89 protein-coding genes, 1 tRNA gene and 1 rRNA gene are annotated in these 97,144 nt (G+C 62.9%); 41 read left to right on the top strand and 50 right to left on the bottom strand.

Annotated elements, in window-relative coordinates; genetic code table 11:
• Positions 1-148: 148 nt before the first annotated feature.
• Positions 149-1,543 (bottom strand): MFS transporter, encoded by a 1,395-nt coding sequence (locus MM194_RS13775; protein ID WP_241343861.1) that lies wholly within the window; start codon positions 1,541-1,543, stop codon positions 149-151.
• A gap of 185 nt (positions 1,544-1,728) precedes the next feature.
• Between MM194_RS13775 and MM194_RS13780 the strand changes: the two genes are divergently transcribed.
• From MM194_RS13780 to rraA, 7 genes are all read left to right on the top strand, one after another.
• The gene (locus MM194_RS13780) at positions 1,729-2,649 is read left to right on the top strand and encodes a LysR family transcriptional regulator (protein ID WP_241343862.1); all 921 of its coding nucleotides are present in this window, start codon (positions 1,729-1,731) and stop codon (positions 2,647-2,649) included.
• Between the two features lie 385 nt (positions 2,650-3,034).
• On the top strand, positions 3,035-5,581 hold the full coding sequence (gene nirB, locus MM194_RS13785) for a nitrite reductase large subunit NirB (protein ID WP_241343863.1): 2,547 nt from the start codon (positions 3,035-3,037) through the stop codon (positions 5,579-5,581).
• On the top strand, positions 5,581-5,898 hold the full coding sequence (gene nirD / locus MM194_RS13790; RefSeq protein ID WP_241343864.1) for a nitrite reductase small subunit NirD: 318 nt from the start codon (positions 5,581-5,583) through the stop codon (positions 5,896-5,898). Before nirB ends, nirD begins: the two co-directional genes overlap by 1 nt.
• A gap of 51 nt (positions 5,899-5,949) precedes the next feature.
• The gene (nirC, locus tag MM194_RS13795) at positions 5,950-6,762 is read left to right on the top strand and encodes a nitrite transporter NirC (protein ID WP_241343865.1); all 813 of its coding nucleotides are present in this window, start codon (positions 5,950-5,952) and stop codon (positions 6,760-6,762) included.
• Positions 6,763-6,774: 12 nt separating this feature from the next.
• Positions 6,775-8,181 (top strand): siroheme synthase CysG, encoded by a 1,407-nt coding sequence (gene cysG / locus MM194_RS13800; protein WP_241343866.1) that lies wholly within the window; start codon positions 6,775-6,777, stop codon positions 8,179-8,181.
• Between the two features lie 144 nt (positions 8,182-8,325).
• A complete protein-coding gene (gene mgtE, locus MM194_RS13805) occupies positions 8,326-9,750 on the top strand; it encodes a magnesium transporter (RefSeq protein WP_241343867.1) in 1,425 nt (474 codons plus the stop codon).
• A gap of 208 nt (positions 9,751-9,958) precedes the next feature.
• A complete protein-coding gene (rraA, locus tag MM194_RS13810) occupies positions 9,959-10,444 on the top strand; it encodes a ribonuclease E activity regulator RraA (RefSeq protein ID WP_033128994.1) in 486 nt (161 codons plus the stop codon).
• 283 nt (positions 10,445-10,727) lie between these two features.
• Here the strand turns inward: rraA and MM194_RS13815 are convergent, their stop codons facing one another.
• The 3 genes from MM194_RS13815 to MM194_RS13825 all read right to left on the bottom strand — a co-directional run bounded on the left by MM194_RS13815 (position 10,728) and on the right by MM194_RS13825 (position 13,373).
• Entirely contained in the window at positions 10,728-11,402 is a 675-nt protein-coding gene (locus MM194_RS13815) for a 7-cyano-7-deazaguanine/7-aminomethyl-7-deazaguanine transporter (RefSeq protein WP_241343868.1), read from the bottom strand.
• 245 nt (positions 11,403-11,647) lie between these two features.
• Positions 11,648-11,935, bottom strand: a complete 288-nt coding sequence (locus MM194_RS13820) for a DUF3630 family protein (protein ID WP_241343869.1) — start codon at positions 11,933-11,935, stop codon at positions 11,648-11,650.
• Positions 11,936-11,945: 10 nt separating this feature from the next.
• The gene (locus MM194_RS13825) at positions 11,946-13,373 is read right to left on the bottom strand and encodes a protein adenylyltransferase SelO (RefSeq protein WP_241343870.1); all 1,428 of its coding nucleotides are present in this window, start codon (positions 13,371-13,373) and stop codon (positions 11,946-11,948) included.
• A gap of 104 nt (positions 13,374-13,477) precedes the next feature.
• On the opposite strand from MM194_RS13825, the gene MM194_RS13830 reads away from it, so the two are divergent.
• A complete protein-coding gene (locus MM194_RS13830) occupies positions 13,478-13,783 on the top strand; it encodes a cytochrome c (RefSeq protein WP_241343871.1) in 306 nt (101 codons plus the stop codon).
• Between the two features lie 129 nt (positions 13,784-13,912).
• Here the strand turns inward: MM194_RS13830 and recQ are convergent, their stop codons facing one another.
• Positions 13,913-15,760, bottom strand: coding sequence for an ATP-dependent DNA helicase RecQ (gene recQ, locus MM194_RS13835; protein WP_241343872.1), 1,848 nt, complete (start codon positions 15,758-15,760; stop codon positions 13,913-13,915).
• Positions 15,761-15,893: 133 nt separating this feature from the next.
• Between recQ and MM194_RS13840 the strand changes: the two genes are divergently transcribed.
• A complete protein-coding gene (locus MM194_RS13840; protein ID WP_033129000.1) occupies positions 15,894-16,358 on the top strand; it encodes a thioesterase family protein in 465 nt (154 codons plus the stop codon).
• Between the two features lie 122 nt (positions 16,359-16,480).
• A complete protein-coding gene (locus MM194_RS13845; RefSeq protein ID WP_033129001.1) occupies positions 16,481-17,008 on the top strand; it encodes a hypothetical protein in 528 nt (175 codons plus the stop codon).
• Positions 17,009-17,244: 236 nt separating this feature from the next.
• Here MM194_RS13845 and MM194_RS13850 read toward each other — a convergent pair.
• The 9 genes from MM194_RS13850 to MM194_RS13890 all read right to left on the bottom strand — a co-directional run bounded on the left by MM194_RS13850 (position 17,245) and on the right by MM194_RS13890 (position 26,546).
• A tRNA-Pro gene (locus tag MM194_RS13850) sits at positions 17,245-17,321 on the bottom strand.
• Positions 17,322-17,468: 147 nt separating this feature from the next.
• Positions 17,469-18,188: an MOSC domain-containing protein gene (locus MM194_RS13855; RefSeq protein WP_033129002.1), complete on the bottom strand. Its 720-nt coding sequence runs from the start codon at positions 18,186-18,188 to the stop codon at positions 17,469-17,471.
• Positions 18,189-18,277: 89 nt separating this feature from the next.
• Positions 18,278-19,120, bottom strand: a complete 843-nt coding sequence (locus tag MM194_RS13860; RefSeq protein WP_033129003.1) for an ABC transporter permease subunit — start codon at positions 19,118-19,120, stop codon at positions 18,278-18,280.
• Positions 19,121-19,193: 73 nt separating this feature from the next.
• Positions 19,194-20,099, bottom strand: coding sequence for an ABC transporter permease subunit (locus MM194_RS13865; RefSeq protein WP_033129004.1), 906 nt, complete (start codon positions 20,097-20,099; stop codon positions 19,194-19,196).
• Positions 20,096-21,250 (bottom strand): polyamine ABC transporter ATP-binding protein, encoded by a 1,155-nt coding sequence (gene potA, locus MM194_RS13870; protein WP_050719264.1) that lies wholly within the window; start codon positions 21,248-21,250, stop codon positions 20,096-20,098. The genes MM194_RS13865 and potA overlap by 4 nt, the downstream gene beginning before the upstream one ends.
• 58 nt (positions 21,251-21,308) lie before the next feature.
• Entirely contained in the window at positions 21,309-22,394 is a 1,086-nt protein-coding gene (locus MM194_RS13875) for a polyamine ABC transporter substrate-binding protein (RefSeq protein ID WP_033129006.1), read from the bottom strand.
• A 113-nt stretch (positions 22,395-22,507) separates the two neighbouring features.
• Positions 22,508-23,605: an extracellular solute-binding protein gene (locus MM194_RS13880; RefSeq protein ID WP_033129007.1), complete on the bottom strand. Its 1,098-nt coding sequence runs from the start codon at positions 23,603-23,605 to the stop codon at positions 22,508-22,510.
• Positions 23,606-23,659: 54 nt separating this feature from the next.
• Positions 23,660-25,021 carry an aspartate aminotransferase family protein gene (locus MM194_RS13885; protein WP_033129008.1) on the bottom strand — a complete coding sequence of 454 codons (1,362 nt, stop codon included), beginning with the start codon at positions 25,019-25,021 and terminating at the stop codon, positions 23,660-23,662.
• A gap of 193 nt (positions 25,022-25,214) precedes the next feature.
• The gene (locus tag MM194_RS13890) at positions 25,215-26,546 is read right to left on the bottom strand and encodes a glutamine synthetase family protein (protein WP_033129009.1); all 1,332 of its coding nucleotides are present in this window, start codon (positions 26,544-26,546) and stop codon (positions 25,215-25,217) included.
• A gap of 475 nt (positions 26,547-27,021) precedes the next feature.
• On the opposite strand from MM194_RS13890, the gene MM194_RS13895 reads away from it, so the two are divergent.
• The 9 genes from MM194_RS13895 (at position 27,022) to malZ (ending at position 35,789) form a co-directional block, all read left to right on the top strand.
• Positions 27,022-27,408, top strand: coding sequence for a TraR/DksA C4-type zinc finger protein (locus MM194_RS13895; protein ID WP_033129010.1), 387 nt, complete (start codon positions 27,022-27,024; stop codon positions 27,406-27,408).
• 199 nt (positions 27,409-27,607) lie between these two features.
• A complete protein-coding gene (locus tag MM194_RS13900) occupies positions 27,608-28,471 on the top strand; it encodes a hypothetical protein (RefSeq protein ID WP_241343873.1) in 864 nt (287 codons plus the stop codon).
• 143 nt (positions 28,472-28,614) lie between these two features.
• On the top strand, positions 28,615-29,061 hold the full coding sequence (locus tag MM194_RS13905) for an Mpo1-like protein (protein ID WP_241343874.1): 447 nt from the start codon (positions 28,615-28,617) through the stop codon (positions 29,059-29,061).
• Positions 29,062-29,078: 17 nt separating this feature from the next.
• Positions 29,079-29,546, top strand: coding sequence for a CreA family protein (locus MM194_RS13910; protein ID WP_241343875.1), 468 nt, complete (start codon positions 29,079-29,081; stop codon positions 29,544-29,546).
• Positions 29,547-29,623: 77 nt separating this feature from the next.
• A complete protein-coding gene (locus MM194_RS13915) occupies positions 29,624-30,613 on the top strand; it encodes a 2-hydroxyacid dehydrogenase (protein ID WP_241343876.1) in 990 nt (329 codons plus the stop codon).
• A gap of 91 nt (positions 30,614-30,704) precedes the next feature.
• Positions 30,705-32,066, top strand: coding sequence for a molecular chaperone (gene yegD, locus MM194_RS13920; RefSeq protein ID WP_241343877.1), 1,362 nt, complete (start codon positions 30,705-30,707; stop codon positions 32,064-32,066).
• Between the two features lie 305 nt (positions 32,067-32,371).
• Positions 32,372-32,791 (top strand): META domain-containing protein, encoded by a 420-nt coding sequence (locus tag MM194_RS13925; protein WP_241343878.1) that lies wholly within the window; start codon positions 32,372-32,374, stop codon positions 32,789-32,791.
• 80 nt (positions 32,792-32,871) lie between these two features.
• Positions 32,872-33,720 (top strand): HDOD domain-containing protein, encoded by an 849-nt coding sequence (locus tag MM194_RS13930; protein WP_241343879.1) that lies wholly within the window; start codon positions 32,872-32,874, stop codon positions 33,718-33,720.
• A 239-nt stretch (positions 33,721-33,959) separates the two neighbouring features.
• Entirely contained in the window at positions 33,960-35,789 is a 1,830-nt protein-coding gene (malZ, locus tag MM194_RS13935) for a maltodextrin glucosidase (protein ID WP_241343880.1), read from the top strand.
• Between the two features lie 152 nt (positions 35,790-35,941).
• On the opposite strand, the gene MM194_RS13940 is transcribed toward malZ, so the two are convergent.
• Both MM194_RS13940 and MM194_RS13945 read right to left on the bottom strand, forming a co-directional pair.
• On the bottom strand, positions 35,942-36,475 hold the full coding sequence (locus MM194_RS13940; protein WP_241343881.1) for an ATP--cob(I)alamin adenosyltransferase: 534 nt from the start codon (positions 36,473-36,475) through the stop codon (positions 35,942-35,944).
• A 91-nt stretch (positions 36,476-36,566) separates the two neighbouring features.
• Complete coding sequence (locus MM194_RS13945) at positions 36,567-37,682, bottom strand: DUF5610 domain-containing protein (RefSeq protein WP_241343912.1); 1,116 nt, start codon at positions 37,680-37,682, stop codon at positions 36,567-36,569.
• Between the two features lie 169 nt (positions 37,683-37,851).
• Here MM194_RS13945 and trmA point away from each other — a divergent pair, with 169 nt between their 5' ends.
• From trmA to MM194_RS13965, 4 genes are all read left to right on the top strand, one after another.
• The gene (trmA, locus tag MM194_RS13950; protein ID WP_241343882.1) at positions 37,852-38,958 is read left to right on the top strand and encodes a tRNA (uridine(54)-C5)-methyltransferase TrmA; all 1,107 of its coding nucleotides are present in this window, start codon (positions 37,852-37,854) and stop codon (positions 38,956-38,958) included.
• 417 nt (positions 38,959-39,375) lie between these two features.
• Complete coding sequence (gene rstA, locus MM194_RS13955; RefSeq protein ID WP_033129022.1) at positions 39,376-40,083, top strand: two-component system response regulator RstA; 708 nt, start codon at positions 39,376-39,378, stop codon at positions 40,081-40,083.
• Between the two features lie 192 nt (positions 40,084-40,275).
• On the top strand, positions 40,276-41,601 hold the full coding sequence (gene rstB, locus MM194_RS13960) for a two-component system sensor histidine kinase RstB (RefSeq protein ID WP_241343883.1): 1,326 nt from the start codon (positions 40,276-40,278) through the stop codon (positions 41,599-41,601).
• Positions 41,602-41,655: 54 nt separating this feature from the next.
• Positions 41,656-41,850, top strand: a complete 195-nt coding sequence (locus tag MM194_RS13965) for a hypothetical protein (RefSeq protein ID WP_033129024.1) — start codon at positions 41,656-41,658, stop codon at positions 41,848-41,850.
• A gap of 82 nt (positions 41,851-41,932) precedes the next feature.
• Here MM194_RS13965 and MM194_RS13970 read toward each other — a convergent pair whose 3' ends face one another.
• The 3 genes from MM194_RS13970 to rpmE all read right to left on the bottom strand — a co-directional run bounded on the left by MM194_RS13970 (position 41,933) and on the right by rpmE (position 45,279).
• On the bottom strand, positions 41,933-43,177 hold the full coding sequence (locus MM194_RS13970) for a malic enzyme-like NAD(P)-binding protein (RefSeq protein WP_241343884.1): 1,245 nt from the start codon (positions 43,175-43,177) through the stop codon (positions 41,933-41,935).
• Positions 43,178-43,355: 178 nt separating this feature from the next.
• The gene (locus tag MM194_RS13975) at positions 43,356-44,789 is read right to left on the bottom strand and encodes a DUF2867 domain-containing protein (protein ID WP_241343885.1); all 1,434 of its coding nucleotides are present in this window, start codon (positions 44,787-44,789) and stop codon (positions 43,356-43,358) included.
• Positions 44,790-45,063: 274 nt separating this feature from the next.
• Positions 45,064-45,279 (bottom strand): 50S ribosomal protein L31, encoded by a 216-nt coding sequence (gene rpmE / locus MM194_RS13980; RefSeq protein ID WP_033129027.1) that lies wholly within the window; start codon positions 45,277-45,279, stop codon positions 45,064-45,066.
• Between the two features lie 146 nt (positions 45,280-45,425).
• Here rpmE and priA point away from each other — a divergent pair, with 146 nt between their 5' ends.
• Positions 45,426-47,633 carry a primosomal protein N' gene (gene priA, locus MM194_RS13985; RefSeq protein ID WP_033129050.1) on the top strand — a complete coding sequence of 736 codons (2,208 nt, stop codon included), beginning with the start codon at positions 45,426-45,428 and terminating at the stop codon, positions 47,631-47,633.
• Between the two features lie 225 nt (positions 47,634-47,858).
• Here priA and ompA read toward each other — a convergent pair whose 3' ends face one another.
• Positions 47,859-48,980, bottom strand: a complete 1,122-nt coding sequence (gene ompA / locus MM194_RS13990; RefSeq protein WP_033129051.1) for a porin OmpA — start codon at positions 48,978-48,980, stop codon at positions 47,859-47,861.
• A 504-nt stretch (positions 48,981-49,484) separates the two neighbouring features.
• Here ompA and MM194_RS13995 point away from each other — a divergent pair.
• Positions 49,485-50,369, top strand: coding sequence for a DMT family transporter (locus MM194_RS13995; protein ID WP_241343886.1), 885 nt, complete (start codon positions 49,485-49,487; stop codon positions 50,367-50,369).
• Positions 50,370-50,400: 31 nt separating this feature from the next.
• Here the strand turns inward: MM194_RS13995 and ilvA are convergent, their stop codons facing one another.
• The 5 genes from ilvA to ilvG all read right to left on the bottom strand — a co-directional run bounded on the left by ilvA (position 50,401) and on the right by ilvG (position 56,960).
• A complete protein-coding gene (gene ilvA / locus MM194_RS14000; protein WP_241343887.1) occupies positions 50,401-51,939 on the bottom strand; it encodes a threonine ammonia-lyase, biosynthetic in 1,539 nt (512 codons plus the stop codon).
• Positions 51,940-52,043: 104 nt separating this feature from the next.
• Positions 52,044-53,885: a dihydroxy-acid dehydratase gene (gene ilvD / locus MM194_RS14005; RefSeq protein ID WP_241343888.1), complete on the bottom strand. Its 1,842-nt coding sequence runs from the start codon at positions 53,883-53,885 to the stop codon at positions 52,044-52,046.
• A gap of 226 nt (positions 53,886-54,111) precedes the next feature.
• A complete protein-coding gene (locus MM194_RS14010) occupies positions 54,112-55,044 on the bottom strand; it encodes a branched-chain amino acid transaminase (protein WP_241343889.1) in 933 nt (310 codons plus the stop codon).
• A 12-nt stretch (positions 55,045-55,056) separates the two neighbouring features.
• Positions 55,057-55,317, bottom strand: a complete 261-nt coding sequence (ilvM, locus tag MM194_RS14015) for an acetolactate synthase 2 small subunit (RefSeq protein WP_241343890.1) — start codon at positions 55,315-55,317, stop codon at positions 55,057-55,059.
• Positions 55,314-56,960: an acetolactate synthase 2 catalytic subunit gene (gene ilvG / locus MM194_RS14020; RefSeq protein WP_241343891.1), complete on the bottom strand. Its 1,647-nt coding sequence runs from the start codon at positions 56,958-56,960 to the stop codon at positions 55,314-55,316. The genes ilvM and ilvG overlap by 4 nt, the downstream gene beginning before the upstream one ends.
• Positions 56,961-57,342: 382 nt before the next feature.
• Between ilvG and MM194_RS14025 the strand changes: the two genes are divergently transcribed.
• From MM194_RS14025 to MM194_RS14035, 3 genes are all read left to right on the top strand, one after another.
• Complete coding sequence (locus MM194_RS14025) at positions 57,343-58,857, top strand: YifB family Mg chelatase-like AAA ATPase (RefSeq protein WP_042654435.1); 1,515 nt, start codon at positions 57,343-57,345, stop codon at positions 58,855-58,857.
• Between the two features lie 137 nt (positions 58,858-58,994).
• Positions 58,995-59,894 carry an acyltransferase gene (locus MM194_RS14030; protein WP_033129035.1) on the top strand — a complete coding sequence of 300 codons (900 nt, stop codon included), beginning with the start codon at positions 58,995-58,997 and terminating at the stop codon, positions 59,892-59,894.
• A 9-nt stretch (positions 59,895-59,903) separates the two neighbouring features.
• Positions 59,904-60,857: an acyltransferase gene (locus MM194_RS14035; protein ID WP_241343892.1), complete on the top strand. Its 954-nt coding sequence runs from the start codon at positions 59,904-59,906 to the stop codon at positions 60,855-60,857.
• Here MM194_RS14035 and MM194_RS14040 read toward each other — a convergent pair.
• Genes MM194_RS14040 through MM194_RS14050 form a run of 3 tightly spaced genes read right to left on the bottom strand, consistent with a single transcriptional unit; the run spans position 60,803 to position 62,246 of the window.
• A complete protein-coding gene (locus tag MM194_RS14040; protein WP_241343893.1) occupies positions 60,803-61,276 on the bottom strand; it encodes a DUF523 domain-containing protein in 474 nt (157 codons plus the stop codon). The genes MM194_RS14035 and MM194_RS14040 overlap by 55 nt on opposite strands.
• Positions 61,258-61,599, bottom strand: a complete 342-nt coding sequence (locus MM194_RS14045; RefSeq protein ID WP_241343894.1) for a hypothetical protein — start codon at positions 61,597-61,599, stop codon at positions 61,258-61,260. Before MM194_RS14045 ends, MM194_RS14040 begins: the two co-directional genes overlap by 19 nt.
• On the bottom strand, positions 61,596-62,246 hold the full coding sequence (locus tag MM194_RS14050; protein WP_241343895.1) for a DNA mismatch repair protein MutT: 651 nt from the start codon (positions 62,244-62,246) through the stop codon (positions 61,596-61,598). Before MM194_RS14050 ends, MM194_RS14045 begins: the two co-directional genes overlap by 4 nt.
• Positions 62,247-62,320: 74 nt before the next feature.
• Between MM194_RS14050 and MM194_RS14055 the strand changes: the two genes are divergently transcribed.
• Both MM194_RS14055 and pncB read left to right on the top strand, forming a co-directional pair.
• The gene (locus MM194_RS14055; protein ID WP_241343896.1) at positions 62,321-62,956 is read left to right on the top strand and encodes a nicotinamidase; all 636 of its coding nucleotides are present in this window, start codon (positions 62,321-62,323) and stop codon (positions 62,954-62,956) included.
• 180 nt (positions 62,957-63,136) lie between these two features.
• A complete protein-coding gene (gene pncB / locus MM194_RS14060; protein ID WP_042654440.1) occupies positions 63,137-64,315 on the top strand; it encodes a nicotinate phosphoribosyltransferase in 1,179 nt (392 codons plus the stop codon).
• A 65-nt stretch (positions 64,316-64,380) separates the two neighbouring features.
• On the opposite strand, the gene MM194_RS14065 is transcribed toward pncB, so the two are convergent.
• The 9 genes from MM194_RS14065 to rph form a co-directional block, all read right to left on the bottom strand.
• Complete coding sequence (locus tag MM194_RS14065; protein WP_033129041.1) at positions 64,381-64,989, bottom strand: thiol:disulfide interchange protein DsbA/DsbL; 609 nt, start codon at positions 64,987-64,989, stop codon at positions 64,381-64,383.
• Between the two features lie 405 nt (positions 64,990-65,394).
• A complete protein-coding gene (locus tag MM194_RS14070; RefSeq protein ID WP_033129042.1) occupies positions 65,395-66,384 on the bottom strand; it encodes a serine/threonine protein kinase in 990 nt (329 codons plus the stop codon).
• 86 nt (positions 66,385-66,470) lie between these two features.
• Positions 66,471-67,919 (bottom strand): cytochrome c oxidase accessory protein CcoG, encoded by a 1,449-nt coding sequence (gene ccoG, locus MM194_RS14075; RefSeq protein WP_241343897.1) that lies wholly within the window; start codon positions 67,917-67,919, stop codon positions 66,471-66,473.
• 196 nt (positions 67,920-68,115) lie between these two features.
• Complete coding sequence (locus MM194_RS14080; protein WP_033129044.1) at positions 68,116-68,379, bottom strand: YihD family protein; 264 nt, start codon at positions 68,377-68,379, stop codon at positions 68,116-68,118.
• Between the two features lie 30 nt (positions 68,380-68,409).
• Positions 68,410-69,564 (bottom strand): GGDEF domain-containing protein, encoded by a 1,155-nt coding sequence (locus MM194_RS14085; RefSeq protein WP_241343898.1) that lies wholly within the window; start codon positions 69,562-69,564, stop codon positions 68,410-68,412.
• Between the two features lie 277 nt (positions 69,565-69,841).
• Positions 69,842-70,231: a Cu(I)-responsive transcriptional regulator gene (cueR, locus tag MM194_RS14090; RefSeq protein WP_241343899.1), complete on the bottom strand. Its 390-nt coding sequence runs from the start codon at positions 70,229-70,231 to the stop codon at positions 69,842-69,844.
• Between the two features lie 10 nt (positions 70,232-70,241).
• On the bottom strand, positions 70,242-72,641 hold the full coding sequence (locus MM194_RS14095) for a heavy metal translocating P-type ATPase (protein WP_241343900.1): 2,400 nt from the start codon (positions 72,639-72,641) through the stop codon (positions 70,242-70,244).
• Positions 72,642-72,802: 161 nt separating this feature from the next.
• Positions 72,803-73,456 carry an orotate phosphoribosyltransferase gene (gene pyrE / locus MM194_RS14100; RefSeq protein ID WP_033130063.1) on the bottom strand — a complete coding sequence of 218 codons (654 nt, stop codon included), beginning with the start codon at positions 73,454-73,456 and terminating at the stop codon, positions 72,803-72,805.
• Positions 73,457-73,539: 83 nt separating this feature from the next.
• A complete protein-coding gene (rph, locus tag MM194_RS14105) occupies positions 73,540-74,256 on the bottom strand; it encodes a ribonuclease PH (RefSeq protein WP_025328763.1) in 717 nt (238 codons plus the stop codon).
• A 147-nt stretch (positions 74,257-74,403) separates the two neighbouring features.
• On the opposite strand from rph, the gene MM194_RS14110 reads away from it, so the two are divergent.
• The gene (locus tag MM194_RS14110) at positions 74,404-75,267 is read left to right on the top strand and encodes a YicC/YloC family endoribonuclease (protein WP_033130064.1); all 864 of its coding nucleotides are present in this window, start codon (positions 74,404-74,406) and stop codon (positions 75,265-75,267) included.
• A gap of 94 nt (positions 75,268-75,361) precedes the next feature.
• Here the strand turns inward: MM194_RS14110 and MM194_RS14115 are convergent, their stop codons facing one another.
• The 4 genes from MM194_RS14115 to MM194_RS14130 form a co-directional block, all read right to left on the bottom strand.
• Positions 75,362-75,904 carry a tetratricopeptide repeat protein gene (locus tag MM194_RS14115; protein ID WP_241343901.1) on the bottom strand — a complete coding sequence of 181 codons (543 nt, stop codon included), beginning with the start codon at positions 75,902-75,904 and terminating at the stop codon, positions 75,362-75,364.
• Between the two features lie 234 nt (positions 75,905-76,138).
• Positions 76,139-77,416, bottom strand: coding sequence for a lipid IV(A) 3-deoxy-D-manno-octulosonic acid transferase (gene waaA / locus MM194_RS14120; protein ID WP_241343902.1), 1,278 nt, complete (start codon positions 77,414-77,416; stop codon positions 76,139-76,141).
• Position 77,417: 1 nt separating this feature from the next.
• Complete coding sequence (waaF, locus tag MM194_RS14125) at positions 77,418-78,515, bottom strand: lipopolysaccharide heptosyltransferase II (RefSeq protein ID WP_241343903.1); 1,098 nt, start codon at positions 78,513-78,515, stop codon at positions 77,418-77,420.
• Between the two features lie 50 nt (positions 78,516-78,565).
• A complete protein-coding gene (locus MM194_RS14130) occupies positions 78,566-78,730 on the bottom strand; it encodes a hypothetical protein (RefSeq protein ID WP_241343904.1) in 165 nt (54 codons plus the stop codon).
• Positions 78,731-78,842: 112 nt separating this feature from the next.
• On the opposite strand from MM194_RS14130, the gene MM194_RS14135 reads away from it, so the two are divergent.
• Positions 78,843-79,619, top strand: a complete 777-nt coding sequence (locus MM194_RS14135) for a glycosyltransferase family 2 protein (protein WP_033132085.1) — start codon at positions 78,843-78,845, stop codon at positions 79,617-79,619.
• Positions 79,620-79,699: 80 nt separating this feature from the next.
• On the opposite strand, the gene MM194_RS14140 is transcribed toward MM194_RS14135, so the two are convergent.
• On the bottom strand, positions 79,700-80,743 hold the full coding sequence (locus tag MM194_RS14140) for a glycosyltransferase family 9 protein (protein WP_033132078.1): 1,044 nt from the start codon (positions 80,741-80,743) through the stop codon (positions 79,700-79,702).
• A gap of 223 nt (positions 80,744-80,966) precedes the next feature.
• On the opposite strand from MM194_RS14140, the gene coaD reads away from it, so the two are divergent.
• A complete protein-coding gene (gene coaD, locus MM194_RS14145; protein WP_033132077.1) occupies positions 80,967-81,449 on the top strand; it encodes a pantetheine-phosphate adenylyltransferase in 483 nt (160 codons plus the stop codon).
• A gap of 61 nt (positions 81,450-81,510) precedes the next feature.
• Here coaD and MM194_RS14150 read toward each other — a convergent pair whose 3' ends face one another.
• The 6 genes from MM194_RS14150 to radC form a co-directional block, all read right to left on the bottom strand.
• On the bottom strand, positions 81,511-82,383 hold the full coding sequence (locus MM194_RS14150; RefSeq protein WP_033132076.1) for a VirK/YbjX family protein: 873 nt from the start codon (positions 82,381-82,383) through the stop codon (positions 81,511-81,513).
• A 176-nt stretch (positions 82,384-82,559) separates the two neighbouring features.
• Positions 82,560-83,372, bottom strand: coding sequence for a bifunctional DNA-formamidopyrimidine glycosylase/DNA-(apurinic or apyrimidinic site) lyase (mutM, locus tag MM194_RS14155; protein ID WP_241343905.1), 813 nt, complete (start codon positions 83,370-83,372; stop codon positions 82,560-82,562).
• 27 nt (positions 83,373-83,399) lie between these two features.
• Positions 83,400-83,855 (bottom strand): hypothetical protein, encoded by a 456-nt coding sequence (locus MM194_RS14160; protein ID WP_241343906.1) that lies wholly within the window; start codon positions 83,853-83,855, stop codon positions 83,400-83,402.
• A gap of 90 nt (positions 83,856-83,945) precedes the next feature.
• Complete coding sequence (rpmG, locus tag MM194_RS14165; protein ID WP_005323752.1) at positions 83,946-84,113, bottom strand: 50S ribosomal protein L33; 168 nt, start codon at positions 84,111-84,113, stop codon at positions 83,946-83,948.
• Between the two features lie 11 nt (positions 84,114-84,124).
• Positions 84,125-84,361, bottom strand: a complete 237-nt coding sequence (gene rpmB / locus MM194_RS14170; protein WP_005307492.1) for a 50S ribosomal protein L28 — start codon at positions 84,359-84,361, stop codon at positions 84,125-84,127.
• Positions 84,362-84,498: 137 nt separating this feature from the next.
• The gene (gene radC / locus MM194_RS14175) at positions 84,499-85,173 is read right to left on the bottom strand and encodes a DNA repair protein RadC (protein ID WP_033132073.1); all 675 of its coding nucleotides are present in this window, start codon (positions 85,171-85,173) and stop codon (positions 84,499-84,501) included.
• A gap of 147 nt (positions 85,174-85,320) precedes the next feature.
• Here radC and coaBC point away from each other — a divergent pair, with 147 nt between their 5' ends.
• The 5 genes from coaBC (at position 85,321) to pgi (ending at position 91,176) form a co-directional block, all read left to right on the top strand.
• Positions 85,321-86,523 (top strand): bifunctional phosphopantothenoylcysteine decarboxylase/phosphopantothenate--cysteine ligase CoaBC, encoded by a 1,203-nt coding sequence (gene coaBC, locus MM194_RS14180; protein WP_241343907.1) that lies wholly within the window; start codon positions 85,321-85,323, stop codon positions 86,521-86,523.
• A 150-nt stretch (positions 86,524-86,673) separates the two neighbouring features.
• Positions 86,674-87,132 carry a dUTP diphosphatase gene (gene dut, locus MM194_RS14185; RefSeq protein WP_241343908.1) on the top strand — a complete coding sequence of 153 codons (459 nt, stop codon included), beginning with the start codon at positions 86,674-86,676 and terminating at the stop codon, positions 87,130-87,132.
• 70 nt (positions 87,133-87,202) lie between these two features.
• Positions 87,203-87,799, top strand: a complete 597-nt coding sequence (gene slmA / locus MM194_RS14190; protein ID WP_033132070.1) for a nucleoid occlusion factor SlmA — start codon at positions 87,203-87,205, stop codon at positions 87,797-87,799.
• A 452-nt stretch (positions 87,800-88,251) separates the two neighbouring features.
• Positions 88,252-89,088, top strand: a complete 837-nt coding sequence (locus MM194_RS14195; RefSeq protein WP_033132069.1) for a mechanosensitive ion channel domain-containing protein — start codon at positions 88,252-88,254, stop codon at positions 89,086-89,088.
• A gap of 438 nt (positions 89,089-89,526) precedes the next feature.
• Positions 89,527-91,176, top strand: coding sequence for a glucose-6-phosphate isomerase (pgi, locus tag MM194_RS14200; protein ID WP_241343909.1), 1,650 nt, complete (start codon positions 89,527-89,529; stop codon positions 91,174-91,176).
• A 151-nt stretch (positions 91,177-91,327) separates the two neighbouring features.
• On the opposite strand, the gene ilvC is transcribed toward pgi, so the two are convergent.
• Entirely contained in the window at positions 91,328-92,809 is a 1,482-nt protein-coding gene (gene ilvC, locus MM194_RS14205; RefSeq protein ID WP_033132067.1) for a ketol-acid reductoisomerase, read from the bottom strand.
• A gap of 230 nt (positions 92,810-93,039) precedes the next feature.
• Between ilvC and ilvY the strand changes: the two genes are divergently transcribed.
• The 3 genes from ilvY (at position 93,040) to MM194_RS14220 (ending at position 96,924) form a co-directional block, all read left to right on the top strand.
• Entirely contained in the window at positions 93,040-93,930 is an 891-nt protein-coding gene (ilvY, locus tag MM194_RS14210; RefSeq protein WP_241343910.1) for an HTH-type transcriptional activator IlvY, read from the top strand.
• A 128-nt stretch (positions 93,931-94,058) separates the two neighbouring features.
• On the top strand, positions 94,059-94,250 hold the full coding sequence (locus tag MM194_RS14215; RefSeq protein ID WP_033132065.1) for a hypothetical protein: 192 nt from the start codon (positions 94,059-94,061) through the stop codon (positions 94,248-94,250).
• Positions 94,251-94,341: 91 nt separating this feature from the next.
• The gene (locus MM194_RS14220; RefSeq protein WP_241343911.1) at positions 94,342-96,924 is read left to right on the top strand and encodes a bifunctional acetate--CoA ligase family protein/GNAT family N-acetyltransferase; all 2,583 of its coding nucleotides are present in this window, start codon (positions 94,342-94,344) and stop codon (positions 96,922-96,924) included.
• A gap of 93 nt (positions 96,925-97,017) precedes the next feature.
• Here MM194_RS14220 and rrf read toward each other — a convergent pair.
• Positions 97,018-97,132 (bottom strand): 5S ribosomal RNA (gene rrf, locus MM194_RS14225).
• Positions 97,133-97,144: the final 12 nt, after the last annotated feature.

Consider the following 97,144-nt stretch of genomic DNA (forward strand, 5'->3'; position numbering starts at 1 on the left):
CAAGGTGAGCAGTGGGAAGAGAGACAGCAGGTGTTGAAAGGCTTGAGTATCCATGATGGTGGCCTTCAGGGGGATGACCTATTTCAAGGTTAGCCTTTCAACACGTAATTGGGACAGCGCCTTTTTTTATGCCTCATGGTTTTCCCCCTCAGCTCACCGCCAGTGCCCCCTCGGGGCGGCGTCCGACCAGCCAGAGTGCCCCGCCGATCAACAAGCCTGCCAGGGCAAAGCTGGCCTGCATGGCGAACGCCAGATCCGCCGCCATGGCCGTGGCCAGGCTGTGCGTGCCGGCCAGGCTGGCAAAGAGGCCACCGAGCCCGGCGGCCCCCGTCAGCTGGCCCAGATTGCGCGACAGGGTCAGCAAGCCGGCCACGGCCCCCCTCGTCTGCTCGCTCGCAGCCCCCACCAGGGCACTGTTGTTGGCAGTCTGGAACAGGGCATAGCCGGCGGTCAGCAGCAAGATGGGCAGCAGATAACCGAGCGGGCCCAGCCCGCTGCTCAGGGTCGCCAGCCCGAGGGCCGCGCTCGCCATGGCCATCAGCCCGAGCCGTACCACCCGCCGCGCACCTACCCTGTCCACCAGCCAGCCGGCGGGCATCCCCGTCAGGGCCGCCAACAGCGGCCCGCCCGAGATCATGAGCCCGACCGTCCCCAGATCGAGGCCGAACGCTCCCCGCAGGTAGAAGGGGCCGATCAGCAGGCTCGCCACCATCACGCTGGCCACCAGGGCACTGGCGAGCAGGCCGCCGCGCAGGCGGGGCTCGGCCAGCAGCGCCAGCGGCAACAGGGGGGAGCAAGCGAGGCGCTCGCGGCGCACGAACAGCGCGGCGACGAGCAGCGCCCCCACCCCCCAGCAGAGCGCCAGCACGCCCCCCGAGGTCAGCGCCAGCCCGTAGCAGAGCAGCGCCATCACCAGCATCAGCAGGCGCGCCAGGGCGATGCTTTCCTTTTTCGGCGGTGCACCCTCCACAGGCAGGCCGAGCAGGCCGGCCCCCAGCCCCAGCAGGCTGACGGGCACCAGCAGCAGGAAGGGCGCCTGCCAGCCGAACGTACCTATCAGCAGGCCACCGAAGGAGGGGCCAAGGGCAGTGCCGCAGGCCGACAAAGTGCCGAGCAGCCCCATGCCCCAACCCCGCCGCGCCGGCCCCACCAGCTGCCCCACCATGGCCAGCGCGAGCACCAGCATGCAGGCCGCCCCGGCCCCCTGCAGGGCCCGCGCCGCGATCAGCCAGCCGAGGGAGGGCGCCAGGGCGCACAACAGGGAGGCCAGCGCAAACAGCCCAAGGCCCCAGAGCAGCAGGCGACGCCGGCCGAGCCGGTCACCGAGCCGCCCGGCCACCACCGTCAGGCAGGTGAGCCCCAGCAGGTAGGCCACCAGCACCCACTGCACGCCGGCAAAGGGCACGGCAAACGCCTGCTCCAACGCCGGCAGCACCATGTTGGCCATGCTCCCCGCCAGCATGGGCAACAGGGTGGCGAGCCCGAGCGCCAGCAGGCCGAGGCGGCGAACTAGAGGGGGCGAAAGAACGATATTGTGTGGCATGGACATGAGCTCCGGCGGATTAGGATGCCGACAAGGCTAGCCAGCAAGCTGAACCGGCGGAAGACGCACGACTTGCAGCTTATAGCTGCACGGCACGCCATATGAAGGCGCCCATTCTCGCGTATGATGAGACGAGAGGCATCGCCATGAGGCGGTCACCCTGAAGGCTCGGCGAGGCAAAGATCATGAGCACACCCGATTTCAATCTGCTGCTAACCCTGGAGGCGCTGCTCGATGAGGGCAGCGTGGCCGGCGCCGCCAGACGGCTGCGGCTCAGCCCCTCCGCCATGAGCCGGGCGCTGGCCCGGCTGCGCGCGACCACGGGGGATCCCCTGCTGGTGCGGGCCGGCCGGGGGCTGGTGCCTACCCCCCGCGCTTTGGTCCTGCGCGAGCAGGTCAGCCAGCTGGTACAGGAGGCCGAGGCCGTGCTGCGCCCCCAGCAGGAGGTGGATCCGGCCAGCCTGGTGCGCACCTTCCGGCTGAGGGCCAGCGACGGTTTCGTGGAGAGCGTCGGGGCGGCCCTGCTGACCCGGCTCGCCACCGAGGCGCCCGGGGTGCGGCTGCATTTCATGGCCAAGCCCGACAAGGAGAGCCACGCCCTGCGCGGCGGTGAGCTGGATTTCGAGACCGGGGTGATCGGCGCCAACACGGCGCCCGAGCTGCACACCCAGGCGCTGTTCCAGGATCGCTTCGTCGCCGTAGTGCGCCCCGGTCATCCCCTGTGCGAAGGCCCCCTGACCGCCGCCCGCTATGCCGCCGCCCGCCACATCATGGTGTCACGCCGAGGGCAGGAGCACGGCCCCGTCGATGAGGCGCTCGCCGTCTTCAAGCTGGAGCGCACCATCACCACCCTGGTGCCGGGGTTTGCCACTGCGCTGGCGCTGGTGCGGGGCAGCGATCTGGTGGCCACGGTGCCCGCCCTGCACTGCGCCGCCCTGCACGCCGATCTGGTGGCCCTGCCCCTGCCCTTCCCCTTGCCCAAAATCACCCTGGCCCTGCTCTGGCATCCCCGGCTGGATGCCGATCCGGCCCACCGCTGGCTGCGCCATCTCATCCGCGAGACCTGCGCCCGCGCGCCCTATCAAACGCCACAGCCAACGCGCTGATCCCGGGGCAGCTCCCCGCGTGGGAGCGTGCGATAAACACCTCCTCGCCGAGGTGTTTTTTCATCATGGTTGGCGAGCCAGGCCACCCAGCCGAATGATGAAAGTGAACGAGCTGCGGCCCACGAACGAGCCGCCGGTCTATCGCCACCCTCCCCGCCTGAGTGCCGACCCACCGACGGTGGCCGCCACCCCCTCATTGCCATTTGGCACGCCACCAGCCTAATTGCACCACTGGTATACCCATTTATGCATAGCTTCCTATTTCACCAGCTTACCTCTGAGGGGATATATAAATAGACACTTGATTTGCATCAATTGCCCGCCCCCCGTGACTGGGTAGCCTAACGCCAGAATGACGTTTTATTACTCCAAATCAGAGGCAATCATGAGCAAAGTCAGACTGGCCGTCATAGGGAACGGCATGGTGGGGCACCGCTTCATCGAAGAGTTGATCGAGCGGGCCGATCCGGGCCGGTTCGAGATCACCGTCTTCGGTGCAGAACCCCGTCCCGCCTACGATCGTGTCCATCTCTCCTCCTACTTCTCCCACCACACCAGCGAAGATCTCTCCCTCGTCAAACCCGGTTTCTACGAGAAGCACGGCATCCGTCTGCTGCTCGGCGAGGCGGTGAAAAAAATCGACAGGGCGGCCCGCGAGGTGCACTCCAACAAGGGCACCGTGGTCAGCTATGACAAGCTGGTGCTGGCCACCGGCTCCTACCCCTGGGTGCCGCCCATCCAGGGCAGCCAGCACCACGAGTGCTTCGTCTATCGCACCATCGAGGATCTGAAGGCCATCCGCAGCGCCGCCAAGAGCGGCAAGAGCGGTGTTGTGGTGGGTGGCGGTCTGCTCGGGCTGGAGGCGGCCGGTGCCCTCAAGGCGCTGGGCCTCGAGACCCACGTGGTGGAGTTCGCCCCTGTGCTGATGGCGGAGCAGCTCGATGGCCAGGGCGGCCAGCTGCTGCGCCGCAAGATCGAGTCCATGGGCGTGCAGGTGCACACCAGCAAGAGCACCAGCGAGATCCTGATGCACGGCGGCAAGGAGGCCAAACACCGCCTCGCCTTCGCCGACGGCAGCGCGCTTGACGTGGATGTGGTGGTCTTCTCCACCGGCATACGTCCGCAGGACACCCTTGGCCGCTACTGTGAGCTGGCCATCGCCGAGCGCGGCGGCGTCGCGGTCGACGATCACTGCCTCACCTCGGATCCCGACATCTATGCCATCGGCGAATGCGCCGCCTGGCAGGGTCGCTTCTTCGGCCTGGTGGCGCCGGGTTACAAGATGGCCCAGATCACGGTGGATCACCTGCTCGGCGGCGACAGCCGCTTCGAGGGGGCGGACATGAGCGCCAAGCTCAAGCTGCTCGGCGTCTCCGTCGGCTCCATCGGCGATGCCCACGGCCGTACACCCGGCAGCCACAGCTATGTGTTCCAGGACGATCAGGCCGGGGTCTACAAGCGGATAGTGGTGAGCGAAGACAACAGTCGCCTGCTCGGCGCCGTGCTGGTCGGTGACGTGGATGACTACGGCAACCTGCTGCAGCTGATGCTCAACGCCATGCCGCTGCCATCCCACCCGGACACCCTGATCCTGCCCGCCTATGCCGGTGCCAAGCCGACCCTGGGGGTCGATGCCCTGCCATCCACCGCCCAGATCTGCTCCTGCTTCGACGTCTCCAAGGGCGACATCGCCCAGGCGGTCGCCGAGGGCCACACCACCCTGGCCGCCATCAAGCAGCACACCAAGGCCGGCACCGGTTGCGGCGGCTGCGTGCCGCTCATCAGCCAGGTGCTTAACGCCGAGCTGGTGAAGCAGGGCATCGAGGTCAACAACCACCTCTGCGCCCACTTCCCCCACTCCCGCCAGGAGCTGTTCCACCTGGTCAAGGTGGAAGGGATCAAGAGCTTCGACGAGCTGCTGGCCAGGCACGGCCAAGGCTATGGCTGCGAGGTGTGCAAACCCACGGTCGGCTCCATCCTCGCCTCCTGCTGGAACGGCCATGTGCTGAGCCCGCAGAACACCCAGCTGCAGGACACCAACGACATCTTCCTCGGCAACATGCAGAAGGACGGCAGCTACTCCGTCATCCCTCGCATGGCCGGTGGTGAGGTGACGCCGGAAGGCTTGCTGGCGGTGGCCGAGGTGGCCCGCGACTACCAGCTCTACACCAAGATCACCGGCGCCCAGCGCATCGGCCTGTTCGGTGCCCAGAAGGACGATCTGCCCGCCATCTGGCGGAAATTGCTGGCCGCCGGCTTCGAGACCGGCCAGGCCTACGCCAAGGCGCTGCGCATGGCCAAGACCTGCGTCGGCAGCACCTGGTGCCGCTTCGGCGTGCAGGACAGCGTCGGCCTCGGGGTCTTCCTCGAGAACCGCTACAAGGGCATCCGCACCCCGCACAAGATGAAGTTCGGTGTCTCCGGCTGTACCCGCGAATGCGCGGAAGCCCAGGGCAAGGACGTCGGCATCATAGCCACGGACGCGGGCTGGAACCTCTATGTGGGCGGCAACGGCGGCATGAAGCCGCGCCACGCCGATCTGCTGGCCTCCGATCTCGATCGCGAGACGCTCATCAAGCTGATCGACCGCTTCATGATGTTCTACGTCACCAGCGCCGACAAGCTGCAGCGCACCTCGGTCTGGCTCGGCAACCTGGAAGGGGGCGTCGACTACCTGCGCGAGGTGATAGTCGACGACAAGCTGGGACTGAATGAGACCCTAGAACGTGACATCCAGGTGCTGATCGACGGCTACGAGTGCGAGTGGTCCCGCACCCTGAATGAAGAGGAAGCACTCAAGCGTTTCAGCCACTTCATCAACAGCGGCAAACGCGACCCTGACGTGCAGTTCGTCAGCGAGCGTGACCAGCACAGGCCCGCCACCCCGGCGGAGCGCATCCCCGTCTACCAGATCGAAGTGGAGAGCAAATGATGAAATTCGCCTGTCAACTGAACGACATTTTCCCTGGCACCGGGGTTTGCGCCCTGATCGAAGGTCGTCAGATCGCGCTGTTTCGCCCGAGCGAGGCGGCCGAGGTGTTCGCCATCGACAACCGGGATCCCTTCTTCGCCGCCAACGTGCTGTCGCGCGGCATCATCTGTGAACACGACGGCGCGCTCTGGGTCGCCAGCCCGCTCAAGAAGCAGCGCTTTCGCCTGAGCGACGGCCACTGCTTCGAGAATCCGGCCATGTCGATTGCAGCCTATGCCGTTGAAGTGCGTGACCAGCAGGTCTGGGTCGCCGTCTAATCCCATACACATCAGGGCGGCCTGCGGGCGGCCCGTTTAAAGAGAACCAACATGTATACCGACACCATCAACAAGTGCGCCGCCAACGCGGCCCGCATCAACCGCTTCGAGCGGGACGACAAACTCGGCTTCTGGCTGAGCTCCGCCATGGCGGGGGCCTATGTGGGCCTCGGCATCATCCTCATCTTCACTCTGGGCAACCTGGTGGATCCGGCCATCCGTCCGCTGGTGATGGGGGCCACCTTCGGCATCGCCCTGACCCTGGTGATCATCGCCGGCTCGGAGCTGTTCACCGGCCACACCATGTTCCTCACCCTGGGGGTGAAGGCGGGCAAGATCTCCATGGGGGATCTGCTGCGCATCCTGCCCCAGACCTGGGCCGGCAACCTGCTCGGCTCCATAGCAGTGGCGCTGATCTACTCCTACGGCGGCAGCCTGCTGCCGGACGCGGGCAGCCTGGCCCACAAGGTGGCGCTGGGCAAGACCCAGGCGCCGGCCCTGACCCTGTTCATGAAGGGGGTGCTGTGCAACTGGCTGGTCTGCCTCGCCATCTGGATGGCGCTGCGCACCGAGGGCGCAGCCAAGTTCATCGCCATCTGGTGGTGCCTGCTGGCCTTCATCGCCTCCGGTTATGAGCACTCGATCGCCAACATGACCCTGTTCGCCCTCTCCTGGTTCGGCGCCCACTCCGAGGCCTACACCCTGGGCGGCATAGGCCACAACCTGCTGTGGGTCACCCTCGGCAACACCGTCTCCGGCGCGCTCTTCATGGGCCTCGGCTACTGGTATGCCACCCCGAAGGCGGAGCGTCCCGTCCCAGTGACCGACGCCAGCGCCACCGTCAGCCAGACCCAAACCGCCTGATCCGGAGGTCCCATGGACTACTTGCCCATCTTTTGCCGACTCGACAACAAACCCGTGCTGCTGGTTGGCGGCGGTGAGGTGGCGGAGCGCAAGGCGCGCCTGCTGCTGGACGCCGGCGCCCGACTGACGGTGGTCTCCCCCGCGCTCGACTCCGAGCTGGCTGGGCTGGCCGCCGGCGGGACCATCGACTGGCTCACCGCCGAGTTCGAGCCGGCGCAGCTGACGGGCAAGTGGCTGGTGGTGGCCGCCACCGACAGGCGCGAGGTCAACGCCCTGGTCTATCAGAGCGCGAACCAGGCGGGCATCTTTGCCAACGTGGTGGACGATCCCAAGCGCTCCAGCTTCATCATGCCGTCGATCATCGACAGATCGCCGCTGATGGTGGCCATCTCCTCCGGCGGCAAGGCCCCGGTGCTGGCCCGTTTGCTGCGCGAGAAGCTGGAGGCCCTGCTGCCCCAGCACCTCGGCGCGGTGGCGACCTTTGCCGGCGGCCTGAGAGACAGGGTCAAGGCCCGCTTCGCCAGCATGGGGGAGCGACGCCAGTTCTGGGAGCGGCTGCTCGGTGCCGACCGGCTCGGTCAGGCGCTGGCGCGCGGCGACAAGGCCGCCGCCAACCAGCTGGCCGACGCGCTCTTTGCCGAGGATGCCGGTGCCAAGGGCGAGGTGATCCTGGTGGGCGCCGGCCCCGGCGATCCCGGCCTGCTCACCCTGCACGCCCTGCGCCAGATGCAGCAGGCGGATGTGGTGGTCTATGACCGGCTGGTGTCGGACGAGGTGATGGCGCTGGTGCGGCGCGATGCCAGACGCATCTTCGTCGGCAAGCAGGCGGGCAACCACTGCGTGCCCCAGGAGGGCATCAACCAACTCTTACTGGAGGAAGCCAGGAAGGGGCTGCGGGTGGTGCGGCTGAAGGGCGGCGATCCCTTCATCTTCGGCCGGGGCGGTGAGGAGCTGGAGACGCTAGTCGGCAGCGGCGTGGGCTTCCAGGTGGTGCCGGGGATCACGGCGGCGAGCGGCTGCGCCGCCTACGCGGGCATCCCCCTCACCCACCGGGATCACGCCCAGAGCGTGCGCTTCGTCACCGCCCACGGCAAGGGGGGCGCCCAGGATCTCGACTGGCCCCTGCTGGCCCGGGATCGGCAGACCCTGGTGTTCTATATGGGGCTTTCATCCTGTGGGGTGATCCGTGAGCGACTGATGGCCCACGGCAAGGCCGGCGACACCCCGGTGGCACTGATCGAGCGCGGCACCCAGCCAAGCCAGCGGGTCATTCGTGGCACCCTCGACCAGCTGCCCAAACTGGCGGTCGGGGTCGAGAGTCCGGCCCTCATCATGGTCGGCTCGGTGGTGACCCTGGCCGACCAGCTCGCCTGGTTCGGTCAGGCCAGCGACCCGCTGCAGACGATGGCATCCGCCTGATCCGGCGCCCATCGCCCCTGTATTGCAAACGCCACCCAGAGGGTGGCGTTTTTTTACTGCATTTACAGTCATAACCTATTGTTTTGGGTCTGGTATCCTATGGGGCACGGCCATCCGGCCAACCGAATTCAGGAATCTTGTTGCATGTCTCTCCCCCCCAAGAACAGCGCCAAGCAGCGTGAACACGACAGATCCCGCATCCTCACCCTGCTGCTGGCCGACGATGCCCTCACCGACAGCCTGCTGGATCCGCAGGGGGTGCAGGACGCCGAGCTGCGGGATCAGACCAGCGAGCTGACGCGTCTGGTCAACAGCCTGCCGGCCGCCGACGTCGCCGATGCGCTGGAATCCCTGCCGCCGGACGAGCGCCACGTGCTCTGGCAGCAGGTGGACCCGGAGAGGCATGGCCAGATCCTGGTCGAGGCATCGGAGACGGTGTGGGACAGCCTGATCAGCGGCATGAGCGACAAGGCGCTGCTGCACGCCCTGCGCACCCTCGACATCGACGATCAGATCTACCTCGGCCAATACCTGCCCCGCAACCTGATGGGGCGGCTGCTCACCTCCATGGCCCCCGACCAGCGCGACCGGGTGCGGGAGGTGATCCGCTACGGCAAGCACACGGTCGGCGCCATGATGGACTTCGAGCTGATCACGGTGCGGGCCGACATAAGCCTGGCGACGGTGCAGCGCTATCTGCGCCAGCTCGGCAAGATCCCCACCAACACCGACAAGCTGTTCGTCACCGACAGGCGCAACCGGCTGCAGGGGGAGCTGCCGCTCACCACAGTGCTGCTGCACAAGCCGGATACCAAGGTGGGGGACGTGATGGAGCGCAACCCCGTCACCTTCGATCCGGAAGACAACGACGAGGCCGCGGCCCGCACCTTCGAGCGGGACGATCTCATCTCCGCCGCCGTGGTGGATGGCAAGGGCAAGCTGATGGGCCGGCTCACCGTCGCCGAGGTGGTGGATCTGGTCTATGAGGAGAGCGACACCGATCTGCGCCGCATGGGGGGGATCAGCGAGGATGAAGATGTCTTCGCCCCGGTCAGCAAGGCGGTCAAGACCCGCTGGGCCTGGCTCGCCCTCAACCTCTGCACCGCTTTCATGGCCTCGCGCGTCATCGGCCTGTTCGAGCACAGCATCTCGCAGCTGGTGGCGCTGGCGGCGCTGATGCCAATCGTCGCGGGGATCGGCGGCAACACCGGCAACCAGACCATCACCATGATAGTGCGGGCGCTGGCGCTGCAGCACATACAGCCGGGTAACGTCTCCTTCCTGCTGTGGCGCGAGCTCGGGGTGGCGCTGGTCAACGGCCTGGTGTGGGGCGGCACCATGGGAGTCGCCACCTACTTCCTCTATCAGGATGCGGCGCTGGGCGCCGTGATGACCCTGGCCATGATACTCAACCTGCTGGTCGCGGCCCTGATGGGGGTCATCATCCCCATGACCATGACCCGCCTCGGCCGGGATCCGGCGGTGGGGGCCAGCGTGATGATCACCGCCATCACCGACACCGGCGGCTTCTTCATCTTCCTCGGGCTGGCGACCCTGTTCCTGCTATAGCGGCGAAGGTCTGCCTCGATGAAGAAGGGAGCCTGTACGGCTCCCTTCTTTCCTGTGAGGCGCCAAGTCGTTGTCGAACATGGAAATGCATCCTGCACCCCGGCCGCAAAAGCGGCGATTCCTTGACCAGAACAAGGAATATTCGTTGAAATGCCCCCCTCACTCCTTATACTGGATCCCACCTGTTTCCAGCGGTGGATCTGACTCAATGGAATACAATACTTCAGAACTGTGCGACATCTATCAGGACATGGTGGATGTACTCGAACCCATGCTCTGCTCCTTCGGCGGACGCGCCTCCTTCGGCGGTGTCATCACCACGATCAAATGCTTCGAATCGAACGGCCTGATCCGTGAACTGGTCAAGGAGAACGGTGTCGGTCGCGTGTTGCTGATCGACGGCGGCGGCTCCATGCGCCGGGCGCTGATCGACAGCGAGATCGCCACCACGGCGGCGGAAAATGGCTGGGAAGGCATCGTCTGCTACGGCTGCGTGCGTGAGGTCGACATCCTGGAGGATCTGGACATCGGCATCCAGGCCCTGGCGGCCATCCCGGTCGGTGCCGACCACAAGGACGTGGGAGAGACCGATCTGCCGGTCAACTTCGGTGGCGTCACCTTCCTGCCGGATGATCACCTCTATGCCGACACCACGGGAGTGATCCTCTCCCCCGATGCACTCGACATCGAGTAAGCAAACACAGACTGAAGATGGGAGCCTTGGCTCCCATTTTTTATGGCCGTCTTTATATGGCGGTAAGCGACTGAAAAAAGATAAAAAAAGAGGGCCAGTAAAAACTGGCCCCTTAACTGGAAGCAATGTGAGCAATGTCGTGCCTTCACAAGAAGTCCATCACGTTGGAACGAATGAAGTCTTTCCCGGAAAACAAGTTAACAATAATCATTCTCATTTAACTGTGCAAGTCTTATTTACCAGAAATGCAAAAAAATGACCACCCTGGGGTGGTCACTCTTCATCAGGCCTGACGGCTCGCGGTCTGCAAACCGGCTATGCCGGCCTCCCCCACCAGCTTGCGGCTGAGGTAGCGCAGCAGCACGCCGTAGAGCGGCACAAACAATCCCAGGCTTATCAGCAGCTTGAATACATAATCCACTGTCGCTATCTCGACCCAGTGCTCGGCCATGAAGGGATCCGTGCTGCGCCAGAAGGCGATGCTGAAGAAGGCGATGGTGTCCACCAGGTTGCCGAACAGGGTCGAGGCGGCCGGCGCCACCCACCAGGCCCTGAGCAGCCGCAAGCGGTTGAACACCACCACGTCCATGAACTGACCCACCAGATAGGCCATGAAGCTGGCCAGGGCGATGCGCGCCACGAACAGGTTGAACTCGGCCAGGTTGCCCATGCCCTGATAGCTGCCCTCGAAGAACAGCACAGAGAGCACGTAGGAGACCGCCAGCGCGGGCAGCATCACTGTCTGGATGATCTTGCGCGCCAGCCCGGCGCCGAAGATCCGCACCGTCAGATCGGTGGCCAGGAAGATGAACGGAAAGCTGAAGGCCCCCCAGGTGGTGTGGAAGCCAAAGACGGTGATCGGCAGCTGCACCAGATAGTTGCTGCTGGCGATGATCAGGATGTGGAACAACGAGAGGCGCACCAGCGCCGTCTGGTGCTGAGCAGGGGTCAGATTCATGTTGTGACCTTTTTGGTTAATGGGGTTAGGGAACCCATACCGCCACCATGGCGATAATTGAGGGGCGAGATTATACGCCCCAAAACTGATAGTTCAATCCTTATGCGATTGTTCCAGCCTTCGACAACCATCATCGAGGAACAACGTCATACGCCCCAAAACCGATAGTTCAATCCTTATGCGATTGTTCCAACCTTCGGCAATCATCATCGAAGAGCAACGTCACAGGCCCCAAGATTGATAGTTCAATCCTTATGCTGCCGGCCGAGCCAGAGCACCACCTCGCGATCGGCCGGGCGTACCGCCTCCAGCCAGCAGCCGCCGTGGTGCTCGAACTCCAGCCGCAGCGGGCTGCCCTCAAACTCCAGCAGCCAGCTGTGGCGATCCGCTCCCCAGTCTCGCTCGACGGGTTCTAGTTCCCACGCCTTCAGCAAGGCGTCGGCCAGGCTGGGAAAGTTATCCCAGCAGAGCCCGGGGCAGTCCAGCATCAGCACCGCTGATCCCGTGTTTATCTGCGTGACACGCCAACTCATCATGTACTCCTCAACTACTGCAAGAAAGCTCGCCGCCGCAATACCACGCAGGTGCCGGGGTGGCGAGATCTTCATATTCGGGTTGCTCCGCATAAGGGTGCCGCAGGGCCGCAAACAGCCGCTCGAACGGTACCATGTCCCCCGCCTCGGCGGCGTCTATCGCCTGCTGGGCCAGGGCGTTGCGCAGCACATACTTGGGATTGACGGCCTCCATTTGCAGTTTGCGAGCCATGTCATCACTGCCTTCGCGGACCAGCCGCGCCCGATAGAGTTCGAGCCACCCCTGCCAGATCGCGGGATCCGGCAGCAGCGCCAGCAAGGGCGCGGGCCAATCCCCCTGTTGGGTCAAGCTGCCCAGGCGGCGCAGGAAGAGGTGATAGTCCACTCGCTGGTGCGCCAGCAGTTGGAACAGCTCACGAAACAGGGCAGGATCCTGATCCTCCCAGCTTTCCAGCCCCAGTTTTTCACGCATCAGCTCGGAGTAGTGCAGCATCAGCTGGTGCTCGTACTGCGCCAGCGCCCCTGCCAGGGCATCGCCGTCCACATGATCCGCCAGCGCCTGGGCCAGCTTCTGCAGGTTCCAGTAACCGACTGCCGGCTGCTGATCCAGCGCATAGCGACCGCCCGGATCCGAGTGGTTGCAGACAAAGTCGGGCACATAGGCGTCGATGAAACCGTAGGGGCCGTAATCCAGGGTCAGCCCGAGCAGGGACATGTTGTCGGTGTTCAGCACCCCGTGGCAGAAACCGGCGGCCTGCCACTTGGCGATGAGCCGCGCGGTGCGGCGCACCACCTCGGCGAACAGCTCGGCCCCGTTGCTGAGCTCGGGGAAGTGGTGACGCAGCATGTAGTCGATGAGGGCCGGGATCTTCTCCCCCTGGCCGCTCCAGGCGAAGTACTCGACGTGACCGAAACGCAGGTGGCTCGGTGCGGTGCGCAGCACCGTCGCCCCGCTCTCGACCTGCTCCCGGTAGATGGGCTCGTCACTGCCCACCAGCACCAGGGCGCGGGTGGTGGGGATGCCGAGGGCATGCAGGGCCTCGGAGGCCAGATACTCGCGGATGCTGGAGCGCAGCACGGCACGGCCGTCGCCGAAGCGGGAGAAGGGCGTCTTGCCCGCCCCTTTCAGGTGCAGATCCCAGCGACTGCCATCGGGTGCCAGCTGCTCCCCCAGCAACATGGCGCGGCCATCGCCCAGACGCGGGCTGTAGCCGCCGAACTGATGGCCCGCATAGACCTGGGCCACCGGCTGCATGCCAGGCAAGGGCTGGCCCAGGCCGCAACAGGCGAGCCAGTCTGCCTCGCTGACGTCCGCCAATCCCAGCTCGCGCAAGAGATCCCGGTTGAGGTGCAGCAGCCTGGCGTTGTGCAGGGGCTGGGGTGCCACGGGCTCACAGGCCCAGGGCAGTTCGGTCGCGAAAGTATTGATCAGCTTCATGGTGGTGAGGGTCGTCCCTGCGTATGCTCGTGTCACTCTTTATACCGCCGTTGTCCCCTCTTGGGCCAACGGGGATGGCGCTATTTCGAATCGAGGAAAAGAAGATGCAAAAATGGGTCTATCTCCTGCCACTGCTGGCATTGCTCTCGGGTCAGCACGCCAGGGCGGCCGATGTGGACGCGGGCAAGGCGAAGGCCGTGCTGTGCGCCGGGTGCCATGGTCCGGAAGGGAAGGCCGTGGCGCCGATATTTCCTCATCTTGCGGGCCAAAATGAGGCCTATCTGTTGAAGCAGCTCAAAGCATTCAAGGCAGGCACACGCCAGGAGCCGACCATGGTTCCCTTCTTGGCGGCGCTGACCGAGGCGGATCTGGAGAACCTGGCCGCTTACTACGCCAACCTGAAGCAGTGAAAGATATCGTCTCGATAGTGAATTAATTCACCAGATTGTTAGAAGGCAGTTCGTCGCACTGCCTCTGACCCTATGGTCGGCTACCTGACTGACCATAGGTGACTCATCATCGGCACCGGAGGGGCACTCCTACCGCCGGCAGTATTCGATGATAAGGTCCATGAAGGCCTCGCCGAAGCGCTCCAGCTTGCGATGACCGACGCCGTTCACCGCCAGCAGCTCGTCTTCCGTCATCGGCATCAGCTGGGCCATCTCCACCAGGGTCGCGTCGTTGAACACCACATAGGGTGGCACCTCTTCTTCCTCGGCAATCTGCTTGCGCAGGTTACGCAGCTCCTTGAACAGCCGCTTGTCGTAGTTGGCGCTGTCGAGCAGGCTGCTGCGCTTCTCCTTGCGACTGGAGATGGGCTGCAGCCGCGGCACCGCCAGTTCCAGCGGTACCTCGCCGCGCAGCACCGGACGGGCCGCCTCGGTCAACTGCAACACCAGGTTGCGGGTGATGTTCTGGGTCAAGAGCCCCTTGTGGATCAGCTGGCGGATGACGCTCATCCAGTATTCGTGGCTCTGATCCTTGCCGATGCCGTAGGTCGACAGCTTGTCGTGGCCGTGATCCTTGATGCGCTGGTTGAGGGAGCCACGCAGCACCTCTACCACGTAACCCACCCCGAAGTTCTGCCCCACCCGCCAGACGCAGGAGAGCGCCTTCTGGGCGTCTTCGGTGCCGTCGTAGCTCTTGGGGGGATCCAGACAGATGTCGCAGTTGCCGCACGGCTTGTCGTTGTACTCGCCGAAGTAGTTGAGCAGCACCTGACGGCGGCAGGTCTGCGCTTCGGCGAAGGCCGCCATCACGTTCAGCTTGTACTGCTCGACCTGCAGCTGCTGGGGGTTCTCGATGTTGTCGAGCAGCCGGCGCACCCGGCCGATGTCGGCGGGATCGTACAGCAGCAGCGCCTCGGCCGGGGTGCCGTCACGGCCGGCCCGGCCCGTCTCCTGATAGTAGGATTCGATGTTCTTGGGGATGTCGTAGTGCACCACGAAGCGCACGTTCGGCTTGTCGATGCCCATACCGAACGCCACCGTCGCCACCACTATCTCGACATCGTCCTTGAGGAAGGCATCCTGGGTGCGCAGCCGTTGATCCAGCGGCAGGCCCGCGTGATAGGGCGCCGCCTTGCAGCCGTGACGGGAGAGCCGCTCGGCCACCTCCTCCACCCGGTTGCGGCTGGAGCAGTAGACGATGCCGCAGTTGCCCTTCTGGCTCTGCACGTAGCGCAGCAGTTGCTCCGCCGCCTTGAACTTCTCCACCAGGCTGTAGCGGATGTTGGGCCTGTCGAAGCTGGCGGTGTGGATAAAGGGATCATGGAGCTCCAACCGGTGCAGCATGTCGCTGCGGGTCGCATCGTCGGCGGTGGCGGTGAGCGCCACCACGGGCACCTGGGGGAACCACTGCTTGAGCCGCCCGAGCGCCGCGTATTCCGGCCGAAAATCGTGCCCCCACTGGGAGACGCAGTGCGCCTCGTCGATGGCGAACAGGCCGAGCGGCAGCTCCGCCAGCCGATCCAGAAACTCGTGCTGCAGCAGCCGCTCCGGCGAGACATAGACCAGCTTGATCTCGCCGCGGCGCATGGCGGCAAAGTTCTGGATCATCTCCTCCCGACTCAGGGCCGAGTTGATGTAGACCGCCGCCACGCCGTTGGCGCGCAGGCTGTCGACCTGATCCTTCATCAAGGAGATAAGCGGGGATACAACGACCCCCAAGCCAGGGCGCAGCAGCGCCGGGATCTGGAAGCAGAGCGACTTGCCGCCGCCGGTGGGCTTGAGCACCAGGGCATCGCGTCCCGCCACTATCTGCTCGATGATCTCCAGCTGGCCCGGCCGAAACTGCTGGTAGCCGAACACCGCCTGCAGCAGGGCAAGCGGCGTCTCTGGCACAGCGGCAGGCTGAGAGTCGGGCTGGATGTCGGCGATAGCGGTCATGGGCTCTCCTTTGGGGTCGCCATTCTAAAGCAGCAGCCGCTCACAATAAACCTGCCATTGCGACTGTTACGGAACTGTTGCAGACTGGCTGGAGTTTTTACTCGGCCAGGCCGCCAGGGATTGGGATCAGGGAATGAAACACATGTTGAAGAAGATGGCGCTCAGTGGCATCGCCAACCTGTTTGCCGAGCGGATGCCATTCAACAAGCTGATCGGCATGCAGGTGACTCACTACGACTTCGAGAAGGTGGAGCTGCGCATCAAGATGGAAGACAAGCTCATCGGCAACCCCTTCCACAATATCTTGCACGGCGGCGTCACCGCCAGCCTGCTGGACGTGGCGGGGGGCATGATAGTGGCCGCCTCCTGCATCGACGAGCTGGAGGATTTCTCCCCCAGCTACCTCAAGGAGCGCTTCTCCCGCCTCGGCACCATCGATCTGCGGGTCGACTACCTGCGCCCAGGTCGTGGCAACGAGTTCATCGCCACCGCCCACATCATCCGTGCCGGCAGCAAGGTAGCCGTCGCCCGGATGGAACTGCACAACGAGGAGGGGACTCACATCGCCTTCGGAACCGGTACTTATCTCGTCGGCTAAGGGCTTTATTGCATAAAAACTGCACTTCTAAGCTGATTTTAATCAATAGAATCCCTACCCCCACGCCGCCTCGGGGTCCATACTGAAAGTCGGGATTGTATGCAGAGGGAGGATTGCAGACGATGAGCGCGACACTGGCTACCAAACCATCCAGAGCCTTACTGACACAGCTCGAGTTCATGCTCGACGAGGTACATACGCCTGAGTGTCGTCACTGGTTGGAACAGGAGCTGGAGGGGTATTCTCTCTGTTCACCCCTGCCTTGGTATCGCATCATCGCCTGTCGGCAACGCGGTCACTTCTTGAACCTGAAGACGGGAAAATTTTTGACCTGCCATATCGGCAGTCAAACGCTGAGCCAACGCGACCTGGCCCAAGTTCAGTTCATCTATGCCCGTGAACCCGCCGCCCACTATTTACTGCGTCATGATTCCGGTATCGAACCCTGGCCAGAACAACTGCTGGAAGCGTATCGAGAGCAGCTGATCCCCGGCCATCTCTGCCTGCAAGCCTGGCATGAGCCCGTGTCTTCGTTGCGCTCACAGCTGGTGGAGGGCCTCGGCCACTTCATCAGTGAGTACCCCAAGCATGCGGCCCTGCAAACTCAACACGGCTTCAAGGCATTGCGCCATCAACATTGGCACATCTGAGCAAGCGCCCCGGGCGCAAGGAGGGCACCATAGAGCAGACCCACAACGAGATTGCCACAATCTAGAGTGCCGGAGTCAATATCAGACTCCACCAGTGGGCCACCGAGCGGTGGCCCTTTTACTGGCTGGCATTCGGTCCGGGCAATGCATCGAGGTCGATCCTGCCTTAGGTTGACCGAAGTCCCAGCCAGATTTCAAATGCGAAAAGGCCGCTCTATGAGCGGCCTTTTCTAATGTGGTCGGTGTGAGAGGATTCGAACCTCCGACCCCTTCGTCCCGAACGAAGTGCGCTACCAAGCTGCGCTACACACCGATGTCTGCGGGGCGAGAATTTACCGAAAGCCCCGATCATACACAAGCCTTTTTTATCTCTGGCGGGAAAAAACCACTTATCGCTCAACAATTCAGCATTTTTCGTACCTTCGGCATGCGCTGCCACAGGAGGGGGCTGTTATCCCCCTTACGCCGATAGCTGGAACTCGACCGGCCCCAGCAGGCGGCGCCGCCAATCCGCCAACACCCCGTGCTCCAGCCAATTGGCCGCATGCTGGCGCCAGTTGGACGAGAGCGCCGGATTATCCAGCAGCAATTGCAAGTCATCCTCGTTGCGCACCTGGTTGAACAGGATGTCGGCGGTGCGCTTCACCGTCAGCGCGGGATAGGGCCTGTCGGCCAGTTGCAGCTCGGCGTCCGGGGGCACCAGCCCCTCCTCCAGCACCCGCAGCAGCCAACCGCTGCGACCGCTGAGCTGCATCACCTGCGAGAGATGGGGATAACCAAAACGCTGATTCAACTTGAAGCAGGGGGATCTCGGCTGGCTGATCTGGATCAGGGCCTCACCGAGGCGGTAGACATCACCGATGCAGGCATCGACTTCGGTCAGCCCGAGGCCGGAAATATTCTCGCCAAAGGCGGCCGGTTGCCAGGGAGTGCGAGGAGCAGGCAAGCCCAGCGCGCTTTGCCAGGTCTGCCACCAGGGATAGTGATCGGCGGGGTAATGATGCAGCGCCCTGTCCGGGCCGCCGTGATGGCGCTGGTCACTCTGCTCATCGCCAGCCAGACCCGAGAAGCTGCACCACAGGGGCTTGTCGACGGCTTGCTTGTGGATGGCGCTGATGAGGCCCGGGGCCAATTCAGGATTCAGTTCGGCGCCCTGGCCGATAAAGAGGGAGATCCGCATTCTATCCTCCTGCTGGATGAGAGAATACGGATCTTAGGGGCTATCGATGCTTTGGCGCAAGCCGCGTTGCTTCGTCAACAGCCCTGTGGTCAGGCGACGGCTTGCATCTGGGTGGTCATGGCGATCTCGGCGCGGCGGCGTTTCTCCGCCTTGGCCATCAGATACCAACTACTGAAGGTAAACAGCGACACCGACAGCAGGATCAGGCTGGCTACCGCGTTGATCTCGGGTTTCACGCCGAGGCGCACCGCCGAGAACACCTCCATCGGCAGGGTGGTGGAGCCAGGACCCGAGACGAAGCTCGCCAGCACCAGATCATCGAGTGACAGGGCGAAGGACATCATGCCGCCCGCCGCCAGCGAGGGGGCGATCATGGGAATGGTGATAAGGAAGAACACCTTCCAGGGTTTGGCCCCCAGATCCATGGCCGCCTCCTCAATGGAGAGATCCAGCTCCCGCAGCCGCGCCGACACCACGATCGCCACATAGGCGGTACAGAAGGTGGTGTGGGCGATCCAGATGGTCAGCATACCCCGCTCCGCCGGCCAGCCAATCAGCTGGGCCATGGCCACGAACAGCAACAGCAGCGACAGACCGGTGATCACCTCCGGCATGACCAGAGGCGCCGTCACCAGGCCACCGAACAGGGTGCGGCCGCGGAAGTGCGGGATCCGGGTCAGCACGAAGGCCGCCATGGTCCCCAGCGCCACCGCCGCGATGGCGGTATAGAGGGCGATCTCCAGCGAGCGCAACACAGAGCCAATCAGCTGCTTGTTGTCGAGCAGGCCAAAGTACCACTTCAGCGACCAGCCTCCCCACACCGTCACCAACTTGGAGGCGTTGAAGGAGTAGATCACCATAATGACCATAGGCAGGTAGATGAACAGCAGCCCCAGCCACAGCATCAGCTTGGCAAAACCGAAGCGTCTCATACTTTACCCTCCCATTCCTTCGCCTGGTTGCAGTTGCACAGGGACGGTACGGGGACAATCAACAATGCCGTCTTCATACCTTACCCTCCAGCTCTTTGGCCTGGTTACGGTTGAACAGGATAATCGGGACTATCAGCACCGCCAGCATCACCACCGCCAGGGCAGAGGCCACCGGCCAGTCACGGTTGTTGAAGAACTCCTGCCACAGCACCTTGCCGATCATCAGGGTCTCGGGGCCACCGAGCAGTTCCGGGATGACGAACTCGCCCACCACGGGGATGAACACCAGCATGCAGCCGGCGATGATGCCGTTCTTGGAGAGTGGCACCGTGATCCGCCAGAACCGGGTCAGGTTGCGGGCGCCGAGATCCGAGGCCGCCTCCAGCAGGCTCTGATCGTGTTTGACCAGGTTGGCGTAAAGTGGCAGCACCATGAACGGCAGGTAGGAATAAACGATGCCGATATAGACCGCCAGGTTGGTGTTGAGGATGGTCAGCGGCTCGTCTATCAGGCCAATGCCCATCAGCAGGCTGTTGAGCAGGCCGTTGTTGCTGAGGATCCCCATCCAGGCGTAGACCCGGATCAGGATCGCGGTCCAGGTCGGCATCATGATAAGCAGCAACAGAACGGTCTGGGTCTCCTTGTTAGCCCGCGCAATGGAATAGGCCATGGGATAGCCGATCAGCAGACAGAGCAGGGTGCTGATGAAGGCCATCTTGAGGGAGCCCAGATAGGCCGCGATATAGAGCTCATCCTCCTGCAGCAGCAGGTAGTTGCCCAGGTGGAGCAAGATGGTGAGCTGATTGTCAGCCCAGCTCACCACGTCGGTGTAGGGCGGGATGGCCACGTCCGCTTCGGCGAAGCTGATCTTCACCACTATGATGAAGGGCAGCAGGAAGAACAGGAACAGCCAGAAGAAGGGCACGCCGATCACCAGCTGGCGCCCGCCCAGTCGCTTCAGTCGTCTCAATGCCTTCATGATTGCAACACCACGCCGCTGTCATCTTCCCAATAGAGGAACACCTGGTCATCCCAGGTCGGCCGCTTGCCGTGGCGTTCGGCGTTGGCGATGAAAGCCTGAACGATTTTGCCCGAGGGCAGCTGGATGTGATAAACGGAGTGGCCGCCCAGATAGGCGATGTCGTAGACCAGCCCCTTGGTCCAGTTGAAGTCGGGATGCTCCAGATCGCTCGGCTTCTGAGTGCTCATCAGCAGCTTCTCCGGCCGCAGGGCATAACTCACCTTCTTGTTCTCGGCGCGAGAGCTGATGCCGTGACCCACGTAGATGGGCTGCTCCAGATCCGCACAGGCGATGGTGGCGTGGTCCTGTTCGTCTTCCACCAGCAGGCCGTCAAACAGGTTAACGTTGCCGATGAACTCGCACACCAGCCGGCTGGCCGGGGTCTCGTAGATGTCCATCGGGCTGCCGATCTGCTCGATGCAGCCCAGATGCATGATGGCGATCCGTTCGGCCATGGTCATGGCCTCTTCCTGATCGTGGGTCACCATGACGCAGGTCACGCCGACCCGCTCGATGATCTCCACCAGTTCGAGCTGCATCCGCGAGCGCAGCTTCTTGTCCAGCGCCCCCATGGGCTCGTCCAGCAGCAGCAACTTGGGACGCTTGGCCAGGGAACGGGCCAGGGCCACCCGCTGACGCTGGCCACCGGAGAGCTGATGGGGCTTGCGACGGGCATACTGGGTCATCTGCACCAGCTTGAGCATCTCCTCGACCTGGGCATCGATCTCGGCCTTGGGCAGGCCATCCTGCTTGAGGCCGAAGGCGATGTTCTGCGCCACCGTCATGTGGGGGAACAGGGCGTAGGACTGGAACATCATGTTGATCGGACGCTCGTAGGGCGGCATGTCGGTAATGTCGACCCCGTCCAAGAACAGGCGCCCCTCGGTGGGGCGCTCGAACCCGGCCAGCATCCGCAGCAGGGTGGATTTGCCGGAGCCGGATCCCCCCAGCAAGGCGAAGATCTCCCCTTTATGGATGTTGAGAGAGACGTTGTCGACCGCCAGCGTTTCGTCGAACTGCTTGCTAACCCTGTCTATTTTGACCAGCACTTCTTTACGCTGCTGGCTGCCCTCGAGGGCTTTCTTGTAGGCACTGGAGGCTATCGCCATTACCAAACTCCCAAACGTGATACCGATACAATCTGGCGCCCCGGGATGGGCGCCAAGGTTAGGTTCCGGACTTGATCCTGGTCCAACTCCGGGTGATCAGGCGCTGCACCGAGCGCGGATGTGCATCCTGCACATAGAGCCGCTCCAACACTGCCTGGGGGGGATAGACTGATTCGTCATCGCGCACGCGCTTGTCCATGAATTCTCCCGCCTTGGTGTTGGGGTTGGCATACCCCACGTAGTCGCTCACCTTGGCGATCACTTCCGGCTCAAGAATATAGTTGATCAGGGCGTGTGCCTCTTTGACATTGGTGGCGTCCACCGGGATGGCCATCATGTCGAACCAGAGGTTGCCACCCTCCTTCGGGATGCTGTAGGCAATCTTGATCCCCTTGCCCGCTTCGTTGGCACGGGCTGCAGCCTGCAGTATGTCACCGGAGAAACCGGCGGCGACGCAGATGTCACCGTTGGCCAGATCTCCGATGTACTTGGAGGAGTGGAAGTAGGCCACATAGGGGCGCACCTTCAACAGCAGCTCCTCGGCACGCTTGAGATCGGCCGGCTCATGGCTGTTGGGGCTGATGCCGAGGTAGTTCAGCGCGGCCGGGATCATCTCGTCGGCCGAGTCGAGGAAGGCGACGCCGCAGTGGGACAGCTTCTTCATGTTTTCCGGCTCGAAGATGACGGCCCAGGAGTCAATCTTGTCGACCCCGAGCACCGCCTTCACCTTCTCGACGTTGTAACCTATGCCGTTGGTGCCCCACAGATAGGGCACGGCGTATTGATGACCCGGATCCACCTTGTCGAGCTGCTTGAGCAGCATGGGATCCAGGTTGGCCATGTTCGGCAGCAGGGCAGGATCCAGCTTCTGGAAGGCCCCCGCCTTGATCTGTTTGGCCAGGAAATTGTTGGAGGGCACGACCAGATCATAACCGGTTCGCCCGGTCAGCAGCTTGCCTTCCAGCGTCTCATTGGAGTCGAACACATCGTAGACGGTCTTGATCCCGGTCTTCTGCTGAAAGTCACTGAGGGTGGTTTCGCCGATATAATCGGACCAGTTGTAAAAATGAACCACAGGGGCTGCCTGGGTCAGATTTGCAAACCCCAGGGTCAGGGCCAGCGTTGCTATCTTGGTCATGTGCACTTATCAGTCCTCATATGTGTGATTACCAGTCGCGCATCCATACGCGCCGTCCAACCTGTCGGGTGGTCACCTCCCTCCCGGCCGAACTGCGGACCGGGAGGGGTACTCGTCACTTACTTACCTGATTTGATCTTGGTCCAGCTACGGGTCATCACACGCTGCACCTTGGCCGGCAGATCCGGGAAGGTGTAGATCTTCGCCAGAGTCTCGTCGCTCGGGTAGATGCCCGGATCGTTGCGGATCTTCTCGGAGACCAGGGGCACGGAGGCCTTGTTCCCGCTCGGATAGCTGACGGCGTCGGAGATCTTGGCGATCACCTCGGGCTGCATCAGATAGTTGAGGAACACATGGGCCTCTTCCACGTTTTTGGCATCGGCCGGAATGGCCAGCATGTCAAAGAAGCTGCCAGCCCCCTCTTTCGGGATCACGTAGGTCAGGTTGATGCCGTTCTTGGCCTCAATCGCCCGGGATTTGGACTGCTGCAAGTCACCGGAGTAACCAACCGCCACGCACAGGTTGCCGTTGGCCAGATCCGAGATGTACTTGGAGGAGTGGAAATAGGCGGTATAGGGACGCACGGAGAGGAACAGCTCCTCCGCCTTCTTCAACTCGTCCGGCTTCTGGCTGTTCGGCTCAAAGCCCAGATATTGCAGGGCGGCCGGCAGCATTTCGGTCGGTGAGTCGAGGAAGGAGACACCGCACTCCTTCAACTTGGCCATGTTCTCCGGCTTGAACACCAGATCCCAGGAATCCACCGGAGCGTCCGCACCCAGCACGGCTTTCACCTTCTCCGGGTTGTAGGCGTAACCGATGGTGCCCCACAGGTAAGGGATGGAGTACTGGTTGCCCGGGTCACTCGGTTCGAGTGCCTTGAGCAACGAGGTATCCAGATTATGCCAATTGGAGAGTTTGGACTTGTCCAGCTTCTGGAAGACACCTGCCTTGATCTGCTTGGCCAGGAAGGGGTTGGACGGTACGACGATGTCGTAACCCGAACTGCCCGCCAGCAACTTGGCTTCCAACACCTCGTTGCTGTCGAACACGTCGTAGATCACCTTGATGCCCGTCGCTTTCTGGAAATCTTCCAGGGTATTTGGCGCGATGTAATCGCTCCAGTTGTAGACGTGCAGCACCTTCTCGTCGGCCATCGCCCCGGTACTCATCATGACCAGCGCCACGGAAGCAGCCATCATTCCTTTTTTAAAAGACATAGTCCTTGTCTCCTAAGCAAATTGTATGCGTAAGCCAATCTGCCTGGGTACAGCCTATTCCTGCAGCTTTGCCGCCGTCAGGTCCAGACTGAGCCTGGCCAGTTTGACCAATTCATCCACCTGTTCCTCGGTGATCACCAAGGGGGGCGATATGATCATGGTATCGCCGACCGCCCTCATCACCAAGCCATTGTTAAAGCAGAACTCCCGACAGGTCATCCCCGCCTGTAGCTCGGCCGGGAAGCGGCGCTTGGTCTGCTTGTCCTGCACTATTTCCAACGCGGCAACCAGGCCTTTACCCCGGGTCTCCCCCACCAGTGGGTGATCGGCCAGTTCGCTCCAGCGGCGTTGCAAATAGGGGCCGATGTTATCATGAATTCGCTTAACTATGCTTTCGTTTTGCATAAGCTTAATGTTGGCAATCGCCACGGCGCAGGCGACCGGATGACCGGAATAGGTGAAGCCGTGATTGAACTCGCCCCCCTCTTCCACCAGCACCCTGGCAACCCTGTCACCCACCATCACGGCCCCCATCGGCAGGTAGCCGGAGGTGATGCCCTTGGCCAGACACATCAGATCCGGCTTGATGCCGAAGTCTTCGCTCGCGAACCAGTGGCCGGTGCGACCGAAGCCACAGATCACCTCGTCGGCGATGAGCAGGATCTCGTACTTGTCGCAGATGCGCTGGATCTCGGGCCAGTAGCTGGCAGGCGGGATGATGACGCCACCGGCACCCTGGATGGGCTCACCGATGAAGGCGGCCACCTTGTCCACCCCCAGCTCCAGAATTTTCTGTTCGAGTTGGCGGGCGCGCTCCAGTCCGAACTCCTCGGCGCTCATCCCCTGCCCCTCACCGAAGTGATAGGGCTGATCGATGTGCACTATGCCGGGGATCGGCAGGCCACCCTGGGCGTGCATCCCTTTCATGCCACCCAGGCTGGCGCCCGCCACGGTGGAGCCGTGGTAGGCATTGTGGCGGCTGATGATCACCTGCTTGTCCGGCTGGCCCTTGCTGGCCCAGTAGTGGCGCACCATGCGCAGCACGGTATCGTTGCACTCTGAGCCCGAGCCGGTGAAGAAGACGTGATTGAGGTGGGGCGGCGTGACCTCGGCCAGCAGGGTCGCCAGCTCGGCGGCGGGCGGATGGCTGGTCTGGAAGAAGAGGTTGTAATAGGGCAGTTGTTGCATCTGTTTGGTGGCGGCATCCACCAGTTCCTGGCGGCCGTAGCCCATGTTGACACACCACAGGCCCGCCATCCCGTCCAGGATGCGGCGCCCGTCGGAGTCTTCCAGATAGACGCCCTCGGCCTTGGTAATGATGCGGCTGCCCTTCTTGTTCAGGGCCTGAAAATCGGTAAAGGGGTGCAGATGATGGCTAGCATCCAGTTGCTGCCACTCACGGGTAGTACGTTGCATTGCTTGCTCCTCGATTCCTTCGATTTAAGCGGTATTGTTATGACTCGATGAGGTGGCTGGCAGCATCCCGGTTATTGCCACTTACGAGTAGCTCGCGGGTATCAGGCTGCATGGCTTGCTGCTTGAGTCATGGGCGGGAGAGACCGGTGCTGGTCTCTCCCTGTGGCGGTCAGGCGCGTCTCGCGCCCGGGGATCACACGTTCAGCAGCAGGAATTCCCGTTCCCAGCGGCTGATCACCCCGAAGTAGGTCTCGTATTCCTTGCGCTTGACCGCGACGAAGGCGCGGATGAAGCGCTCGCCTAGCATGTCCTTGATGGCCTCGCACTGCTCCAGATGACTGAGGGACTCCTCCAGAGAGCGGGGCAAGCTGTAGGGCAGATCATAGGCACTCGCCTTCATCTCCTGCAGCGGCTCCAGCTTCTCCAGCATGCCGAGGTAGCCGCAGGCCAGGGTCGCGGCCAGGGCCAGATAGGGGTTGGCATCGGCCCCGGCGAAGCGGTTCTCGACCCGGCGAGCACTCGCCTCGGAGAAGGGCACCCGCAGCCCGCAGGTGCGGTTCTCCACCCCCCACTGCACGTTGCGCGGGGCGCTCTCGCCGAAGGTGAGGCGGCGGTAGGAGTTGACGTTCGGTGCCAGCAGCGCGGTCACCGCCGGGGTGTATTTCTGCAGCCCGGCGATGAAGTGCATGAATTGCTCGGTATTGCCGCCATTCTCCGTACCGAACAGGTTGCGACCGTTCGCATCCTCTAGGCTCTGGTGGATGTGCATGGCGGAGCCCGGCTCCTCGCTCATGGGTTTGGCCATGAAGGTGGCGTAGATGCCGTGCTTGTGCGCCGCTTCACGCATGGTGCGCTTGAACAGGAACACCTGATCCGCCAGATCGATGGGGTCACCGTGCAGGAAGTTGATCTCCATCTGGGCGGCACCGGACTCGTGGATCAGGGTGTCCACCTCCAGCTCCTGCGCCTCGCAGTAGTCGTACATGTCCTCGAAGATGGGATCGAATTCGTTGACCGCATCGATGCTGAACGACTGGCGGGCGGTCTCCGGGCGGCCGTTGCGGCCGATCGGCGGCACCAGGGGATAGTCGGGGTCTTCGTTGCGCTTGACCAGATAGAACTCGAGCTCGGGGGCCACCACCGGCTTCCAGCCCTGTTTCTCGTAAAATGACAGGACCCGGCGCAGCACGGAGCGCGGCGCTATGTCGATGAGCTTGCCATTGATGTCGAAACAGTCGTGGATCACCTGAGCGGTCGGCTCCAGTGCCCAGGGGACGAAGCGAATGGTGTTGGGATCGGGATAGAGCTGCATGTCCCGCTCCAGCGGGTCAATCATGCTGTCGTCATCCGGATATTCGCCAGTCACCGTCTGGGTGAAGATGACTTCGGGTAGCCGCATGCCCCCTTCGCGCAGAAATTTATTGGCTGGAATGATCTTGCCTCGGGCATTGCCGGTGAAATCCGGGAACAGGCACTCCACCTCAGTGATGCGATTGCTCTCCATCCAGCCCTTGATACTGTCCATGTTAAACCCCGACTCTACGGTTGTCATAGGCAAGGGTGTCTAATATAAGGAACACCCTTGTTAAATAAATGTAATCAGCAACACCATAAAAGCCCGCGATAAGGGCCTTTGTCAAGCGGTGGTGTTTAAAAAACTATAAACATTGGCCTATATAATGACCAGGCCGACACCAAATACTAAACACCTTGTATCCCTATCAAGCTACTGCAAACCCAAGCTGCAAAGCCGATGCCAATCGCGGACAAATTCAGGGTGATACTCAGTCAGCCCCTGTCGGAACAAGAGTATTTCTTTGCAAGGGCGCACAATCCTTACCCGATGTGCTTTGCATCCGTGCTTTTTTTTGGTACAAGGCCCGCCCTGATTTGCACTCTCCTGCATGGATTTGGTGCAAATCGGGATACGAGGGCTTGGTCTGCAGGCAGACAGCCCCCATAAATGGGTAAAATTGGGAAACTGACTGGTAGCTAACCGTATGTGTGATTTCATGACTGAAGACCAACTGGCCTTTTACAAGGGGCAGATCGAGCGACAAATCATCGAGCTCGAAGAACGTCTCAACTCCCAAGCCAGCCAGGCCATCGCCACCGATACCAACGAGATGGCTGATGAAATTGACCGTGCCAGCATCGAGGAAGCCCGCCGTCTGGAGCTGAACCGCATCGAGCACGACAAGTTGCATCTGCGCAAGCTGAGAGGGGCGTTGAAACGCATCAACGAAGGAGACTTTGGCTACTGCGAATCCTGCGGTGACGAGATCTCTCTCAAGCGGCTGCAGGCACGCCCTGAGTCCCGCTTCTGTGTCGAGTGCCAGAGCACCAAGGAATTCAACGACACCCACGTGTTCCGCCGCGTCGCCTGATCCTGCCGGGCACGGTTCCGATCGGTAGTGAGCCCGCCTCCAGCGGGTGACCATCCTCCGGCAGGTGAAGAGAGCCGTTACCCTGGATAGACAGGGATAGCTGGCGACACCTGCGCCTGGATCATGGCGTCGACATCAGATCGTGAACAAGTTCTGATAGACTCCGGGCAAGTCCCGGAATCTATCAGGAGAGCAGAGAGTGAAATGGCTCATCAGGCTGTGTTTGTGCCTGCCACTGCTGGCACAAGCACAGACTCTCACCGTCAAGGTCCCCAGCCGGCCTATCAATGACCTCGACAACGAATACCAGCTCAAGCTGCTGGAACTGGCGCTCGATCGCGCCGGGCAGCCGTTCAAGCTGGAGCGGGTCGAACTCAACCTCAATCAATACAGCCTGCAGCAAGAGCTGCGCAAGGGCAAAACCATCAATGTGTTCTGGATGGGCACCTCCAGCACCCTCGAATCCTACCTCATCCCTGTCCCCATCCCGCTGTTTCGCGGCCTGGAAGGGCTGAGGATTTCCTTCATCCACAGCGACGCCCAGGAGAAGTTCAACCAGGTCAAGTCCCTGGCGGACCTCAAGAAACTGAAGGCGGCGCAGGGAGTCGGCTGGGCAGACAACAAGATCCTGGAGCATGCGGGCATTCCCACCTACGCCGGTCGCTACAGCAACCTGTTTCGCCTCATCAACGACGGCGACAAGCTCGACTTCTTCCCGCGCAGCCTGGTGGAGATCTTCGCCGAGCGCGCCGAACTGGTGGCCCAGTATCCCAACCTCGCCGTCGAGCAGCATCTGCTGCTGCGCTACCCCTTCGCCGAATTCTTCTTCGTCAGCCCCGAATATCCCAAGCTGGCCAAGGCGCTCCAGCTCGGGCTGGAGCGGGCCTACGCCGATGGCAGCTTCATGAAGTTTTTCCACGAGAACCCCAAGATCCGTGAGGCCCTGGCCAGCGCGAACCTGGATCAGCGGGTCAGCATCCCGCTTGTCAATCCGGACATGACCCCCTTGCTCAGGAGCATTCCGGCCCAATATTGGGAATATCCACCCCGGCAAGGGCAGTAAAGCGCTGACGCAGGGAGACGATCTTCCGGCAGGGCAGTGACACAGCACGATCACAGCCTGGGGCCCCATGAGGTCACAACAGGTCTGGTGCCCGCCAGGGAGAGGCGGGCGATGAGTTTCACCCACAGCACCAGGGAGGTGCCATGAAACGACTCGAACAATGGTTCAACGACTACGGCCAGAGCCACCGCCACCCGGTCAACATCGCCATTCACAAGGTGGCGGTGCCCGGCATCTACCTGTGCGGGCTCGCCCTGTTCTGGTGCCTGCCCCAGGGGCCGCTGCCAGCGGGGCTCAACTGGGCGATGCTGGCGGCCGTGCCGGTGCTGATATTTTATCTGCGCCTGTCCTTTCCCCTATTTCTGGGCATGGCGGCCTTCACCGGCCTCGGGCTGCTGGTCTGCGCCCTGTGGCAGGGACCCCTGCTGCTAACGGCGCTGGCAGGTTTCGTACTACTCTGGGTAGCCCAGTTTGTCGGACACCAGATCGAGGGCAAGCGTCCCTCCTTCCTCACCGACCTGCAATTTCTGCTGATCGGCCCCGCCTGGGTGCTGGCCAGCCTCTATCGTTGCTTTGGCCTTCCCTATTGAGGCCAGGAGGAGTCTTGATGTCGTATCAACACATGCTGCCGCTGTTGCTGACAACCCTGCTCGCCGGGCCCGCCCTCGCGGACAAGGCCGATCCCATCGGCGAGGTGAGCACCGCCTTCCAGCTGGTCGGCCCCAACCACAAGATAGTAATCGAGGCGTTCGACGACCCCAGGATCGCCGGTATCGCCTGCTATCTGGCGCGCCCCAAGACAGGGGGCGTCAAGGGCGGGCTCGGGCTGGCGGAGGATCCCTCCCACGCCTCACTGTCCTGCCACCAGACTGGCCCCATCCGCCTGCCCGCCAAGTTGAAGGCGGGGGAGGAGGTGTTCGATGTCAGCACCTCCCTGGTATTCAAGGAGCAGAAAGTGGTGCGTTTTTACGACGAAAAACGTAATGCCCTGGTTTATCTGACTTACAGCACCAAGTTGGTGGATGGTTCTTATAAAAGCGCGGTGAGCGCCGTTCCCATCATGCCCTGGGGCTAATTCCCCACCATTTATCCCGTGATGAAGGGCGCGAGTTGTTGTAATTTAACCACATCGAAACCTGCGGAGAGCGCATCATGAGAGTCGCCGTTTTCAGTACCAAGAGCTATGACAAGGAACACTTCAACCAGGCCAACAGCCAGTACGGCTTCGAGCTGGAGTTCTTCGACGTGCGGCTGGAGGCCAAGACCGCCCGCCTCGCCCACCAGTTCCCCGTGGTCTGCCTGTTCGTCAACGATGACGCCGACCGGGAGGTGTTGACCGAGCTGGCCGCCAACGGCACCAAGGTGATTGCCCTGCGCTGCGCCGGTTACAACAACGTGGATCTGGTCGCCGCCAAGGAGCTGGGACTGAAAGTGGTGCGGGTGCCAGCCTACTCACCGGAGGCGGTGGCCGAGCACGCCGTGGGCCTGATGATGACCCTCAACCGCCGCATCCATAAGGCCTATCAGCGCACCCGCGACGCCAACTTCTCCCTGGAGGGGCTGGTCGGCTTCAACATGCACGGCCGCACCGCCGGCATCATAGGCACCGGCAAGATCGGCATCGCCACCCTGCGCATCCTCAAGGGCTTCGGCATGCGCCTGCTGGTGAGCGACCCCTACCCGAGCCAGGCGGCCATCGATCTGGGGGCCGAGTACGTGGACATAGACACCCTGCTGCGCCAGTCCGACGTCATCAGCCTGCACTGCCCCCTGTTCAAGGAGAACTACCACCTGCTGAACAAGGAGGCCTTCGCCAAGATGAAGGACGGTGTGATGATCATCAACACCAGCCGGGGCGGCCTGCTCGACTCCAACGCCGCCATCGAGGCCCTCAAGACCTCCCGCATCGGCGCCCTGGGGCTGGACGTCTACGAGGAGGAGGAAGATCTCTTCTTCGAGGACAAGTCCAACGAGGTGATCACCGATGACGTCTTCCGCCGTCTCTCCGCCTGCCACAACGTGCTGTTCACCGGTCACCAGGCCTTCCTGACCCGGGAGGCGCTGCACGCCATCGCCGACACCACCCTCGGCAACATCCAGGCCATCGAGAGCCAGGGCCGCAGCGACAACGAGGTGGAATAAGCTTTCCGCGCAATAAACCGGGCGCCGGGTTGTGAGACCTGGCGCCATCGGGTAGGCTACCAGCCCTTTTTTACTCAGGAGCCTGGCCGCCATGTTTGTCGGATTTGATTACGGTACCTCCAACTGTGCCGTCGCCGTGATGGAACAAGGCAGCCCCAGGCTGCTGAGCCTGTGCGGTTCCCATTATCTGCCCTCCACCCTGCACGCTCCCCACAGAGAGGCCATCGCCGGCCTGCTGGCCGAAGGGCTGGCACCGGCCCAGCAGCAGGAATACCTCAAGCTGCGCGGCCCCGTGGTGCCCCGTGCCCAGGCGGTGCGTCGCCAGATGCGCGAAGAGGGCTTGATCGATGAGCTCAGCTTCGGGGCCGCCGCCCTCGAGCGTTACCTGGAAGAGCCGGACGACGGCTACTACATCAAGTCACCCAAGTCCTTCCTCGGTGCCTATGGCCTCAAGGCCCCCCAGATCGCCCTGTTTGAAGACATCGTCTGCGCCATGATGCTGCACGTGCGCCGCGAGGCGGAGCAACAGCTGGGCCAACCGGTGCGCGGCGCCGTCATCGGTCGCCCGGTCAACTTCCAGGGGCTGGCGGGGGAAGAGAGCAACCGTCAGGCCATCGCCATCCTGACCGAGGCGGCCCGTCTGGCGGGCTTCGAGCAGGTGGAATTCCTGTATGAACCTGTGGCGGCCGGCTTCGAGTTCGAGGCACGCCTCGACGAGGATGCGGTGGTGCTGGTGGTGGACATCGGCGGCGGCACCACCGACTGCTCCATGCTGCGCATGGGCCCGAGCCACAGAGATCGGCTGGATCGCAGCGGCGATCTGCTCGGCCACAGCGGTCAGCGCATCGGCGGCAACGACTTCGACATCCGGCTGACGGTGGAGGGCATGATGCCGCTGCTCGGCATGCACGAGACCCTCAAGACCGGCAAGCCGCTGCCCCACCCGCTGTTCTGGGATGCGGCCGCCATCAACGATGTCAGCGCCCAGAGCCGCTTCTACAGCCTGGATACCGCCCGTCAGCTGCAGGACCTGCAGCTCGACAGCGGGCCCGGCAGCAAGCTCCCGCGCCTCGCCAGCCTGCGCGCCCACAAGCTGAGCCACCAGTTGGTGTGGCGGGCCGAGCAGGGCAAGATCGCCCTGTCCGATCACGAGCTCAATCGCCAGACCCTGAACGAGCTGGAGAAGGGGCTGGAGGCGGAGCTCAGCCGCGCGCAACTGGCCAGCGCCTCGGCGCCGCTGCTGGAGAAGATCGGCGAGCTGATGGACGAGGCGATCGATGCCGCCGGGGTGCAGCCGAGCCGGATCTTCGTCACCGGAGGCAGCGCCAAGTCGCCGCTGATCAAAGCCTTCATTCGCCAGAAGCTGCCGGCGATCCCGCTGGAAGGTGGCGATGACTTCGGCTCGGTGGCGTCCGGCCTCGCCCGTTACGCCGAACGGCTGTTTGCCGGCTGATCCCTGCCATGAACCTCGCCCTGTCAGCTGGAAGGGGGGGATGATTTCGGCTCGGTGGCATCCGGCCTCGCCCGTTACGCCGAACGGCTGTTTGCCGACGCATAAACCGGTTCGCCGATCGATAAAAGGGGTCACAGTGTGGCCCCTTTTGCGTGCGGCTCGACTCGGCCGGGACAGCTGTTGCCATTTACCGACACCCCTGTTGCCATGAGGGCGACAGAAGCGGTCGGGATCCCCCCCCCTTGCCCTGCCCCGGGGGTCATGCCGAGGGTATGCTTGTCGCTCCCATCACCGGAGCCCCTTCCATGCCCAGATTTTTGCTACTGCTGCTCGCCTTGCTCCTGCTCAGCGCCTGCAGCAGTACTCCCGCCTTCGTCCAGCAAGATCTGCAGCACCACCACTGGGTGCTCGACAAGCTGGATGGCCAGGCCGTCGCCAGCCCCCGTGACAACCCGCCCGATCTAGAGATAGGTGAACACTTTACCGTCAACGGTATCGCCGGTTGCAACCGCTACTTCGGCCAGGGCCACCTCGAAGATGGCAAGTTCTGGGTCACCAGCCTCGGCAGCACCGCCATGGCCTGCCCACCGCAGCTCGATCAGATAGAGCAGGCCGTGCTCGCCACCCTGGCCGAGGGCGCCACCCTGAGCGGGACGACACAGACGCTGATCTTGCAGGGAAAACAGCACCGTTTGGAATACAGGCTGCGGGACTGGGTGTTCTAGGAGGCTCCAGGGCTCACGAAACCAGACGCCATACAGGAACAACTGGCCAGGCTGTGGCACACTATGAGGCATTGTTCGCAATGGAGGCTGCCCCAGCCATGTCGATGGATCGCCTGTTTGACAAGATCAAACAACTGCCCACAATCCCCAAGCTGCTGCACGAGCTGATGCAGAGTTTCAATGACGAGAACGCCCGCATCGACGAGATCGCGGCCAAGATCGCCATGGATCAGGTCATCAGCGTCAAGGTGCTGCGGATGGCCAACTCGGCCGCCCTGCGCCGGGGCAACGAGGTCACCTCCATCGAGCAGGCAGTGATCCGGCTCGGCTTCAACCGCTTGCGCTCCGTGGTGGTCGCCTCCGGCATCATCAGCAGCTTCAAGGCGCCCCCCAGCTTCGACAAGCACCGCTTCTGGACCCAGACCTTCCAGGTCGCCACCATAGCCCGCACCCTGGCCCAGCAGACCAAGGTGGTGGATGCCGAGACCGCCTTCACCTGCGCGCTGATCCACAACATCGGCGAGCTGCTCATCCAGAGCACCCTGCCGGAAGAGGCCGAGCTCATCAACCTGGCCATCGAGAAGGGCAGCAGCCGGGTCGAGGCCCAGCGGGAGATGCTGGGGTTCGACTATGCCCAGCTCGGCGCCGAGCTGGCACGACGCTGGAACCTGTCGGAGTCCTTCGTCGACGCCATCGCCCAGCAGCTGGATCCGCTTTCCTATCAGCCGGTCAGCAAGGAGGCGGTGCTTATCCGGCTCGCCGTCTTCGTCTCCTTCGCCTGGCATGCCGGCGTACCGGCCCAGGCCATCATAGCCCGCTTCCCCAAGCCGTTGGCCGATGAGCTGGGGCTGGACCCCGCCACCCTGGCGGATCAACTCGAGCAGTTGCACGAGCAGGGTAATGCCCTGGCCGATTTGCTGACCCAGTAGATGTACAACGACCGATCAGCAGGAGCCGGATCCCCGTCTCATTCTGGCGGATCAGCTCGAGCAGTTGCACGAGCAGGGTAATGCCCTCGCCGACTTGCTGACCCAGTAGTCCCAGTAGACCCAAGGCTGACTGACCAGCCCGAGCCGGATCGCCGTCTCATTCTGGTCGGTCAATACACACAATCTCACGAACAGGGTAGTACCATGACCCTCGCCGCCCCTCTGACGCAGTGGACACCATGACCCCTCCCTTCCTGTTTCACCCCCAGGTGGCACCCTGGTTCAAAGAGCGTGCCGATGCCCTGTTGCTCACCCTGTTCAGCGAGCTGGACGCGCCTATCCGGGAGGTGTGGCTGCGCCACGAGCCGGACAACGAGGAGTACCTGCTGGCCATGCGCCCGGTCTCGACCCGGGACCGGCTGCAGGTCTGGCAGGTCGAGCTGCCGCTGGCCAGGGGGCAGGAGATCCACCTCTACTGCTTCAAGTGCCTCACCGACGACCAGCAATGGTGGTTGCACGGGGCCGGCGTCAGCGCCGCCATGCCACCTCGGGAGCAGCATTTTCGCTTCAACGGCCAGCACCAGCCACCGGCCTGGGTGCAGGATCAGGTGTTCTACCAGATCTTCCCCGACCGCTTCTGCAACGGCGATCCCTCCCTCAGCGTGCGGCACCACGAATATCAGTACAAGGGCAAGGCCGTCATCAGCAAGGCCTGGGGGGCGCCGGTCAGTCGCCACGAGGAGGGGCATGGCGCCTGCGAATTCTACGGCGGCGATCTGGCGGGGATCGAGGCCAAGCTGCACTATCTGCAGTCCCTCGGCATCACGGCGCTCTATCTCAACCCCATCTTCGACTCGCCGAGCAACCACAAGTACGACACCCAGGACTACTTCAAGGTCGACCCGCACCTCGGCACCAACGAGCAGTTCGCCGAGCTGACCCGCAACCTGCACCAGCGCGGCATGAAGATCATCCTGGACGCCGTGGTCAACCACACCTCCACCGAGCACCCCTGGTTCTGCCCGCCGCTGGGGGCCCAGAGCAACCCGGACTCCCCCTGGCGCAGCTTCTACACCTTCGACGTCGAAGGGGATTATGTCAGCTGGAAGGGCATTCGCAGTTTACCCAAGCTGGATTTTGCCAGCGAACAGGTGCAAGACGCCGTCTATCGTGCCGACAACGCCATTCTGCGCCACTGGATGCGTGCCCCCTACCAGATCGATGGCTGGCGCTTCGACGTCATCCACATGCTGGGGGAGCGCGGCACAGCCGAAGGCAACCGCGGCCATGTGCGCGCCATTCGCGGCGCCGTGAAGCAGGAGAACCCGGACGCCTATGTGCTCGGAGAGCACTTCTTCGAGGCGAGCCAGTGGCTGCAGGGGGATCAGGAGGACGGCGCCATGAACTACTACGGCTTCGCCCACCCCATTCGCGCCTTCCTGGCGGGGCAGGACATCGCCTATCACCCCATCAGGATCAGCGCCGAGGAGCTGGACAGCTGGCTCAAGCTGGCCCGGGCCCATATCCCGTTCAAGAACCAGCTGGCCCAGTTCAACCTGCTGGACAGCCACGACACCGCCCGCTTCCTGCACCTGCTGGGGGAAGACAAGCAGCGCATGCGCCTCGCCGCCACCCTGCTCATCACCTATATCGGTGTGCCCTCCATCTACTACGGCGACGAGGTGGGGCTCTCGGGTGGCAACGATCCGGACTGCCGTCGCTGCTTCCCCTGGGAGACCACCGACTGGGATCACGTGCTGCACGATCACTATCGCCGCCTGATCCAGCTCCGCCGCCAGCGACCGGCCCTGCGCCGGGGGGACATCCAGACCCTCTACGCCGGTCCCCACAGCTATGTGTTCGCCCGCACCCTGCAAAGCGATCAGGTGGTGGTGGCATGCAACCGCCATCCGACCGAGCCGCGCACCATCAGCCTGCCCCTGTGGCAGACCGCCAGCCCCGCCAGCCGCTTCACCGACGCCTTCAACGGCGACAAGTTCGAGGTGGTGCAGGGCCAGTTGCAGCTCACCATCCCGGCCAACTCGGCCAGGGTGCTGCTCTCGAGCTGAGCGTCACGACAATAAAAAACCGGAGCCTGTGCTCCGGTTTTTTTATGCGGGATCCGCTTGGGTGACGGGTGCTGCTATGACACACATTGTCGGCGATTTCTCGCTATTCAAAGTGATCCAGCAGCACTAAACATCCATCACAGCCGTCAAAATCAGTAGTTGATGCTGACGTAGGGTACCTCCGGCACCTCCCAGCACTGCTTGAGGTAGACGGTCAGCACGAAGAAAAAGTTCGCCAGCAGGTTCGCGAAGCGGTAGAGGATGGGATCGAAGCGCACCCCGCTCTCCTCGAGCCGCACCAGCAACCGCACCACCTTCTTGCTGCCGCAGCGGCACAGGTGCAGGGTGGGGATGGGTTGCGGTCCCTGGGGCAGCACGAAGCCGGTCACCCGGCCGCGGCTCGCCTCGTTGTAGTGATCGTAACGCCCCTTCAGCCAGTCCAGATCCTCTTCGAAGATGCCGAGCCTGCCGCGCACCGAGCCGTTGAGGTTGTAGATGAGCCGCTGCAGGGCCGCGAGATCCGCCAGCACGGGCTGGGTATCGGCATCCGGCGACAGGTGTGACAACACGGCCCCCACCTGGCAGCAGAGCTCGTCGGTGGCGATCTCGTAGTCGCACTGGAACTGGGTCTCGAAGATGAAGGGGTAGCAGAGCTCGCGCTTGTCTCTTGGCTTCTTGGGGTTCATGGCCGTTTCTGATTGAGGAAAAGGGCAGTGTGCCAGCCCGGCCATGGTCTAGCAAACAGGGCTGGCAAACCGCTCAGGGGACGGATAGGCGTCAGACCTGACCGAGCAGCCTCATGGCCTCCAGCATCCGCTGGTTGAAGCCCATGAAACCTGCCCCGTCGGTCTGGCCTCGCGCCGCCAGCACGGCCGGGGTCAGCGCCTGCTGCTGGGATTCCGGCAACAAGCCGTCGGCCTGCTGCTGCAGCTGACTCAACCGCGGCAGGTAATCCGCCAGCGGCTTCAGACTGTCTTGCAGGGAGTGAGCCCCCTGATAGGTCTGGCTCAGCTTGGCAGACTGCCTGAGCTTGAGGGAGTAGGAGGCCAGCTGGCTGTCATCCAGCTGCAACCCGTTCAGCTTGTCCGCCAGGGTCTTGCCATCCCCGTTGAAGAAGCTGCCCGCCAGCTCGTCCAGCCCCTTCACCAGCCGGCCCATGGCCTCCAGCTCGTCACCGTCGAGATCCCCCTCCAGGGAGAAGTCGAAGCTCTGGCTCGATTTCAAGCTGAACTGGCTGCCCCCCTCCTCGCTACGGGACTTGAACTGCCAGCTGTCGCTGAAGCGCAGTATCACCTTGTCCCCGTCCCGGGTCTCTATCTCGAGGGAGCTCTGCTGGCGGCTGGCCATCTCGGCCGCCCCCAGCTCGGTGGTCGAGACCTCGCCGAAGAACTCCTTCTCGAAGGACGCCAACCCCTCCTGAATGAGCTTGTAGCTCTGATCGATGCCGGTCTTGATCTCCTCGTTGTCGGTGGCCCAGCTGCCGAGCTGCTCCTTGGCACTGCCAAAGCCCATGTCCACCCCCTTGCGGGCCTGGGCCATCATCTCGGCCAGCTCGTCGTCGCTCTTGCCATCCGCCCGGGCCGCCCCCAGCCGTCCGGTGACAAATTGCAGCACGTTGTCCGCCACTGCGTCGAAATCGAACAGGGTATCCGGGGTGATCGCCTCCGGCTGACTCAGCTTGAACTCCTGGCTCTTGGGGGCCTGATAGTGCTGGCCGTTGATCTCCAACGCGAACTGCAGCGCCTGCTGAATGAGTCGCTGCGCCCATTTCGGGGGCTGGTTGAGGGAGACCTGATCCCCTTCCTCCGCCTGCTTGTTTTGGACAGTCTGGGTTGCCTTGGGGGAGGCACCCACTCCCTTGGGTTGGGCCGCGCCCATGCCATCGATCTGCATCATTCTTCCTCCCGCCATAGTGGTGGATCGGTTATCGGCCTGACTGGACACTTCTTGACCATAAAAACTTGGAGAATCTGCGGCCGCCTCTTACAATCTTGCCCCTTTGGTTGGCCAAGGCCTTCCCCCGGTTTCTGTCCGGCCCTGCCGGTGTGCATCTGAGGTATCTATGACCCAATCCCAGCGGACCCCCGCCGACTATCAGGCCCAGCTCGACGAGAAGCGCGCCCGCCTCACCGAGCTGTTCGCCAGCAGCAACCCGCCTGCGCTGGAGGTGCACGCCTCCCCTGCCGAGCACTACCGGATGCGCGCCGAGTTCCGCATCTGGCACGAGGGGGATGATCTCTTCCACTGCATGTATACCCCGGCCACCAAGGAGATCATCCGGGTCGACCAGTTCCCCACCGCCAGCCTGCTCATCAACCAGCTGATGCCGAAGTTGATCGAGGGCCTGCGCCCGCATCCGGTGCTGCGCAAGAAGCTGTTCCAGATAGATTACCTCTCCACCCAGTCCGGCCAGCTCTGTGTCAGCCTGCTCTATCACCGCCAGCTCCAGGCCGATTGGCAGCCGGTCGCCGAGGCACTGCAAAGCGAGTTGCGCGCGCAGGGCTTCGATCTGCGGCTCATCGGCCGCGCCCACAAGCAGAAGATCTGCCTGGGGGAAGAGTTCGTCATCGAGCGGCTGAAGGTGCAAGGCCGTGAGCTCATCTACAAGCAGGTGGAGAACAGCTTCACCCAGCCCAATGCCGCCATCAACGAGCAGATGCTGGGCTGGGCGCTGGACGTGACCAAGGGGAGCGAGGGGGACCTGCTGGAGCTCTACTGCGGCAACGGCAACTTCTCCATCGCCCTGGCCCAGAATTTCCGCAAGGTGCTGGCCACCGAGATCGCCAAGCCGAGCGTGGACTCCGCCCAGTTCAACATCGCCGCCAATGGCGTGGAGAACCTGATCATACTGCGCATGTCCGCCGAGGAGTTCACCCTGGCGATGCGCGGCGAGCGGGAGTTCAACCGCCTCAAGGGCGTCGACTTGAAGAGCTACCAGTGCAACACCATCTTCGTCGACCCGCCCCGCGCCGGCCTGGACGATGCGACAGTCCGGCTGGTGCAGGAGTACGACAACATCCTCTACATCTCCTGCAACCCGGAGACGCTGCAGGCCAACATGGCGGTACTCGGCGAGACCCACGAGATCGCCCGCTTCGCCCTGTTCGACCAGTTCCCCTGGACCCATCATATGGAAGCCGGGGTCTATCTGCGCCGCAAGGCTGGCTAATCCCGTTGGGCAGGCCGCTTCGCCCGGTTCGAGCCGACCCCCTGAACCCACCATATGGAAGCCGGGGTCTATCTGCGCCGCAAGGCTGGCTAATCCCGTTGGGCAGGCCGCTTCGCCCGGTTCGAGCCGATCCCCTGAACCCACCATATGGAAGCCGGGGCCTGTCTGAAGCACAAGGTGGGTTAACGTCTCCCCCTCATCCCCACCCCTTCTCCCGCAAGGGGAGAAGGGAGTGGAAGACCTTGAGGTAAAGTAGGATCGGCATCGCAAGGCAGGCCGATCCCACCGCTATCCACACGCAAAATGACGACAGGGCCCAAGGGCCCTGTCCGATTATTTATCCCGGTGCAGATCGGCAGCGGAGCCGTTATGCTGACGGCACGCGCATTCGCGCCATTGCCTGGGCCTCATGCCACCATGCCACGCGTTCTCTTTGTTGAAGATGATCCCGAAATAGGCCAGCTCATCAGCAGCTGGCTCGGCCGCCACGATATCGAGGTCCTGCTGGAGACCCGGGGCGATCTCGCGCTCGCCAGGGTCGAGGCCGAGCAACCGGATCTGGTGCTGCTCGACATCATGCTGCCGGGTCAGGATGGCCTCTCCCTGTGCCGGGATCTGCGCCCGCGCTTTGCCGGCCCCATCGTCATGCTCACCTCGCTCGACAGCGACATGAACCAGATCCTGAGTCTGGAGCTCGGTGCCAACGACTACATCCTCAAGACCACGCCGCCGCCTGTGCTGCTGGCCCGCCTGCGGGTCCAGTTCCGCCAGCAGGGGCAGATGCCGCAGGCGAGCTCGCCCGGCACCCCGCCCCAGCGCCTGCAATTCGGCCGCCTGCAGATCGATGGCCCCGGCCGGGATGTGCGGCTCGATGGCAACAGCATCCCGCTCTCCACCGCCGATTTCGATCTGCTGTGGGAGCTGGCCTGCCACGCCGGCCAGATCCTGGGGCGGGAGGCGCTGTTTCGCAGCCTGCGCGGCCGCGACTACGACGGCCAGGATCGCAGCATGGACGTCGCCATCTCCCGCCTGCGCCGCAAGCTCGGGGATGACACCACCAATCCGACCCGGATCAAGACGGTACGCCAGAAGGGCTATCTGCTGGTGCCCCAGGCCTGGGAATGAGCGGGTGTCTCACACGTCTGCACACCAGAAGCCCGACTATGACACCACCAATCCGACCCGGATCAAGACGGTGCGCCAGAAGGGGCTATTTGCGAGTAACGGCTGGTGTCCCAGGCCTGGGAATAAGCACGCCGCCGGTTGCCCCGTCTCGCAGGGGCAACCCATGCGGCAATAACCACAGGAAGAACCACCATGCGGCGCCTGTTTATCCAGTTTTATCTGCTGCTGATCGGCTGTTTTGGCCTAGCCATCCTGTTGATCGGTCTGGTCTATCAGGTCAGCGCCGAGCGGGCGGGAGATCGCTATCTGGAGCACATGATGCAAGGCTCCCTCGGCCTGCTCACCGGCGAGCTGGCCCGCCTGCCGCCGGAGCGCTGGCCGGAGCGCACCGCGGAGCAGAGCCGCCAGCTCAACCTGCCGCTGCAGATAGGGGCCCTCGCCAACCAGCCCCTGGCCCGGGAGGATCAGAGCTTTCTCGAGGAGGGCAACATCGTCATCGTCGAGGAGGATGACACCTTCCTGCAGCGCATCCCCGCCACCGATCAGGTGCTGATCGTCGGCCCGGTTCCCTATCTCTCCTACCTGCACGAGCTGCACTGGGTCGATGTGGGCCTGCTGCTGCTCATCGGTCTCTCCCTCGGCCTGCCGATCCTGCTCTGGCTGAGACCCCATTGGCGCGGCCTGCAACAACTCGAACAGACCGCCCGCCGGGTCGGTGACGGAGATCTCTCCAGCCGCACCGGCCTGCCCGCCAACAGCAGCCTGGCCAGGGTCGGTCGCACCTTCGATCTAATGGCGGAGCAGTTGCAGGCCATGCTGGCCAGCCGCAAGCAGCTGACCGATGCCATCGCCCACGAGCTGCGCACCCCCCTGGTGCGGCTGCGCTACCGGCTCGCCATGCTGGAGCCACAACCGGCCGAGGCCGACCGGCAGGGGCTGGAACGAGATCTGGGGGCACTGGACGCCCTCATCGAGGAGATGCTCACCTATGCGCGGCTCGATCGCCCCGAGCTGCCGCTGCAATGCAGCGATCTGGAGCTGGGTGACTGGGCCGGGGCGCATCTCGCCGACTGGCAGGCACTGCGGCCGGAGAAGCAACTCGAGTTCATTCCCCCCGCCGGCCCCCTGCCCTGGCGTGGCGACGCCAGACTGCTGGAGCGGGCGCTGGAGAACCTCATCGGCAACGCCCTGCGCCACGCCAGCAGTCGGGTGACCCTGCACATGGCGCGGCGGCAGGAGCACTATCTGCTGGAAGTGAGTGACGACGGCCCCGGCATAGACCCGGCGCTGGCGCCCCAGATCTTCGAGCCCTTCGTGCGCCTCGATCAGAGCCGGGACAGGCGCACCGGTGGGGCCGGGCTCGGGCTCGCCATAGTGCGCAGCATCGCCCGCCACCACGGCGGCGAGGTGCAACTGCTGCCCTCTGCGAGCGGCGCCCGTTTCTGCCTGACCTTGCCCGTACATTTGGATACAAACCGTCACCAGCCACTCACTGAAGCAAACCAGGCGCTGCCCTAGGATGAAGGCATGGAGAAAGGCTCCATGTCATCAACCCGAATGAGGAACTGGAATATGAAAAAGCTGATCCCCCTGACTCTGGCCGCTGTCTTCGCCCTGACCTCTGGCTTCACCATGGCTGCCACCCCGACCAAGGCTGCCGCTCCCCATGCCACCCAGACCAAGGTAGTGAAAAAGCATCACAAGGCGGCCCACACCTCAGTCGCCCCTGCCAAGGTCAAACCCGCTGCAGCAGCACCCAAGGCCTGATAGCAACGGCTCGGCTTTGCCCTAACGAGAAGGGGCCCCATCGCGGGGCCCCTTCTGTTTTTGCCGAGGACGAACCTGAGGCTCAATCCAGCATATAGTCTGCCGGCAGCGCGATGCGCGCCACGCCGGAGGCTACCGCCGCCAGCGCCACGGCGCGGGCCACCCGCGGCAGCAGGCGGGCGTCCATCGGCTTGGGAATGACGTAATCCTTGCCAAAGTGCAGCTCGCTCACCCCGGCGGCCACCAGCACCTCGGCCGGCACGGGTTCTTTCACCAGACCGCGAATGGCCTCCACCGCCGCCACCTTCATGGCATCGTTGATGCGGCTGGCGCGGGCATCCAGAGCGCCACGGAAGATGAAGGGGAAGCAGATGACGTTGTTGATCTGGTTCGGGTAGTCAGAGCGACCGGTGCCCATGATGAGATCGCCCCGCACGGCGTGGGCCAGGGCGGGCTTGATCTCGGGATCCGGGTTGGAGCAGGCGAAGATCACCGGGCGCGGCGCCATCAGGGCCACCGCCTCGGCGGGCAGCACGTCCGGACCGGAGACGCCGACGAACACATCGGCCCCTGCGATGACATCCATCAGGGTCTGCAACGGGGTGTCGTTGGCGAAGCGCTGCTTGTACTGGTTCAGATTGGTGCGGCCTGTGTGGATCACCCCCTGGCGGTCCAGCATGAAGATGTTCTGCGGCGCGGCGCCGCACTTGATCAGCAAGTCCATGCAGGCGGTGGCGGCGGCGCCGGCCCCCATGCAGACGATGCGGCTCTGCTCGATGCGCTTGCCCTGCACCTCCAGGGCGTTGAGCAGGCCGGCGGCGGTGACGATGGCGGTGCCGTGCTGATCGTCGTGGAACACCGGGATGTCGCAGCGCGCGATCAGCGCCTGCTCTATCTCGAAGCACTCGGGGGCCTTGATGTCTTCCAGGTTGATGCCACCGAAGGTGTCGGCGATGGCCGCGACCGTGTCGATGAACTGCTGGCTGGTCTCATGTTTCACTTCGATGTCGATGGCGTCGATGCCGGCGAAGCGCTTGAACAGCAGGGCCTTGCCCTCCATCACCGGCTTGGAGGCCAGCGGGCCCAGATTACCCAATCCCAGGATGGCGGTACCATTGGAGATGACGGCCACCAGATTGCCCTTGCCGGTGTAGCGGTAGGCGTCATCCGGATTGGCGGCGATCTCGCGCACCGGCTCGGCCACCCCGGGGCTGTAGGCCAGCGCCAGATCGCGGGCGGTCTCGGCGGGCTTGGTGAGGACGATGGCAATCTTGCCGGGAATGGGATGGGCGTGGTAATCGAGCGCTTGCTGACGCAGATCGGACATGGGGGACCCCGATACGGAAGTGAATGTGGTGGTGCATGGCTCGCCGCTGGCGAGGGCTGGGGATCATAAAGAAAACCTTCCTGCTTTTACAGCAGAAAACATTACAAAATACCACCAACCAGGCAGCCAGCAGCATGTTGCACCACACAACAATACCTATTTAGTTATAGATCTGGTTTCAATCCATCACGGGTATGCCGGCCCTCTGCTCCGCCTGGCGGGCGATGGCCTCGGTCATCCCCTGGAAGATGAAGAGGTGGAACGGCAGCATGGCGAGCCAGTAGGCCAGCCCCCAGGCGCCCTGGGGATGCCAGTGGGCGGTCACCTTGAGCCGGGTCAGGCCGGATTCCTGCGGCAGTATGTTGAACTCCAGCCGCCCCACCCCCGGCGCCTTCATGTTGAACAGCAGATCCAGCCTGCGTCCCTCATCCACCCCGAGGATCTGCCAGGAGTCCAGCATGTCCCCCTTCACGAACTGCGCCGGGTTGGTGCGGCCCCGGGTCAGTGCCGGGCCACCGATCAGGTGATCCATCCACTCACGCACCACCCACAATTCGTTCATGTAGAAATAGCGCTGCTCACCGCCGAGCTGTTGCAACACCTGCCACACCACCTCGGGGGCGGCGAGGCAGTCGGCCTCCCCGCTCGCGGTGCGATCGTAGAAGCCGTACTCGGGATGGCGCCAGCGCAGGCCGAGCGGCGTCTCCTCCCCCTGCTGCTCGGCGCCGAGCTTCTGCTCCAGCGCCAGACTCTCGGTCAGCGCCTCGTCGAAGCTGAGCAGGTGCTGGGGCAGCAGCGCTCGCAGCGGGCCGTCGTCCGCCGGGATGTCGTGCTTGAGCCCGCCCACCAGCGCCTTGGCAATGGGTTGGGGCACCGAGGTGGCAAATTGCAGCCACCAAGCGGAGAGGCGGGGGCTCAACAAGGGGATGGGGATGATGGGGCAACGCTTGCCGATGTGGGCGGCAAACTTCTGCAACTGCTGCTGGTAGCTGAGCAGCTCGGGCCCGGCGGCGTTGAACACCTGGCCCTCCACTCCCTCGGCCTCCACCAGCCCGACCAGATAGTGCAGCAAATTGGAGAGTGCGATGGGAGGCGTGCGGGAGCGCACCCACCTGGGGGTGACCATCATGGGCAGGTTGAACACCAGATCCCGCATCACCTCGAAGGCGGCAGAGCCGGGCCCGATGATGATGCCGGCCCGCAGCTCCACCGTCGGCACCTCCGCCTCGCGAAACAGCTCGCCGCAGTGGCGACGGGAGTTGAGGTGGCGGCTGTTGCAGCGCTCCGGCTGGATGGCACCGAGATAGATGATGCGCCGCACCCCGGCGGCACGGGCGGCGGCGGCGAAGTTCTTCACCCCCTGCTGCTCCAGCCGGTGGAAACCGGCGCCGGCCCCCATGGCATGCACCAGATAGAAGACTGTATCGACCCCGGCCAGCGCCGGTGGCAGGGTGGCGGGTTTGAGGCTGTCGGCGAGACGAAACTCCACCCCCTCCGGCAGGCGGCAGGGACGGCGGGCCCCGGCGATCACCCGATAGCCCAGCCCCTGCAGATGAGGCACCAGGTAGGAACCTATGTAACCAGCTGCTCCCATCACCAGACAGTTTCTCATCGGCATTTTCCCTGTTTTGTCCGAACCAGGCATAAGGAGCCCGCTATCGGCAGATAGGGCACCAGATAAGAATCCATATGGTAGCCAGCCGCCCCCATCACCAGACAATTTCGCATCCGCTCACTCCCTGTTTTTCCCATTCACTTAGCGTCCCCTTCTCCCGCAAGGGGAGAAGGGAGAGTCCCACCATAGGGCAAAGCGTTGCAATACAGAACGCTGCGCAATAAAAAAGGCGCCCATTGGGCGCCTTTTTCAGAATTCTTTAGAAGTAAGATTACTTCTTGGCAGTCAGACCACCGAAACGCTTGTTGAACTTGTCTACGCGGCCGCCGCTAGAAACTTCTTTCTGCTTGCCGGTATAGAACGGGTGGCAGGCAGAGCACACGTCCAGGTTCAGATCTTTACCCAGGGTAGAGAAGGTATTGATGACGTTACCGCAAGAGCATTTGCAGGTGATGGCGACGTACTCGGGATGGATATTAGCTTTCATGGACAACCTCGATAATAGGCCGTGTCGCCATCCGATCTCTTGTCGGACACCACACGATTGTTGAACACAGTTTCAAAGGCTGCGAATAATATAGGAAATGCCTGAGATCAGGCAAGTAGCTTCGCAGAAAAAATAGGCAGCCCTTGGTGGATTCATCGCAAACGCTTGATCTGGTTCGTGTCGCAGTACCGGTGCCGTTACGCCGTCACTTCGACTATCTCTCCCCCCTGCCCCTGCCTGCCCCCGGTTGTCGGGTCGAGATCCCCTTCGGCCCCCAGACCCTGGTCGGCCTGGTGGTGGCCCATCCGACCGAGAGCCAGGTGCCGCGCAACAAGCTCAAGCCCATTAAACGGGTGCTGGACAGCGAGCCGGTGCTGGGGCCGGACATTCTGGCGCTGATGGCCTGGAGCGCCAACTACTACCAGCATCCGCTGGGAGAGGTGCTGCCCCACGCCCTGCCGGTGCTGGTGCGCAAGGGCGAGTCCGCCGCCTACCGGGAGCTGGAGTTCTGGTTTGCCACCGACGCGGGGATGGCAATCGATCTCAACGAACTCAAACGCTCCCCCAAGCAGCAGCAGGCCCTGGCCTGGCTGCGCAAGGGGCCGCAGACCCCGTCCGCCCTCAAGCAGGAGGAGATCCAGAGCCCGGCGCTCAACGCCCTGGCGAAGAAGGGCTTGCTAGAGAAACGCAGCCTGGAGCCGAGCCATGAAGGGGACTGGGCGACCCGTTTCGATGCGGGGGAAGGGCTGCGCCTCAATGGCGAGCAGGCGCTGGCGGTGGCCGCCGTCACCAGCCAGAGCGACAGGTTCGGCGCCTTCCTGCTGGATGGCATCACCGGCTCCGGCAAGACCGAAGTTTACTTGAGCATCCTCGAGCCCCTGCTCAAGGCAGGCAAGCAGGCGCTGGTGATGGTGCCGGAGATCGGTCTCACCCCTCAGACCATCAACCGCTTCCGCCGCCGCTTCCAGGTGCCCGTGGTGGCGATGAACTCCGCCATGAACGACAGGGAGCGGCTCGATGCCTGGCTCGCCTGCCGCGACGGTGGCGCCGCCATCCTGATCGGCACCCGCTCCGCCGTGTTCACGCCGTTCAAGGATCTCGGCATCATCATCATCGACGAGGAGCACGACGGCTCCTTCAAGCAACAGGACGGCTTCCGCTATCACGCCCGGGATCTCGCGGTGATGCGGGCCCATCGCGCCGGTATTCCCATACTGCTCGGCTCGGCCACCCCGTCTCTGGAGACGCTGCACAACGCCCGCACCGGCAAGTATCACCATCTTCACCTGACCCGGCGTGCCGGCAACGCCCAGACCGCCCGCCAGGTGATCCTGGACATCAAGAGCGTGCGGCTGCAGGCCGGGTTATCCCCCCAGCTCGAGCAGCTGATGGCGGAACATCTGGCGGCGGGCAACCAGGTGATGCTGTTTCTCAACCGCCGCGGCTATGCCCCGGCCCTTATCTGCCACCAGTGCGGCTGGAGCGCCGCCTGCGAGCGCTGCGATGCCTGGTACACCTGGCACCAGGCCGGACGGCGACTGCACTGCCATCACTGCGACAGCGTTCGCCCCCTGCCCCACCACTGCCCCTCGTGCGGCAGCAACGAGCTGGTCGGCTCCGGGGTCGGCACCGAGCAGCTGGAACAACTGCTCACCACCGTTTTCCCGCAATATCCTGTTGTGCGCATCGACAGGGACAACACTCGCCGCAAGGGAGAGCTGGAGACCCACCTCGGCGACATCAAGGCGGGCAAGTACAAGATCCTGATCGGCACCCAGATGCTGGCCAAGGGTCACCACTTCCCGGACGTGACCCTGGTCGGCCTGCTGGACGTGGATGGCGCCCTGTTCAGCGCCGATTTTCGCGCCGCCGAGAAGCTGGCCCAGCTCTACACCCAGGTGGCGGGCCGCGCCGGTCGCGCCAGCAAGCCAGGGCTGGTGGTGCTGCAGAGCCATCACCCGGAGCACGCCCTGCTGCAGGATCTGACCCAGAACGGCTACGGACACTTCGCCGACACGGCGCTCAAGGAGCGCCGCCTGCTGGGATTGCCGCCGTTCAGCTATCAGGGACTGTTCCGGGCCGAAGCCAACGGTCGCGACGAGGTGCAGCTGTTCCTCGGCCGCCTCGCCGATACCCTGCGTGGCGCCCACTACCCTCAGGTGCAGGTGCTGGGGCCCATCAGCGGCTTCATGGAACGCAAGGCGGGCAAGTTCCGCATGCAGTTGCTGGTACAGGGGCCTAACCGGACCCCGCTCGCGCAGTTGCTGGATTGGGTGGTCAAGGAGCTGGACGGCTGGCCAGAGACCAAGAAGGTGCGCTGGAGCCTGGATATAGATCCCACGGAGTTGAATTAAACCGCCGCCATCACGAGCCGCCAGCAGCGTTTTCCTTATCGTGCGTCTGACTACGCCGCTTCGCGGCTAATCAAACCTACGGATCTTGCGATAGTGCGCACCCGCCATGGCGTCTTTGCTCCCTTCTCCCCTCGCGGGAGAAGGGTTGGGGGATGAGGGGGAGAACCAGAACGCAACGAGGGGACCTTGGCCCCCTCGTTGTTTTTACCCCATGACGGCTCCGGCTTATTCGGCGGCCTGGGAGACCCCGGTCAGCCGCACCTCGACCCGGCGATCCGGGGCCAGACAGGCGATCATCTGCGCCTTGGCACCATCCGGGCAACTGCCCCCCGTCACCGGGGAAGATTCACCACGCCCCTCGGCACGCACCTTGTCGGCAAACAGACCCTTGGCGATGAGATAATCCGCCACGCTGCGGGCTCGTTGCTCAGACAGGGACTGGTTGTAGGCATCCGAGCCGATGCGGTCGGTGTGGCCGATCACCGTGGCCACCCCATCCTTCGGATTGGCGGCCAGGATCTGGGCAAACAGGTTGTCCAGTGCCTGGCTGGCCTCGGGTTTCAGGGTCGCCTTGTTGAATTCGAACAGCACATCCGAATCCAGGCTGAACTGCTTCTCCACCAGCACGGGGGCTGGCGCGGGTTCCGGGGCGGGCACGGGCGCCACCGGCTCGTCACCGATCTGGCCGAAGCGATAGAGCATGCCGACCGACAGCAGACCGTTGTCCATCTCTATGCCCGACTCCCCGGGAGAGGTTTTACCGAGCGGCGTGGTGTATTGGTACTCGAGGCGGGCGGCCCAGTCCTTGTCGATGGCGTATTCGATGCCCAATGCCCCCACAAAGGCGGCACCGTGGTAGCTGCCACTGTTCGACTCCGACAGAGAATTGAGGCCATCGTTGTACCAGGCATTGATGGAGCTGTCGGTCCAGGCATAGGCCCCTCCCAGTCGGCCATAGATATCCAGTGCCGAGGTCGCCGGCAATATGATCCGCATAGTGGCCTGCACCATCTGGGCCTTAGCATCGCCCTCCAAGCCGGAATCTATGCCATTGCCGTTGTAATGCCGGTCTATCTGGTACTTGCCGAGCCAGTCATACCCCAGCTCGACGGCCACATTGCGGTTGACCTGATAGCCCACGAAGGCACCCAGCCCCAGGTCATCGCTGTTCTCGTCCACCTTGGCGGCGTCCAGCATGTTTTCGATCTGGGAGTCGTAATCCACCCCGTAGTAATTGGACCAGCCGGCCTTGCCACCGACGTACCAGGTGTTGTCCTGAGCGGCGGCCTGCACCGCCCCCGTTGCCATCAGGCCGCCGACGAGCACGGCAAGCGTAGACTTGTTCATGATGAGCCCCTGCAATGAATTGTTATGACGCGTTGCGTCTCTCTTCCCTGACGAGGCCCAGAACCCAAGCCTCACACTGAGATTATCCCATCTGTCACTAGCCTCAAATGACAAAACTCTCGGGAGTGTGAGCTCGCTTACATTCTGAGACCAAGGCGGCCTTCTTCCTGATATTCAAGGGAATAGATCCCATTCGCCCAGTACCCTGTCGTCCTTTGATCATGGCTGCATTGCATATGCCAGACCATAATCAAATCCGTTTGACCCCCACCAGTCGTTCGGATAACATCCAAATAATAATGATGCTATCCGCATAGGAATGTCTCGATGTATTTATGACAAGGGGCATTTGATGGGATACGCCTCGCCTGTCAAAGAAAAATACCAATAAATGTCTAATGATTGGTTCCGTGCCTCGTGCGCGCCCAAGACAGCAGAATAAATATGACTCACTCAGCGGTGAAACTGTATTACACCATGAATCGATGACAGGCACCTGGACACATGAACTATCTGGAACGATTAGCTCCTATTTTATTTTTATTGATGTGGAGTAGTGGTGCCATCTTCGTCAAGATGGGATTGGAGAACGCATCTGTGTGGTCCTTCCTGACCCTTAGGGCTACAGGTGCATTTCTACTGATGGGGGTGGTCTATCTCTGTTTTAAAATAAACAGTAAAACAAAATTAACACCAAGCATACTTGCCAGAGTGGAGGTAACAGGCCTCCTGTTGCAAGTCTTCTACCAAGCCTTTTATTTCTTGTCCATTCGTTATGAACTCTCGCCGGGTCTGGTCTCCATCGTCCTCGGCTTGCAACCCATTCTGACCATATTGCTCGGTGGAGATAAGGCATCACCCTATAAACTACTGATTCTTATGATCGGCTTCTCAGGCCTGGGACTTGCGATCTTTGGAGCCAAAGATGTCAGTCATGTCACTCCCTTGGGTGTTATCTTTGCACTCCTCTCGGTAATGGCGATCAGCATAGGTTCTCTCTGCCAGAAGACGATCCCCATGACGCCACTGGAGTCAGGCATGATCCAGAATGGTTGTGCCTCCCTCGTCTTCGTAGCCACTTCCCTCGTTATCGGATGGCATGTGAACTGGACCCCAAACTTCGTCTTCTCCTTATCATGGATGATAGTGGTCGTTTCCACCGGGGCCGTATTACTGTTGTTCTATATGATCCAGAGAAACTCGGCGAGCAAGGTCAGCGTCCTCTTCTATCTGGTGCCAATATTAACCATGCTCTTTGATTTCATTGTTTTCGATACTGAAATTACAACAACAACTATTATGGGGGCACTAATAGTCATCGCCTCTATCAAGCTATTCAATCTACCAACTCGGCGCACATCTGAAAAAAGTGCTCTCGTGAAAATATAAAAGAGGGAAGTTGATACTTCCCTCTTTTTAATCACTTCATGCGTTCATCGCCACTCGCCAGGAACAACCTGTAGGCGGGGTCCTCGCTCACCTCCTTCCAGCCGTAGCCAATCTCGTGCAGGTAGTCGTGGAAGGCGGCCACGTCCTCGTCCGGCAGCTCGAAGGCACAGAGCACCCGGCCATAGTCGGCACCGTGGTTGCGGTAGTGGAACAGGCTGATGTTCCAGCGACAGCCGAGGGTCTCCAGGAAGCGCATCAGGGCGCCCGGCTGCTCCGGGAACTTGAAGCTGTAGAGACGCTCACCGAGGGGCCGGGCAGGGCGGCCGCCAATCATGTAACGCACGTGGTTCTTGGCCAGCTCGCTCTCTGTCATGTTGACCACGGGGTAACCGTTGCCACCGAGCTGATCGATGATCTGGCCGAGCTCCTCGTCGCCCCCGCTGAGGCGCACCGACACGAACAGGGAGGCCTGAGCCGCATCGGCGTAGCGGTAGTTAAACTCGGTCACCATGCGTGGGCCGAGCTGACGACAGAAGTCGAGGAAGGCACCCTTGCGCTCCGGGATGGTCACCGCCAGCATGCCCTCGCGCTTCTCGCCGATCTCGCAGCGCTCCGACACATAGCGCAGACTGTGGAAGTTGACGTTGGCACCGGAAAGGATGGCCGCCATCCGGCCGCCCTTGACCTGCTCCCGCTCACTGTAGGCCTTGAGTCCCGCCAGCGACAGGGCACCCGACGGCTCGGCGATGGCGCGGCAGTCGTCGAAGATGTCCTTCAAGGCGGCGCAGATCTGGTCGTTGGAGACGGTCACCACCTCGTCCAGATACTGGTTGCACAGGCGGAAGGTCTCCTCACCGATGCGCCTGACCGCCACCCCGTCCGCAAACAGCGAGACCCGCTCCAGGTTGACCGGCTCACCGGCCGCCAGCGCGGCCTTGAGGCAGGCGGAGCCCTCTGCTTCCACCCCTATCACCTTCACGTCCGGCAGCAGTTGCTTGATGTAGACCGCCACCCCGGCGGCCAGGCCGCCGCCGCCCACCGGCACGAACACGTGGGTGAGGTGGGTGTCCTGCTCCAGCAGCTCCTTGCCGATGGTGCCCTGGCCCGCGATCACCTCGACGTCGTCGAACGGCGGTATCAGGGTATAGCCCTCCAGCTCGGCGAGACGGCGACTCTCGCCGTAGGCCTCGTCGAAGCTGTTGCCAAACAGCATGACGTTGCCGCCCAGCCGGCGCACCGCATCGATCTTGATGTCCGGTGTGGTCTTGGGCATCACTATGATGGCCTTGATGCCGAGCTTGGCCGCCGACAGCGCCACCCCCTGGGCATGGTTGCCAGCAGAGGCGGCGATGACACCGTGATCCTTCTGCTCCTGGGTCAGGGTGGCGATCTTGTGATAGGCGCCGCGCAGCTTGAAGGAGTGTACCGGTTGCAAGTCTTCCCGCTTGAGGGAGACCTGGTTGCCGAGCCGCTCGGAGAGCTTCTTGAGGGTCTGCAGAGGAGTCACCCGCGCCGCCTCGTAGACGGGGGAGAGCAACACCTTGCGTAGATAATCTGCCGCTGAAACCATGTCCTATTCCTCCAGCTTGCTGAGATCGCGCCACACCAACCCCTTGTCGGCACAGGAGGAGGCGAGCAGCACTTTGCATAAATGATCTGTCGTCGTGCTCATGATCACTCCTCCAGCTTGCTGAGGTCACGCACCGCGCCCTTGTCGGCGCTGGTGGCGAGCATGGCGTAGGCACGCAGGGCGTAGGAGACCTGACGCTGACGATTCAGCGGCTTCCAGCCACGGGCCTCGACGGCGGCGCGGCGCGTGGCCAGCACGCTGTCGGCCACTTCCAGCACCATGCTGCGGGCCGGGATGTTGATGTTGATGATGTCGCCATCTTCCACCAGGCCTATGGTGCCGCCGGAGGCCGCCTCGGGGGAGACGTGACCGATGGAGAGGCCCGAGGTGCCGCCGGAGAAGCGGCCGTCGGTGATCAGTGCGCACGCCTTGCCGAGCCCCATGGATTTGAGATAGGTGGTGGGGTAGAGCATCTCCTGCATGCCGGGGCCACCCTTGGGCCCTTCGTAGCGGATCACCACCACCTCACCTGCCTGCACAGTGCCATCCAGAATGCCGGCCACCGCCGTGTCCTGGCTCTCGAACACCCGGGCCGGGCCGCGGAAGCAGAGGTTCTCCTCATCCACCCCGGCGGTCTTGACGATGGCGCCGTTAAGGGCGAGGTTGCCGGATAGCACGGCCAGGCCCCCTTCCAGGCTGTAGGCGTTGTCCAGCGAGCGGATGCAGCCCTCGGCGCGGTCCAGGTCCAGCTCGGGCCAGCGGCAGCTCTGGCTGAACGCCTTGGTGGTGCGGATGCCGGCCGGGCCGGCGCGATAGAAGTCGTGCACCGCCTTGTCATCGCAGCGGCTGACGTCGTACTGCTCCAGCAGCTCGTGCAAGCTGGTGCCGAGCACGTTGCGGGTGTCGCCGTGCACCAGCCCGGCCTTCTCCAGCTGGCCCAGGATGGCGACCACGCCACCGGCGCGGTGCACGTCTTCCATGTGGTACTTCTGGGTGGAAGGCGCCACCTTGCACAACTGGGGCACCCGGCGGGACATGCGATCGATGTCGGTCATGGTGAAGTCCACCCCGGCCTCCTGGGCCGCCGCCAGCAGGTGCAGCACGGTGTTGGTGGAGCCGCCCATGGCGATGTCCAGCGCCATGGCGTTCTCAAACGCCGCCTTGGTGGCGATGTTGCGCGGCAGGGCGCTCTCGTCGTCCTGCTGGTAGTAACGATTCGCCAGGGCGACGATGCGCTGACCCGCCAGCTTGAACAGCTGCTCCCGATCGGAGTGAGTCGCCAGCATGGAGCCGTTGCCCGGCTGGGAGAGGCCCAGCGCCTCGGTCAGACAGTTCATGGAGTTGGCGGTGAACATGCCGGAGCAGGAGCCGCAGGTGGGACAGGCGCTGCGCTCTATCTGATCGCTCTGGGCGTCGGACACCTTGGGATCGGCACCCTGGATCATGGCGTCCACCAGATCCAACTTGATGATCTGATCCGACAGCTTGGTCTTGCCCGCCTCCATGGGGCCGCCGGAGACGAAGATCACCGGGATGTTGATGCGCAGGGCGGCCATCAGCATCCCCGGGGTGATCTTGTCGCAGTTGGAGATGCAGACCATGGCGTCGGCGCAGTGGGCGTTGACCATGTACTCCACGGAGTCGGCGATCAATTCGCGGGAGGGCAGCGAATAGAGCATGCCGCCGTGGCCCATGGCGATGCCGTCATCCACGGCTATGGTGTTGAACTCCTTGGCGACGCCACCGGCCGCCTCGATCTCCCGGGCCACCAGCTGGCCGAGATCCTTGAGGTGCACGTGACCGGGCACGAACTGGGTAAAGGAGTTGACCACGGCGATGATGGGCTTGCCGAAATCCTGGTCGGTCATGCCGGTGGCGCGCCAGAGGGCACGGGCCCCGGCCATGTTACGTCCGTGGGTGGTGGTGGCGGATCTCAACTTCGGCATTGTCTCTACTCCCTGAATACATGAGCCCGGTTGGGCAAATTAGTGATGCAAAACTGTCACTGCAAATCGGTTGTGGCAAAGGATCTGCCCTTGCCACAGCCGACTCTGGTCTGAGAGCGGGCGACGGATCGCCCGCTCAGCCTTCGGTCAGTCGTTGACCGGGGTCAGCCAGCCCCACTTGTCCTCGGTCTGGCCGTTGCATGGGGGCAAATGCTGCCCCGCTGATTCAATCGTTAACTGGGGTCAACCAGTTCCATTTGTCCTCGGTCTGACCGTTGAACAGGCCGAAGAAGGCATTCTGCAACTGCTCGGTCACCGGGCCACGGCTGCCAGCGCCCACCTTCATCCGATCGACGGAACGCACCGGGGTCACCTCGGCGGCGGTGCCGGTCATGAAGATCTCGTCCGCCACGTACAGGGCTTCGCGCGGCAGCGCCTGCTCGCGCACCTCATAGCCCAGATCTTTAGCCAGCGTCATTATGGTGTCGCGGGTGATGCCGGGCAGGATGGCGGCGGTGGCGGGCGGGGTGAACAGCACGCCGTTCTTCACCAGGAACAGGTTCTCCCCCGCCCCCTCGCTCAGGTAGCCGTTCACGTCCAGCGCCAGCCCCTCGGCGAAGCCGTTGCGCTTGGCCTCCCTGCTGATCAGCTGGGATGAGAGATAGTTGCCGCCGGCCTTGGCACCGGTGGGGATGGTGTTGGGCGCGAGCCGGCTCCAGGAGGTGACGCACACATCCACCCCGTTTTTGAGCCCCTCCTCGCCGAGGTAGGCGCCCCAGGGCAGGGCTGCGACCATGAGATCCGCCTTGGCATCCAGCGGCGGATGCAGCCCCAGCCCCACGTTGCCGACAAAGGCCAGCGGACGCAGATAGCCTCTTTTGAGGCCGTTCTCGCGCACCACGGTGCGGCAGGCGTCATTCACCTCGGCCTCGCTGTAGGGCACGTCCATCCAGTAGATCCTGGCGGAGTCGAACAGGCGGCGGGTGTGCTCCTGCAGACGGAAGATGCAGGTCCCCTTGGGGGTATCGTAGGCACGCACCCCCTCGAACACCGAGGAGCCGTAGTGCAGGGCGTGGCTCATGACGTGGACCTGGGCATCTTGCCAGGGCACCAGTTTGCCGTTGAACCAGATGTATTGAGGATGGGAAGGCTGTGACATTGGCTTTGCTCCTTAAGCGCTGATCCGGGGCTGCTGTTCCAGTGCATCGACCCGGGAGACGTCCACCAGCTTGACCAGCTGGCTCCACAACTGCTGGATGGGACGCACCGACTCGACAGTAACCGTGATCCGCAGCTGTTGGCAATCCTGCTCCGCTCTCGTTTCCATAGTGAGGGCGCAGAGGGCGAAGCCGCGGTGGCGCACCACCCGCAGCACCCGCTCCATCACTTCGGGTCTCGGCTGGGCGTGAATATGCAATGTGTGCTGGTTCATGGGCGTTGCTCCATCATCTTGTGGTTGGCGACTCCTGGTGGCACCAGGGGCCAGACGTTTTCTTCCTCTGAAATCGCGACATGCAGCAGGTAGGCGCTCTCGCTCGCCAGCAGACGGCCCAGCGCCGGCGCTATCTCCGCCTTGCAGCTGATGGTCTCGCCGGGGATGCCGAACGCGGCGGCCAGGGCGATGAAATCCGGGTTGTCCGAGAGTATGGTCTCGCTGTAGCGGCCGTCGAAGAACAGCTCCTGCCACTGGCGCACCATGCCGAGACGCTGGTTGTCGATCAGCACCATTTTCACCTTGAGCTGGGCGCGGCGTATGGTGCCGAGCTCCTGCACATTCATCATGAAGGAGCCGTCACCGCTCACCAGCACCACCTCATCATCCGGCCGCGACATCTTGGCGCCGATGGCGGCGGGCAGGCCGAAGCCCATGGTGCCGAGGCCGGCGCTGGAGAGATGGTTGCGCGGGCTGGTGAAGCGCATGTGCTGGGCCACCCACATCTGGTGCTGGCCCACATCGCAGGCCACCACGCTGCTCTCGGGCAGACGCTCGGAGAGCTGCTTGAGCAGGGCCGGGGCGTAGATGGGCTGGCCGGGGTGGTCGTAGCGAAACGCATATTCCCGTGCCATGGCGGCGCAGTGCTCACGCCAGGGGGCGATGTCGAGGGCCATGGCCAGCGCCGGCAGCACCAGCCTCAGATCCGTGGTGATGCCCACCTCGGCGGCGCGTCGCTTGCCGAACTCGGCGGCGTCCACGTCCAGATGGACCACCCTGGCGTGGGGGGCGAACTCGTCCAGCTTGCCGGTCACCCGATCATCGAAACGGGCGCCCACCACCAGCAGCAGATCGCACTGCTGCACCGCGTAGTTGGCGGCCTTGGTGCCGTGCATGCCGAGCATGCCGAGATAGACGGGGCTGTCGGGATCCAGCGCCCCTATCCCCTTGAGGGTGGTGACCGCCGGCATGCCGCTGGCGGCGGCAAACTCGCGCAGCTCGGCCTCGGCATTGGCCATGCCGACCCCGCCCCCGACGTAGAGCACGGGGCGCTCGGCGGCCGCCAGCAGGGCGCGGGCGGCGCCGATCTCGGCCGGGTTGAGGGCCTCCGGCTCCACCACCGCAAACAGCGGGCTCAGGGCAGGCACGGTGGCCAGCTGGATATCCTTGGGAAAATCGATGAGCACGGGACCGGGGCGGCCTTCGGTAGCGATGGCGAAGGCTTCGGCCAGCACACGCCCCAAGTCGGCGGGGTCGGTGACCATGAAGGAGTGCTTGGTGCAGGAGAGGGACATGCCAAGTACATCCACCTCCTGGAAGGCATCGGTGCCCACCGCGGCGCAAGCTACCTGGCCACTGATGGCCACCAGCGGCACCGAGTCGAGCAGCGCCTCCGCCAGGCCGGTCACCAGGTTGGTGGCACCGGGGCCCGAGGTGGCGATGCAGACCCCCACCCGGCCGGAGGCGCGGGCATAGCCCACCGCCGCCATGGCGGCACCCTGCTCGTGGCGGCAGAGCTGATGGGCCAGACCACCGTCATACAGGGCATCGTAGACCGGCATGATGGCCCCGCCCGGGTAACCAAACACCTGGGTCACACCCTGTTTCTTGAGAGCCTGTACCAAAAACTGCGCGCCGTTCATGTGGAAATCCTGTCCTTTGGTCGAAAAAAAACCCCCGAGCCGTGAGGCTCGGGGGTCGCTTGTTTCGTTCTGTCCGGTGGTGGGTCTATCCCTTGTTCCGTGCAGCTAAACGAGCCCCGAGCGGTGAGATAATAATCACCACTAGGACCACAATAATGCTGACGAAACGGGAGGCCATGTTCATAGTTACAACCGGAAATCCTGTGAAATGGGGGCGGTTTGCACCGCGAATGGCTATTAGAACTAGCACGGTGATTTTTATTGGGCAAGCGTTTTTAGCTGACAAGACTCTGATTTCAAGCGCGCCGACGGCCTCTGACTGGCACAAAAAACTAATAAAAAACGGTTAACCAGCACATACATCAAACCAAGGACGGGATTTATGTCATTAGCTGTGGTTTATAGCCGTGCCAGCCTGGGGATCGCGGCGCCGCAAGTCACGGTAGAAGTCCATTTATCCAACGGGTTGCCCGCCTTCAACATGGTGGGATTACCGGAAACCTCGGTGAAGGAGTCGCGGGATCGGGTGCGCAGCGCCCTGCTCAACGGCAACTTCGAGTTCCCGAGCAAGCACATCACGGTCAACCTGGCCCCCGCCGATCTGCCCAAGGAGGGGGGCCGTTTCGATCTGGCCATCGCCATCGGCATTCTCGCCGCTTCCAAGCAGATACCGGCAAAATACCTGCTCGATCATGAATTTTTGGGGGAGCTGGCCCTGACCGGCGAGATCCGTCCCGTGCTCGGGGTGCTGCCCGCGGTGCTCGCCTGCCGCGATGCGGGCCGCACCCTGCTGGTGCCGCGGGAGAACGGCCCCGAGGCCTCGCTCATCCAGGATGCGGAGGTGCGCACCGCCCATCAGTTGCTGGCGGTGACAGCCTGGTTGGCGGGCCAGTACGAGCTGCCGCTGCCGGAGCCCCAAAGCACGGAGACGCTGCCCGACGTGCCGGATCTGCAGGACGTGATCGGCCAGTCCCAGGCCAAGCGGGCGCTGGAGATCGCCGCCGCCGGCAGCCACAACCTGCTGTTCATAGGCCCCCCCGGCACCGGCAAGAGCATGCTGGCGAGCCGCTTGCCCGGCATCTTGCCGCCGCTGAGCGAGCAGGAGGCGCAGCAGACCGCCGCCATCCACTCCATCGGCGGACTCACCCCCCGGGTCGGCCACTGGCACCACAGGCCCTATCGCACGCCCCATCACAGCGCCTCCGCCGTGGCCCTGGTGGGAGGAGGCAGCCACCCGAGACCCGGCGAGATCTCGCTGGCTCACAACGGGGTGCTGTTTCTCGACGAGCTGCCGGAGTTCGAGCGCAAGGTGCTCGACTCCCTGCGCGAGCCGCTGGAGACCGGCCACATCACCATCAGCCGGGCCGCCAGACAGGTGGATTTCCCCGCCCGCTTCCAGCTGATCGGCGCCATGAATCCCAGCCCCTGCGGCCACTATGGGGACGGCCAGACCCGCTCCAGCCCGGATCAGATCCTGCGCTATCTCGGCAAGCTCTCAGGTCCCTTCCTGGATCGCTTCGATCTGACGGTGGAGGTACCGCTGCTGCCCAAGGGCAGCCTCACCGGCAAGGCGGAGCGCGGTGAGCCGAGCCGCCAGATCCGGGAGCGGGTGCTGGCGGCGCGGGAGCGGATGCTGAGCCGCAATGGCAAGCTCAACAACCTGCTTGATAGCCGTGAGATCGAAGATATTTGCCGACTATCGCCGCAAGATGCCGAGTTTCTGGAGAGCGCCATCCAGAAGCTGGGGCTCAGCATCCGGGCCTGGCACCGCATACTGCGGGTGTCGCGCACCATAGCGGATCTGGCGGGCCGGCCCGCCATCGAGAAGGAGCACCTGATCGAGGCGCTCGGCTACAGGGCCATGGATCGGCTGCTCTCCCGCCTGCGCAGCGGCTGAATGACTGGGATTATGGGAAAGTGAGTCCTATGTGGTCCGTGGCTGCCAGACATGGTTTAGCGCGCCATCGGCTGATATTATGGCCACAGATCTGACCACTTGGTGGTCATCCACAGACAAGAAGACGGACTCGATTCATGCAAAACAAGCTGATAGAGCGACTGCGCGGCAGCCTCTCGACCCTGCTCTATTTTCTCAATACCCTGTTCTGGTTTGTCCCCATACTGCTGCTCGGCCTGGTCAAGCTGCTGCTGCCGATCAGGGGCTGGCGCACCCTCTGCAACGCCCTGCTGGATGGCTGCGCCAGCTGCTGGATAGGTTTCAACAATCTGATCCAGAAAGTCATCATCAGAACCACTTTTGAGGTGGTCGGAGTGGACAAAGGGCGCCGGAATGAGTGGTATATGGTGATTGCCAACCATCAATCCTGGGTCGACATACTGGTATTGCAGCGGATTTTTAATCAGAAAATCCCCTTCCTGAAGTTTTTCCTCAAGAAAGAACTGATTTGGGTACCTTTTCTCGGTCTGGCCTGGTGGGCGCTGGATTTCCCCTTCATGCGACGTTATTCCCGGAAATTTCTGGAAAAACGCCCTCATCTGAAGGGAAAGGACATAGAAACAACCCGTAAGGCCTGTGCCAAGTTCCGCCACATTCCGGTGAGCGTGATGAACTTCGTGGAGGGCACCCGCTTCACCGCCCACAAGCATGACAAGCAGGCCGCCCCCTATCGCCATCTGCTGCACCCGAGGGCGGGCGGGGTCGCCTTTACCCTGGCGGCCATGGGGGATCAACTGCACCAGCTGGTGGATGTGACCATCGCCTATCCGGGCGGCATCCCCAGTTACTGGGACTTCATGTGCGGGCGAGTCAGGGAAATCAAGGTTCGGGTGCGCTATCTGCCGATCGAACGCAATCTGGTGGGGGATTACTTCAATGACCCCGAGTTCCAACAAGAGTTTCAACAGTGGTTGAACGGGATCTGGCACGAGAAGGATCAGACCCTGAGCCAACTGCTGGCGGACGAGACACAGTAAACGACACCCATGCTCACCTTTCTTCCCGGCCCGCTGGTGCTGCTCATCAGCGCCAGCCTGACCATATTGTTCATCATCCTGGTCTCCAGCCTGATCCTGCTGGTGTCGCTGATCAAGCTGCTGCCGATCCCGGGCCTCAGCCACGCCTGCAGCCGGATCAACAACGGCATCATGCGCTTCTGGCTGAGCTGCAACGCCCTGGTGATCCACCTCACCACCCGCATCGAGTGGCAGATCGAAGACGACACCCGATTGCGCAAGGATGGCTGGTATCTGATCGTCAGCAACCATCTGAGCTGGACCGACATAGTGGTGCTGGGCCATCTGTTCAGGGACCGGCTGCCGGTGCCCAAGTTCTTCATGAAGCACGAGCTGATCTACATCCCGCTGATGGGATTGGCCTGCTGGGGGCTGGACATGCCCTTCATGCGCCGCTACTCGCGGGCATTCCTGCTGCGCAACCCGCACCTGCGCGGCAAGGACATAGAGACCACCCGCAACGCCTGCGAGAAGTTTCGCCACATCCCCACCACCGTCATCAACTTCGTGGAAGGCACCCGCTTCACCGAGTCCAAGCGGGATGCGGTGCGCTCAGCCTACCGTCATCTGATGCCGCCCAAGGCGGCGGGGCTGGCCTTCACCCTGGCCGCCATGGGGGAGCAGTTCGACAGCCTGATCAACGTCACCATCAGCTATCCAGACAACGCCGAGACCCCGTTCAAGGACTTCCTGATGGGGCGGATGAAGCGCATTCGGGTGCGCATCGAGGAGCTGCCCGTCGACGAGCCGCTGGTGGGGGATTACTTCAACGACAAGCAGTTCAAGCGGGGCTTCCAGCAGTGGCTGAACCAACGCTGGCAGGAGAAGGACAGGGTGCTGGCGCAGTGGCAGGAGACCGATGCGGCGGCTCAGGTCGAGGCGGTGGTCGCCAAGGTGAGCGCCGAGGCCAGCTCGGGCAGCTGATCCTCCGAGAAGACAGCGATGCCGTGGCGCCGCAGCAGGGCCGTGGTCTTGCCCTCGCCCGCCACCGAAACTCCCTCGAAGCGGCCGTTGTAGATGCGACCACTGCCGCAGGAGGGGCTCCCCTCCTTGAGCAGCGCGAAGCGGATCCCCTGGCTCTGGCAGAGCCGCAACGCCAGCTCGGCACCGTGATCGAATTCGGCGGTCACGTCCAGCCCAGACTGAGTCACCACCAGCTCCCCCTGCCGCTCGGCGGGCGGGCGCGGGGTCGGCAGGCCACCGGCCACCTCGGGGCAGAAGGCCAGGGTGCGCCCCTCGGCCCCCAGCGTGCTCAGCCAGTCACTGAGGATCCCCTTGCTCTGACCGTCATACCGCACCGGCTGCCCGAGCAGGCAAGCACTAACTAAAATTCTTTCCCGCACACCTGCGCCTTAAAAATTTTATTGAAGCCAACCCACCCGGAACCTTTTGCCGTTTCAACAATGAAATCCATATCTATCAGATCTCCATCGGATAACTGCTCTTCACTCATTTCTACAGAAGCATAAAAGCACTGCTCATGATCCGCCCAGCCAATGGCAGCCAGAGTGTAAACTTGCATTTCTTCATGCAAACGAAGCCCAGCAAATGGTGCAAAAGGCAAGTTAAGTTCTTTGGAACCACTACAAAAACAGGTGTTATCTAGATTCCGCACAGTTAATGAAAGTTTCACTTTGTAGTTCATAGCAACAGTGCTCTCACTCATGCTTCCGCTCCGTGCATCACCTGATCAAACATCACGCAGCAGGGGCTCTCCAACCGGTAGAGGATGGCGGGACGCTGCTTGCCGGTGCGCTTGCGGCCGGTATCCACCAGGATATCGGCGCGGTGGATGCGCTTGCGAAACGCCGCCGTGTTCATCGGGGTCTGCAGGATGACCTCGAAGGCGCGCTGCACCTCGGAGAGGGTGAACTCGGGGCCAAGCAGTTGCAGTGGCAGGGTGCTGTAGCGGCTCTTGATGCGCAGCCGCTCCAGCCCCTTGGCGATCAGCTGGCCGTGGTCGAAGGCGAGGCCGAGGCCCGGCAAGACCGAGAGCGGATGCCAGCAGCCGCGCACCACCTCCACCTCCGGCTCGACCAGGCACAGGTAGACCAGGGTGGTGGACCAGCCGCGAGGATCCCGCTCCAGATTGCCGAGGGTGCAGACCTGCTCGCTGTAGCAGTGGCCCAGCCCCCACTCCGCCAGCAGGCGATGGCGGGCGGCGTCCAGATCCCGGTCCCGCGTCTCGTCGATGCGCAGCGCGGGCAACTGCCAGCTATGGGCAAAGGGGGGGCGATCGCGGGTCTCGAGGAGCAGCTCGAGCCGCTCCTCGTTCAACCGCAGCACCACCATATCCAGACTCATTCTCGGCATCCTGACTGACCTGCTCGCCTTCCAATAATGTTTGGTAGATAATATCACAAGGATAGTATGTGCAGGAGCCAATCATGGGAACCGTCGCCAGCCTGGATATTGATGCGCAGAAGGGTTTCACCCCCCTCTGCCCGAACGAACTGCCCGTCGCGGGCGGGGATGCGATTGTGGCTGCACTCAACGCCCAGGCAACCCTCGCCAGCCTGCGGGCAGGCAGCAAGGATGCCCATCCCCGCAATGCCGCCTGGGCCGTCTCTGACCCCGCCGACATGCTGCAGCCGCTGGATCTGCCCAACGCCGACCTCAGCTGGCCGGTGCACTGCGTGCCGGGCACCCCTGGCTTCGAGCTGCTGGACGGCCTGCCCGCCCCCATCGATTACGACTTCTTCGTCTGGAAGGGGGTCGAGCCGGATCTGCATCCCTACGGCGCCTGCTTCCACGACCTGGCCGAGCGGCGCAGCACAGGCCTCATCGAGTTTCTGCAGTCCCGCGGCGTCAGCACTGTGCTGGTCGGCGGCCTCGCCACCGACTACTGCGTCAAGACCAGCGTGTTGCAACTGCGCCGGGCCGGCCTGCGGGTGATAGTCCATCTCGACGCCTGCCGTGGCATCAGCCCTGGGACTGTGGCCCAGGCCCGCACCCAGATGATCGAGGCTGGCGCCGAACTGGTCCAGACCCTGACCGATGTACAACGCCTGCTGGACGCCTGACATGCCCATCACTCTCACCAGCCTGCCCGGCGCCTGCAACTTACCCATGCGGCAGGTCACCCGCCTGCCAGGATACTGATATGCCTCCTATCCTCACCAGCCTGCTCGACACCGACGCCTGCAAATTACCTATGCGGCAGGGGAACGTCATCGCGCTCACCAGCCTGCGGGGAGTCTGATATGCCGCCGATTCTCACCAGCCTGCTCGACACCGACGCCTACAAGCTGCACATGCAGCAGGCCGTGTTCCATCGCTATCCGGATGCCGAGGTGGTGGCCGAGTTCCACAGCCGCAACGAAGAGGATCTGCTGCCCATGATGGGCCAGATCGAGGAGCAGCTGCACCTCGCCGGCTCCCTGCGGCTGACCAAGCCCGAGCTCGACTTCCTGGCCGAGCGCCCCTTCTTCACCGCCGATTACCTCGATCACCTGCGCCGCAAGCCGCTCGATGCCTCCCTGCTGCGGGTGTTCGAGCAGGATGGTCGCATCAATGTGCGGGTCGAGGGCCCCTGGCAGGACGTGATCCTGTGGGAAATCCCTGTGCTCGCCATCATCAGCGAGATGCGCAACCGCTTTCGCTATCCCCAGTTCGGGGTGAGCCAGGCGCTGGATCGGCTGGATCAGAAGATCGACAAGCTGGAGCATGAGCTGAGCCCGGCGGAGATGCAGGATTTCAACCTCATCGACTTCGGTACCCGCCGCCGCTTCTCCCACGCGGTGCAGGACGCCGTGGTGGGCCGTCTCAAGGAGCGCCTGCCGGCATTCAAGGGCACCAGCAACTACCAGCTGGCTCAGAAATACCGGCTGCCGGCGGTGGGCACCCAGGCCCACGAATGGTTCCAGGCCCACCAGCAGCTCGGCTTCCCGCTGGAGCACAGCCAGCGCGCGGCCCTCACCAGCTGGCTGGATGAGTTCACCAACCACCTCGGCATCGCCCTGACCGACTGCATCACCATGGATGCCTTCCTGCGCGACTTCGACTTCGAGCTGGCCAGCCGCTACCAGGGCCTGCGCCACGACTCCGGCGATCCCGTGGTGTGGGGCGAGAAGGCCATCAGCCACTATCAGCGGCTCGGCATAGACCCCAGAGACAAGACGCTGGTGTTCTCCGACGGCCTCAACCTCGACAAGGCGGTGCAGCTGTTCCGCCACTTCCGCGGCCGCATCAACACCAGCTTCGGCATCGGCACCAAGCTCACCTGCGATCTGCCCGGCGTCAGCCCGATGAACATCGTCTTCAAGCTGATGGAGTGCAACGGTGGCCCGGTCGCCAAGATCTCCGACAGCCCGGGCAAGACCCTGTGCCGGGATGCGGACTTCATCCGCAACCTCAAGCAGGCCTTCCACGTCGGGGTCTGAATGTCGGAAAAACAAAAAGCCCGCCGGTTTGCACCGGCGGGCTTTTTTTATGGGGTCAGACGGGATCAGTCTTTCTTGGCCAGCAGGAATTTCACCAGCTGGTTGAACTGCTCCTGGGAAGTGATGGATTCAATCTTCACCATGTACTTGCCATTGACCAGGAAGGCCGGCACACCGCGCACGTTGTAGGTCTCGGTGTTGCGATCGAACTGGGAAACCATGCCGGACACGGCGAAGCTGTCGACGGCGCCGTCGAACTCTTCGGCCGGCACGCCGCTGTCCACGAAGATCTGCTTCAGATCACCGCGGCTCTGCGGAACCTGCTTCTGGGTGTGGATCTTGTCGAAGATGACCGGGGTCAGCTTGCCTTCGACGTTCAGCAGGTTCGCAACGGCGTAGGCACGCTGGAACTCAGGACCCATCTCACGACCCAGGAAGGCCACCGGGTTCTTCTTCATCGGCACGCCTTCCGGCAGGCTCTTCTTCAGATCCTCGGCGATCGGTTCGAACTTGGCGCAGTGCGGGCAGAGGTAGGAGAAGAACTCCAGCACTTCAGGTTGGGCACTGCCGGTCTGCTTGACCACGTCATAGTTGACGCCTTCCTTGAATTCCGGGGCGGCGTGAACCATGGGGATCATCAGCATGGCAGCGAGGAAAAATAGTACTTTTTTCATGACGTTTCCTGTTAAGGGATCACTGTGAGGCACGCCCGGCGAACCGAAGCAGTCCAAGCCTATTGTGTCCCTCTGCCAACGTCAATGACAAAGGCGGGCTGGCAGTGCAAGGCATTGGCTGCGTCACAGCCCTATCGTCAATGGCAGAGGAGGACGACCAAGGCTCCTCCCCCTCTTGCAGATAAACAACCCGGGCAGGTTCATCTCACCAGTCCGGCATCAGGCTCAGCGGCGAGGCCTTCAAGGCCTCCAGCTGGTCATACAGAGGGCTGGCGAACCGCTGCTCCCATGACGATTCACGGGTCTCACCAGTCCGGCATCAGGCTCAGCGGCGAGGCCTTCAAGGCCTCCAGCTGGTCATACAGAGGGCTGGCGAACCGCTGCTCCCATGACGATTCACGTGTCTCACCAGTCCGGCATCAAGCTCAGCGGCGGGGCCTTCAAGGCCTCCAGCTGATCATGCAGGGTGGCGATCTGCTGGCGCCAGTAGTGATCGGTATTGAACCAGGGGAAGTGACGGGGGAAGGCCGGATCCTCCCAGCGCCGGGCCAGCCAGGCCATGTAGTGGACGATGCGCATGGCCCGCAGGGGTTCTACCAGCGCCAGTTCCCGCGGGTCGAACTCCATGAACTCCTCGTAGCCCGCCAGCAGGGTATCGAGCTGGATCAGCTGCTCGTTACGATCGCCGCTGAGCAGCATCCAGAGATCCTGAATGGCGGGGCCGGTGCGACAGTCATCGAGATCGACGAACATGGGGCCGTCGCGCCACAGGATGTTGCCGGGGTGGCAATCCCCGTGCAGGGAGATCTGGGCCACGTCCAGGGCCATGGCGTCGCACACGTGGCGGATCAGCTCATCCAGCACCCCGAAGAACTGCTTGGCCAGTCCGCTCGGTACCCACTCCCCGGCCGCCAGCAGCTGGCGTGGCTCGTGCAGCATGCTCTCCACGTCAAGCCGGACACGATGATGGAACGGGCGGCTGGCGCCGATCCGGTGGATGCGGCCGAGGTAGCGCCCCACCCACTCCAGCTGCTCCAGGTTGTCCACCTCGAACTGGCGACCGCCGACACTCTGCCAGATGGCGAAGGGGTAACCCTGATGCTCCAGCAGGGTCTCGCCGGCGAAGGCGAGCGGTGCCGCCACCGGGATCTCGGATTCGTTGAGGCGGGCGGCGAAACCGTGCTCCTCCAGGATCTGGGCCCTACTCCAGCGGCCGGGACGATAGAATTTCACCACGTAGCGGCGACGATCCTCGTCCTGAAACTGGTAGACCCGGTTCTCGTAACTGTTGAGCTCGATGAGGCCGGAATCGATGCGCAGGCCGCTGAGATCGATAGCATCCATGATGAGATCGGGATTGAGGTCGGAATAGTTGAAACGCATGTCATCCACCATAAGAAAGGGGCGCTGTTGCGCCCCATTCTATCTCATCACTGCCCCCGATGGCGGCTAAACTGACCCGCCATTTGTCGCGTCAGCCGTCACAACCGGCTGATAAACTTGCTGGCCTGGCGCAGGGAACCCTTGCTGTCATCCGCAGCGACCCCTTCCCGTTTGAGCACGAACTGGATATCCAGGGTCGGCTTCTTCAGGTTGAAGGGATCCACCGCCAGACTCACCGGCAGGGTGAAGATTTCCCCTGGTTTGAGAGTCACCTCCCGTGGGCCGAACCACTGGTATTCCGGCAAGCCTTCCACGTCCAGCTGGTAGCGCTGGGGTTGCAGGGTCTTGTTGAGGATCTTGAGGGTATAGGTGTTCTCGATGAGCCCCTCGCTGTTCTCCCGGAACAGCTGGTTGCGATCCCGCAGTATGTCGAGCCCCATGGGCATGATGGACATGGCGTTGTAGACGAAGACCCCCAGCATGATCACCATCACCAGGCCGTAGCCGAGCAGCTTGGGCCGCGCCACCTGAGTGGAGTTGTGGGCCAGCTTGTGCTCCGTGGTGTAGCTGATGAGCCCCTTGGGATAACCCATCCTGTCCATGGTCTGGTCGCAGGCATCGACGCAGGCGCCGCAGTTGATGCACTCGTATTGCAGGCCGTCGCGGATGTCGATGCCGGTCGGGCAGACCTGGACGCAGAGGTCGCAGTCGATGCAGTCCCCCAACCCCAGCGCCTTGGGATCCGCCTTGCGGGCGCGTGGGCCGCGCGCCTCGCCGCGCTTGGCGTCATAGCCGACGATGTAGGTGTCCTTGTCGAACATGGCGGACTGGAAACGGGCATAGGGGCACATGTGGATGCACATGATGGCGCGCATCCAGCCGGCGTTGCCGTAGGTACAGGCGGCGAAGAACAGCGCCCAGAAGATGACCCAACCGCTCGCCTGCAGGGTGAAGAAGTCAGGCACCAGCTGATACACGTCCTGGAAATAGGCCACGAAGGTGAGGCCGGTACCCAGCGACAGCAGGATCCAGGCCAGGTGCTTGGTCCCCTTGCGGGCCAGCTTCTCACCACTCCAGGGGGCGGCATCCAGCTTGCGGCGCTTGTTGGCGGAGCCTTCCAGCTTCTCCTCAAACCAGATGAACATGAAAGTCCACACCGTCTGCGGGCAGAGATAGCCACACCAGACCCGGCCGAGGAAGGTAGTCACGAAGAAGAGGGCGAAGGCGGCGATCATGAAGACCCAGGCCAGCAGGGTCAGATCCTGCGGCCAGATGGTGGCGCCGAAGATGTGGAACTGCTGATGCTCGAGATCGAACAGCACGGCCTGGCGGCCGTCGTAGCGCAACCAGGGCAGGGCGACGAAGAGGGCGACGAAGAACCAGCCCATGACCTTGCGCACCCGCTGCCAGTAGCCGGTCTGGGATCTCACATAGATGCGGTTGCCCGGGTTGAACCTGTCATCGCTGGCTTTGAAGGTGTTGGGATTGAAGGTCCCGGTGACATCGCCGGTGACATCCTTGATATCGATCTTGTCCTGGTCGGCCATTGCAGCACATCGCTCCACTTATATTGTTATGAAGCAGATTATATCTTAAACAACCTGCTAATTGTGTGGGTTAAATGTATCTATAGTTCGAGACCCGTCGCAATTCCGGGTAACAAAAAAGGTCCGTCGCCAGTTGACTACGGACCTTTTTTTGAGATTCCTTTGAAAACCTGTCAGCTTCCCGTCGGGGCAACCTTTACTTGATGCCGCGGGCCTTGAGCAGGGCTTCCTTGAAGTCGGGAACATGGTCCTTGGCAAGCCCGGGGATCAGCGCCTGCTTGTCGGCATCCCGCATCTTGAGGTGGTAGATCAGCATGTCATCGGTCAGCTCGGACAGGGCGCCCTCATAACCGGCTTCCGCCGCCAGCTTGGTGATGAACTGCACCAGGCTGAGGTCCTGTTCCTTGATCCAGGCTGGCTGCAACAGCTCCAGCAGCTCTTCGATACGATGACATTGCATAGACGACCTCTCTCATCTGTCTTTTGAAACTCAGGCAACCTTACCCATCAAGGCTGCTTCGATACGATCCCGCCCATTATGCTTCGCCTGATAGAGGGCCGCATCCGCTTTTTGGATAAGCTCGGCGATGGAGCCGCTCTGATCAGGCACCAGAGTCGCCACCCCGAAGCTGCAACTGACCCGCCCCGAGACTCGGGATTGCTGATGCGGAATGCCCAGAGCGCGCAGGGCGGCGCGCACCTGCTCGGCGATCTGGACAGCCCCCTGCTGGCTGGTGCAGGGCAACAGCAGGGCAAACTCCTCCCCGCCGTAACGGGCGGCCAGGTCATCCTCCCGCCGCAGCACCTCCGCCAGCAGGCCCGCTACCTCCTGCAGACACTGGTCCCCCAGCTGATGGCCATAGTGATCGTTGAACTGCTTGAAGTAATCCACATCCACCAGCACCAGCGACAGAGGCGCCCTGGCTCGCTGACAGCGGCGCCAGGCCCGTGCCAGACAGTCATCTAGGTGAGCACGATTGGCGATGCCGGTCAGCCCGTCCAGGCGGGAGGTGAGCTTGAGATGTTCGGAGACCGCTTTGAGCTCGGCCACCAGATCCGCATTGGAGAAGCGGTGATAGAGGGAGGCGACCTGATCTCGCCGCAACCGGCGCAGCAGGGTCGGCAGAAACACGAACAGGTAGCCTGCCAGCATGCAGGAGACGATCCGCTCCTGCTCGTTGCCGCCGCTGAGTTCGAACAGCATGGCAAACCCGAGCGGCAGCACGGCGCCATAGAGGGTGCGCCGGCTGCCGAACAGCATGATGGCACTGCCGGTGAGGATCAAGCTGGAGAGCATCATCATGGCGGCCCTGTAGGTGTCGGGCAGTTTGTCCATGTAGAGCAGCACCCCGAGCGCCCAGACGATGGAGGTGATGGTCACCCCGATGAACAGCTCGCGCTCCAGCATGACCAACGGCAACTGTGCCAGCCTGGGCGCCCGCCAGCGCAGATGCCACCAGCGTCCCAGCAGCAGCAGGCAGATCAGCCCCAGCCAACCCAGCGCCTCCCTGGCCGGCAGGTAATCGTGGCACAGCAAGCTCCAGCTGATCGCCAGCAGCGCCAGACAAGGCAGGCTGAAAGAGGCATGGGTGTACAGCTGGACCATGATGGCCTGCCTCACCTGGCGTGTCACACTCTGAGTCAACTGCATACTCCCTGTACAATAGCCGACCAGTCTAGCACTCCCTCTTCCGGGCCAACAATCAATCGACCGCTATTAAGCTGCCAATCAGCCCCATGGCAGGGCCGCTGATACCTCAGCCGCGCTCCAACTCGTCCAGCATTTGAAGCACACGGGGCTCTGACCTTGACTTAGCCGCGATCCAACTCGTCCAGCATTTGAAGCACACGGGGCTCTGACCTTGGCTTAGCCGCGCTCCAACTCGTCCAGCATTTGAAGCACACGGGGCTCTGACCTTGGCTTAGCCGCGCTCCAACTCGTCCAGGATGGGGCACTCCGGGCTCGCATCCCCGTGGCAGCACCCCACCACCTCCTCGAGGGAGGCCAGCATGGCCTGCAGACCGGCGATGCGGGTGCGCAGATCCACTATCTTCTCCTGGGCCAGCTTCTTCACTTGGGCGCTGGTCCTGTGTTCGTCCCGGTAGAGCGCCAGCAACTCCTGGCACTCCTCCAGATTGAAGCCCGTCTCCCGCGCCCGCTTGACGAAGCGCAGCTCCCGCAGGGCCCCGTCGCTGTAGCTGCGGTAGCCGTTGTCGCTGCGTACCGGCGCCGTAATGAGACCGATGCTCTCGTAGTAGCGGATGGTCTTGGCGGTCAGTCCCGTCGCCTTGGCAACCTTGCTGATGTTCATCGATGACTCCTTAAATGTGCGGGTGAACGCTGACACGGTTGCCCGCCTTTGGTCGCCAGCGTTTCAGTAACAGGGAATTGCTCAATACCGTGATGCTGCTCAGGGCCATGGCCGCCCCCGCCAGCTCGGGGCTGAGGTAGCCCAGCGCCGCCAGCGGAATGCCGACCACGTTGAACACGAAGGCCCAGAACAAGTTCTGCTGTATGGTGCGCCAGGTCGCCGCCGAGATGTCGATGGCATCCGCCACCAGCCGTGGATCCGATCTCATGAGAGTGATGGAGGCGGTCTCCATCGCCACGTCGGAGCCCGAGCCCATGGCGATCCCCACATCGGCCGCCGCCAGGGCCGGGGCGTCGTTCACCCCGTCCCCGACCATGGCCACCAGGCCGTCGACCTGGGCGCGCAGCGCCTCGACCTTGGCCACCTTGCCGGCGGGCAGCACAGAATCGAAGGCGCCGTCCAGCCCCAGCTTGGCGGCGATATGGGCCACGGGTGCCGGTGCATCACCGCTCACCAGCCAGCTGGCGATGCCACGCTGGCGCAGGGTCGCGATGGCGGCCGGGCTCTCGGGGCGCAGGGTGTCGGCCAGGGCGGCGATGCCAACCGCCACGCCGTCGATGGCGACCCAGACCCGGGTCGCGCCATCGCTGTCCACCTCATCCTGCGTCGGCATGGGGATCCCGAGCGCGCTCAGCAGGGAGGGGTTGCCGATGGCCACCTCATGACCTGCCACCTTGCCGAGGATACCGGCACCGACGCGCACCTCCACCTCGTCCGGTTGCGGCAGGGCGTCGCCACTGACCGCCTCCCGCATCGCCAGTGCCAGCGGGTGTTCGCTCGCCTGTTGCAGGGCGGCGGCCAGACGCAGCTGCTCCTCGTTGCCGCTCCAGCTCGCCAGCACCGGCTTGCCCTGGGTGAGGGTGCCGGTCTTGTCGAAGATCAGCGCCTTGATGGCGTGGGCCTTTTGCAGGGTATCCACGTCCTTGATCAGGATGCCGTGACGGGCCGCCACCCCGGTACCGGTGACGATGGCGGCCGGCGTGGCCAGCCCCAGGGCACAGGGACAGGCGATCACCAGCACGGCTACCGCCGCCAGCAACGCCTGACCGAAGTCGTTGCCGATGGCGTACCACACCAGCAGGGTGAGCAGGGCGATGGCCATCACCACCGGCACGAACACGGCGGAGACCTTGTCCACCAGCTGTTGCAGCGGGGCCTTGCCCATCTGGGCGCTCTCCACCAGGGCGATGATCTTGCTGAGGCTGGAGTCTTCCCCCACTGTGGTGGCCTCGATCTCCAGCACGCCGGAGCGGTTGATGGCACCGCCCAGCACGTTGTCACCCGAGGTGCGCAGCACCGGCAGGCTCTCGCCGGTGAGGATGGATTCATCCAGCTCGCTCTCGCCGCTGGTGATCTTGCCATCCACCGGCACCCGTTCACCGACCAGCACCCGCAGCCGATCGCCACGCAGCACCTCGTCAACGGCAACGCTCTGCCACGCCTCTCCGCGCCAGACGGTAGCGGTCTCGGGACGCAGCGCCATCAGCTCGCGAATGGCGGACTGGGTGCTGCGCCGGGCGCGCGCCTCCAGCAACTTCCCTAACGAAATCAGGGTGATGATGATGGCGCTCGCCTCGAAGTAGAGCTTGCCGCTGGCGGCCACGCCTAAGGTCAGCAACAGGTAGAGGCTGTAGAAGTAAGCGGCGCTGGTGCCGGTGGCGACCAATACGTCCATGTTGGCGGAGCGGTTCTTGATGGCCAGCCAGGCGCCACGATAGAAGCGGGCCCCGATCCAGAACTGCACCGGGGTGGCGAGCACCAGCTCCAGCCAGGCGGGCAGATGCCAGGGCAGCAGCCCCGCCATAGCCAGCATCCCCACTAGCAGCGGCAGGGTCAGCAGGACCGAGATGCTGACCTGGATCAGCGCCTTGTGGGCGGCGGCGGACTCTTGCTCTTCCCGGGCCAGCAGTTGCTGACGGCGGGCGCTGGCACTGCCTTGCGCCAGCTGGGCGCCGAAGCCCAGCCCCTCGATCTGCTCGCGCAGGGAGGCCGGGGTCTGCACGCCGGGTACCTGGGTGATGCGGGCCTGCTCGAGGGAGAAGTTCACGTCCGCCGAGATGACCCCCGGCAGCGCGCTCAGCATCTTGTTTAGCCGAGCCGAACAACCGGCACAGGTCATGCCAGAAATTTGAAACAGCAGCGTCTCTTCGCCGTAGTCGTAACCCTGAGACTTGATGCTCTCCAGTACCACCGGCAGCTGGGCATTCTGGCTCAGATCGATGGCCGCCTGCTCCAGCGCGAAGTTGACGGTAGCTTCGACCCCGTCGAGTTTGTTGAGGGCGGTGGTGATCCGGCTGGCGCAGTTGGCGCAGCTCATGCCGCTGATGGGAAGTTGAATGTGCATGGTCATGACAATCCTCCTCGGAGTTGACCCGCAAACATTAACCTTTACTGTAAGGGTAAGCTCAAGCGGCTGTCTTCACTTTTTGTGCAAATAAAATACGGCGCCTGTTGGCGCCGTATTTTGCTCTCGAACGGAGCGACGAACTCAGACCACAGGTCCGGTCGTCGTCAGATCCCGTACTGGGCGCGGTAGGCCCGCATGGCCGCCAGTTGCTCGGCCAGCGCGGGCTGCTCCGCCTGCTTCTCTTCCAGATACTGGATCAGGTCGCTCATCTGGATGATGGCGATGATGTGGGCGCCGTAGTCGCGCTCTACCTCCTGAATGGCGGAGAGCTCGCCCTTGCCCTTCTCCTGGCGATCCAGGGCAATCAGCACGCCGGCCAGGGAGGCACCGTTGGCCTGGATCAGATCCATGGATTCGCGGATGGCGGTCCCGGCGGTGATGACATCGTCCACCAGCATGATGCGCCCCTTGAGCGGGCAGCCCACCAGATTGCCGCCTTCGCCGTGATCCTTGGCCTCCTTGCGGTTGAAGCACCAGGGCACATCCACATCGTGCTGCTCTACCAGCTGCACCGCGGTGGCGGAGGCGATGGGGATCCCCTTGTAGGCCGGACCAAACAGCACATCGAATTCGATGCCAGCGTCCATCAGGGCGGCGGCATAAAAGCGGCCGAGGCGGGCCAGATCGCGGCCGCTGTTGAACAGGCCGGCGTTGAAGAAGTAGGGGCTCTTGCGGCCGGATTTCAGGGTGAACTCACCGAATTTGAGAACCTGTTTCTCCAGGGCGAACTCGATAAATTGACGCTGGTAGGCTTTCATTCTGGCTCCTTGCTTGGCTTGTCGTTTACTGGTGTGGGGGTATAAAAAAACGCGGTCAATGCCGCGTTTTTCAAATCAGAAATTCAGGAGAGCGCCTGCTTCTGCAGCGCTATGATGTCGTCGATGCCGCCCTTGGCGAGGGCCAGCATCGCCAGCAGCTCCTCGTGGGTGAAGGGCTCGGCCTCGGCGGTGCCCTGCACCTCTATGATGCGACCGTCTTCGGTCATCACCACGTTCATGTCGGTCTCGGCGGCGGAATCTTCCACGTACTCCAGATCGCAGATGGCTTCGCCCTGATACATGCCGACGGAGACCGCCGCGATCATCTGCTTGAGCGGGCTCTGCTTGAGCATGCCTTTCTCGACCATCCAGTTCAGCGCATCCACCAGCGCCACGCAGGCACCTGTGATGGCGGCGGTGCGGGTGCCGCCGTCGGCCTGCAGCACGTCACAATCCACCGTGATGGAGTGCTCGCCGAGGGCGGTCAAATCCACAGCGGCACGCAGGGAGCGGGCGATCAGTCGGGAGATCTCCAGGGTGCGACCGCTCTGCTTGCCGGCGGCCGCCTCGCGGTTCATGCGCGAATGGGTGGAGCGCGGCAGCATGCCGTACTCGGCGGTGACCCAGCCCTGACCCTTGCCTTTCAGGAAGCGCGGCACGCTGGTGTCGACGCTGGCGGTGCACAGCACGCGGGTGTGGCCGAACTCCACCAGCACAGATCCTTCCGCATGCTTGGTGAAGTTGCGGGTGATGGTAACCGGGCGCACTTGCGCGGCACTGCGATCGCTGGGACGGGACATGGGACTGACCTCTGGGCTGGCTCAAATTGGCGGGGGATTATAAGTGATCCCGCCCCAAATATCAGCCGCTAAAACCACGCTGTCGGCTGACGGGGCAAGCCTGGCTGAGTATACTGGCCGCACACTTCATCAAGCCCGGAACAATCAATGATTCACAGCATGACCGCCTACGCCCGCAAGGAATTCAAGGGCGACTGGGGCACAGCCGTTTGGGAAATTCGTTCGGTCAACCAGCGCTATCTGGAAACCTACATCCGCCTGCCGGAGCAGCTGCGCAGCCTAGAGCCGGTCCTGCGCGAGCGTTTCCGTGCCAAGCTGCAGCGCGGCAAGGTGGAGTGCAACCTGCGGTTCGAGGCGGCCCAGGCCGCCGCCAGCCAGCTGCACATCAATGAAGAGCTGGCCAAGCTCATCATTGACGGCGCCAACTGGGTGATGAAAGAAGCCGGTCAGGGTCAACTCAATCCGGTGGACGTGCTGCGCTGGCCCGGCGTCATGGCCGCCGCCGAGCAGGACATGGATGCGGTCGCCACCGAATTGATGGGCGGTTTCGATCTGACCATGGAGGACTTCATCGCCTCCCGCGCCAGCGAAGGGACCAACCTCAAGGCGCTGATCGAGCAGCGTCTGGACGGCATCCAGGTGGAAGTGAAGAAGGTGCGCGTGCACCTGCCGCAGATCATCGAGTGGCAGCGCCAGAAGCTCACCGACCGTCTGGTCGAGGCCAAGGTCGAGCTGGATCCGGCCCGCATCGAGCAGGAAATCGTGCTGCTGGCCCAGAAGATCGACGTGGCCGAGGAGCTGGATCGTCTGGAGATGCACATCAGCGAGACCATCAAGATCATGAAGAAGGGCGGCGCCTGTGGCCGTCGTCTCGACTTCATGATGCAGGAGTTCAACCGCGAGTCGAACACGCTCGGTTCGAAATCCATCAACGCCGAGGTGACCCAGTCCGCGGTCGAGCTGAAGGTCCTCATCGAGCAGATGCGCGAGCAGATCCAGAACATCGAGTGATCCCGCGCTGTTGCTGAGCCGATTGAAGAAGCCCTCGTTAACGAGGGCTTCTTTGTTGGCATTGAATGGACAATCAGTTACCCGCGATTTGGGTTCAGCCACCGAGCAGGAAGCCGGACTTCTCTTTTGCAGGTTGGGGGGCAGCCTTCAACGCGGTGGTCAGATCCTGCGCCTCTTCGCACTGGCCGCACAGCCCCTGCAGGATCTGCAGTTGCTCCTGGGCCTTCTGCCGCTCGCCGTTTTGCAGGTAGGCCTCCCCTAAGTACTCGTGGGCGCCGCGGTGTTTCGGGTCGATCTCCAGCGCCTTGTCGTAATAGGGAAAAGCCTCGGACAGCCGACCGGACTTGCGGGCCACGTAACCGGACCAGTTCCACACATCGGCCGAGTGGGATGCGCTGTGGCGCAGTTCCCTCAACTCAGCCTCCGCCTGCGACCATTGCTGCGCCTTCACCAGTTGCTCGACGTGTTGCAATTTTTGCTGGGTCATGGACCGGTCGCCGCCGTTGCTGCTACTGCTCCCTCCTCCTCCGCCGCTACTCCCTCCACCACCGCTGCTGCTACCACCGCCCCCCGCCGCCAGCGCCAGGCCGCTGCTGAGACACAGAATACCCACCAACAAGATGTTCAGGACTTTCATGGCTCGCCTCCACAGGTTCGATCTCAGGATCCAATTAATAGATTAGACCCCTCCCGGGCCCGAAGATGCGACGGCCACACGGCTGGTCTGCCCGTGAGAAAGGCACGCCATCCGGCCCCACGACCATAGGCCCGAGGAATTGGTTGCAAAGGGGTCATGGGGAAAGCAGGCTTGCAGGAGCGACAGGAGAAAATGGCGGGATAACACGGGCCGGCAGGCTGCCGGCCCCGGGCGTCAGTCGTTTTCCAGGCTGGCGAGGCAGTGGGACAGGGTCCGTGCCAACGCGCCCTGGTTGCGCAGCACCACGGCGCGGGCCTGCTCGCCCATCTCGCGGCGCTGGTGCTCATCGGCCAGCAGCTCGCTCACCCTGGTCCCCAGCGCGGCCACATCCGCCACCACCAGAGCGCCCCCCTGAGCCACCAGCTGGCGAGTGATGTCGCTGAAGTTGAAGAAGGCGGGTCCGGTCAGGCAGGGCTTGCCGAGCGCCGCCGGCTCCAGCAGGTTGTGGCCGCCGATGGGCACCAGGCTGCCACCGACGAAGGCCAGATCCGCCGCCGCCAGCATCAGTGGCAGCTCACCCATGGTATCGCCAAGATAAACCTTGTCGGTTGCCTCGATCACGCGGCCCTGGCCGTGGCGCCCAGAGCGCCGCACGCAGCCATAGGGCGCGCACAGCTCGGCCACCCGCTCGAAGCGCTCGGGATGGCGCGGCACCAGCACCAGTAGCGCCTCGGGATGCGTCACCAACACTCGATCGAAGGCGGCCAGCACCTGCTCATCCTCCCCCTGATGGGTGCTGGCGGCAATCCAGACCGGTCTTCCCTCCCCCAGCTGCTGGCGCAGGGCCCGGCCCTTGGCCAACAGATCGTCATCCAGCTGGATATCGAACTTGATGGAGCCGGTCACCGCCAGCCGCTCGCGGCCTATGCCGAGGCGATGGAAGCGATCCGCATCGTCCTGGTGCTGACAGAGCAGATGGGTCAGCGGGCGGCTGAGGGCATCGAAGGCCCCCTGGAAGCGGGCATAACGCTGACAGGATCGCTCGGAGAGACGGGCGTTGAGGATGGTCACCGGCAGGTGGTGCGCCTCGCAGGCCGCCAGCCAGTTTGGCCACAGCTCGGTCTCCATCACCCAGAGCGCCCGCGGCTGGAAGCGCTTGAGGAAGGCGGCTACCGCCCAGGGGTAGTCGAGCGGTGCGTAGCGATGCACCACCAGATCTCCCAGCTTGGCGGCCTGCTCGGCGCCGGTGCGGGTGGTGGTGGTGAGCAATATGGGGAGATCCGGTCGCTCGGCCTTGAGGGCACGAATGAAGGGGGTGATGGCCAGGGTCTCGCCGACGCTGACCGCGTGGATCCAGAGTGGCGCCTCCTGCCCACTCGGCGGCAGCCGGCCGAGGTGCTCGGCCCAGCGCGCCCCGAAACCCGGCTTGCCCTTCTTCGGTCGATAGAGGGCCAACAGCACCAGGGGCAGGCCGAGGTGGATCAGCAGGTTGTAGAGCAGCCGATAGATCATGCTATTTACTACCGGCTTCAGTAGAAGAATCTTCCACCGGCTGCAGGGCGATAGTCAGATCCCCTGCCTCGCTACGCTCCAGCCGCTTTCCCGCCGCAATGACCTGGTCCGGCATCAACTCGATCAGACACTTGAGGTGGCCGAACTTGCAGGTGCGCTTGAAACAGGGCCGGCACTCGATATCGGTGTGCACTATCTCGACCCTGTCCGCCAGCGGCGGCGTGTAGAGCGGTGAGGTGGAGCCATAGACCCCGATCAGCGGCCGGTTGAGGGCGGCGGCGACATGCATCAGGCCGGAGTCGTTGGCGATGACCCGCCCCGCCAGCGCCATCAGATCGATCGCCTCGTGCAAGCTGGTCTTGCCCGCCAGCACGTGGCAGTTGGGGCGCGACAGCGGATTGATGCGATCGCGAATGGTGTTGGCCACCTCCACGTCCTTGCCGGAGCCGAAGATCCACACCTGCCAGCCTTCGTCCAGGTGCTTCTGCGCCACCACGGCGTAGTGGCCTTCCGGCCAGCGCTTGGCCGGGCCGAACTCGGCCCCCGGGCAGAGCACCAGCACCGGACGGGCACGATCCAGCCCGAGCCGCACCAGCGCCTGCTCCTGATTGATGAGATCCACGTGCAATGAGGGATGGGGAATGGTCGGGATATCGGCCCGGCTCTTCATCTGCGCCTTGGGATAGGCCAGCGCCAGATAGGCTTCCACCATCAGCGGGAAGGCCTGCTTGTTGCTGCGCAGATCGTTGAGCAGGCCGAAGCGATGCTCCCCCTTCCAGCCGGTGCGCACCGGGATCCCGGCAAACCAGGGGATCAGCGCCGACTTCATGGAGTTGGGCTGGATGATGGCCTGATCGTATTGCTCCGCGGCCAGCTGCTTGCCGAGCCGGCGGCGGGCCCTCAGCTTGAAGTCGCCGTGGCCGAGCGGCATGGGGATGGCCTTGTCCACCTCGGGCATCCGCTCCAGCAGCGCCACACACCAGGCCGGTGCCATTACGTGCAGCTCGCAGTCGGGCTGATTGGCCTTGATCGCCTTGTAGAGGCTCTGGGACATCACCATGTCGCCGACCCAGGAGGGGCCGATCACCAATATCTTCATCTCACGCATCTCTTGGGCCAAGCCCAGCGGTTAATCGTTACTGGCCGAGATTATGCCCCAAGAGTAGCCGGATAAATAACAGAAGATCCGTCCTTGGGGCCGGTGCAGGCCCCGAAGGAGCAGCCCGGCGGTGGATCCTGCCAGGGGAGTGCCGGCGCCAGCGCCAGGAAACCAGTGACGGAAGATCCCCACTCACCGGCCATTGCCATACCCATCGTCTCTCTTGAATCTTGCCCGGGATCCCTGCCCCGACCGCCGTTTTAGGCTAGAATGGGCGCCAATTTGATCGTGGCCCGCCAGCCGGGCGCCAACAAGAGCCCTGAACCCGTGAAAAAACCGACTCTGGCGGCCGTCCTGATCGTCAAGAATGAAGCCGACAACCTGCGCGCCTGCCTCGCCTCCCTCGGCGACCTGGTGGACGAGATCGTCATCCTGGATTCCGGCAGCCAGGACGAGACCCAAAGCATTGCCGCCGAATTCGGCGCCCGCTTCTTCGTCAACAAGGAGTGGCCGGGCTTTGGCCGCCAGCGCCGTCTCGCCCAGTCCCACGTCCAGTCCGAATGGGTACTGTGGCTGGATGCGGACGAGCGGCTCACCCCCGAGCTGAAGGCGGCCATCGCCGCCACCATGGCCAGCCCGGCTCCCGACACCATCTATTCCATCCCGCGCCTCTCCTGGGTGTTCGGCCGCTTCATCCGCCACAGCGGCTGGTATCCGGATCGGGTGCTGCGGCTCTATCCCAAGGCGCTGACCAGTTACAACGAGGTGCTGGTGCACGAGAAGGTGGAGGTGCGCGCCAACATGAAGATCGTCAACCTGCACGGCGACCTGCTGCACTTCACCTACCGGGATCTTGAGCACTATCTGGTGAAGTCCGCCGGTTATGCCAGAGCCTGGGCCGATCAGCGCACCGCCCGCGGCAAGAAGGGCTCCCTCGGCCAGGGGCTGGTGCATGCGCTGGGCTGTTTCCTGAAGATGTACCTGCTCAAGGCCGGCTTCCTCGATGGCAAGCAGGGGCTGCTGCTCGCCATCCTCTCCGCCCACTCCACCTTCGTGAAGTACGCGGATCTCTGGATCCGTCAGCAGCCCCAGGCGCCCAAATAACAGCGCCAGGCACGGCCGCGACCCGCGGCTCCGGATTCCGGATAATGAAACAGGGCCCGCGAGGGCCCTGTTTGCATTTGTCAGCGCTGCGCCTGCCAGAACGGCGGCGCCCAGCGGGCGATCGCCGCCGCCATGGTCTTGGGATCGAGCTGGCTCATGTCCTCCGGGTGATCGCTGTCTTCCGGCGGGCTGAACGCCAGGTGACGACCCTCGCTGTTGAGCGGACGCCAGCGCAGCGGGGTGGCGGAGCGGTGGGCCGGGAAGAAGCCGACGGTGGGCACATCCAGCGCCGCCGCGATATGCAGCGGCCCCGTGCTGCCCGCCACGAACAGGGCGGCGTTGGCCATCACCTGACAGAACTTCGGCAACCCCTCGTCGGAGCGGTAGATCCAGCCGTTGCCGCCGTGGGCCAGCAGCTCGGCCGCAAGCAGCTCGGCCTTGCTCTCTTCTCCCGGCCCCGCCGTCAACAGGCACTGCAACTCGGGGCAGGCCTGGTTGAGCTTGATGATGAGGCGGGCGTACTGCGGGATGGAGAGGTTGTTGGCCGAACCACCGCTGCCGGCATGCACCATCAGCCAGGGCCGGCTGGCATCCAGCTTGAGCTTGGTGGCCAGCTGCTCGCGCACCTGCTGCAGGCTCTGCGGATCGAAGCTGAGGTAGGGGGTCTGGGGCTCCACCGCACTCAGTTGCTGATCGGCGAGGAAGCGGCGGATCAGGTCCAGGTTGTACTCGTACTCCGGCTTCTGGGAGCGGGAGCGGCGCTGGATCAGCCGCTGGTTGTAGAGCACCTGGGCCAACTTGGTGGCGGGTGCCAACCGGTAGGGGATGTGTGCCTTCCACACCAGCATGGCGTTGCGGGAGTTGGAGAACAGACAGATGGCTGCATCGAAGGTGGCGGCCTTGATGCGGGCCTGCAAGGCACGTTGCTGCTCCTTGTCGGCCCGGGCGCCCGGATCCAGGATGATGTCGTCAATCCAGGGGCAGAGACGGGCCAGGGGTGCCGTGTAGGCAGGCACCAGGGCAGTCACATGACAATCCATGGAGCCCTTGAGCATGGCGAAGCTCGGCCAGGCCAGCATGAAGTCACCAATCTTGTCATTGCGAACTACCAGAATGCGTTTCATAAGAAATCCCTTTGCTTCCTGTCACCAATGCAGGAAGGCTTGATGCGCGGTGCCGGTATTCTTGCCTGATGCAGGGCTATTCTCAAGCGAAGACGCCGAGGAGACTTTATTTGGGCGACCAAACCGGGCATCTCGCGCCAGAAATCCGCCTCATCGCGATCGCGACAACGCATCAACAGACCCTATAATGCGACCAAATTTCCCGGTTGCAGGAATCCGCAGCATGACCAACAAGGTAATTTACCCAGGCACCTTCGACCCCATCACCAACGGCCACACCGATCTGATTGGCCGGGCCGCCAGGCTGTTTGACGAGGTGGTGGTCGGGGTGGCCAACAGCCCGAGCAAGAAGCCGCTGTTCGATCTGGCAGAGCGTGTCCTGCTTGCCCAGCAAGTGACCGCCCACCTGCCCAACGTCAAGGTGGTCGGCTTCTCCGGCCTGCTGGTGAGCTTTGCCAGGGAGCAGGGGGCCAACGTGTTGATCCGCGGCCTGCGCGCCGTCTCCGACTTCGAGTACGAGTTCCAGCTCGCCAACATGAACCGCCGGCTGATGCCGGAGCTGGAGAGCGTGTTCCTCACCCCGGCGGAGGAGAACTCCTTTATCTCCTCGACCCTGGTGAAGGAAGTCGCCCTGCACGGCGGCGACATCCATCAGTTTGTCGACCCCATCGTCGCCCGGGCCATTGCCGCCAAGCAGGGCAAGTAACGAGAAGGGTCGCCCGCAGGCGACCCTCTGTTGTTTTCTACCGCCGTCGGCCGGGCGGTCGTTACTCCGCCCCCAGCGCCCGTTGGCAGGCCAGGGTCAGCTCGTCCAGCCACTGGTAGCGACGCCGGTACATGGCGCGCTTCTTGGAGGCGACCTCCTCCAGCGGCTTGCGCACCGCCGGTTGCAGCCGCACGAAGTTGGCGTCATGGGGGAGAGCACCAAACTCCTGCCACAACTCGTCATAATCCGCCTGCAGGCAGGCTCTCTTCTTCCGGCTGTAACGCCTGGCCTGGAAGATATGCGCCCTCATCCGCACAGCGGAGACACGACTGGCCCCCATCGCCTCGGCCAACGCCAGCACCAGCATCACCACCAGCGACTTGGGCCTCAGACCGTGACCGGCCTTGGTCAGCGCCCGCACCTGCTCCTGGGGCTGCGCGACACAGGGTTCAGGCCCCTGCACCGAGCCGATCACCAGCGCCAGCTCACGCTCGCAGCCAGCCAGGGAGAAGGCGCAGCTGTAGAGCCGCTCTCCCCGCTCGTTGACGATGGAGAGGGCCAGCTCGGCCTCCCGCCGGAAGGTACCGTCGTGGCGCAGCAGGATGCGGCAATCGCTCTGGGGATAGCGGCCCAGCTCGATGCCCTGCCCCAGATAGAGAGGCTCGATGAGGGTCGGGAAGCAGGCCAGCAGCAGGCGGTAGTGCGCCTCCACCATCTCGGTGCGCTGGTTCACGGTGGAGCAGGCGAAGCGATAGGGCCGCATCGGCTTGTCGAGCAACTCGGGATAGTGGGCCGGCAGCGCCCTGAGCGGCTCCGCCTGGAACAGATCGAACACCCTACTCAGCTGCGGTCGATAGAGCAGGCTGCGCAGCACGAATTTGCCGCGGTTGAAGATCTTGCGGCTGCTGCCATCGGGGTAGAGGTAGCGCGCCATTTTTTGGGCGCAATAATGCTCCTGCCGGGACAAATGATCCCAGTCTATTGATTTTGCTGTCATTTTATTATCTCGCTGCGTGCGTGAGCGAGATAGTAGTAATGGACGTGCGGGGCTTCAACAGACTGGCAATACTCGCTTACAACTTCACCTTCTTTCCCCCCAAATGGTGGCCATCAGCGCTGACAGTGGGAGCAAAATACCGTGGTGCGCTGCCCGAGCCGCACCTCGCTCAGCAGGGTGTGGCAGTGGAAGCAGGGCTGGCCGCCACGGCCATAGACCTGCAACTGCTGCACGAAATACCCCGGCTTGCCATCGGCACTGGTGAAGTCCTTGAGGGTGGTACCCCCTTGTTGGATGGCGGCCGCCAGCACCCGTTTGATCTCGGCCACCAGGGTTGCCAGCCGCTCGGCGCTGATGTTGCCCGCCGCCCGCTTGGGATGAATGCCGGCGGCATAGAGCGCCTCGTTGGCGTAGATATTGCCCACCCCGACCACCACATGGTTGTCCATCAGGAAGGTCTTGATCGGGGTGCTGCGCCCCTTGGCCCGCCCTTGAAGGTAGCTGGCGCTGAAGGCATCGGTCAGTGGCTCGGGGCCAAGCTTGGCCAGCAGCGCATGGGCCTCGGCCGGCTCACGGGTCCACAACAGGGCACCGAAGCGACGGGGATCGTTAAGTCGCAACAGCTTGCCGTTGGCGAGCTCGATGTCCACGTGATCGTGCTTCTCGGCCGGGGTGCCGATGTCCAGCACCCGCAGGCTGCCGGACATGCCGAGATGCAGGATGGCGGTGCCAAAATCGGTCTCCAGCAGCAGGTACTTGGCCCGGCGGCTGACCCTGTGGATGATGAGATCCACCAGCTCCTGGATCTCGCCCGGCACCGGCCAGCGCAGGCGGCCGTCGCGCACCACCACGCGGGTGACCTTGATGCCGGTGAGCCAGGGCGAGATGCCCTGGCGGCTGACTTCGACTTCCGGTAATTCAGGCATAAGTGACTCTCAGGCTAACAGGGTGGGTCAGGGGGCCGGCCGCAACAGGCTGCGGTACTGCTGCTGGCTCAAACTGAGCCAGGTCGAGGGCGGCAACAGGGCCGCAAACTTGCCGTCATCCTGATAGAGCCCCACCTCAATAGGATCGCTCTGGCCGGCGACCCATATCTTGAGGGTGACGGGGGTGCCGCGCAGAGCCTCGCCGAGCGGCAACAACCAGCCCTGCCAGCCTTCGATCTGCGCGGCCAGCTGGGCGCTATCCAGCCCCAGATCCGGGCCGCTGCGCCAGCCCTGACCAATGCGCTCGATCTGCCAGCTCGGCCCCTGCCAGGTCAGCACCACGGCGGACTCCGGCAACAGGGAACGCGGCCGCTGAGCATTGTTGTCCTGCTGCGCCTGCTCCAGCCGGTGTAGCAGGGTGATCACGATCAGCACGGCGACGATGATCAGGTTGTTCCAGCCTTTACGGCTCAATTTGAACATGACGACTCTCCCCTCGAACCGGCAGTGTACTGAATTGCGGCCATAAAAAAACCCGGCACCAGGCCGGGTTTTTGAGACAAATTCAAGTGGTTACTTGATTTTGCCTTCTTTGTAGATCACATGCTGACGAATCACGGGATCAAATTTCTTGATCTCCATTTTTTCGGGCATGGTGCGCTTGTTCTTGGTAGTGGTATAGAAGTGACCAGTACCGGCGCTGGAGTTCAGACGAATCTTATCGCGAATACCTTTAGCCATGATCTAATTCCTTATACCTTAACGCCGCTGGCACGCAGTTCAGCCAGAACCACTTCAACGCCGCGCTTGTCGATGATACGCATGCCTTTTGCGGATACGCGCAGGCTCACGAAGCGTTTTTCACTCTCAACCCAAAAACGGTGAGTGTGCAGGTTCGGCAGGAAACGACGCTTGGTAGCGTTGTTAGCGTGCGAACGGTTGTTACCAACTGCCGGGCGCTTGCCGGTTACTTGGCATACTCTAGACATGTCAGTCTCTCCAAATCTTACTTCATTGCTCGAGCAAATATCTGCCCCGCTGGCCTTCGATTGCGGGGCAAACAGAAGGCGGCATTTTATACAGCATCCGTGATCAAAGATCAACTAATACAGTGCCAGAGCCCAGTTTATAGCCAACCACGCTCAGCAAAAGAAACCGTGATGCCGTCACCGATCACCAAGTGATCCAGCACTCTGATATCGACCAAGGCCAGGGCGGCCAGGATCCGATCCGTGATCTGGCGGTCGGCCCGACTGGGCTCGGCCACGCCGGACGGGTGATTATGCGCCAGAATCACGGCGGCTGCATTATGTTTGAGCGCGATCTGCACGATTTCCCTGGGCCAGACGCTCGCCGCATCCAGCGTACCGTAGAAAAGTTCAACGAATTGAATGACTCTATGCTGATTGTCCAGCAACAACAGGGCGAACACCTCTCGTGGCCTGTCCCGCAGTTGGGCCTGCAGGTAGTCCCTGGTCAGCTGGGGCGAGGTCAGCGCATCCCCCCGTTGCAACTGTTCCGCCAGATGGCGCTTGCTCATCTCCAGCACGGCTTGCAGCTGGGCATATTTGGCGGGCCCCAGCCCATGGGCAGCACAAAAGGCCGGTTGCTCGGCACCGAGCAGGGCCCGCAGTGAGCCAAATTGCAGCAACAGCTGGCGGGAGAGATCCACCGCGCTCAGGCCGTTGACCCCGGTACGCAGGAAGATCGCCAGCAATTCGGCATCGGATAGTACCCCGGCGCCATGACGCAGCAGCTTCTCTCTTGGGCGTTCATCTTGTGGCCACTCCTTGATGCTCATTTGTCTCTCCCGCTACCCTGTTGAGAGAAAACATAGCAAAAAATCGCGGGAGCCCGACCACAAGTCCCCCATGTCAGCCTCTGTCGTCATCCACAGCCTGTGGTATCTTAGCCGACCAGTCAGAGTGAGTCGGAAGAGAGACAGCAGATGAGATTGGCCGATAAACGCATCCTGTTGGGTGTCAGTGGCGGGATCGCCGCCTACAAGAGTGCCGAGCTGGTACGCCGCCTGAAAGATCAGGGGGCTGAGGTGCGCGTCGTGATGACCCGCTCCGCCAAGGAGTTCATCACCCCGCTGACCCTGCAAGCCGTCTCCGGCCACCCGGTCGCCGACAGCCTGCTGGATCCCGCCGCCGAAGCCGGCATGGGTCACATCGAGCTGGCCAAATGGGCCGATCTGGTACTGATCGCCCCCGCCAGCGCCAATCTGATGGCGCGCATGGCCGCCGGCATGGCCGACGAGTTGCTGACCACCCTCTGCCTGGCGACCCCGGCACAAGTCGCCTTGGCGCCGGCCATGAACCAGCAGATGTATCGCAACGCCGCCACCCAGGCCAACCTGGATACCCTGGCCAGCCGCGGCATCCTGCTGTGGGGGCCGGACTCCGGCAGCCAAGCCTGCGGCGACGTGGGCCCTGGCCGCATGCTGGATCCCCTCGAACTGGTCGAGCGCTGCTGCCAGCAGCTCGCCGCCGAGCCGCTACTGGCGGGCATCAGACTGCTGCTCACCGCCGGGCCGACCCGCGAGGCGCTGGATCCGGTGCGCTACATCAGCAACCACAGCTCCGGCAAGATGGGCTACGCCATCGCCCGCGCCGCCCGTGAGGCGGGCGCCGAAGTGACACTGGTGAGCGGCCCGGTGGCCCTGGCGACACCAAGCGGAGTAGCACGAGTCGATGTAGAGAGCGCCGAGCAGATGCATCAGGCGGTGATGAGCCGGGTGGCCGAGTGCGACCTCTTCATCGGTTGCGCCGCCGTGGCGGACTATAGACCCGACCAGGTTGCCAGCCAGAAGATCAAGAAGACCGGGGGCAACGACCAGATGGTGCTGACCCTGGTCAAGAACCCGGACATCATCGCCGCCGTGGGGGCGCTGCCAGACAAACCCTTCACCGTCGGATTTGCCGCCGAAACCACGGATGTGGAACAATACGCTCTCGATAAATTGGGGCGTAAGCGGCTGGACATGATCGCCGCCAACGACGTGTCCCGCGCGGGTCAGGGCTTCAATGCCGATGACAATGCCCTGACCGTGTTCTGGCACGGGGGTCAAGCCCCACTGCCACTGGCCGATAAGCTGACGCTGGCTCGTCATCTCATCGCCTTGATTGCGCGTCACTATCGACCCTGAGCACCCGGCGCGAAGCGCCCCGATCGCCATCCGCGATCCCGACAGACTACTGACTCAGCGGGAGCTGACAGCACTGCCCGTGCTGGCTCCCGAAGCAGAATTCACTAAGCCATTCGATTGCCACAGTGCGATCTCATTGAAAAGCGATTCATGAACACACAAATTGAACTAAAAGTCCTGGATGCCCGCATCGGCACCGAATTCCCGCTGCCTGCCTACGCCACCCCGGGTTCCGCCGGCATGGATCTGCGCGCCCTGCTGGATACGCCGCTGACCCTGGCACCGGGTGACACCAGCCTGGTGCCGACCGGCCTGGCCATCCACATCCAGGATCCGGGCCTGTGCGCCACCATCTTGCCGCGCTCCGGCCTCGGCCATAAGCACGGCATCGTCCTCGGCAACCTGGTCGGCCTCATCGATTCCGACTACCAGGGCCAGCTGATGGTCTCGGTCTGGAACCGTGGTAACGACAGCTTCACCATGCAACCCGGCGAGCGCATCGCCCAGCTGGTGATCCTGCCGGTGGTGCAGGCCAGCTTCCAGTTGGTCGACGAATTCAATCAGAGTGAACGGGGTGAAGGCGGGTTTGGTTCTTCTGGTCGCCAATAACAAGACCACACCGTCCCCTCGGGCCGGTGGCTAATAACAGAATCAAGCCATTGTTTTTTTAGGGGAATCCATGGCAAGCAGTAACCAGAAACAGAGTCGGCGCGATCAGATCCTGCAGGCACTCGCCCATATGCTGGAAATCGGTCCTGGCCAGCGTATCACCACGGCTCGCCTGGCGGCCGAGGTGGGCGTCTCCGAGGCCGCCCTCTACCGACACTTTCCGAGCAAGGCGCGGATGTTCGAGGGGCTGATCGACTTTATCGAGGATTCCCTGCTGTCACGGGTCAACCTGATCATGGCCGAGGAGAAGGACACCATGGCCCGCTGCCACCACATACTGCAGCTGCTGCTGGTGTTTGCCGAGCGCAATCCCGGCATCACCCGCATCCTCAACGGCGATGCCCTGCTAGGGGAACACGACCGGCTGCGGGATCGCATCAGCACCCTGTTCGACAAGCTGGAGACCCAGCTCAAACAGGCACTGCGGGAGAAACGGTTGCGGGAAGGCCAGGGTTTCCAGCTCGACGAGACCATGCTGGCCAACCTGTTGCTGGCCTATGCCGAGGGCCGGATCAGCCAGTTTGTCCGCTCCGAATTCAAGCTCAAGCCCACCGCCGGGTTTGAAGACCAGTGGCAATTCATGCGCAGCCAGTTGCTGCAGAGCTGAGTCGCGAAGGCCACTGCGGCTGCTGAAGGCAAGCTCAGCCCCATCGTAGGGCTTGAGGATAGGTAGCCGTTCATGCGCGGCCAGTTACTGCAGAGCTGAGTCGCGAAGGCCACTGCGGCTGCTGAAGGCAAGCTCAGCCCCATCGTAGGGCTTGAGGATAGGTAGCCGTTCATGCGCGGCCAGTTGCTGCAGAGCTGAGTCGCGAAGGCCACTGCGCCTGCTGAAGGCAAGCTCAGCCCCATCGTAGGGTTTGAGGATAGGTAGCCGTTCATGTGCGGCCAATGGCTGCAAAGCAGACTCATACTGGCATGTACAAAGTGGGAGGCCTTGGCCTCCCCTGTTTTTTATGGCAGCTTTCTATAAGTAGAAAATAAGCACCAGATGCGACCCAAGCTGTCGCGTCCCAGTGTTAGATTCATGCGCCATAAACCTTTAGAACAACAGGACATCCTATGGAACCCGAGATCATCACAGAAGCGCAGACCTGGCTGGTCAACAACCAGGGACTGCTGATCGAATATGCCGTCAACATCGCGGCCGCTCTGCTCACCCTGCTGGTCGGTTACATCGCCGCCAATCTCCTCAGCGGTGGCGTGGTCAAGGTGATGCACACCCGCAAGCTGGACACCACAGTGACCCACTTCGTCGGCAGCATCCTCAAGTACACCATTCTGGTGTTCGTGGTGATCGCCGCTCTGGGTCGGGTCGGGGTGCAGACCGCCTCCTTCGTCGCCATCATAGGTGCCGCCGGCCTGGCCATCGGTCTGGCGCTGCAGGGTTCGCTCTCCAACTTCGCAGCCGGTTTCCTGCTGATCATCTTCCGCCCCATCAAGTCCGGTGAATTTATCGAGGTCGCGGGGACCGCAGGCGTGGTGCAATCCGTGCAGCTGTTCACCACTACCCTCACCTCCGGTGACAACAAGATGGTGGTGGTACCGAACTCCGCCATTCTCAACGGCACCATAGTCAACTACTCGCGCATGGATACCCGCCGGGTCGACATGACCTTCGGCATCGGCTATGGCTCTGATCTGCGCAGAGCCAAGCAGATCCTGGAGCGACTGGTGAGCGAAGAGCCGCGCATCCTGAAAGACCCAGAGGTCACCATCGCCGTCGCCGCCCTGGCCGACTCCGCGGTCAACATAGTCGTGCGCCCCTGGGTCAAGACCGCCGACTACTGGGGTGTCTGGTTCGACTTCCACGAGAAGGTGAAGCTGGCCTTCGATGCCGAAGGCGTCGAGATCCCCTTCCCGCAAATGGTCATGCACATGCAAAAGACCCAGGCCTGACTCCAGACCCTAGGACCACAATGCCAGCCCTCGGGCTGGCATTGTCATTTCTGTGGGGCTGTCATAGGCGGCCGAACGCGATCGACGAATGTGGCTCCTGCCGAGCACGCGCCACTCCCACAGCCCCATGACACAGACCCACGGCATCCTTCCCTTTCATCAGGCCGGTGTGGCCCTGTATCTGGCCTGGCGTGAAATCCCTTTCAATCCCACGAGGCTGGCGAAGCATGCGCCAACGCAAGATCTCATGGGCAGAGCTGACTCATAATCCCAGCGTTTTGGTTGTAAACTCCTTCGATGCAGACAATTGGTAAAGCTCTGTTACACGGGCCGCACCATGTGCTCGGTATAATGGGCCCGGTATAGTGCTCGAATAATAAGGTTTGGCGGGAGCCTTGCCTGCAAGGTTCAAACACAACTTGGAAGATCGGTAATCCTATGAAAAATATCAATCCAACCCAGACCCAGGCCTGGCAGGCACTGGAAGCCCACTTTGCAGCGAACAAAGAGACCCGGCTGAAAGATCTGTTCGCCCAGGATCCCCAGCGTTTCAACAAGTTCTCCCTCACCTATCAAGGCGACATCCTGGTCGACTACTCCAAGAACCTGATCACCGAGGAGACGCTCAAGCTGCTCATTGATCTGGCCAAAGAGACCGATCTGCGCAGCGCGATCGATGCCATGTTCAACGGCGACAAGATCAACATGACCGAGGGCCGTTCCGTCCTGCACGTGGCCCTGCGCAACCGCTCCGACCGCCCCATAGAGTGCGACGGCAAGGATGTGATGCCGGAAGTGAAGGCCGTGCTGGCCAAGATGAAAGGCTTCTGCGAGAAGATTATCTCCGGCGAGTGGAAAGGCTACACCGGCAAGGCGATCCAGCACGTGGTCAACATCGGTATCGGTGGCTCTGATCTCGGCCCGGTGATGATCACCGAGGCACTGCGTCCCTACAAAAACCACCTGCAGATGCACTTCGTCTCTAACGTCGATGGCACCCACATCGCCGAGACCCTGAAGAAGATCGATCCGGAAACCACCCTGTTCCTGGTGGCCTCCAAGACCTTCACCACTCAGGAGACCATGACCAACGCCCTGACCGCTCGCGACTGGTTCATCCAGATCGCCGGTGACAAGGCCCACGTTGCCAAGCACTTCGCTGCGCTCTCTACCAACGGCAAGGCCGTGGCCGAGTTCGGTATCGATACCAACAACATGTTCGAGTTCTGGGACTGGGTTGGCGGCCGCTACTCCTCCTGGTCTGCCATCGGCATGCCCATCGCCCTGTCTGTCGGTTTCGAGAACTTCGAAGCTCTGCTGCAAGGCGCCTTCGAGATGGACATGCACTTCGCCACTGCCTCCTATGAGCAGAACGTGCCTGTGCTGCTGGCGCTGATCGGCCTCTGGTACAACAACTTCCATGGTGCCGAGTCCGAAGCCATTCTGCCCTACGATCAGTACATGCACCGCTTCCCTGCCTACTTCCAGCAAGGCAACATGGAATCCAACGGCAAATACGTGGATCGCAACGGCAAGCCGGTTGACTACCAGACCGGCCCCATCATCTGGGGTGAGCCGGGCACTAACGGCCAGCACGCCTTCTACCAGCTGATCCACCAAGGCACCAAGCTGATCCCCTGTGACTTCCTGGCGCCGGCCATCAGCCACAACCCCATCGGTGACCACCATCCGAAACTGCTGGCCAACTTCTTCGCCCAGACCGAGGCCCTGGCCTTCGGCAAGAGCAAGGAACAGGTCGAGGCCGAGTTCCTGGCTGCTGGTAAAACCCTGGAACAGGTCAAGGATCTGGTGCCGTTCAAGGTGTTCGAAGGCAACCGCCCGACCAACAGCATACTGTTCAAGAGCCTGACCCCGAAGACGCTGGGTGCCCTGATCGCCATGTACGAGCACAAGATCTTCGTACAGGGCGCAATCTGGAACATCTTCAGCTTCGACCAGTGGGGCGTGGAGCTGGGCAAACAGCTGGCCAACAAGATACTGCCGGAGCTGGGCAGCAATGACGCCGTCACCAGCCACGACAGCTCAACCAACGGTCTGATCAACACCTGGAAATCCTGGAAAGCCTGATTTCCCCGATCTTTCTGAATGCAAAAGCCCCGCTCATAGAGCGGGGCTTTTTATTGCCTGGAGCAGGCGTTGCCATCCTGTGGAGATCTGGCCAGGTGTCTAAGCCAACCAGAAGACGGGGATCGTCACCCCCGCCCTTCCATCGCCAGCATCAACCGCCGACGGCGATACGCTTCATATCTTTCATGTAGCCGCGCAGGGTATGGCCAATCGCTTCGATCGGGTGGTTGCGGGTCGCCTCGTTGGCGGCCAGCAGGGCCTGGTTGTCGACCGCCTGGCTGTCGGCCTGGCTGGTACCCAGGTCACCGGCCTTCAGGGTCGGCATGAAGTGCTCGCGCAGCAGCGGCACGGCGGCGTTGGCGAACAGGTAGTTGCCGTATTCGGCGGTATCCGAGATCACCACGTTCATCTCATACAGGCGCTTGCGGGCGACAGTGTTGGCGATGAGCGGCAGCTCGTGCAGGGATTCGTAGTAGGCGGACTCTTCATAGATGCCGGAGGCCACCATGGTCTCGAACGCCAGCTCCACCCCCGCCTTGACCATGGCCACCATGACCACGCCGTTGTCGAAGTACTCCTGCTCGGCGATCTTGCCCGCATAAGCCGGGGCATTCTCGAAGGCGGACTTGCCAGTCTCTTCGCGCCAGCCGAACAGCTTGGCGTCATCCTCGGCCCAGTCGGCCATCATGCCGCGGGAGAACTCACCGGCGATGATGTCATCCATGTGCTTCTCGAACAGCGGACGCATCAGGGTGCGCAGCTGCTCGGACAGCTCGAAGGCACGCAGCTTGGCCGGGTTGGAGAGGCGGTCCATCATCAGGCTGATGCCGCCCTGCTTCAGGGCCTCGGTGATGGTTTCCCAGCCGAACTGGATCAGCTTGCCGGCATAGGCCGGATCCGTCCCCTCGGCGACCAGCTTGTCGTAGCACAGCAGGGAACCGGCCTGCAGCATGCCGCACAAGATGGTCTGCTCGCCCATCAGGTCGGATTTCACTTCCGCCACGAAGGAGGATTCCAGCACCCCTGCGCGATCGCCACCGGTGGCGGAGGCCCAGGCCTTGGCGATGGCCATGCCCTCACCCTGGGGATCGTTCTCCGGGTGTACCGCGAGCAGGGTCGGCACACCGAAGCCACGCTTGTACTCTTCACGCACCTCGGTACCCGGGCACTTGGGAGCGACCATGACGACGGTGATGTCGGCGCGGATCTGTTGACCCTCTTCCACCACGTTGAAGCCGTGGGAGTAACCCAGGGCCGCGCCCTGCTTCATCAGCGGCATCACAGTCTTCACCACGTCGGCGTGCTGCTTGTCCGGAGTCAGGTTCAGCACCAGATCCGCGCTCGGGATCAGCTCTTCATAGGTGCCGACCACGAAGCCGTTGTCGGTCGCCTTCTGCCAGGAGGCGCGTTTCTCGGTGATGGCAGCCTTGCGCAGGGCGTAGGAGATGTCCAGCCCGGAGTCGCGCATGTTCAGGCCCTGGTTCAGACCCTGGGCGCCACAACCCACAATCACCACCTTCTTGCCCTTGAGCGCCGCACAACCGTCAGCGAACTCTTCGCGCTGCATGAAACGACACTTGCCCAGCTGGGCCAACTGCTGACGCAGGTTCAGGGTGTTGAAATAATTAGCCATGGTGATTGCTCCGTTCGATTGATTCCATGCCGGATGGCGGCGTTGTCTGAACCACTATAGCGCGGGACACTTATTGCCTGAACTGATATATTCGGAACAGTACGTTGCAGAAATTGAAAGATGATTCTGCGCAATCTCAGGCGACTTATCCCCCAGTTCGGCAAGAGCGCCGGGGGAGTTGTTGCCTGAGCTGAACAATTCGGCACCCGATGCCGTTGCAGGAATGAAAGATGGATCTTCGCAATCTCGAGCTGTTTCTCCACCTCGCCGACTCCCTTCACTTCGGCAAGAGCGCCGATGCCATGGCGGTCAGCCCCTCCACCCTGAGCCGCGCCATCCAGCGACTGGAGCAGGAAACCGGCTGCGTGCTGTTCGAGCGGGACAACCGCAGCGTGCGGCTCACCTCCGCCGGCGAGAAGCTGCGGGAGTTCGGTGGTAGCCTGCTGCAGGAGTGGCGCCGACTCAAGCAGGAGCTCAAGCGCAGCGACGAACCGCTGCAGGGTCGACTGCGGGTGTTCTGCTCGGTCACCGCCAGCTACTTCCTGCTGCCCGAGGTGCTGGAGCGCTTTCGTCGCCGCTATCCCCAGCTCGAGATCAAGCTGGAGACCGGCGACCCGGCGCTGGCGGTAGACAAGATCCTGGCCGACGAGGCCGATCTCGCCATCGCAGCAAGGCCGGATGCGCTCTCCGCCAAGCTGGAGTTTGCCAGCCTGCAGCAGGTGCCGCTGGTGTTTATCGCGCCGCGCAATGCCCCTCAACCGAACCAGTGGCTCCTGCAGGGCGAGCCGGACTGGGAGCGGCTGCCGCTGATCCTCTCCGAGCAGGGGCTGGCCCGCAAACGCTGTGACCAGTGGTTTCGCAACAAGGGCATAGCCCCCAACATCTATGCCGAGGTCGCCGGTAATGAGGGCATAGTCGCCATGGTGGCGCTCGGCTTCGGGGTAGGCCTGGTGCCTGCCGCCGTGATCGATCACAGCCCCATGGGGGACAAGGTGCGCATCGTCGAACCCAAGCCGGCCCTCAAGCCGTTCGATGTGGGCATCGCCGTGCTCAAGAAGCGGCTGGAAGAGCCGCTGATCCGCGCCTTCTGGGACACGGCTCGCGGCCACACCCTGCGCTGAGGGAGGACTCAGGCCCGCCAAGCGTAGACGGATAGAGAACTACGTGGGTGTCAGATGTGTCAGTAGGAAAGTGCCCGCTAAGAGCGGAGACTTGCCCGACGAGCACATCAGCCACAGAGGAGCACGCCGTGAGCCAGCATCTTGTCGAGATCAAGGGGTCCATCCTGTTTGAAGAGTACCTGCAGAGCCTTGGCGTCCACCGTTGCCCGCTCGATCGGGAGCAGGAGATCTATCTGCAGGATCGGCACCTGGCCACCATCAGGCGCATTCAGGGGGAACTGCGGTTCTACCTGCGCGCCAACGCCCTGGTCCGGTCATGATCCGCAATCGGTCACAGAACATACCCTGAAAGCGTATTAGACTGGCACCATCCGTCACCCTCGCCTCCGGGGGTCGCCATGAGGAGTGCCCATGAAACCAAGCGGCCTGGATCGGCTCTTCAAACCCCAATCGATTGCCGTCATCGGCGCCTCGACCGACCCGCAGAAGGCGGGTCATGTGGTGATCAGGCACCTGCTCGCGGGTCAGTTCAAGGGCCCCATACTGCCGGTCAGCCCCCACAGCCAGGCCATCGCTGGCGTGCTCGCCTATCCCGATATCGCCAGCCTGCCGCTGTCCCCCGATCTCGCCATCGTCTGCACCCGGCGCGAGCGGGTACTGCCACTCATAGAGGAGCTCGGCAAGAAGGGCACCGGCGCCGCCATCATACTGGCCGCCCAGTTCTCCGCCGAGGATCGCCATCAGTTGCAGAGGTTGTGCCGCCAATACGGCATCCGCCTGCTCGGCCCCAACAGCATGGGCATGCTCTTGCCGGGGCAGGGCATCAACGCCAGCTTCTCCCCCATCGCCGCCACCCCAGGGCAGGTGGCCTTCCTCTCCCAGTCAGCGGCGGTCAGCACCACCATCCTCGACTGGGCCAAGCAGCGGGAGATCGGCTTCTCGGCCTTCGTCTCCCTGGGGGATCACTGCGACATCGACTTCGGCCAGCTGCTGGATCAGCTCTCCCGCGACGGTACCACCCGCGCCATCCTGATCTACATGGACAAGCTGCACGATGCCCGTCACTTCCTCTCGGCCGCCCGTGCCGCCTCGCGCAACAAGCCGATCCTGGTGCTCAAGAGCGGTCGCCACGATCCGGCCAACGGTCTCGACAACGTCTATGACGCGGCCATCCGCCGGGCCGGCATGCTGCGAGTCAGGGATACCCATGAGCTGTTTGCCACCGTCGAGACCCTGAGTCACTCCTTGACCCTCAAGGGGGAGCGGCTCGCCATCCTCTCCAACGGCCGCGGGCTGGCCAACATGGCCGTCGACGTGCTGCTGGAGCGCGGTGGCAAGCTGGCCATGCCACCGCAAGACATCGGTAGTGATGCCGATATCGAGGCGTATCGCTGCGCGCTGGAGGAGTTGCTGCAAGGGGACAAGGCCGATGCCATCCTGCTGATCCATGCCCCCTCCCTCACCGCGCGCGGAGCCACCCTGGCCAGCAACCTGATCGAGTTCATCAAGCAACATCCCAGAGCCAGGCGCTTCAACATTCTCACCAACTGGGCCGGGGAATACTCGGCCCAGGAAGGCCGCCGCCTCTTCAACGAGGCGGGGATCCCGACTTACCGAACTCCTGAGAGTGCGGTCACCGCCTTCATGCACATGGTGGAATATCGCCGCAACCAGAAGCAGCTGATGGAAACCCCCGCCTCCCTGCAAGCTGGCCAACTCGATGTCGAACGCTGCCAGCAGCTGATCCGGCAGGCGCTGGATCGCAAGCAGCGGGTGCTCGATACCCACCTGGTTCACCCCATCATGCAGGCCGCCGGGCTCTCCACCCTGCCAACCTGGATCGTCTCGGACGCCATCGAGGCGGCGCTGACCGCAGAGCAGATCGGTTATCCGGTGGCCGTGAAGCTGCGCTCACCGGATATCGCCCATAAGTCCGAGGTACACGGTGTCATGCTGAATCTGCGTACCTCGGCCGAGGTGGCCCAGGCGGCGGATGCCATCCTGGATCGGGTCCGCCAACACGATCCGGGGGCTCGTATAGAAGGGCTGCTGGTGCAGCGCATGGCAAAACGCAGCGGTGGACTCGAGCTGCGCATCCGCCTGCAGCAGGATCCCGTCTTAGGCCCCGTCATCCTGCTCGGTGAATCCGGCGCCGCGCCACACGAGATGGTCGCCGCCCTGCCACCGCTCAACCAGGCGCTGGCTCGCTACCAGATCATCGGCGCCCTCAAGCAGGGCAAGATCCGCGAGCAAGCCAGTCCGGCGCGGCTCGATATCGATGCCCTCGGCCGGGTACTGTGTCAGCTGTCGGAGCTGCTGCTGGCCTTCCCCGAGATCCAGGAACTTGACCTGCATCCACTGCAGGCCTGCGCCGACGAGATGGTGATCCTGGATGCCAGGCTCGTCTTGCTGGCGGAGGGCCAGCAGGCACTCCCCCTGGCCATTCGCCCCTATCCCACCGAACTGGAGGAGGGGGCCTGGCTCAAGGATCAGAGCCATGTCTTGCTGCGCCCGATCCGGCCGGAGGACGAGCCCGCCCACAAGCAGTTCGTGCTCAAGGTCTCCGATGAAGACAGGTACAAGCGTTTCTTCGCCGACGTGGGGGAGCTGGGCCATGAAGAGCTGGCCCGCATGACCCAGATCGACTACGACCGGGAGATGGCCTTCGTCGCCGTGGGTCAGGATGGCGCCTTTGATCAACAGATCCTGGGGGTGGTGCGGGCTATCTCCACGCCGGATCTGGCCGATGCGGAGTTTGCCATCCTGGTACGTTCCGACCTGAAGGGACTGGGGCTCGGCAAGCTGATGATGGAGAAGATCGCCCGTTACGCCCGCGAGCGCGGCATCGGACAGCTCTCCGGCATGACCATGCCGAGCAATCGCGGCATGATCAACCTGGCCAAGCGGCTGGGTTTCCAGATCGATATCCAGCTGGAGGATGGGGTAGTGAATATGTTGCTGCCCTGCAGGAAACAGAGCCAGCAAGAGATGTGAAAATGCGCTAAGGCAGGGGTTTATAGCGTCAAGACAAGAAATTTCAGCCAATAAAAAAGCCCGCTCATCTGAGCGGGCTTCTTCGAATTGGGAGCCTGGCAGTGTCCTACTCTCGCATGGCGAATGCCACACTACCATCGGCGCTACCGCGTTTCACTTCTGAGTTCGGCATGGGATCAGGTGGTTCCACGGCGCTATGGCCGCCAGGCAAAAAACTTCA

Source organism: Aeromonas sp. MR16, from assembly GCF_022549315.1.
In the GTDB taxonomy this organism is placed as follows: Bacteria; Pseudomonadota; Gammaproteobacteria; order Enterobacterales; family Aeromonadaceae; genus Aeromonas; species Aeromonas aquatica.

Bases quoted from the DNA above. Each gene is read 5' to 3' on its own strand.
- MM194_RS13775 (WP_241343861.1), bottom strand. From the start codon at position 1,543: ATGCCACACAATATCGTTCTTTCGCCCCCTCTAGTTCGCCGCCTCGGC.
- MM194_RS13780 (WP_241343862.1), top strand. From the start codon at position 1,729: ATGAGCACACCCGATTTCAATCTGCTGCTAACCCTGGAGGCGCTGCTC.
- nirB (WP_241343863.1), top strand. From the start codon at position 3,035: ATGAGCAAAGTCAGACTGGCCGTCATAGGGAACGGCATGGTGGGGCAC.
- nirD (WP_241343864.1), top strand. From the start codon at position 5,581: ATGAAATTCGCCTGTCAACTGAACGACATTTTCCCTGGCACCGGGGTT.
- nirC (WP_241343865.1), top strand. From the start codon at position 5,950: ATGTATACCGACACCATCAACAAGTGCGCCGCCAACGCGGCCCGCATC.
- cysG (WP_241343866.1), top strand. From the start codon at position 6,775: ATGGACTACTTGCCCATCTTTTGCCGACTCGACAACAAACCCGTGCTG.
- mgtE (WP_241343867.1), top strand. From the start codon at position 8,326: ATGTCTCTCCCCCCCAAGAACAGCGCCAAGCAGCGTGAACACGACAGA.
- rraA (WP_033128994.1), top strand. From the start codon at position 9,959: ATGGAATACAATACTTCAGAACTGTGCGACATCTATCAGGACATGGTG.
- MM194_RS13815 (WP_241343868.1), bottom strand. From the start codon at position 11,402: ATGAATCTGACCCCTGCTCAGCACCAGACGGCGCTGGTGCGCCTCTCG.
- MM194_RS13820 (WP_241343869.1), bottom strand. From the start codon at position 11,935: ATGAGTTGGCGTGTCACGCAGATAAACACGGGATCAGCGGTGCTGATG.
- MM194_RS13825 (WP_241343870.1), bottom strand. From the start codon at position 13,373: ATGAAGCTGATCAATACTTTCGCGACCGAACTGCCCTGGGCCTGTGAG.
- MM194_RS13830 (WP_241343871.1), top strand. From the start codon at position 13,478: ATGCAAAAATGGGTCTATCTCCTGCCACTGCTGGCATTGCTCTCGGGT.
- recQ (WP_241343872.1), bottom strand. From the start codon at position 15,760: ATGACCGCTATCGCCGACATCCAGCCCGACTCTCAGCCTGCCGCTGTG.
- MM194_RS13840 (WP_033129000.1), top strand. From the start codon at position 15,894: ATGAAACACATGTTGAAGAAGATGGCGCTCAGTGGCATCGCCAACCTG.
- MM194_RS13845 (WP_033129001.1), top strand. From the start codon at position 16,481: ATGAGCGCGACACTGGCTACCAAACCATCCAGAGCCTTACTGACACAG.
- MM194_RS13855 (WP_033129002.1), bottom strand. From the start codon at position 18,188: ATGCGGATCTCCCTCTTTATCGGCCAGGGCGCCGAACTGAATCCTGAA.
- MM194_RS13860 (WP_033129003.1), bottom strand. From the start codon at position 19,120: ATGAGACGCTTCGGTTTTGCCAAGCTGATGCTGTGGCTGGGGCTGCTG.
- MM194_RS13865 (WP_033129004.1), bottom strand. From the start codon at position 20,099: ATGAAGGCATTGAGACGACTGAAGCGACTGGGCGGGCGCCAGCTGGTG.
- potA (WP_050719264.1), bottom strand. From the start codon at position 21,250: ATGGCGATAGCCTCCAGTGCCTACAAGAAAGCCCTCGAGGGCAGCCAG.
- MM194_RS13880 (WP_033129007.1), bottom strand. From the start codon at position 23,605: ATGTCTTTTAAAAAAGGAATGATGGCTGCTTCCGTGGCGCTGGTCATG.
- MM194_RS13885 (WP_033129008.1), bottom strand. From the start codon at position 25,021: ATGCAACGTACTACCCGTGAGTGGCAGCAACTGGATGCTAGCCATCAT.
- MM194_RS13890 (WP_033129009.1), bottom strand. From the start codon at position 26,546: ATGGACAGTATCAAGGGCTGGATGGAGAGCAATCGCATCACTGAGGTG.
- MM194_RS13895 (WP_033129010.1), top strand. From the start codon at position 27,022: ATGTGTGATTTCATGACTGAAGACCAACTGGCCTTTTACAAGGGGCAG.
- MM194_RS13905 (WP_241343874.1), top strand. From the start codon at position 28,615: ATGAAACGACTCGAACAATGGTTCAACGACTACGGCCAGAGCCACCGC.
- MM194_RS13910 (WP_241343875.1), top strand. From the start codon at position 29,079: ATGTCGTATCAACACATGCTGCCGCTGTTGCTGACAACCCTGCTCGCC.
- MM194_RS13915 (WP_241343876.1), top strand. From the start codon at position 29,624: ATGAGAGTCGCCGTTTTCAGTACCAAGAGCTATGACAAGGAACACTTC.
- yegD (WP_241343877.1), top strand. From the start codon at position 30,705: ATGTTTGTCGGATTTGATTACGGTACCTCCAACTGTGCCGTCGCCGTG.
- MM194_RS13925 (WP_241343878.1), top strand. From the start codon at position 32,372: ATGCCCAGATTTTTGCTACTGCTGCTCGCCTTGCTCCTGCTCAGCGCC.
- MM194_RS13930 (WP_241343879.1), top strand. From the start codon at position 32,872: ATGGAGGCTGCCCCAGCCATGTCGATGGATCGCCTGTTTGACAAGATC.
- malZ (WP_241343880.1), top strand. From the start codon at position 33,960: ATGACCCCTCCCTTCCTGTTTCACCCCCAGGTGGCACCCTGGTTCAAA.
- MM194_RS13940 (WP_241343881.1), bottom strand. From the start codon at position 36,475: ATGAACCCCAAGAAGCCAAGAGACAAGCGCGAGCTCTGCTACCCCTTC.
- MM194_RS13945 (WP_241343912.1), bottom strand. From the start codon at position 37,682: ATGCAGATCGATGGCATGGGCGCGGCCCAACCCAAGGGAGTGGGTGCC.
- trmA (WP_241343882.1), top strand. From the start codon at position 37,852: ATGACCCAATCCCAGCGGACCCCCGCCGACTATCAGGCCCAGCTCGAC.
- rstA (WP_033129022.1), top strand. From the start codon at position 39,376: ATGCCACGCGTTCTCTTTGTTGAAGATGATCCCGAAATAGGCCAGCTC.
- rstB (WP_241343883.1), top strand. From the start codon at position 40,276: ATGCGGCGCCTGTTTATCCAGTTTTATCTGCTGCTGATCGGCTGTTTT.
- MM194_RS13965 (WP_033129024.1), top strand. From the start codon at position 41,656: ATGAAAAAGCTGATCCCCCTGACTCTGGCCGCTGTCTTCGCCCTGACC.
- MM194_RS13970 (WP_241343884.1), bottom strand. From the start codon at position 43,177: ATGTCCGATCTGCGTCAGCAAGCGCTCGATTACCACGCCCATCCCATT.
- MM194_RS13975 (WP_241343885.1), bottom strand. From the start codon at position 44,789: ATGAGAAACTGTCTGGTGATGGGAGCAGCTGGTTACATAGGTTCCTAC.
- rpmE (WP_033129027.1), bottom strand. From the start codon at position 45,279: ATGAAAGCTAATATCCATCCCGAGTACGTCGCCATCACCTGCAAATGC.
- ompA (WP_033129051.1), bottom strand. From the start codon at position 48,980: ATGAACAAGTCTACGCTTGCCGTGCTCGTCGGCGGCCTGATGGCAACG.
- MM194_RS13995 (WP_241343886.1), top strand. From the start codon at position 49,485: ATGAACTATCTGGAACGATTAGCTCCTATTTTATTTTTATTGATGTGG.
- ilvA (WP_241343887.1), bottom strand. From the start codon at position 51,939: ATGGTTTCAGCGGCAGATTATCTACGCAAGGTGTTGCTCTCCCCCGTC.
- ilvD (WP_241343888.1), bottom strand. From the start codon at position 53,885: ATGCCGAAGTTGAGATCCGCCACCACCACCCACGGACGTAACATGGCC.
- MM194_RS14010 (WP_241343889.1), bottom strand. From the start codon at position 55,044: ATGTCACAGCCTTCCCATCCTCAATACATCTGGTTCAACGGCAAACTG.
- ilvM (WP_241343890.1), bottom strand. From the start codon at position 55,317: ATGAACCAGCACACATTGCATATTCACGCCCAGCCGAGACCCGAAGTG.
- ilvG (WP_241343891.1), bottom strand. From the start codon at position 56,960: ATGAACGGCGCGCAGTTTTTGGTACAGGCTCTCAAGAAACAGGGTGTG.
- MM194_RS14025 (WP_042654435.1), top strand. From the start codon at position 57,343: ATGTCATTAGCTGTGGTTTATAGCCGTGCCAGCCTGGGGATCGCGGCG.
- MM194_RS14030 (WP_033129035.1), top strand. From the start codon at position 58,995: ATGCAAAACAAGCTGATAGAGCGACTGCGCGGCAGCCTCTCGACCCTG.
- MM194_RS14035 (WP_241343892.1), top strand. From the start codon at position 59,904: ATGCTCACCTTTCTTCCCGGCCCGCTGGTGCTGCTCATCAGCGCCAGC.
- MM194_RS14045 (WP_241343894.1), bottom strand. From the start codon at position 61,599: ATGAGTGAGAGCACTGTTGCTATGAACTACAAAGTGAAACTTTCATTA.
- MM194_RS14050 (WP_241343895.1), bottom strand. From the start codon at position 62,246: ATGCCGAGAATGAGTCTGGATATGGTGGTGCTGCGGTTGAACGAGGAG.
- MM194_RS14055 (WP_241343896.1), top strand. From the start codon at position 62,321: ATGGGAACCGTCGCCAGCCTGGATATTGATGCGCAGAAGGGTTTCACC.
- pncB (WP_042654440.1), top strand. From the start codon at position 63,137: ATGCCGCCGATTCTCACCAGCCTGCTCGACACCGACGCCTACAAGCTG.
- MM194_RS14065 (WP_033129041.1), bottom strand. From the start codon at position 64,989: ATGAAAAAAGTACTATTTTTCCTCGCTGCCATGCTGATGATCCCCATG.
- MM194_RS14070 (WP_033129042.1), bottom strand. From the start codon at position 66,384: ATGGTGGATGACATGCGTTTCAACTATTCCGACCTCAATCCCGATCTC.
- ccoG (WP_241343897.1), bottom strand. From the start codon at position 67,919: ATGGCCGACCAGGACAAGATCGATATCAAGGATGTCACCGGCGATGTC.
- MM194_RS14080 (WP_033129044.1), bottom strand. From the start codon at position 68,379: ATGCAATGTCATCGTATCGAAGAGCTGCTGGAGCTGTTGCAGCCAGCC.
- cueR (WP_241343899.1), bottom strand. From the start codon at position 70,231: ATGAACATCAGCAAGGTTGCCAAGGCGACGGGACTGACCGCCAAGACC.
- MM194_RS14095 (WP_241343900.1), bottom strand. From the start codon at position 72,641: ATGACCATGCACATTCAACTTCCCATCAGCGGCATGAGCTGCGCCAAC.
- pyrE (WP_033130063.1), bottom strand. From the start codon at position 73,456: ATGAAAGCCTACCAGCGTCAATTTATCGAGTTCGCCCTGGAGAAACAG.
- rph (WP_025328763.1), bottom strand. From the start codon at position 74,256: ATGTCCCGTCCCAGCGATCGCAGTGCCGCGCAAGTGCGCCCGGTTACC.
- MM194_RS14110 (WP_033130064.1), top strand. From the start codon at position 74,404: ATGATTCACAGCATGACCGCCTACGCCCGCAAGGAATTCAAGGGCGAC.
- MM194_RS14115 (WP_241343901.1), bottom strand. From the start codon at position 75,904: ATGAAAGTCCTGAACATCTTGTTGGTGGGTATTCTGTGTCTCAGCAGC.
- waaA (WP_241343902.1), bottom strand. From the start codon at position 77,416: ATGATCTATCGGCTGCTCTACAACCTGCTGATCCACCTCGGCCTGCCC.
- waaF (WP_241343903.1), bottom strand. From the start codon at position 78,515: ATGAAGATATTGGTGATCGGCCCCTCCTGGGTCGGCGACATGGTGATG.
- MM194_RS14130 (WP_241343904.1), bottom strand. From the start codon at position 78,730: ATGGGTATGGCAATGGCCGGTGAGTGGGGATCTTCCGTCACTGGTTTC.
- MM194_RS14140 (WP_033132078.1), bottom strand. From the start codon at position 80,743: ATGAAACGCATTCTGGTAGTTCGCAATGACAAGATTGGTGACTTCATG.
- coaD (WP_033132077.1), top strand. From the start codon at position 80,967: ATGACCAACAAGGTAATTTACCCAGGCACCTTCGACCCCATCACCAAC.
- MM194_RS14150 (WP_033132076.1), bottom strand. From the start codon at position 82,383: ATGGCGCGCTACCTCTACCCCGATGGCAGCAGCCGCAAGATCTTCAAC.
- mutM (WP_241343905.1), bottom strand. From the start codon at position 83,372: ATGCCTGAATTACCGGAAGTCGAAGTCAGCCGCCAGGGCATCTCGCCC.
- MM194_RS14160 (WP_241343906.1), bottom strand. From the start codon at position 83,855: ATGTTCAAATTGAGCCGTAAAGGCTGGAACAACCTGATCATCGTCGCC.
- rpmG (WP_005323752.1), bottom strand. From the start codon at position 84,113: ATGGCTAAAGGTATTCGCGATAAGATTCGTCTGAACTCCAGCGCCGGT.
- rpmB (WP_005307492.1), bottom strand. From the start codon at position 84,361: ATGTCTAGAGTATGCCAAGTAACCGGCAAGCGCCCGGCAGTTGGTAAC.
- radC (WP_033132073.1), bottom strand. From the start codon at position 85,173: ATGAGCATCAAGGAGTGGCCACAAGATGAACGCCCAAGAGAGAAGCTG.
- coaBC (WP_241343907.1), top strand. From the start codon at position 85,321: ATGAGATTGGCCGATAAACGCATCCTGTTGGGTGTCAGTGGCGGGATC.
- dut (WP_241343908.1), top strand. From the start codon at position 86,674: ATGAACACACAAATTGAACTAAAAGTCCTGGATGCCCGCATCGGCACC.
- slmA (WP_033132070.1), top strand. From the start codon at position 87,203: ATGGCAAGCAGTAACCAGAAACAGAGTCGGCGCGATCAGATCCTGCAG.
- MM194_RS14195 (WP_033132069.1), top strand. From the start codon at position 88,252: ATGGAACCCGAGATCATCACAGAAGCGCAGACCTGGCTGGTCAACAAC.
- pgi (WP_241343909.1), top strand. From the start codon at position 89,527: ATGAAAAATATCAATCCAACCCAGACCCAGGCCTGGCAGGCACTGGAA.
- ilvC (WP_033132067.1), bottom strand. From the start codon at position 92,809: ATGGCTAATTATTTCAACACCCTGAACCTGCGTCAGCAGTTGGCCCAG.
- ilvY (WP_241343910.1), top strand. From the start codon at position 93,040: ATGGATCTTCGCAATCTCGAGCTGTTTCTCCACCTCGCCGACTCCCTT.
- MM194_RS14220 (WP_241343911.1), top strand. From the start codon at position 94,342: ATGAAACCAAGCGGCCTGGATCGGCTCTTCAAACCCCAATCGATTGCC.